The organism is Brucella pseudogrignonensis, assembly GCF_031454375.1.
Taxonomy (GTDB): Bacteria; Pseudomonadota; Alphaproteobacteria; order Rhizobiales; family Rhizobiaceae; genus Brucella; species Brucella pseudogrignonensis_A.
The window spans coordinates 173,014-288,356 of record NZ_JAVDQT010000004.1; the positions used below are offsets into that span (position 1 = coordinate 173,014).

The window sequence follows — 115,343 nt, forward strand, 5'->3', positions numbered from 1 at the left end:
GCAGCCAGTACAGCAGGACCACTTGCCATCAGCACGGTCCAGACCGCAGAATTGACAATGTCTAGCGCATCCGCTTCGTTCACTTTTTTGCCTTTAGAGCGCATCCCTAAAAACGGGAAACGGTTTTCGGATAAGAAACATTTTCAAACAAACACTTGAGACGCTTCGACCTGAGAAATCAGATCAAAACACGCTCTAGCTTACTTTGACGCCCTGCCCGATCATCATTGTTTTGCCGTCTTCAAGTTCAGCAAGCATGCCCGTTGACTGGATTGTAACCGATTTCACCACGCCGGAAACAGAACCATCTGCATTGGTCAGCGTGCGGCCAATCCAGCCCTCTGCCTGCGACAGTGACGAATTAGCAATCAGCGTTTCAAGCTTGGAGTTCATCTGCACAGACTGCTCTACGCTTGAGAAGGTTGCCAGCTGTGAGACGTATTGCGTTGCATCCATCGGAGCCGTTGGATCCTGATTTTGCATCTGGGTGACCAGCAGCTTTAGAAAAGAATTATAATCAACACTCGCCTTTGCCGCAGCCGAACTGTTGGACGAAGTGTTGGTGGTATTTGTCGTGTTGTTTCCGACAGCAGGCGTCGTCGTCATAAGCTTGCCTCCACCGCATTATCTGCTTTGCTGACAGGCACGTTTGGTGCCTCGATATTCATAAGTTCTGCTTCGCGCGGGTAATGTGCCCGGATGGTTTTCATCGCCTCGAACACACGTCCATTATGGACAAGCTCATCAATTTCTTTGAGAGCTTTGAGAATGGATGCATCGCTAAACGTTGAAAACATGCTCTTGAGCATATGCGCAAAGGCATTATGTGCCTGCTCACGCATTGCAGGCTCAATCAGGATCATCTGCGCTGCAAAATAAAGCTGACGCAGCGGTGTCGTTGTATCTTCAGGCTGCAACACATGATTTTCCAGAAGGAATGTTGCATCGTTGAGAAGCTCAAGGGAGACTTTGCGGTCTGCCTTCAAAACTGCACCATTGATGTAAATTTTCTCGCCTGAGCGAAGCGATAGACGGATTGTTGGCTTGGCGTTATCAACCATTTCACAAACCGTTCCGGATCGAACTGGTGAGTTCAATCACCGTATCATAATCGTCGCTTTCGCCCTGGCGGATTCGCTCGACTTCTTTAATAATAAAAATGCCGACTGAAATGATCGCAGCTTTTAGCTCTTTCGGGAGTGTATTTTCAACAGATCCCAGATCTTCAATAATGACAGTCCAAAGCCGGTTAACGAAATAGGCCGCATCGATGCCCTCGCGTGAGCCTGAACCATTCAGCTTTGCGGCCTCAAGCATGCTAATTGAGCGGTCAAAAAGCATCTGCTCGCGTTCTTTGGCGCTCGCCATATCGTCATTCATGACATCTTCGTAGCGCATCTGATACATGGCATCTCCGCTTATCAATACCCTTACTTGCGGGAGCCTCATGCTCTCACAAAGACCAGGCTTATTTGTCGGCGCTCGCGCGCCTGACATTGATTATTTGAGGTAGTTGAGCAGGCTCATATTCTGCAACTTCACCGTCAGCGCATAGGATGTTTCCATCTGGGTCATCAGTGCGTTAACACGCACTGATGCGTCATATGGATCGACCTCTTCAAGATTATTCACGGAATCATTGAGAATTTTCTGCTGTGCGGCAATGCGTGTTATTGCATCCGTTGTGCGCGACTGAGCAAGACCAAGTGTCGTCTGTTCGGAGGTCGTCTGGGTGATTGCCTGCGAGGTTGTCGTCAAAGCCTGAGATGTCAAAGCACCAAATGCGGAACTATTGAGACCGATATTGGCGAATTCTGTAATCATAACCGCTGACATGATTGCCTTACGGAAACCATCGGCATTCGCAGAAATCGATGTGGATGCTGTTTCTGTTGGCGAAATACGGCTCTTGATAACGGTATCAGACGCATTGGACCAATTCAGATCCCAATTAGTGTCGTTGAACTGTTCAGCAAAATCGCCTTCAAGAAAGCTTTTCATCTGATCCGCTGTGATGTCAGCAACCCGGGCGTCATCCATCGCAAAGCCAAAATGCGCAGTAAACGCCGCTTTGATAGCGTTCTGAGCATCTCCACCTTGCGCATAGTCGTTAAGCGGCTTCACATCGGTGTTGACGCCAGAAAAGATATACTCGCCATTATAGCTAGTATTGAGATGTCCGGTGACTGAATCAAGCATAGCGCGGGCCGACTGTGCTGACGTTGCGATGCTTTCTGCGGTATTACTCGCGCCGGTCAGATCGCCAAGAAAATTCTGAACCTTATCAATGATAGCGGTCGTCGTGGTTTGCGTTGTCGTCATCCGCTGCTGAACAAGCTGGTTCATATCGGTAAGCACATCGAGACGATCATATTCTTTGCGCAAGGATATCGTCTGTCCGGATTTCGCGCCCAGCGACAGGCCTACATCAAAGACGCTGCCGGTCGTCGCTTCCTGACGGGCCTTGACCAGTTCAGCTTTATTCTGGTTCACCAAAGCCCTGAGTGCGGCCGACGCACCATATGTCGAAATCGATTGCGCTTTCATGAAACTCACACCGCGTTGAGAAGGTCATCAAGCATGGAGTTGATGGTCGTCAACACCCGGCTTGAAGCCTGATAAGAATGTTCCAGATCAAGAAGCAACGCCATCTCGGTATCAATATTGACACCATTGGCGTTGGACAAAGCCTGATCGGCCTGCACTGCAACTGTCTGATTATAAGAAAAATTCGAGTTGGCGGTCTGGCGCTTGCCTTCCAGCCAGCTAATTGATGATGCGCTGTAATCGGTCAGACTGGCGGTCGAATTCAACCCCGTCGAGCCGGTAAACGTCATTGATCCACTGAAAGCTTCATTCAAAGCCCGAAGCCGGTCGCTGAAACCGGCTGCATCATCACTATTATATTTATAATCGGCACCGTTCGCACCACCATCGCGTAACAAGAGAGAGCTACCACCCTGCGATGCTATAAAAGCAGACGAAACACTAAGTGTACCTGCAAGGCCGGATGAAAAGCCCGCACCAGGCGTCGCTGGAGAACCTGACCAGCTAAACAGACCCGTTTTGCTTAAACCACCGGCGCCACTCTGATCGGTTTCGGCGAACATATTGACCAGACCGCGCGCGATTTCATCGAGCTGCATCTGGTACTGCGGTGCAATCTGATCACGCAGTTGCAGAAGGCCACTGAGCCGCCCCGTACCGAATGGCTGGTCGAATGTCTCATGAGACAGGGGTACGCCATCGACCAGAACAGCATTGCCCGAAGCACCGGCAGATAGTCCATTTGAAGGCGTAAAGCTTACCTTCCGCGCAGAAGTTTCAAACAGTGTCACGCCGTTTTCAGCGAAAATGACCATGTCATTATCGCCGCGAGTCATCGTTGTGATGCCGATCTCGTCAGAAAGCTGCTTGAGCAGTGAATCGCGCTGGTCGAGGAAATCTGAAACATCGGTTCCGGCGCGCGTTCCGCCAAGAATTTGCTGATTGACCTTCTCAAATTTAGCCAGCACATCATTGATTGTGGCTACAGAATCCGCAATCTCGTTGTCCGCGTCATTGCGCAGTGACTGTATCTGCTTGGTGCCATCGTTCAGCGCATTGGCAAGTGCTTCAGCGGTAGAAACAACGCTGTTACCCAGTGCAGAATTGGACGGTGAAGAGGCATAGGTCTGCAATGCATCGCGCAAATCGCCGATCAGTGCTGATGGCGAAGACGAATATTTATCTGCTGAATAAATTGATGAAAGGCGGTCAAGACCGCCTGCAAGAATAGAAGAAGATGATGCCGCACTGTTGGATTGAATGTAGCGGTTAAACAGCGCTGTATCGGCCGAGCGGCTTATATTTACGTAAAGGGAGCCATAGGGCCCAGACACCAATGATGCAGAGCGACGAGAATAGTCAGGATCGCTTACGCCCGCAACATTGCGGGAGATAACCGAAGTCTGCTTGGACGTTGCCGCAAGCGAGCTTTTGGCTGTCGATAGAGCAGAACTAAGTGACATTTTTTCCCCATTTACCCGGCGGAACTCCTTATCGCTTGGACAGAGTGGACCGCTATATGTGTTAATTTAGTTCGTAGTCGTAAGACCGAAACGCATTTTACGCGTATGGCAGAAGACATTCCGACGAAGTCATGACTTGATTTCCCGAATATTTACTCCGGGAAATCATTTTCGATTAGCGCTTGAGATTGACCAGAACATCCATGAGTTCTGAGCCAGTCTGGAAAACTTTGGAATTGGCCGTATAGCTGCGCTGAGCTTCGATCATATCCGTGAGTTCCTGCGCAATATCAGCATTGGACTCTTCAAGCGTTCCGGACATTATCTTGCCGATACCACTGCTTTGAGGGAAGCCGAGAGTAACTTCACCCGATTCAGCGCTTGCAAGAAACACGTTACCGCTCACAACTGTCATGCGATCCGGGCTTGCAACCTTAGCAAGCGGAATGCGCCCCAGAACGACTTGTGTGCCGTTTTCATAGATTCCGACAACGGATCCATCATTAGCAACATCCACACTCTTCATTGAGGACTTTGCCTGACCGTTGATGACAGCCTGAGAGATTGTATAATCGCCCGATGCTTCTTTTGACGCCCCCAGATTGAGACTGAGCGATGAGCCATTGTAGCCCGTGAGATCGACGGTTGCATTACCGCCTGTCAGCAAATTGCCGTTGGCTGGATCAAATGTGAGCGTCGTTGCACCGACTTCCACACCATCGGCAGCATTTTTAATCGAGACATCCCAAGTATTATCCGCTGACTTTGTAAAATAAACATCCAGCGTGATTTTTTCGCCCTGAGCATTATAAGAAACAAGCGAAGTCTTATGATTATATGCACCAGCCGCAGGAACTGCACTGCCCGATGGCAGACTAACAGTGAAAACTCCTGATGTGCTCGGCTCGGCCTTCAGATCAACGGCATTGGCGTTAATCCTTCCAAGTCCTGCAATGGTCAGTCCGCCAACACTTTCATCGGCACCAGCGCCCAGCAGATAATATCCTGCTGTATTAACGAGGTAGCCTTCCTTATCAGGCACAAAAGAACCAGCACGCGTCAGATAGCTTGTACCGTCCGCACCCTGCACAACAAAGAAACCGTTGCCATCAATGGCCAGATCTGTCGTGGAAGATGTGGACCTAATCCCGCCCTGATCAGAGATACCATAGCGAACGTCGGTCATAACGGAGCCGGAATTGTACTGACCAGACGTGCTGGGCAGCACCAGCGAAGAAAACTGTGTATCTGCGCGTTTATAGCCTACAGTACTCGCATTTGCGATATTGTCTGCGACCGCTGACAGGCGATTGGCCTGTGCGTTCATGCCCGAAACACCGGTCCGCATCATACCGTAGAGGCTCATTGGCAGCTCCTGAAAAATCGTAAATCTGCAACAAGGCTAGCGCTCCACGCTTGCGTGAAACTGTCGTCCTGGCATGTTCATGCAAGTTTGGGGGATATGATACTTAATCGATATTGATGCTGTAGCCTAAGAAACGCTTGGAATCGATCGGGTCGAAACCAAGTTTCTCTCGCAACTTCTTGCGCAGCTTGCTGATATGGCTTTCGACAACGTTTTCTTCGACTTCACTATCGAAAATGCCATAAATCGCGCTGAATATTTGTGACTTGTTCAGACGACGACCACGGTTGGCAATCAAGTATTCCAGAATACGTCGTTCACGGCGTGGCAAGATAAAATCAACACCGTTAATTTGCGGGTCGCGCCCATCAGAGAAGACGGTGATTGGGCCGAGAACTGTGCCATCATTGGTGCTAGAGCCTGACACACCCGCCCGGCGGCGTATGGCATTGATGCGAGCCAAGATTTCACGCACATGAACGGGCTTGCGCACAACATCGTCAACGCCTGATTGAAAAAGCTCTAGCGTATGTTCAAGTGATGGGCGATCATTTACGGCGATAACGGGCGCTTTGCACCGCTCACGAATGCGCGATGGCAAACCATTTTGTCCAGCACATTCGCCAATCAGAAATGCTTCAACGGCCATGATGTCGTGGTGGGGAACGGTTTCTACCCAATCGTTGAAATCAGATGGGCGAAAGCCAGTCGTGGAGATACCTTCACGACCAAACCAAGAGGAGTACCCCTCGGTCACAATATCCCGCTCATCTACAACTACGATCATCGGCCCGCCTTCCGAATCAATATGTTAACCCGTCTTTGACAGACCTAACTGGCGAGGGGAGTCAGCGACAATTACAACAATTTGCTACCAATAAATTGGGAGATAAATTAGTCAAATATAATACAGGGGGAATCGCTGAGATTGCATCGCGTATGACATTACTGTGCGCAAAGCCTTAACAAATAGTTAACGCCTCACTCAGTTTAGCGATTCATTACAAGGGTTTGCGAATTTAATCGATATAATTGGACTAAAAGATATGAACACTCATAAGTTGTAATCCTAAAGTTGATGCGAGTGCCTTGTTTGGATGAGGCACCCAATTTTTAGCGACCGCTTATCACCCCGCACAAAATTTTTTCGCCGGTTCTGTCCAGTTGCCGAAGCCTGTCGCGATCATATTCGTCATCACGCGGCAAACATATCGCTTCTGAGCCGGGTCGTTATTCGGGCCTGCATGATAGCGCGCGACAGCCATCGTCCAGTTGCCCTCACGTTCGCGAAGACGTTTTAAAAAACGCGCTGCATAATCGACGTTCATCGAAGGTTGCAGCATTGCGGCAACGGATGGAAAAGCCTCACTATGATAATAGTGGTTGATCTGCATACATCCCAAATCGATGAGCTTAACTCCGTGTGAATGCACCTCTTCAAAGCGCTTCAGGGCAGCCGATTGTGACGTGAAAAACTCAGCACGGCCCTCAATATTCATCGCATAAGGCTGGAGCGAATTTTTCCGACCCGTTTCCGTCAAACCAACGGCATAAAGTATCCCCAAAGGCACGTCATAACGGGCAGATGCGCGGTGCATTTCCTGCTCGCAAACATTCTCAGCACGCGCTTGAGATACTTCACACAACCAAACCGTTGCGGCGGCCGTTAGTAACAAGACCAGCTTCGTTAGCTGCCTCACTACTCCCACGGCGCGCGTCGTAATCACCGCGTTCTTGTTGAGCGGAATGACCATTCTTCCTGCTTTCTCCACCCAGAAACTGCGCCTGGGAGCCACTCTGAGAACCATTGCGGCCATCCGTTCCGCTTTGCATACCAAAACCTTGCTGTCCCTGTTGGCCCTGGGATTGATTGCTTTGCTGTTGTGTCGCATTCTGGTTTGATGAGGATTGCTGCACATTGACCGCGCCTCGTTCAGCAACGCTGACGGTAATCTTTGAATCATCCGTCACTCCAGCGACTTTAAGCGCCTTTTCTATCATAGAGCGATCAGCGGCCAGCGCTTCAGCAGCGTGCGGCTTATCTGCAATCAAGTGCACTTCAATCGTGTCGGCAACCACGCGAATGCGTGCTGTCACCTGACCAAGCTCAACTGGATCAAGCCTGATCTGCAATGTTTTAACCGCGCCAAAGCTTCGCTCAGAAATCACCTGAACATCATCTATGCGAACCGCGGCCTGCGGGCTTATGGGCGCGGACTTAACCTCAAGCGGAACAGGAGCGCGCGATGCCTGTGGTTGTGGTTGCACACCCATACGCTCCGACACATTGCCACCATCTGCGAAAGATGCAGCCACAGAGTTATTATCTGGCGTATCCGTGTGCTCTGCTGGCATGCCCTCTATCGGCGAAGCATCATTAACAGTACCGTTGACTTGAGTTCTGTCTGGCGCACTTTCAGATCCCAACTTGGCATCAGTTTTATTCTGTGTGGTGGCAGCAGTGGCTGACTTTTTGCCGAAATCAGCAGCCAGCGAAGGCATGCCAGAAGCAGCAGCCTTGTCTTGCATATTCGCAATAGTTCCATCAGCTATAACTACCCCGCCAGCCCCCTCGTCCGATCCAGAATGCATCGCCAGGAGAGCATTGGTCTTGCTATCGCCAATGGCTTGTAACGCAGCGGCTTTGTCAGCACGTGCAGAGAAGTCTTTTGTCAGACTGAAAAGCGGTTGCGATATAAAATAGGTTTGTGGCTGGCGCGAGCTATCTGGAGAGGCAATATCGCTGTCCTCCACCTCGCCTTCGTCATTCTGCTCTGATCTATCGGGCTCTTTGCTGTCTGATTTCTCCAGCAATGTGCCAAACAGTTTTGCCGGATCAGATATTTCCTGATCAGCAGTGTCGATTGTACCGCTCTGAGCGGCAGTGCTTTTTGTCGGCGATGATACACGCCCGCTCGCTCCGGTCAAAATATCCATGCTCATTGAACGTTCTTTCCCAGCAAAGCATCTATTTCTGCAATCTTGTTACGCGCATCTTCCAAGGTCTTTTGAAGATCATCTTCTGATTGCTTGGGCGCAGGTGCCCAACCCGCATTCGGAGAGGGTGTTGGCTCTACACGCACCACAATTTCAGAAGGCAGCTTATCATCGGCAACGGGCATTACGGGAACGGTGGCTAGTTTTGTAGTTTCCGCTTCCTCATTATCCGCATCAGGCTTGCGCGTTACCACTGAGCCAATCGCTTTCGCTGCATTTAACAACTTGCGATCTCGCTCCTGCAAACGGTCTGGTGAAATCTGTGAAAGCTCATTCAAGGCGACCCCCGCCTCGTTGGAGGCGACCCCACTTGCAGCCGCATAAAGATTAGCCCGGCTCGGGTCGTCCTTGAGCATATCTGCAAATTTCTGTGCCTTTGCCGACATAAACCGCGCACGTTCTGTCTGCCCATCAACCAGTGCTCCGCGCGCAAGTTGCAGATAAAGCGAATATTGCATAACCGGATCAGCAGTCCCAACCAGCTTCACCAGTTCAGCATTGTCGATGCGATCATTCAATTTTAGCGCCGCATCAATAAATTGTTGCATGAAATCGCGCATGTAAGGCGAGCGGGGAAAGCGTTGCAGATAGTTCCTCGACAAGAGCCTGACTTTATCGGCATCACCAAGTTTGGCTGCAATCGGCATTGATCTTCGGATTGCGGCCTCTTCAAAGAGAGTCCCGGGGCTGCTGAGCCTCACCTGGTCCAATCGCTGTAAAGCTGTGGCAGCATCAAATGCCGCCATCTGATTGGCCGTAACCAAAACAATAGAAGCTTTAAGTTCAACAGGAACATCGGCAGCAAGTGGCACCGAAAAAAGTTTTACCACTTCAATATTCTGTCCGGAAGCATAGGCCAAAGCGCCCTTAACAAGTTCAGCCGGAACCACACCATCTTTCGTACCAGAAAGGACCGTACGTACAGCGCCCGGATTACCACCATTAAACAGGTAGATAATAGCAGCATAGATATTTTCTGGCTTTTCCCAGAAGGAGTCAGGAGCACGCTGCATATCCGCACTGACAAAACTAAGAAGCTTGTTCAGCATCACAACTGCTTCGGGCTTGCCTGTAACAAGCTGATCCTGAAGCATGCGCAGCGAACGAACCAGCTTATAAGGCTCAAGCACCGGAAACTGCGGCTGTTCGCTATTAGGCGCGCTTATTGCCGATGTGATCGCCGCGCCAGATAGCAGCGGCAATCCCACAAGCATCGCCAGTCCAATGCGAATAATGGTCTTCTTCATGGATTAGACTTGAGAAAAATATCGATGCGTCGATTTTCGGCGGCGTTCGGGTCGCTCACATTTTTCGGCTGCCTATCAGCATATCCCTCAACACGCAGAACGCGTTTCTCGTCAAGCCCTCCACGGACCAGCATGTAATAGGCCATTTGTGCCCGTGCCGAAGAAAGCCGCCAGTTATCATAGCTCGCGCTCTTGAACGGTCGTGCATCGGTATGACCGCTGATAATGACTTCACCCAGCTGACGGGAGATCACCTGTGCTATCCGCTCTATCATGGCCATGACCCGCGCATCAGGTTTTGCAGAGCCAATTGTGAACATGCCAAAATCAATCTTGTCAGTCAGCTGGATCATCACGCCGCCATCCACTGGCACAATGCTGACATCAGGCATCGGCTCAGTTTTCTGAGTGTCACCGTCGGCTTTTGATGTATCCCCGGTCGCTGCTTGCTTTAATTCAGCAATAAGCTCTTCCTGACTTTCTGCTGGCGTTTGCTCGGTTTTCGCATCGGCTGTTTTTTCTGGCGGTGTAGCAGGCGTTGCTTCTGGCTGGGTTAGCGTTTCAGCTGCTTTGCTAGACCAATAATCAGGGCTAAACGGATCTCGATAAGCGTCACCACCGTCCGATCCCGTTTGTGGCCCGGATTGCGCAATACCGCCCTCGCCTTTAGTGGACTGATTTTGTAAAACGCCGGTCTCATGAGCAAGTTCAGAAAGCACCGCATAAGGCTCGCGGAACATCCGGCTTTCTTCCTGCTGGCTCACCGCATTTGACGAGGTTTCATTGATAACCTTCGTGCTATCATCCACCTTCTGGTCACTATCGAAACGCACACGGCCTTCCTGTTCATCAACATCCTGCACGCCTTTCGGGCTGGAATGTCGATCCATCAGCTTAACGGGATTGAAGTAGCTGGCGACAGCCGCCTTACTTTCCTCGTTAGCGGCATTGATAAGCCACATAACAAGAAAGAAGGCCATCATAGCAGTCATGAAGTCAGCATAGGCGATTTTCCAGACACCACCATGATGTCCGTCATGATCTTCGCGATTACCGCGACGCACAATAATGATTTCGCGCTTTGTCTCCGGATCAATACTCATCGGACGGCTGCCTTTAGCTCTTCGAGAATTGGGGCGATACGTGTTTCAAGCACCCGCTCCTCAAATGAAAATGAAACTTCGCTGGATGTATTCTCAATAAACTGACATCCATGAGGCAACAGATCGGCGTGATGACGCAATGGTTCCAGCAAATGCACGGGGCCATGGATTTCAGGCGCTTCGCCTTCGAGCGCAAGCTTACTTATGCGTTGTGCAAACTCTAAAACAGCATCGTGCTCGAGTTTCGCCGCATAAAGAGAACCCAGAATTTCTGACATTTGTTGCGAAAAATTGCGTTCAAGCAAATCAACTGCTTGCGTCAGTCCAACCGCCAGAAGGGTTGCCTGTTCACGAGAAAACCCAGCGCGCAGTGTCTCAATTTCTGCCTCGTGCTCACGCACAAGACGCGCCTTTTCTGCCGCATAGAGCGCTTCCGCTTCTTTGTGCCCGTCTTCGCGCCCGCTCTCAAAAGCCGACCGCTTTGCTTCTTCAAAAGCGAGGATCTGAGCAACCTCAGCCTGCTCATCTTTAAAGGGTTTATCCGCGAGAGGTTTTGGCGACAAATCAACGCTCGTATCTGCGACCAGAGGCGCCCGCGCAATAGGAGCCGCTATAATTTCAATCACCTCATCGTCGATATGATGTGTTGAAAAATCAGGCAGATAGCGACTAAGTGCGAGCGTATTCATCGTCAGGCTGCCTCAAGCTCCGGTATCGGCGCGCGCCCTGTTTTGGTAGCCTGCTGTTGAGCGGATGTTTCATGAATCCACTGTTTGAGAACTGCTGCCACTCGCTCTTCATCCATTTCAATCATCTGCTCAAGGCGCAACTTCGCAGGCATACGCATGCGCTGACGCAGATCACTAAGGCTGCTCTTCATTTGGTCGGCATAGGCTTCTGGCCCACCAATAACAGCCTTTGTTGGCTCAGAACTTACGAGATTATTTGCATCAGCCACAAAATTCGGGACTGCAACCTCGGCCGGTTCACGAAGCGCAACTTCCGTTCCAGTCGACTTCGCACCTGTTTCACGCAAAAGCGGGCGAAGGCCAAACCAGATCAGCAACGCGACAGCACCGAGAATTGCAAGTGCATTCACATAAGACCCGCTTTGACGCAGCAGCGTATCAGACCATGGCGTTGAAACCGGCTCCATATCGGCACCTGAAGCATTCATAAAATTGACCGCCGTGACATTGATAACATCACCGCGATCCAGATTAAGACCAGCTGCGGTGGCAACCAGATCGCGGATCTTTGTGATCTGCTGGTCAACAAAATCGGCTGGTGGTGGTGTCGTCCCTGCGGATGCAAGCAAACGCGCCTGATCAATCACAACTGCAATCGAAAGTCGTTTGATGGAATAACCATCACTGACTGTCGATACTGTTTTTGTATTCATCTCATAATTGGTGAGTTCCTCGCGGCGATCCGTCTTCTCAGTCGAACTTTCACCGTTGCGGCTCGCTATTTCTTCTTGCGGAATATTTTGCTCGACGCCAGCGGCATTATCACTACGTGAATTACGGTTATCGCCGCTTTCACGCACAACGCGCACTGAGCGCTCTACACGCGATTCAGGATCAAAGCTTGTTTCATTGGTCTGGCGTCGGTCTGTGTCAAGCGAAGCCTGAACGCTGGTCTGGAAATGACCAATGCCAAGATAGGGTGCCAATGCCTTGCGGATGCTTTCATCGACATTGCCCGCGACCTGCTGTTCAAGCGAGGCAGTCATCAATGCTGCGCCATTGGCGGCTTCGCCCGCCGATGCGAGAAGGCGTCCATTGGTATCGAGAACAGTTACATCCGATGCGGCAAGTGCCGGGACAGCCGCAGCCACAAGCTGGCGGATCGACTGCGCGGATTCAGCTGCAAAACCACCTTCCGCGCGAATGACAACGGAAGCCGACGGCTTCTGATCGCCACGGCGGAACGAACCTTTTTCTGCAAGAACAATATGAACGCGTGCGGCCTTCACACCACGAATAGCCTGAATGGTGCGGGCAATCTCGCCTTCAAGCGCGCGCACATGGGTAATTTCCTGCATGAACGACGTGAGGCCAAGTGACCCCATATTGTCAAACAGTTCATAACCAGCATTGTTTGACGTTGGCAGGCCTTTTTCAGCCAGATACATGCGCGCCTGTTCAGCCTTGCCAATTGGCACCAGAATGGATGAGCCATCCGATTTCACATCGAAAGCAATTCCGGCTTCGCCAAGCGCCAGACCCATACGGTTCACGTCATCACGTGAAAGGCCGACATAAAGCGTCTCATAGGACGGGCGGCTCAAATAAAAGCTGGTGTAGAGGATTGTGCCCATCAGCGCAGCCCCGACAAGTCCGAGCGCTATAAGTTTGCGCGCGCCAAGCTTGCCGAGCGTTCCCTTAAGCTGTTCGATCAATTGTTGGAAATTCTGCTGCATTCACACCACCGCCATCCTGATGGATGCAAAATAGATGGCGAAGCTTGCGCGAAAGTGGCGGCGGGGAAAAGCAGAGTGGCAAACGAGAGGGGCGCGGAATAAATTCCGCGCCCCTGACTGTAAATTATATAGCGAAGCTTATTAGCCGCGGAACAGCGACATGATCGACTGGCTCGACGAGTTAGCGATCGAGAGAGCCTGAACACCAAGCTGCTGCTGAACCTGAAGAGCCGACAGACGAGCCGATTCCTTGTTCATGTCAGCATCAACCAATGCGCCAACGCCCTTTTCAACCGAGTCAGAAAGCTTGGAAATGAAGCTCTTCTGGGTGTCGATACGTGCCTTAGCAGCACCAAGCGTAGCCGCACCAGTGGTGAGCTTGTCCAAAGCAGTTTCAACTGATTCAAGAGCAGTCTTGATTGCAGCGTCATCAAGCTTTGCAGTCGACGGGTCGAAGAACGTGTCAGCGACCAGACCACCAGCGATACCACCGGTGCCATCGGCAGCTGCAAAAACCTGTACGTCTGCAGCGGCAACGTCAACAGTGTCGATCGTTACAGTGGTGCCAGTACGGTTGTAAGATGCAACAACCTTAAGGTCCGAAGTATCAGCAGCGTCGTTTACGAGCAGGTTCGAACCAGCGTAGTTCGCGTTGCTGGCCGACGACTTGATCTGCGACTGGATAGCCTTCAGTTCAGTTGCGACCTTCTTCTGATCTTCCTGGCTGGCGCCCTGCGCGCTAACCAGAAGCGACTTCATCTTATCAACCTGGTCCTTGATATCGTTGATTGCAGTGTATGCAGTGTCAACCTTACCAGCGCCGAGGCCGAGAGCGTCCTGAACAGCCGAATTGGCCTTGTTGTCGGACTTCATCGAAGTAGCAATCGACCAGTAAGAAGCGTTGTCGGCAGCTTCACCGATACGAAGGCCGGTCGAGATGCGGTTCTGCGTGGTTTCCAGCGACTTGTTGGTCGAAGAAAGTGTCTGGAGAGCGGTCAGAGCCGACGAATTTGTAAGAATGCTAGACATTGTAGTGCCCCTTGGAAAAACTATGTGAGGGACAGGCCGGACTTAAAAACTACCGGCATGGTGGAGCGGCATCATGCCTGTCACCGCGAAACGCGCGGGACCCATCATGCCATCACTACTATGCGCCAATTGTTAACAGAATATTAATTTAGCGACCCGGATTTTAACAGATCACGTATTTTCCCAAAAAAATGCTAGGAAAATGATCGTATCAGGCTTCCAACCAGAATATTCCAGCCATCAATCAACACGAAAAACAGGATTTTAAACGGCAGTGATATAACGGTTGGCGGCAGCATCATCATGCCCATCGACATGGTCAGCGTTGCCACCACCAGATCAATCACCAGAAATGGCAGCACAATCAGGAAGCCAATTTCAAATCCACGGCGTAATTCCGAGATCATGAAAGCCGGAACCAGCACGCGAAAATCGACAATGCCGTCCTCGCCTGTGCGGAATGACGGTTCTGCAAGGTCTTCAAACAACCGCAAGTCCTTATCGCGAACCTGACCCATCATGAAATCGCGAAACGGCGTCGAGATTTCCTTGAACGCGACTTCCTGCGAAATTTCATTGCGCATCAGCGGCTCAACGCCATTGTTCCACGCCCGGTCAAAAACCGGCGCCATCACATAAAATGTCATGAAAAGCGCAAGCGAAATCATCACCATGCTGGCTGGAGCTGTTTGCAAGCCAAGGCCAGAACGCAAGAGTGAGAACGCAATGGCAAAGCGCGTAAAGCTCGTCACCATAATCAGCAGGCCCGGCGCAATCGAAAGCACCGTAAGCAAGCCAAATAGCTGCACGATCTGACCGCTTGCAGCACCACTGCCCGCAGGCAACAGATTTTCAAGCGACAAGCCCTGCTGAGCATGGGCCGAAACAGTAAAGATAAGCGTCAGGAGAGCGCCAAGACCAAGAGCTTTTTTCATTCAACGACCAGTGTCGAAATAAAGATGCGCTCGACTGCGCCTTCGGATCGCAGACGCGCCCGCTCTTCCAGATCAGCGCGCAAATAGGCAAGCCCTGCTGCGCCTTGCAATTGCATCAGATTAACACTGCGCAGGAATGCAACAAAATCATCGCCAACACTGGCTGCCATATCTGCCGGGATTTCACGACCGGGTTTGGCAACAAGCGATGCCTCAAGGCGCACCCATGTGTTTTGCGGGATGCCAAGATTGGTGACAATCGGCTGCAATGGCACCACGGTTCCGATAGTGCGCGATTCAAATTCGCCTTGCTTTGGCTTGTCTTCTTTGCCGCTGGCAGGTGCATTTGCTTTCTGTCCGGCAGAAATTATCTCTCCCAGATACCAGCCACCACCGCCTGCAATAACGGTGAGGATCGCTACAGCAGCCAAAAGGCCCATCATAGACCCCTTTGGCTTACTGTCTTTCTGAGAGGAGGTATCGCTCATGCTCATCGGCTTTAGAACGGAGAAATCTGGTCGAGGATTTGCTGACCGTAAGGCGGCTGCTGAATTTCGCTCAAACGACCGCGACCGCCGTAAGAAATGCGTGCCTCAGCGATCTTGTCGTATGAGATCGTATTGGTCCCCGATATGTCGCGCGGTCGCACGACACCGACCACATTGAGCACACGCAACTCATTGTTCACGCGAACCTCTTGCGAACCACGAATAATCAGATTCCCGTTTGGAAGTGTGTCGGTGACAATGGCCGCGATCTGAAGACGAATATCCTCGCTACGCTCAATCGTACCCTTACCTTTAGATGTACTGTTGGAGCGTGTATTGACCGAAGCATCCATTTCGCCGCCGCCAAAGGCGCCCGACAGACTGCTGGTATCAAAAGATGCGCCAGCGCCATAAAGACCTTTGGAAATGCGCTCGCGATCCGTCTTGTTATCCATATTGGCGCGATCATTGATCGAGATAATCACGGTCAGCACATCGCCGGGTTCCTGCGCGCGTGGATCTTTGAAAAAATTCGTCGAGCGCTGGTCCCATAGCGAATAGGACGCTTTGCTTGGCCGGACCGGGTAGCCGCTATATTGCGGATTGTTCTGCACACCGAGATTAGCTGCAACGGGCGAAAGATCAGGCGCACGACCAATCTCTTCCGGCTTGGTGGCACAACCAGCCATGAGAGCCATCAGCAGCACTAAAAGCGGAGCTTTGTTTATGCTTTTTTTCATTGCACGCTATTCCCGTTTTCTGCCTGCGCGCGCTGCTCCCGTTTGGGCGGCGCTGCTACAGCTGTGCGCTGCGCACCAACAATTACGCGCGCAAGCTTGGCAGCCTTTTCTGGCGGCATTTCATTGAGGATAATGCTGGAAACACGCGGATTGAGCTTGAGGATCAATGCCGCCGCTGCTTCATCACCGATCAGTGACATCTGCGCTGCCGCCGCATCCGGTTTCATTTTCGATATAATATCGACCAGCGAATCCTGCGCCTTGTTTACGAAATCATCACGGCGCTTAAGCCACATTTCATATTCTTTGCGCTTTTCTTCCAGCGCGAGCATCCGCTTTTCAACGTCTGCCTTCAGTTCCGTGAGTTGCTTAGCTTGAAGCGCATAGCGCGCATCTGATGCCTGATTATCAAGATTTCCGCAAAACTTGCGAATTTCATCGAGATTCCCAACAGGTGCCGATGCGAGTTGCTGCGTGATCGGAGCCTGCTGCTCAACGGGCTGCGGTGGCAGAGGCTGCTGTGCAAATGCTGCAAAGGCTGAGCCCAAAAGCAGCGTAATCGCAAAGCCATAGCGGGTCAGATTTTTTTCTACCATCATTGCACCACCAGTTCGGCATGAAGTGCACCGGATGTCTTAATCGCCTGAAGGATTGCTATGATGCCATTTGGCTTCACACCCATCTGGTTGAGACCCTTCACGAGATTTTCGAGATTGGCTCCTGTCAGGATGCCAATTTTGGCATCAGCCTGATTGACGGCGATTTCGGTGTTTGGCTCGACTTCTGTTTCGCCATAGCTGAACGGATCTGGCTGCACCACCATTGGCGTCTCCGCCACACGGACTGTCAGACTACCATGGCTGATAGCGACTTTAGAGATGCGCACTTTGTCACCGATAACGACGGTGCCGGTACGCTCATCGACCACAACGCGCGCAACTTCATCGGTTACAATCGGCAGACCTTCAAGTTCGGCAAGGAACCGCGCAGGCGGTACATTCTTCGGGCGTGTGATGCGGATTGTTTTGGCATCGCGCGCAAGGGCTACGCCGCGTCCGTATCTGCGCTTGGCAAAAATATTGATCGTGTCAGCGGTGCGTACCGCAGTCGTGAAGTCCGGATCGCGGAGTTCCACAATCATTTCGGCATTTTTGCCGAAATTGCCTGCGACTTCGCGTTCAACCAGTGCACCATTCGGAATACGACCCGATGTCGGCACACCCTGTACAACACTTGCTGCCTGACCTTCCGCGGAAAATCCGGAGACGATCATACTGCCCTGTGCGACCGCATAAACCTGATTATCCGCACCCTGTAATGGCGTCATAACCAGCGTACCGCCCTGAAGCGAGGTCGCATCGCCAAGCGAAGATACCGTCACATCAATACGCGATCCGGCACCGGAGAACGGCGGCAGATTGGCGGTCACAATCACCGCAGCCGTATTCTTCGCGCGTGTGGAATTGCGTGGTGCATTGATGCCAAGATTTTCGAGCATGGCGCGCATCGACTGCTCGGTGAAAGGCGAGTTGCGCAGACTGTCGCCCGTGCCATTCAGACCAATAACCAGACCATAGCCTACGAGTTGGTTTTCACGAACGCCCTGAATAGTGGCAATATCTTTCAGGCGTGCAACCGCACTGCCTCGACCAAGATCGGCATAGGCCATTTTCGATGGATCGCCACCCGATCCCAGCCAGTCCGCATCTGCATCAACCGCCGAGCCAAATTCCCGCGCATTTTTAGACGCTTCATCGGCAAATACACTCATTGGCTGGACCAAGAGTGTGAAGCAGGCAATCAATGTGGTGACGTATTTTCTCACTGCATACCCACCTGAATACGACCGTCGGCAAGCACGGTACCCGATACAATCAGTCCGCTATCGGCATTGCGAATTTTAATGAAGTCGCCGACGGCACCCGATTCAAGTGGTGTGCCGGTTGCCGTGATCGTCAACGGACCGGATGTGAAAACCATCATGGCTGGTACACCACGTGTCACCAGTGAGGGTTCGGATAGCGCCGCAATCAAAATAGGCTTGCCGGAAATCAGGGTTCTGCGCGCAACCTTGCCAGTGACTTGCTCGGGCGAAAGGACATATTGTCTGGCGGCAGGCGGACTGATGTAGAATTTCTTCTCTACCAGCGAAACATCGCTCACAACCTGACCAGGATAAACGGTTGTTGAAGGCACGAAAAAAGCCATGCGCTCGGCGGCATTGGCAACCGGAGCGCTCAATATCACAAAAGCGGCGAGGATTGCTGCACTTGTGTTTCGAATAGCTTGCTTCACGCGCATCATCATCCTACTCACCGTCAGCGCATATTCTTGGATACGGTTGCAGCCATCTCGTCCGCAGCCTGAATGACTTTCGAGTTCATTTCATAGGCACGCTGTGCTGAAATCAGATCGGTGATTTCCTTCACCGGATCAACATTGGATGCTTCCAGATAACCTTGCTTAACGGTGCCAAAGCCTGGGTCGCCGGGGCTACCCGCAATCGGTCCACCCGATGCTTCAGTCTCGCGATAAAGATTGCCACCAAGGGGCTCAAGCCCTGCTTCATTGGTGAAATTAGCCAGTGCTAAACGGCCAATTGCTGGTCCGATTTCGATGCCAGCATTTCCCTGAACTTTGGCAAAAATCTCACCGGAATCATTGACCACAACTTCAATCGTATTGGCCGGAATGGTAATATCAGGCTGAACGAGATTACCGTCCATCGTGACCATCTGGCCATCAGCATTGGTGTTGAATGCACCGGCACGCGTGTAAAGCGTTTCGCCGGTCGGGCTTTGGATCTGAAACCAGCCTTTACCCGTCAGCGCCAGATCAAGTGGATTGCCTGTCTGGTTGAAGCTGCCCTGTATATGCACATTGCGGACCGCAGCCGTCTGAACGCCAAGACCAACCAGCGCACCTTCTGGCACAACCGCCTGATTGGCCTGACTGGGAACACCGGCAGAACGCTCAGCCTGATAAAGCAGATCAGAAAACTCGGCGCGCGCACGCTTAAAGCCAGTCGTGTTGATATTGGCAATATTATTGGCAATCACTTCCAGATTAAGCTGCTGTGCGTTCATGCCAGTTGCTGCAATCGTCAGGGCTTTCATAGCGCGTCCTTAACTCCGTTATGCTGATCTGATCAGGCTCTGATCAAATTGGCATGCGGTTGATTTCGAGATAGGCCTGTACGATCTTGTCACGGATCGCGATTGCTGTTTGCAGCGAGCGTTCCGCTTCCATAACCGAGTTTACAACGTCGCTCACAGGTGCATCACCTTTGATGCCCTGGATTGAGGTTGCTTCTGCTGCTTGTAATTTCTGAGCAACCGAGTCCGTCATCTGCGAAAGCACATCACCAAAAGATGCACCCGGTGCGGTTGGGACAGCTTGCGGGGCCTGCGTGGAACCGACATTGTTCTGCGCAACCGTTTCAGTGAGGCGCGACAGAGCATTGCGCGCCGAGATGCTCATGATTGAGTCATACATTATGTGTTCCTCATCAAATCGATTGTCATTGAGATAAGCTCACGCGCCTGCTTGACGACTTGTAGATTGGCTTCATATGAACGGTTTGCTTCACGCATATCCGCCATTTCGACGACCATGTTGACGTTCGGATATTGAACATAGCCACGTGCATCTGCCGCCGGATGGCTCGGATCATACTGCTCAACAAAGGGCGAAATGTCGTGGCCGATTTCTGTCACGCGAACCTGCGCCGCACCTGTGGTCTGTTCCAACTCCGTGCGAAACGAAACGGTTTTACGACGATATGGATCAGCATCGGCGGTCTTGGCCGTCGATTGTGCATTGGCGATATTTTCAGAAACAATGCGCAGTCGTGTCGACTGTGCCGACAGGCCGGAGGCTGCAATCTTTAGCGTATTTTGCAAAGCATCAGATGACATGGATTATCCCTTTGCAACCGACAGCATCATGCGATGAAACGCTTTGACGATGCTTGTGTTGAGCGAATAATCCCGTGCAATTTCACCGGCCTTCATCATTTCCTGCTCAACATCGACAGTGTTGCCGGAATGGGTCTGCTCAGTGATGCTTTCTGGACGCAAACGTGCGCCAGCGATGCCGTTGGCTTCGACTTCCAAATGCTGTGCGTTGGTTGCAGCCATAGTAAGCTGGGTTTTGCTCAACACATCCGCGAATGGCTGAACATCGCGGGCACGGAAATCCGGGGTATTGGCGTTCGCAACATTCCCTGCAACCGTTGCCTGTCTTACTGACAACCACTGTGCCTGCCTTGCAGCCAAATCTAGCAGATGAATGGAGCTCATGATACTTCCCGCGAGTGTCCCGCCTTAACCTTTGATTAACTTAAAGGTCGGAACTTGCCTCAAGCTTGCGCTAAGTAAGCTTTGAAAAGATATCCTCTATCGACGCATATCAATCACGCCGCCTGTCGATGTCGTAAGCTGCCAATTGCCCACGCCCTGACCGCGTCGGATTGAAACAAGACGGCTCCCATCGGGTAAAAGCGAACCTTTTTCTACAAACCAATAGCCTGATATGTCTTCAATCATCGCCATGCTGCCAACCACTTCGCGCAACGCAAAAACTGGCTTTGGCAATGGCTTCCCTTCCTCGCCTCCGTCACCGTTCTGCCCATCGGTAGCACCTGGCAATCCTTTGCCATTCGACATGATCGAACCGGTTTTCATCGTGTCGATGCCCTCATTCAGTGCGGCTTCTTCGTTCGGCCGAAATGAGGGAAAATGACGAACTGTCTTCTGATCGGTTCTGTCGAGCGGATCGGTAATCTTGGTATCATTTTTCTTTGAAGGACTCAGGTCGACACGCTGCAAATAGGTGACCACCGGAAGCATGGCACAAACCACCGCAAGGGTGATTGCACTGACTTTCAGATAGCGATCCACCTGACTTTGCGGCTTCCTATCAGTCTTTTGCAAGGCCGCAGCTTCAACCTCAGCGGTAAGCTTTGCGAGAACCTCATCCTCATCGTTTTTGTTAAAGCCCTTCATAGCGCCTTATGCCTGCTTCTCACCGCGCAAAGCAGCGGCAAGGTCCAAATAGGGGTCGTCGGATACATTTGTTTCTGGCGATTGTTGCAACGCTTCGTAAACTCTCGGCACCAGATCAACCGCTTGATCAAGCAGGCCGTCATTGCCTTTTTGATAAGCGCCGATCGCGCGAAGATCGCGCGTTTCCTCAAACCGCGCCACCATCGCCCGCAATTGACCTGCAAGCTTGCGCTGGTCGGCAGACCAGTTGTGTTTTGCAAGGCGCGACACCGACGCAGGAATATCGACCGCTGGAAAGCGGCCCTGCGCCGCAATTGCCCGATCGAGTACGATATGGCCATCCAACGTGCCACGAATGGTATCGGACACCGGATCATTATGATCGTCTCCATCCACCAGTACCGAATAAATACCGGTTATGCTCCCGCCGGCATCGCTCACGCCGGGACCAGCGCGCTCAAGCAGGCGTGGCAACTGACTAAATACGCTTGGCGGATAGCCACGCGATACGGGCGGCTCTTCAGCCGCAATTGCCACTTCACGCGCTGCATGTGCAAAGCGTGTGACGGAGTCGACAATCAGCAGCACATTCTGGCCGAGATCACGAAAATATTCGGCAATTGCCGTTGCGGTATTGGGTGCAAGCCGACGCATCATTGGGCTTTCATCGCCCGTTGCAACAACCGTTACAGTCTTATCAAGATGCCCGGCCATTGTTTCTTCGAGCATCTCGCGCACTTCGCGACCACGCTCACCCGTTAATGCCAGTACCACCGTGTCAAAATCCGCAGCACGCGTCATCATAGCGAGAAGCGTTGACTTTCCAACGCCAGAACCCGCAAAAATGCCAATACGCTGGCCGAAACAAAGCGGCGTGAAAATATCAATGACATTAACACCTGTACGAAGGCCACGATCCACGCGCGAACGGCGTAAGGCTGCCGGTGCCAGATTTTCACAGGCCATCGCGTGGGTGCCGGGTTGCATAGCCCCTTTTCCATCTACCGCTTCGCCAAGGGCGTTGATCACCCTTCCCCGCCATTCTTGCGACGGAGAAATGCGCAGGGGACCTTCCTCGAAAACAGCCGCTCCCAAAGCTGGTATGATCCGATCATCGAAGGGCTTTACCAGCACTTGACGATCCGCAACGCGAATAATTTCTGCGCGGCTTTGACCGCTTTCGGCACGAATAGCAACCACATCACCAAGACGCGCTTTACGTGAAAGACCACGAACCGCAATTGCAGAACGCGACACATCGCTCACCATACCACCAAGACCTGTAAGCGGTCTCGGTGCCAATGCCTGCTGACGGACTAGCGCAGCAAGACGTGCGAGCGGCAGATCAGCTATCATCCGTTTTTGGAGCCCAATGTTTTAATGGCTTCAGCGACAGTGCTTTCCTGCTGGCTCAGCAGATTATTGACCTGCTCAAAAGCGCGGCTGACACTGATTAATCGTGTCATTTCGGACATGGCATCGACATTGGACCCTTCGATCATCCCCTGCACCAGTCCCACACTGTTATTATCAACAACCGGAATGGCCGGTTTATCTGAAACGACACCGGAATTGCCCGCATATTTCAGTTCGGCATCTTTGTGAATGGAATAGAGACCAATCGAGCCGATTTGTGCGCCGTTCTGATAGATAGCACCATCGCTTGAAATCTTAGGAGCACCAGCATTCGCGTCGAGCATAATGGGCGCGCCGCCCACATCCAGAACAGCGTTGCCCATCACTGAAACGAGTTCGCCCGTCGCCATCATTTTCATGCGACCGTCGCGCGTATAAACTTGGCCTTGCGGGGTGGAAAGCGCCATCCAGACGTCGCCTTTTACGGCGACATCAAGCGGGTTATCGGTCTTAATCATTGGGCCGGCTTCGGTGCGAATATAGCTTTTACCCGCACTTGCAAAACTCACCGCATCATTGGTTTTGCCTGAAACGATCGATTCAAACTTCGTGCCCTCGCCGCGAAAGCCAACGGTGGAGACGTTTGCAACATTATGCGCGATAGCATCCATGCGCCGCTCAAGCGTGACCAGCGAAGACAAGCCAACATAGATCGAGTTATTCTGCATCGGTTAGCGTCCGCCCGGCCTGAAATTTTGCAAGGTACTTAAAATATCCATCGAAATGCCAACCGACGATGTACCACCCAATAGCAACGAAGCGATCGATGCTGGCGAACTGCTCGTAGGGTTGTTCATTTCATACATAGCCGTAAAACGGGAAATGAACTTTGAAACATAATCGGGATCAGACATCTTATCGAAGTCGATCCGCTCTTCGATCATCTTTGCCTGTTTATCGATATCCGCATTGGACATAGAAGCAGGCCAGCCAAATGTTGCCTGTACCATCGACAAAAGCGCTTTATCACCGAGGATTTCATATGCGTTGGTCAGAGTCGGCGCTTTGCGCTCAAAATACAGCGCCAAACGCACGCCTTCATTCTGGCTGCCAGCGTCGGTCTCAAGCGTCTGACGCATATATTTATCAATGACGCCCTGCTGTGCGGCAGTAGCTTCAGTCGCCTTGTCACCCTTAGCGGCAAAATCGAAGGTGGTTGCAAATTCCTTGTAGCGCTTATCGGTTAGTTTGTTGGCCATGTCATCATCGCTGACAACGCCTTCGGTCAAAATTTTTCTGACGAAAGCTTTAGCATAGGCCATATCTTCGAGGCCGTAAGCCTTCATCGCATAATTGAACAATCGTGTATCCGACATGAAATCATCTATCGATTTCACATTGCCAATGTTCTCTTTGTAGTAGGCGGTTTCCCGCTCAACCACAGGTTCTTTCGATACGCGCTGCAATGATCGCGTCATGTCAGACGCTATCAGACGATAACTTGTCATCGTATCGACCATTGGCAAAGACCCCCTGCTGGTATTTGGCCCTTTATGAAAGCTCAAGCTTGTCCGAAGCTGATTTCATACCGCGCCTGATGGCAAGCTTCGCACAAGGCGACGACCATAAAGTGCAATCAAAGGAATTTCATTTTGGGGTTTTAAGCTTTGGGTATTCTCATCGGCCTTGCCATCACACTCGGTTGTATGCTGGGCGGCTTTATCGCTATGGGCGGTCACGTCAGTGTGCTTATTCAGCCGTGGGAATTCGTCATCATTCTGGGTGCTGCTCTTGGCACGTTCTTCGTCGCTAATCCTTTATCGCTGGTAAAGGATACAGGCCGCGCCTGTGTGGAAGCATTTACCAATAAGGTCCCCAAACAACGCGACTATCTCGACGTTCTCGGTGTGCTCTACAGCCTGATGCGTGAACTGCGCGCAAAATCGCGCAATGAAGTTGAAGTACACATCGACAACCCAAAAGAATCTCCCATTTTTCAGGCTTATCCCAGCATCATGAAAAATGAAGATCTGATGCATTTCATCTGCGACTATTGCCGTCTGATCATTGTCGGCAATGTTCGTCCGCATGAAATCGAAGCTCTTATGGACGAAGAAATTCACACCATCTCCCGCGACCGCCTCAAACCATATCAGGCAATGGTCAGCATTTCCGAAGCGTTGCCAGCTCTTGGTATTGTTGCCGCTGTTCTGGGTGTTATCAAGGCTATGGGCGCGCTCAACCAGTCGCCAGAGGTGCTTGGCGGTCTGATTGGTGCCGCACTTGTTGGTACCTTCGCCGGTATCTTCTTTTCCTATGGCGTCGTCACGCCGATTGCCACGAAAATCAAAATGACGCGCGAGAAGAACAATCGGCTCTATGTTGTCGTGAAGCAAACTCTTCTGGCTTACATGAACGGTTCGCTGCCACAAATTGCTCTAGAATATGGTCGTAAGACAATTTCGGCCTATGAACGTCCAAGCATTGATGTGGTCGAACAAGAAACAATGTCGAGCACACCGCTCCAGCAGGCGGCGTGACATGACGGGCTTCAGCCAAAGCCGCAAGAGTGATGTCCTTGCTGACAACCTGCTCCGAGCAGCAGGACTTTCCGGCGACGATTTAAAGTCACTCGCGCATGTTTTTAAAGATGCATCTTTGCATTTTTGCTCTCACCTTGCGGAAGGCTCGGCTGCCGCATTTTCATCCGATGCAGGCTCCGTCGATATCACGGACAATGATCGGCTGAGCCAGATCCTTGAGCAGGCAGCGATCATCGCGCCTTTGAAGGCCGACAACTGGGGTTGCTCGCTTTATGTAACAGCGGATCCGACACTGGTCTTTGCGGTTATTGAGGCCATGTTTGGTGCACAGGGCAATCTGGGCAGCACTGACCTTGAACGTCCCTTCGGTATGATGGAGCGCAAGGTTTCGGGTGTTATTGCATCTTACTTCGCTAAGGCTCTCGATCAGGTTTTCACGGGCAATGGCAACTCAGTTTTCACCGCTGGAGAATGCCTCGATACCGCGGATTTCAACCGTGATGATCTGGACCAGTCCCGCCTTTTCAATTGCCAGATAGAAGTGGCTGCGGCAGGCAAGACTGGCTTTATACATCTTTTGCTGCCGCGCAGCAGCCATAAGCCGATGCAGGATGCTGTTGCAGCGTTTCTGCGCCGCCCGGTCAATCAAGCCGACCCGGCATGGGCAAAGAGGATGCGACAGGAAGTCAGCCGTGCGCGCATTGATCTGGAGGCCTTCATTCAGCAAGGCAGCCTAACCCTTGATGCACTCTCCCGGCTTGAAGTCGGTCAGGTGCTCAAATTGCCGGCCGACGCAATGGAGCAAGTGCGCCTGCGCGCGGGCACCCAGCAACTTTTCAAATGCTCACTCGGCAAGTCCGGCATTCATTTTACAGTCAAGATTGGCGACCCTGTCGATCAGGAAGAGGATTTTATCGATGAGCTTGTTGCTGGCTAACATTCTTTCAACACTCATGGCCCTCGCTTCACTTGGTGCGCTGATTGTGGTTGGACGCAAAGCAAACGAAACCATTAAGCTCGGAAAGTTGTTGACGCTGCGCGTTGCCGCCGCATCCAACGGGCTTGAGCGGGTCGCAAAATCATTACGCAGTCAGCGGACAGATCTGACTGACGAAACTGCTCGCCTTGAAGCCCGCCTTGGCGAAACAGCGCGTGTGCGCCGTGAGATGGATGAGGCTATTGAAGAGCTGAACCGGCTGCGCAAGGCACTGACCCGCGATATTCGCCATGCCCGCAATGTTTCAGAGGTGTCTATTCGCAAAGAAAACGCGACTTCTGAACACAGCACTATGCAGGCACCGATTGAAAAGAAAGCTCTGCCAGTTTTTGTGCGTCGCGCAGTGAAAAAGGCAACCATTGAAATCGCAGGTCAAGCGTGACGAGCAAAAGCATGAATAGCGGCAGCAAGGAACAAAAGATGCAGCACGAACTTGACGAAGCAATTGAAGAGCTGCGCGAAGACAAGCCCCGCGCTGCCAAGGCGGGTAGTTCCAAGCCCAATCTCGAGCTTATTATGGGCATTCCCGTCGATGTTCAGGTAGTTCTGGGTGGCACAACCATGCCAGTCGCCAACCTTATGAAACTTGGACGCGGTGCAGTTATCACCCTTGATAAGCAGATTGGTGATCCCGTCGACATCGTCGTCAACGGACGTGTCATTGCGCGCGGTGAAGTGATCGTTCTCGAAGACGATTCCTCGCGCTTTGGCGTCAGCCTCACCGAAATAATCGGCAAGTAACGGACACACCATGGCCGACAATGAACAGCAAAAGTCTTCCGACGATAACGCAAGCGGACTGATCGATACACTTTCAGGCCCGCAAAAGGCGGCTGCAATTCTTGTCGCCATCGGACGCCCGTCGGCCTCGAAACTGCTCAAGCATTTTAATGCTGACGATCTGCGCAAGCTTGCGGGTCACGCACGAACGCTTGATCCAATTGCTCCGGTAGACTTTGAACTGCTGGTCAAGCAGTTTGAAGATTCATTTGCGGAAGGCGCACCGGTATCTGAAGCGGCACAACGCTTCGAAGGGTTGCTGCGCGAAGCATTGCCGCAAGAAGAAGCAGACGCCGTGTTTGAAGAGCGTGTTCAGCCGCAGCTGGTGCAGGAATCTGTTTGGGTTCAGATCACACGTTTGTCCGTTGAGAACTTGCAGGATTATCTAGCGGACCAGCACCCGCAGATCATCGCCTATATCGTTTCCAAACTTCCATCCGATATGGCAGCGCGCATATTCGTAGGTCTCCCGCCACAATTGCGAGGCGCGGTCGTGCAGCGCTCGCTTCACATTGGCAATGTTGCGCCCGCCGCTTCCGAGCTTCTGGAAGATGTCTTGCGACGCGATCTTCTGGGTCGCAGCGACACCGGGCCCGTTAAAGCGCATCACGGACAAATCGCTAATATATTCAACCAGCTCGACCGTCAGGAGATGGAAGACCTCATGGCGAGCCTTAAAGATCTCAGCCAGGATGATATTGCACGCATCCAGGCGAAGCTTTTCAATTTTGAAGACATTGACCGACTTTCGCAACGTGCGCGTCTTTTGCTTTTTGATGAAGTCCAGACGGAGCAGATCGCAACAGCGCTACGCGGCGCAGATGCGTCATTGCAGGAGACAATCCTCTCGTCATTGTCGGCGCGTGGTCGCCGTATGGTCGAAAGCGAGCTCACCACAGAACAAGGCAATATAACGAGCCAAAATATAACGGATGCGCGTCGCGCGATTGCTCGTATCGCAATCGATTTGTCGGAACGCGGCATCATCACGCTTGAATCAGACGAATAAGGCCCGCTTAGCCGATGTCTGATGATAGCGACAAAGAAAGCAAAACCGAAGAAGCAACCGAGAAGAAAATCCGGGATGCCATTGAAAAAGGCAATATGCCGTTTTCGCGGGAAATCCCCGCTTTTGCCGGTTTTGCCTCGTTTCTTGTCATTGCCGTCTTCATCGCGGCTCCCGCGACGGCAAAGCTCACTGCATTTTTGCGTGAACTCATTGATCGTCCGCAGGATTGGCTACTCAACAGTGCAGAAGATGCCAGCCAGCTGTTCACGCTCGCGGCACTGGCTATTGGTCTGGCTTTAGTCCCGGTCTTTATTATCATTCCGCTTGCCGGGATAGCCGCTTCCGCGTTTCAGAATGCTCCGCGCATGGTAGGCGAACGTATTCGCCCGCAAGCCTCGCGCATATCGCTTATCAAAGGTTGGCAGCGAATTTTCGGACGATCAGGTCAGGTCGAGTTTCTGAAATCTCTGGCGAAATTCACCGCAGCCAGCGTGATTGTTTTCTTCGTCTTCTTCAAGGGCAACGATCTCTTCACACAGGCCATTGCGACTGACCCTCGAGGTCTGCCAGAGTTTTTACGCGAAAACCTCGTTCGGTTGCTGGTGGCTAATCTCTTGGCAATTGCAGCGATTGCCGCATTCGACCTTGCATGGTCACGCATTCACTGGAAACAAGAATTGCGCATGACCAAACAAGAGGTAAAAGACGAACTCAAACAATCCGAAGGCGATCCGCTGGTAAAGGGCCGGCTACGCTCGCTCGCTCGTGATCGCGCCCGCCGCCGCATGATAAGCGCTGTACCAACAGCAACGCTGATCGTCGCCAACCCAACGCATTTCTCCGTCGCCTTGCGTTACAAGCCCAATGAAGACGCTGCCCCTATTGTCGTTGCCAAAGGTCAGGACCTGATTGCGTTGAAGATTAGAGAAATCGCAACGGCAAATTCTATTCCCGTATTTGAAGACGTTCCACTGGCGCGTGCTCTTTACAAACAAGTCAATGTTGATCAAATGATTGCACCGGAATTTTATAAGGCCGTCGCTGAACTTATTCGTGTTATAAATACTCGACGAACAATGAATTGAACAATTTTTCAATGAAATCATTATTCACTAATGTAGTATATCTCAATTCTTCAATACTGGTGATAACACGATGAAAAGCATGCAGTTTTCAAATGAACGAGAAGCAATAATCGCACGCAATATCCGTGACGTTGTTGCAGATCTTCGTCTTGTTGATCCAGCAGATTATATTGCATTCATCAGATGCGAATTGCTCGCCAATATTGCCGACATCGTCAGTTCCGCGACTGAACTTTACTTTTATCCCGGCACACTTAACCTTGGCCATGGTTGCGACTTTGTTTGCGACTGGTTCAGCAACCCATCTGTTACTCTAGACATGGAATTCCGCAACAAGGGTGTCTATGCTTATTTCCGCCTCACCCTCACCGGAAAGACCGCAAGCGTAGAACTCAACCATATCGTCTTTGACAGCCCAGATGAGAACCCCGCGCGCAACACGGCACGGCTGGCTGACGCAATTGACGACGCAAAGCTTTCTTTGCGCAAAATTGCCTAGCGATGGCCGATAATAAGCGTAGGCATATCAGAAAAGATGCTGGACTTCAGGCATATCGATAATGCCGAGCGACAACGCCGTTGCAACTGCCGATGTTCTGTTTGAACAATTGAGCTTGATTTTTGCGTTCTGAAGATAAGTCACAACCGTCCAGCGCGCGATGTTCAAAATTTCTGCGATTTCGCCGTCTGTTTTGCCATTGGCAGCCCAGCGCAAACAATCCAGCTCACGCTGTGTCAAAAGAGCAACGGCAGCACTCATCTCTCGCCCATCGCAAAGCGTGTGATGAAGATGTCCGGCAGCGCTGATCAGCAGTGGCCGCAAATTTGCTATAAATTCTTGGCGATCAATAAGCGTATCCAATTGGAAGCTAAATTGAGAACAGCCAGCAATCCCTTTAGGTGTACGGGCAGAAACAGCTATATGGACATTGCCCAAGCCTTGCTTCTCCGCATCGCGAAACATATCCGCTATATGCTTACTTTTATCAGCATCGCGTTTTAGATCATGCACTAGCCCGTGGACGTCACTGCGGAAAAAAGGTGCATCTTCCTGAAATAAAGGATCGACGGAGAAATAATTTGTAGCCGCATATTTCACCATCCAACTGGTGGGCGCGGAGGTCACTACGGTCAGGTCAGACGAAAAGTTCCGGGAGCTGTTGCTTAACCGATTGCGGTAGGCATGCATGATATGCCGACAACCGATCTCATCACGAATGCGCACCATTCTGGCAAGGATATCGGTCTGATGTGCCGTTCCGAAGAACGTCTTCCTGAAATTTGGAAGATGGATCAAGTTGAGAGTCATGCCTAAAATCCCTGCAATAAAATAAAGAGGGCCTCATTCGAACCGTACGTAATCTGAACGGCGAATCAACTCCAACACGCTTTATTAGAGACACCTAGACACATGAAAAACCGACCTGCTGGCAAGCAGCGAATCCGGGATTTTCATGCCTTACACACAGGAAGAATTGGGCAAAGCATTGACGAAAAAAACGGCTGTGTTCAAGGAGAACGCAGCCGTTACTCTATCGTGTTGTTTTTATGGAGGAACCTGAATTGCAAGCCAAAAGGTTCCAAAAAACACAGTTTGCCACTGTATCACACAGTTAAACGATTTTTTGTCAGGCGCGGTTCTGCAGCGCTTCGGCCATGGCACGCAGAGTTACAAATGTAGACGCTGCACCCGGATCGATATGACCGATGGAGCGCTCGCCAAGCTTAGCTGAGCGACCACGGCGCGATTCCATTGCAGCCGTCGCCTTCATACCCGCTTCCGCCCCATCGCGTGCCGCAATCAGTACGTCGAGCGTGGACTTGCCAGCCTTCGCAGCCTCATTTGCAGCCTCAACAGCCGGAACCCATGCGTCGATCATCGTTTTGTCGCCAGGTGCCGCGCGACCGCGATCTTGAATGCCTTGTGATGCGGCAGCCAGCCATTCAGCAATGCCATTCCCATCAAGGTTCAGACGATTGCTGACAGCCGTGCCTGCACGCAGGAATGCTGTGGCATAGAGCGGACCCGATGAAGCACCGACCGCATCCAGAAACGCTTTGGCCATGCGCTTACAGATTGCTTCAATGGTTTCGTCGTCCTGCTCGTCTTCGAGCGCATGCTGAACAGCCTTCCAGCCGATCTCCATGGTGATGCCGTGATCTCCATCGCCAATCACGCCATCAAGTTCTGAAAGCCAGTTCTTTTCGGCAATGATCTGATTACCGACATTCATCATCATTGCTTTGAAAAGCGCAGGCGTCACATCGCCATCGGTGATGAGCGCGCGGGGCGCGTCTGATGTTGCTTCCTTATGTTCAACGGTGCGTGCTGCCTTGCGCTGAGAAGCGGGTTCGCGATCACCTGTCTGCACAGCACCAACCGTCAGGGCTGGGGTGTGGCATGGATGATCGAGTAGCGTTTGCAAGGTGGCGTCGAGCTTCATCAGTGTGACCGACGCACCGGCCATTTCAAGCGATGTCGCATATTCACCGACCCAAGAGGCGTGGATTTGAATTTCACGACCATCCAGAATCTGCTTTACGCGGCGGAAGATCAGGTAAAGCTCGATATGCGTGGTCGCACCAAGTCCGTTGACCAGAACAGCAACGCGATCACCAGCTTTGAGTTCAAGTTCTTTTAAAACGGCTGCTACCAGCTCGTCAGTCACTTCATCGGCAGGTGCAAGCTTCTGGCGGCGGATGCCCGGCTCACCATGCAAACCCATGCCGATTTCCATCTCGTCATCGCCGATGGAGAAGTTTGGCTTGCCGGTCTGTGGCAGCGAACAAGGGCTCAATGCCACGCCCATCGAGCGGGTAGCCTCATTGGCAGCCTGTGCAAGCGCTTCAACGCGCGGCAGGGATTCACCCAGATCAGCGGCAGCACCAGCAACCTTGAACACGAAGAAATCACCGGCAATCCCACGGCGTTCTGACTTGCGATCAAGCGGTGCCGAGGCCACATCGTCCGCAACCGCGACATGACGCACATCCATGCCGTCCTGGGCGAGTTCTTCCGCAGCCATCGTGAAGTTGAGAACGTCGCCTGTGTAATTGCCATAAAGCATCAGCACGCCAGCACCACCATCGGCAGCCCGTGCCGCTTCTGCAATATGAGCAGGTGATGGGGAGGCAAATACGTTACCAACAGCTGCCGCATCGGCAAGGCCGCGCCCGACATAGCCTGCAAAAGCTGGTTCGTGACCTGAACCACCACCCACGACGATGCCAACTTTGCCTTCGCGCGGGCCATCGACCGCTACAACTGCTCGACCTGTCTCGCCTTCGACGCGCAGAATATCGGGGTGCGCACCAACCATGCCTTCAATCATTTCTGCGATGATGTTTTCAGGCGCGTTGATCAGCTTTTTCGTTTTGACTTGTTCATTCATAATATCAGCTTTCTTAAACGTATTGCCTGATCAGTGGGCATCCCGGCGCAGATAACGACGCGATATGGCATCGAATGAGATGGCCAGCACGACGATTGCACCCGAAACAATGCCCTGCCAATAGGGGGAGACACCGAACAGAACGATAATGTTTTCAATAATGGCGATGATACCTGCACCGAAGATTGCGCCAATCGGGCTGCCGATGCCGCCGGTCGTGGCAACACCACCAATAACCGAAGCAGCGATTGGAGCCAGAACCCAGCTATCACCAATCGACGGCTGAGCGGTTCCAAGACGCGCAACCATCAGCACGCCAGCCAGACCTGAAATAGCACCGGCCACTCCGAATACCATGAGGCGGACGCGATCCACGCGAATGCCCAGCATACGTGCACCGTCGCGGTTGTTGCCGATGGCATACATGTAACGACCGAACGGGGTTTTCAGCATCACGAAAGTCGCGATCAGCAGTGCAACAAACATGATGATGAACGGTACCGGAATTCCGAACAGATCCCCACGGCCGAGATACTGCACGTCACGCGGAATGCCGGTGATGGCAACTCCGCGGGTCAATACCAGGTTGGCACCGCCAAAGATGCCCGCCGTGCCAATGGTGAGCACAAGTGAATGCAATCGCAGGAAGGTGACAAGGAAACCATTGAACAGACCAAGGCAAAGGCCAAGTAATATCGCCAGCAGCATTGCCGAATAAGGCTCAAAACCCATTCTCACCATCAGAATGCCGGACACAACGCCACAAAGGCCGCCGATCACGCCAAGCGATAGATCGAGTTCGCCCAGTACCATCAGCATCGACTGTGCAATGGTGATGAGGCCGACAAAGGCCAGACCACGCGCAACAACCGACAGATTGTAAGGCGTGAGAAAGTAAGGTGACATAATTGCCGAAAGGCCAAAAATCACCAACAGAGCCACCAAGACACCAGCCAGCGGCGTGCGGATGAGATTGGAAAAGGGATTAGTTTGCATCGGCTTTTACCTCTGTTCCAAAGATCGCGCCCACGAGTGTTTCATTGTTGGTATCGGTGGTGGAGAACTCACCGGTGATATGGCCGTTATGCATAGTGATGATACGGCTTGCGCATTTCTGCAGTTCGTTGAGTTCCGAGGAGACGAGGATGACACCCACGCCTTCTTCGGCAAGATTTTTCATGATGCGATAAATCTCGGATTTGGTCCGAATATCGATGCCCTTGGTCGGCTCATCAAAGATCAGCACGCGCGGGCGCGTGGCCATGGCGCGACCGATAATGGCCTTCTGCTGATTACCACCCGAAAGTTGCGAGATGCGCTTGCCCATGCCTGATGTGCGGATACCGTAATCATCGATTATCTTCTGCACGATATTGCGTTCACGGCGGTCAGAGATACCCAATTTGCCGCTGGTCAGCGCCAATACCGAAATGCCGATATTTTCGCGCAAGGAAAGAAGCGGCAGAATACCGTGATGTTTGCGCTCTTCCGAGAGATAGAGCATGCCGCCTGCAACCGAGCGCGAGGTATCATTCAGTGCCCAGCTTTCGCCTTCCACCTTCACCTGGCCCGATTTGGCTTTCAGAAAACCGAAGATCGTCTGCATCACTTCGGAGCGCCCAGCGCCAACCAGACCGGCAAAGCCCAGAATCTCGCCTTTGCGCAGATCAAAGCTGATGTCTTCAAAACGCGAACCGGACAGTCCGCGTACTTCCATGATTGTTTCAGTGGTAGGCTTTGACGGACGGAAATGCTCATCAAAGGAAAGATCGCGGCCAGACATGGCGCGGATCAGATCTGTTTCGGTGATGTCTTTGATATGGCCGCTTTCGATCTTCGTGCCATTGCGCAGAACGGTATAATCATCGCCAATCTGGAAGACTTCTTCCATCTTGTGGCTGATGAAGACAATCGCGTGATCGCGATCGAGAAGACCACGAATAACCTTGAAGACGCGCTCGACTTCAACACGCGTCAGCGACGAGGTCGGCTCATCAAGGATCAGCACCTTCATCTGCTCATTGGTGCAGGCACGCGCAATCTGCAAAAGCTGTTGATCGGACACAGAAATATTGGCAACCAGATCATCCGGCTGCGCTTCGATGCCGAAGCGGTCGAGATAGGTTTTTGCCTCTTCCAGCAGAGCCTTGCGGTTGACGGTAAAGCCGCCATGGCCAGTTCTGTTGAACGGCATGAACAGATTTTCCGCAACGCTCATCTGCGGGAACAGTGTGAGCTCCTGCGGAACATAGGCGACGTTTTTGTAAAGTGCTGCATCAGCAACCGGATCGCGGCCATCGATCAGCACCTGACCGCGCGAAGCGCTATCGGTTCCGGTCAGAATTTTTACGAGTGTTGATTTGCCGGCGCCGTTTTCACCGGCAAGAATATGCGTGCGACCCAGCTCGATTTTCAGGTCAACACCATCCAGCGCGGTTACGCCCGGAAAGTCCCGGCCTAATCCGCTTGTTTCAAGATAAGCCATGATGGACACCTTGGAAAACTATCGCTGAGTGTCCGACGAGTTGCCGGTCAAAGTCGATAGGACAGGAAAGAATGGAGCACGGGAGAACCCGTGCCCCTGCAACAAGACCAGTACGGATTAGTTGCCTACGTTTTCCTTGGTAAGGAACGCGTTGCCGGTGTCGATATAGCCAGGAACCGGCGCGCCGGTTGCCTGTGCCCAGAGCGTCATCACCGACCAGTAACCCTGAAGTTCAGGCTGCGATGCGGACGAACTGTCAGCCACGCCATTGCGGATCATGTCGAGCATTTCTGGCAGATTGTCGAGACCGACCAGCGTGACCTTGCCCTGCTTGCCAGCTTCAACGATTGCCTGACCGATACCGATCGGGCCAGCCGCATCCGAAGCAACCCAGCCCTTCAGGTTCGGGTTGGCCTGCATGATAGCAGCTGCCTGCTGCTGCGCGATTTCGATGCTATCATTGTCGATGCCTTCAGCAACAACCTTGATGCCCGGATGTTCTTTGAACACTTCGCGATGGCAATCAGCGCGGATTGAGTGGTTTGGTGCAGTTGGCACGCCCATCATGATTGCGACTTCGCCTTCACCACCCAGCACTTCGACCAGACGACGGGCAGCAATTTTGGCCTGCTCGCAGAAATCTGAACCGATATGGGTGATGCTCATGCCTTCAGGCGGCACGGAGTCGAACAGGACCAGCGGAACTTTCTGGTTCTGTGCTTCTTCAAGCGATGCGCGATTGCCCGATGGATCGAGCAGATCGAGTGCAAGACCATCCGGACGGGTTGCAAGGGCACTGTCGATGATCTGGTTCTGCTGAACAACGTCTGCGCTCTGTGGTGCTGAGTAGACGATTTCAACATTGGCGCCGGTCTGCGCTTTCAAGGCAGCAGCGGCCTGCTGCGCGCCTTCATTCACCTTGTCAAACCAAGGGTGCACGACCTTTGGCACGATGACAAAGCGGTAGCTGTCTTTTTTGACAGCGCCTGGCGCATCCTGCGCCATAACGGAAACAGGCAACGAAAAGGCAGCGACAGCCGCCAGCAAAGCAAGCTTCTTCATAGATTCCTCCCTTGGAAATCAGACGAAACTTCCTCCCGTCTGACTATTAAAAGATCACCCGGGAAGGCTCCTCTGCCTTCAGCCCGATAGCGAACTCTCGCTATCAATACATATGTATATTTCAAATTACAAGAGTAAAAATATGCGTATGAATTGCACGCACGCAGACCAACATACTGCAAACGCAGTCGTCCCTTGACTGTAGACCAACTGCAACAGCTGTATCTTAAGATGAGTGCATCGCTCATATATTATTGCGTTTCGCTGCTCACATCACTATGGTGCCGCCACACACAACCGGTGCCCACCTTGAACCAATCTGATAAATCCAATCTGCCATCAGCTCTCCAATTGCGTGAGATTGTCGACGTCGACTTGGCCATTACCGAATATTACGATGAACTGTGCCGCACGGTTCGTCGACGCGGTCATGCGTCATCAAATGCCAATGAAATTGTTCATGATCTCTATGTAAGGCTGAAAGACCGGAAGACCGATTTAGACGACAAATCTTCACTCCGTGCCTTTCTGAAGCGAGCAGCGATCAACTTGGGATTTGATCGGTTTCGACGCGAACAATTTGAAGCCAAAATCTTTTCGGGCACTGAGGAAGAAGCCGCCAACATCATCGGCGCTGAAACCGATCCTGATACCGCTCTTGACATGCCGCAGCGTCTCAACTGCCTGCGAAATGCAATCATGGAACTCCCCTATCGTCAGCGCCGAATTTTTATTGCGCACCGCATTGGCAACCTGTCGCCCGACGAAATTGCTCAGCGTTTTGGAATCACGCGCAACATGGTAGACCGGCATCTTCGCAAGGCACTCATTCATTGCCTTTACAGACTCGACGAACTGGATCAGGCATAATGCGTGCATCAAAAACCAAAACGGAAAAGTCTGAACGGCTTATCCGGGAACAGGCTGTCGACTGGCTTATGCAGTTACAGGCATCGCCCAAAGATTTGGTATTGATCGAAGCGTGCGCCGCATGGCGCGCGCAAGATAGCCGTCATGAAATAGCATTTACAAAAGCTTCGCGTGTTTTCAGTGACTCACGTTTCTTGCTGCTTCAGGATACCGATTTTGCGAAAACAGCAGCCAGAAGACCGCGTTTCCCTGTTGCAGCAGCTATCACGTCAATGGTCATCTTTGTGGGTATTGCAGGCGGGTTCATCGCTTTCGATGGACCGATGCGTCTGCGCGCCGATGTTATGTCTGCAAGCCGCGAAATGCCACTCGTCAAACTCTCTGACGGCTCTACTGTCCAGCTCAATTCAAGATCAGCGATCTCTTTTGACATTACAGAGGAAAGCAGACGCGTTTATCTCCTGCGGGGCGAGGCCTATTTCACCGTAGCGCCCGACAAGCAGCGTCCGTTCACCGTTATCGCTGCAAATGGCGAGGTGACAGCGCTCGGCACACAGTTTGACGTTAAATTACAAGATCAGGGTGCTGATGTTGTCGTCACCGAGCATGCCGTTGAAGTGCAGACCAGCGCCGATAAAGCGATGTTCCGTGCTGATCAGAGCCTTCGCCTTGAGCAAGGTCATCGTGTTTTTTACGACAGTGCCAGTGGCATCGGAAAAATCACAAAAGTAGACCCGGAACTGGCCGCATCCTGGCGCACAGGACGACTTATCTTCGAAGATCAGCCGCTTAGTCATGTGATCGAGGATATTGCGCGTCATCTTCCCGGTCGCGTAATGATTGCGAGCAGTGATCTGGCAGAACGCCGCGTAACCGGCACTTTCGATCTGTCAGCACCATCAACCGCACTTGATGATTTCATCAATGCATTTGATCTCAAAGCGGTTCGGGTTGGTTCCTTGCTAACAGTGTTGCACAATTAATTTTAAAAAGAATGTCCCAGCCAGCCAATTTCATTCGTCCACTCCATGAAAGGCAGTTTGCGCGACGCGCGTAACTGCTTCAACATCAAATGTTCAACGCCTTGAACGTTGAGACTGGATACGACATGAAAAGCTCCGCCTCGTGCATTCTTGCGACCTGCGCACGCACCGTTTTTGCCTCGGTTCTTCTGAGCAGCACAGTTCTGACACCACTTCTGAGCGCGCCCGCCATGGCGCAAGCAACAACGCAGGCTGTTGCAGTCAACGTTCCAGCAGGTACACTTTCAACCGGCCTCAATCGCCTTGCTGTTCAGACAGGATTGCAAATCGCATTTGATGCTTCCGTTACCAGCGGCCTGAATACATCAGGCGTTCGTGGAACGATGACGCCAGTGGAAGCGCTTTCCACCTTGCTGCGCAATACCGATATCCAATATCGTTTCACTGGCAGCAAAACTGTTCGACTGGAGCGCGAAACTTCTGCGAATAATTCGGTTGCACCCGTCACCGATGGCAGCCTTCAGCTTGATACAATCAACATCTCCCGCATCACTGGCGTAAATTTTTCCGAGCTTGACCCGCGCGTGTCGCAGATCACAACCGAACAGCTTGAGCAGGCACAGGCGTCAACCATTCCAGAACTTGTGAAGAGGACACCCGGTGTTTCGATGCTGGGTGGCGTACGCACAGAAGGTCAATCAATTGCCATCCGCGGCTTTTCACGCCAGACTGACGTTCGTATCTTGCTCGATGGCGCTCCAAAGAACTTTGAGAAATATGATCAGGGTACGATCTTCGTTGAACCTGAACTTCTCAAGCGCATTGAAATCGAAAAGGGCGCGACCACCGTTCGCTATGGTAATGGCGGCTTTGGTGGCACGATCAAGCTTGAGAGCAAAGACGCGGCCGATATGCTGCGTGATGGTGAAAACTGGGGCGCTTGGGCCAAAACCGGCTATCAGACTGCAAACAAACAGTTTCTTGAAACTGGCGCCATATATGGTCGCTCCAACCTTGGAACCGGCATAAATCTTGATGGTCTTGCGAGCCTGACATGGCGCAAGGGCGATAATATGCGCGTCGGCGGTGGTGATGTTTACAACTATTCCAGCTCCGAACTGACATCCTTTTCCGGCAAGCTCAGCGGCGAATATGGTGGCCATGCGGTAAAAGCGTCTGTTCTTTATGGAGAAAGTGCCAACTGGGGCCCACTTGCAGCCATTCGCGGACAGTTTGAGCCAAGCAGCAATGCTTTGGTGCCGGGTACACCAGCATATAAGGCAGCGATCCAAAGGCTCCTCGCTTGGCGCGAGCTCAAAGATTTCACCTCCGTTGTTGAACATACCTATGACGGTGACAGCGATCTGGTGAACACGCGCATTATGGCAAGCTATTCATCGACCGACATGCATGCAGAGCGCTTTCCCGGCGTCAATGGCACTGCATCACTCGGCGGCACAGAAAACGATGCCAAATATTCGGACTTTCATATTGAGGCTGAAAACACCTCAAATTTTGAATTGGGTGGAATCGATCACAGCCTGAATTATGGTGTGCAGTATAACCATCACGTTCGTGATGTGACGATGTTCGATAAGGCCAATGCAAAAGATTCGCAGTATAATTACGGTTATTATGCACCGTGGATCATGCCCGCTGGCAAACAGGATGTTACATCGTTCTTTGTGCGCGACAAGATGGCAATCACCGACAAGCTGACGATCACGCCCGGCGTTCGTTACGACTATGTACGCTCGGAAGGCGTTCCGAATGCTGCGCCTCGTTATAATAATCCTGCCGCCGGTCACGATTATTCAGCCACCTCGCATCATGGCTTCACCCCGGCGGTCAGCGCATCATACCAGATCACGCCTGCAACGCGTCTGTTTGCAGACTGGGCCTATGCGATGCGTGCACCCAACATTGATGAAATCTATTCAACGCAGAGCATTCAGACCAAGACATCCGGCACAAGCCGGGATCTGAACGTTGAGCGCAACAACGCGATCAATATTGGTGCAGATACGGCGATAAATAGCTTGTTTACCGACGGCGATATGCTGATGGTGCGCGGGTCGTTCTTCAACAACCATATTTCCAACCCGGTTGGACGGCGCGTGGGTAGTAAAAACAATGCGAACTTGAAGGAAGGTGAAGCAGCATTTTACTGGAACATGCCATCCTACTATACACGCGGTATCGAACTTGAAGCACATTATGAAAATAACTTCATGTTTGCCGATACCAGCCTCACCTACATGATTGGAAGGCGCGAAGGCACGCTCAACAACATCAAGGGTCCAGACAGCTATATCAACGATATCATGCCTACGACGCTGATCACGACACTCGGCTATAAGCTACCTGATCAGGATATCAATTTCGGCTGGACAGGAACCTTTGTCGACAAGCAGGACAGAACCTCGCATGTCAAAGACGATCTGAGCTATAATCGCCCCAAGGCTCCGGGCTATTCAGTACATGATCTGTTTTTCAACTGGACGCCGACACAGGGCGTTATGAAGGATTCCGAACTACGCCTGGCTCTGGAAAACGTCTTCGACAAAAACTACGAGCCTTATCTGAGCGACGGCATATCAGCTATGCCCGGACGCAATCTGAAAGTTTCTTTCAGCCGCAAATTTTAAATAGCTGCGGATATGCTGGAGGCAGTCTCCAGCATATCCGCAATAAATTCCGAATAAAACTAGCATTTGAATGATCTGCATACGGCGATGAGGCTTTTGTCGGCCTTAGAGTTCCGGTTTGATTGTCACTGATCGACAGATTTCATATCGCAGGTCGTCTCAGCATTGGAGCAAAGTCCTCTGAACCAAGCCCGGCCAGTCGATTGCTCACCGCTTGAAAGCTCGACAAGCTGCTCACTGGGCAAACGTTTGCGCAACAATGTATAATCCAGCAAGAGCCAATCCTCATGGCAGGCGAGGATATTGTTGATCTGGCCCATTTCTGTTAGCCAATCGCTGCCGATATCAAGCAGACGCTCGCTCTTAGTTTCTGGCTTCAAAAATCCTCTTGCCGACTGAATACCGATTGTGGCTTCGTCTGACCTGATCCAGCCCTCCCCCTCATAAATCTCTCGTGGGACGTAATCGTCGCTTTCTTCGTTATACGCATCGCTCGCATTGGCGATTTTAAGCCAGCCGTCCCGGGCCTCCTTCACATCAAAATAAATGCTGTAGGCATATTGTGCCTCCGCAGCATCTGAAACTGTCGGTATTTGACCGACGATTTCCGCTGCATCGGACGGCTCCCCGCGCACTTCTATGAAAGGCTTTTTATTGCTCGTCCATGCACTGAATGCACAGGTTGTGGCCTCTTCGGGAACCACTGCCTGAGCACTTGCAGACTGTGCCTCATCAAAGGACGTAAACACCGGTAAAGTAAGGGCAAAAGCTGCGAGATATGAACCAAACCGCATTACGATCTCCTTAGTGTGGTGGATTTGAAGTTGCTATCATTTGTGTTGCATTCAAGTTTAGGAACTTCAAATCCTTAAACCACACTAGATTCAAAAGTTTCCTAGTATGGCTGCGAACCCGAAATTCGCTCCCAGGAATGCTTCAAAATGATGCAAATTTCGGCTTCGCCATACTAGGAAATCCCTTCACTCGATGAAAACCTTCACGCTGGCAGCGCGTCCGCCTGCATCAACAACGGTCAGTGTGGAATAGCCGGTGCCATCCGGCAGCCATGTGGCCGTGCGGCGGCGGTTGGGTTCAGCAATGGGTTTGCCATTGGCAAGCCAGCGAAACGGTGCACGTCCGCCCTGTAATTTCAGAACCAGCGGCGAGGCATTATCGGTCAGGGCTTTCAATTCGACATGCGCGCCATCAGGCGGAAAGACGATGCGCGGTGCAGGCTCCATCGTGGCTTTGAGAACCGGCAGCGGATCGCTGCTCGATGAAAAGCGTATCTGCGTTACAGGAAGATCGGCGCGTGCTGTGCGAAATGCGCCAGCAGGCGCACGCGGCAACGGTACGGAAGCAACACCTGAACGTACAAAGGCTTCAAACAGGATGGGCGCTGCCGAAACATAACCGGCAAGGCCCGGCACCGAGCCGCCATCGGCACGCCCGACCCAGACACCCAGCACATAACGCCCGTCATAACCGACCGACCAAGCATCGCGATAGCCATAGGACGTGCCGGTCTTGTAAGCGAGGCCGAGGCGCTTCGCGCCTTGCGGCGGCACGACACCGGCTAGAATATCGCCAATCTGCCACGATGCCTGCTCGCTCAGAATAGGAGCCGATGGCTGAACAGGTTCTAAACCTTCGGTGCCGTCACGAAGGGCTGCCCCTCGCCCGCCATTGGCAAGGCCAGTATAAAGCTGCACCAGATCGCGCAGGCTGATGCCCGCGCCACCAAGACCGATAGCCAGTCCCGGCGCTTCACCTTTCGGCAATTGCAAATTGACCGCCGCCTGTCGAATACGCGTGGTGAGCCGCGCAGGGCCAATTGCATCGAGCAAGCTGATGGTCGGCACATTCAGCGACATTTGCAGCGCCTGGCGGATGCTGACATCGCCCTGATAGCTCATATCGAAATTGCGCGGACGATAGCCTGCAAAATCCTGCGGGCGGTCTTCGATTATGGTTTCCTGCGCAATCAGTCCTTGCTCGAAGGCCAGCCCATAGATGAAAGGCTTGAGCGTGGAACCGGGCGAGCGCACGGCGCGGGTCATATCGATCCAGCCCTGCCGCTTGCCATCGAAGTAATTAGCGGAGCCGACTTCGCCTAAGATATTGCCGTTGCGACTGTCGGCCAGCACCATGGCGACCGATACTTTTGGCCCAAGCTTCGCAGCAGCTTCGCGTGCCACAACTTCAAGCCCAGCCTGCACCGACTTCTTAAGCGTCAGCTGATGCCGGGCCTCGGTCGGTGCCTGCTTCAAAGCGAGATCGGCAAAGTGAGCGGCCAATGAAGGCAGGGGATGACGCGTCGCGGATATGCGCTCACGCGATGCGCGCTCGGCTTCTTCGCTCGTGAAAACATCAGACGAAACCATGCGTTTTAGAACGCGATCCCGCGCAGCAACCGCATTCTCCATCTCGCGATCCGGGCGGCGGCGCTCCGGCAATTGCGGCAAAGCCACAAGAAGCGCTGCTTCCGATATGGTGAGGCGCAGCGGCTCCTTGCCAAAATAGGCTAACGATGCCGACCGTACGCCTTCCAGATTGCCGCCATAGGGCGCGAGTGTCAGATAACGTTCGAGAATTTCAGATTTGCTCAGCCGTCGCTCAATTTGAACTGCACGCGCCAGCTGGCGGAACTTGGAGCCGAAGCTGCGGCTTTCGCGCGGCTCGATAAGACGTGCAAGCTGCATGGAAAGTGTGGAGCCGCCGGAAACAATACGGCCGCTCCCTGCAAGTTGATACGCAGCCCGAAGAAGCGCTGTGAAATCAATGCCGCCATGATCGTAAAAACGCTTGTCCTCATAGGCGATCAGCATTTTCACGAATTTCGGATCGACATCTTCGATGCGGGTATTCAAACGCCAATAGCCGTCCGGCGTTGCATAGGCACGCAGCAAAGCGCCGTCGCGATCCATAACTTCAGTGGAAATGGTCAGCCGTTCCGGCAAAGGCGGAGGATAGGCGCGGTCGAGCCAGTCAAGCCCGACCACGGTTCCGAGTGCAGCGATGCCGAGAAACGCGGCACCGCCAATCGCTATTTTCCAACGCCTTTTCATTTGTTTGAGCATGATCTTGTCCGAAAACCGGCTCCCACTTTTCGGGATCATGGTTTATGGAGCAGCCACCTCCATCATGCCTGTCGCCGTGCGCGCTGCAAATTGCGGACGATACATATCCTCAACCGTTGCTGCCGGATGGGTGTAAAGACCGGGCGTCACCGCACGCACCACATAAGCGAGCGTGATCGGCTTCTTCTCGCCTGCAGAGCGGTCGAAAGCGGCCACAAAACGATCATTGCGGAATTCGAGATGCGCTGCCTGTGTGCTTTCAAGCCATGGGAAATTGCCAAGATCGGCACTGGAAACAAGACCCGGATTGTCGATCTCGAAACCAGCTGGCAGCAGATCGGTCACAAGCAGACGCGACTGCCATTCCTGCAGATCGTCAATTTTCAGAACAACAACATAGCGCTCATTCTGATTGACCCCGGTGACATTGGCCGGCTCGCCATCAAGCGTATAATAAGTGCGCTCGATGTTGAAACCTTCTCCACCCGCAGGCAGTGACTGAGCGGGTGCTGCAACAGCCGTGACGACCGCATCAACCGAACCCTGCCCCTTGTTGGTGACGACCAGCGGCTGCGTTTCAAGGGCTGCACCATTGAGACGCTCGGAGAACGCGCCCTCATGCGCTGTGCCATTGATGTCGAGGCTGATTGCGCCATTGTCATCCTGAAGCCCGCGTGCTGCAAGCAGCATCCATGCCTGATCCTGCGTGCTGAGATAACGTGCCTTTTCGCGCTGGAACTCGACCAGCGTAATCAACGATGGCAGCACTTTCGGCGCAGGCTTGGTTTCCGAAGCAAGAGCCAGCATTGCCGCGCCATCACGCAGCGGCGATCCATAATCGGAGCGATTATAGTCGTAGCTGGACTGGCTGGTTGCGAGCTGGAGCGACGCATTGAACACGCGTTCCGAACGCGGCTGATCACCATAAAGAGCAAGTGCTGCACCAAGCTGGGCAACGGCCATCGGGCTTGCAAAGTTTTCAAGCTGGGTATCGGCAAAGTAACGCAGATCGCCAACTGAAGCCTTCTTGTTGCGTGCCAGAACATAGAGCGCATAGGCAATGTCGTTGCCACGTTCCTTGACGTCGGTGGTATAGCCGAGCGCATTTTGCAGATTAGAAAGTGCAGACAGCATCGCTTGCTGCGGCACGTCATAGCCCTTTTCGCGGGCACGCGTCAGGAAGTCGGTCACATAGGCGTCCATCCAGAGATCACCCGATCCCGGCGACCAGAGGCCAAACGAACCGCTCGAAGACTGGTTGTTGAGCACGCGGAAGATGGAATCCTGTACGCGCTTTTTAAGTTCTTCCTGACTTTCCAGACCCGCTGCCGCTTCCGTACCTGCAGCCATTTCGCTCAAATAAAGCAGCGGCAGTGCGCGGCTGGTGGTCTGCTCTGTGCAGCCATAAGGATAGCGGTCGAGCGCCATCAACAATGCTGGCACATCAAATGCGGCACTTCGCGTTACACCAACGCTGACAAAAGCACCATCAAGCAGGCTTTCAGACAGAAGTCCGCCATCGACTCGCACACTTCCGCCATTGGCCGTGAGATTGACGACATGGCGGCTCGTGACCGGCAGATCGACCGGACGCACCGGCAATGCCAAAGCCTGTTCAACATTGAGGCCTGCATCGTTGGAAAGCCGGATCGTCACACCACCCGCACCCGTGGCCACAGCATTGAGTGGAACGGTGATCGACTGTCGTTTGCCACCTTTAAGCGCAATGCTTTCAGGGTAGGAGCCAACCTCAACACCGAGATTATCGGTGGTCTCAAGGCTCACACGATAATCGCCGTCCGGTGCATCCGTATTGGCAATATCGAAGCGGATATTGGCCTGATCGCCAGGGGCCATGAAGCGTGGCAGACCAGCGGTGATGACCACAGGATCGCGGATGATAACATCGGTCACCGCATGGCCGACTGCCTTCTTGGTCCATGCCACCGCCATGACGCGCGCGGTACCGTTGAACTGCGGTATGTCGAAAGTAATTGTTGCCTTGCCGTCACTGTCGAGTTCAACCGGACCGGAGAACAGCGCAACCAGTTTTTCGGTGGGCGGGCTACCTTCCGCTGCCATATTGCCACCATCGCCACCTGTGCGCAGCTTGCCGGTGACGCCGAGCGAACCATCGATCAGACGACCATACATATCGCGCATTTCAAGGCCCAGCTGACGCTGGCCGAAGAACCAGTTTTCAGGGTTCGGCGGCTGATAGCGTGTCAGATTGAGAATGCCGACATCGACTGCCGCGACCATGACATAGGCCTGTTCGCCACCCGCATTTTCAACCGAAACTGGGATGGAAAGTGTGGAACGCGGTGTGATCTTTTCAGGCGGGGTCAGCTTGACTGCAAGCTGCTTGTCGGCAGGATCGACCTTCAGCCATTTAAGACCAATCGCACGCGCAGGCATACGGCTTTCAATCGCCTCACCCGGACGGAACAGCGTTGCCGTAACATAGGCGCCCGCACCCCAATCCTCACCCACCGGAATATCGATGGTCGTACCACCTTCCGGCACGCTTGCGGTGATTGTCTTGAGCAGCTTTTCCGCACCAATGGTGATGAGCAGCTCACCTGCAAAACGTGGGGACACTTTCAGTTCTGCCGTATCACCCGCCGCATAATGTTCCTTGTCGAGCGCGATTTCGAGCCCGTCCGGCGTTTCGGTCGAGGTTGAGCTGACAAACCAGCCCGCATCGAATTCATAGCTTGTGGCCGGGCCGGAAGCATCAGCTGTTTCGATTTCCAGACGGTAACGACCCCAATCGACCGGCAGACTGATTTCAGCCTCGCTATCGGTTGTAAGGTCAATCTTGCCGTTGGCAATCGCCTTGGTGAAAGTCACTGGTTCGTAGTTCCAGCTGTTGCCACTGCGATACCACTGATAATTACGCTCGATCTTGACCAGTGACCATTGTGCGCCATCAAGCGCCTTGCGATCACCCTTGCTGTCAGAGGCGATCAGGCTGAACTTTGCAGTTCCGCCCTGCGGAACTTCATCGCCAGCGAAATCCGGGCGAATGCCGATGAGATCGGTTTCCGGCTGAATGGCCACATCGATCTTACGCTCAACCGCACGACCACCGGTTTCGCGCATACGAACGGTCACGGCTGCATTTACGAGACGCGTCGTTGACGGCATTTCATCGACTGTAACCGGGAAAGTCGCCTTGCCATTGTCATCGACTTTTGACAGGCCATCGAGCGGCAGACGCGTGGCTTCGCCCTGTTCTTCATCGGCGAGGCCGAAATAATAGCCCTTGAAGCGGTCCCACTGACGCTTGGTCGAAAGCGTGACTTCGCCTTCAAGCGCAAGACCGGCGGCAGGCGCGCCATAGAGGAAACGACCGTCCACGGTGATATTGGCGGTTTCGCCAACAGCGATTTCCGGCTTGTCAGACGTCAGATCGAACTCGATCCGGTCCGGCACGAAATCTTCAACCAGGAACATCTGCGTGGCAATCGCCGGCTGCTTGGGATCGGTATAGACCGAAACATTCCAGGTGCCGCGCATGGCGTTCGACGGCAAGGTCAGGTCGATGGCATGACCACCGGCCAGTTTGCTGTCGGAAACAAGACGGCGATCTTCCACGCCATCGGGACGCGAGAAGATGAAGGTCAATGGCAGATCGTCGATTGCGGTTGCGGTGTCGTCACGCGCAAGCGCACCCACATGCACAACTTCGCCCGCGCGATAAATGCCGCGCTCTGTCCATGCATAAAGATCAAGCGCTTTCGGCACGGCACGGCCCGTCACACCACGATCGGAAAGATCGAAACCGGCGCGCGCCATATCGAGGAATGTGAAATCATCGTCATCCTGACTCGCCATCAGCACCGCTGGCACCATGCCGTCTGTGCCGCGGGTCAATCCCGGCGTAAACGTCGCCCGGCCATCGCGGTCAGTCTCGGCCTCGCCCAGCACTTCATTGTTGCGTGCAAGCAGCGTCAGCTTCACGCCTTTAAGCGGCTCTGCGCTTTCCAACGAACGGGCAAACACGTTGATACCGTCCTGTCCGGTATAGGTCGAAAGACCGATGTCGGAAACGACAAACCATTGCGTTGCCTTGGTGCCATATTCATCATCGGACTTCTGAACCAGCGGTTCAGCGGTTAGCACATAGACGCCGGGCTTGCGTTCCGGCAGCGCTTCATCAACCGGGAAACTGGTCGTTGCTTCCTTGTTCAGCTCATTGCCTGCAACCTCGATCTCACCCTCCCAGACAGGCGCACCCATCTGATCGGAAACCGTGCTGATGTCGTAGCTGTCCAACTGGCGCAGGAACTGATAGCCGGAGAGAAGCTGTGCCAGCGAACGGTCGCCGACGCGGTAGAGCTTGACCTTGGCTGTGCTCAAATTAACGCTGACCAGCGGAATGCCGCGACGGGCTTTCGCAGGCAGCACGAAGCTGTCGCCGGTAAAGCGCACCGATGGCGCGCGGTCCTGCACATAGATCGAAAGATTGACCGGAGCTGGCAGCACTTCGCCAACAGCCGATGGCAAACCCTGACGAAAAGTCACCGTATAATTGCGGCCATGTTCCAGACCCTCGACGCAAATCTGGCGGTCCTTGGCGTCAACGGCTTTTGGCGCGCCATTATCGAGTGTAACGAAGCTCGAATAATCGACACCGCTTTTCACCAGTTCTTCGGAGAACTGCGCGCAGATGCGCGGCGCGGCATTGTCATTATCGACCGTATTATTGACGATGCGGAAGCCTTTGCGGGCCTTCAGATCTTCATAGGCGTCATGAACGGATGCGGAATTGACAAGATCAAGGCTCGCTTCATAAGCCTGCAGAGCCGGGCGCGATGCATCGCGCTTTTCGAGTACCTGCGCCATGACGGCAAGCGCTTGCGCGCGCTCATCCTTGGTGCGTGAGGTCTGGTAGGCAAACCACGAGGCCGACGTCGCATCGCGCTGGAACTTGGAGCGTTCCTGACCATTGGACGGCTCGGTCGCAAGCGCTGACAGCGCATATCCGGCCCAGATTTCGCTTTCGTCCGGCGACATGCTCGCAGCCAGTCGGAATTTTTCCATTGCCGTGCGTGGATCGCCATTCATGCCAGCAGCGCCCGCCTCATTGCGCAGATCGCGCAGACTGTCAGAGCTTTCAAGGCCGCTGATTTCGCGCTTGAGACGACGGGCTTCGTCAACCAGATTAGCGGCGAAAAATGAAATAGCAGGCGGCGCACCAATATCTTCAACGGCAACCGCTGCGGCTTCCTCTGTCACAACCCGTCCGGCAATCGAGCCGACAGATTCATTCAACCTATTGAAATCGGATTTCAGGAAGCACCACTTGACCTTGGGATTATAGGTGAAGGCCAGACAGGCATTATCGCCAAGACAGGTGCTTTTGCACTGAGCGAGCGAGACATTCTTTTCGGTCCGCAGATCAAAGCCGAAATAATCGGCGTCCTGCGTGGTCTCGATTTTCCGGGTTTCTGCGGCATGAGCGCTAAATGATGTCGCAAAGCAGAATGCAGTCGTAAAGGCCAGCAAAAGCCGATTAAACCGAACAGACATGAATGTCACTCTTCTGTAGTTGTCCCTCATCCCGCACGGTTGTCGTCCACCCGCACGCTCGTAGATCAGACATTACCAATTTATCCGCAAACGGATAGCTGGATTCGTATCTGAGCTGATCAGCACCTTTGATACAGAACCAAGCTCGCGAAACAAGCCTCTTTTAGATGCTACTAAATACGAAGTTGTCCCAAACAGCTGTTGCTCTGCTGTCGTAAATTTCCTAGCTGTAAGACAGGTTGCTAAAAAGCGGGAGAGTTTTGGGTGGTCACTGAATGGCTGGCAGATTCCAGTCCGGTAAGCCGGAAAAGTGCTGCGGAAATCGTTTTTGAGGATATTCGTTCAGCCATTGCGAGTGGAAGACTGGCGATCGGAACGCGTTTGCCTTCGGAAGCCCAGCTTGCTGAAAAATACAGTGTTAGCCGCCCAATCGTGCGCGAGGCACTGCGCTCGCTGCAAACGCTTGGCCTCACCCATACCCGCACCGGAAGCGGGACTTATGTTCTTAAGACATCTCCCGGCCCGGAACTGAGCTATGGCGGCTATTCGGCGCGCGATCTGATCGAGGCCCGCCCATTCATCGAAGTTCCAGCAGCCGGATGGGCAGCAATCCGCCACACGGATGATCAGATGGCAAAGCTCATTGATCTTTGCGATCGCATGGAAAAGCAGACCGATCCGCATAAATGGGTGCTGCTCGACACCGAATTTCACAGCATGATAGCGTCTGCTTCCGGCAATGCCATGTTTGCAAAAATCGTTGCTGATGCCCGCGTGGCGCTTTCGCGCCAGTCGGAACTTGTCAATCTGATGGCAGGTCGCCGCGAGGCTTCCAACATCGAGCATCGCCAGATTGCCGAAGCGATAAAGAGTGGCTCCGAAGAACAGGCGCGGCTGGCTATGCAGAGCCATCTCGGTCAGGTTAAGCTGGCTGTCACAACCATTATGGCGAAAGAAAAAAGCGCATCAGACTGAATGTCCGATGCGCTTCATTCTCAAGCTTCAATTGCCAGATTGGCAAGCTGCTCAGGCTTGAGCGCCTGCTGCAATTGTTCCGCCGTCATATGGCCCTGCGCAAGCACGACCTCCGGCACCGTCTGACCGGTGGCAAGCGCTTCCTGCGCAACTTTGGTCGCCGCATAATAGCCGATCAGCGGATTAAGCGCTGTTGCAAGACCGATGGATTCCTCCACACGCCGCGCCATGATTTCCGGATTGGCGGTTATGCCATCCACACAGCGTTCTGCAAGAATGCGGCAGGCAGCACCCAGATGGATGATGCTTTCAGACAGTGAGCGCACGATGATCGGCTCAAAAGCGTTCAACTGCAACTGACCGCCTTCGGCTGCCATGGTGATCGTGATGTCGCTGCCAATGACCGCAAAAGCCACCTGATTGACCACTTCCGGGATCACCGGATTGATCTTGCCCGGCATGATGCTGGAACCTGCCTGAACGGCTGGCAGGTTGATTTCGCCGATACCGGCACGCGGACCGGACGACAAAAGCCGCAGATCGTTGCAGGTCTTGGAAAGCTTGACCGCAACGCGCTTCAAAACGCCTGAAAGATGCACGAACGCGCCCGGATCCTGTGTTGCTTCAATCAGATCGCTGGCCGTGACCAGCGGGCGACCTGTCAGTCGCGAAAGGTGCCCACAGGCAAGCGCTGCATAGCCTTTCGGCGCATTAAGCCCGGTGCCGATTGCCGTGGCGCCTAAATTGATTTCGTGCAGAAGCTTTGCCGATTCAAGCAGCCGCAGGCGATCTTCGCCAAGCATCACTGCAAAGGTGCGAAACTCCTGACCCAGTGTCATCGGAACCGCATCCTGAAGCTGTGTGCGCCCGACCTTCAGCATCTTGTCAAATTCGCGGGCTTTACGCTCAAACGATGCCTGAAGAAGCTCCATGCAATCAGCCAGCTCATCAATGGCTTCAATCAGGCCGACATTAATTGCGGTCGGATAGGCATCATTGGTCGACTGGCTGAGATTGACATGGTCGTTGGGATGCAGATGCGCGTAATCGCCCTTTTCATGCCCAAGCAATTCCAGCGCACGATTGGCGATAACCTCGTTTGCATTCATATTTGTGGATGTACCGGCACCGCCCTGAATGACATCGACCACGAACTGATCGTGCAGTGCGCCATCACGGATTTCTCGGCAGGCACTCACAATCGCATCCAGATGCTGGCGGCTCAACAGGCCGAGCTCATGATTGGCCAGCGCTGCGGCTTCTTTGACGAAAGTCAGGCCGCGCACGAGGTAGGGATAGCGTCCGATGCTGACGCCTGTGATCTGAAAATTATCCACTGCTCGCGCCGTATGGACGCCCCAGTAAGCATCTGCGGGCACCTCCTTTGCACCAAGCAGATCATGTTCAACGCGCGTTCCGACCACTTTGTCCTCCTGAACTCGAAACGTTAAATCTGTCTGACAGCATGACAGATTTAATTCGGTTACTCCTACTTGAGACAAGCGTCAACACACTTGTGAGCTTGACTCGTGTTTTCTGATATGCGTTAAGACTTTCATTAAATCTGTCATGCAGCTTTACAGAAAATGCAATGGGAACGAATTGAAGCGTGACGAGAAATCTGCCCATAATGGTGCTGAGGTTTCTTTTCTCAACAATGCTTTGAATTAAAACAAAAGATGCATTGCCGTGCCGCGTGCGCGCTCCATGTATCTGACTGTTTCAACATACCGTTACTCATTGCGATCACTGCAAAAGCTATAGAATTTGTTCAAAACTGGGCTCTCAGGGAGGAGCGATGACAACGGAATTTATCAAAGCCACACCGGCAGAACGCGAAGTCTTCACGGAAGAAGACCGCGGCTATCACAAAGCGCTGAAGCCGCGTCAGATCCAGATGATTGCCATCGGGGGAGCAATCGGTACGGGTCTGTTTCTGGGTGCAGGCGGACGTCTGGTTCAGGCTGGCCCGTCGCTTGTGTTCGTTTATGCCGTCTGTGGCTTTTTCGCATTTCTGGTGCTGCGCGCCCTTGGCGAGCTGATTATGCATCGCCCGAGCTCCGGCTCATTCGTCTCCTATGCCCGTGAATTCTACGGCGAGAAAATGGCCTTTGCGGCTGGCTGGATGTACTGGCTCAACTGGGCTATGACATCGATTGCGGACGTGACTGCTGTCGCCCTCTACATGAATTTCTTCAAGCATTATGTGCCCTGGCTCGAAGGCATTGACCAGTGGATGTTTGCGATGACCGCGCTCGTTCTCGTGCTGTCGATGAACCTGCTCTCGGTCAAGGTTTTCGGTGAACTGGAATTCTGGTTCAGCCTTATCAAAGTGCTGTCTCTGGTAATTTTCCTTGCTGTCGGTATTTATTTCGTCGTTTCCGGCACGCCGATCGACGGCCATCAGCCGGGTTTCCATCTCATTCGTGAAAGCGGCGGTTTCTTCCCGAACGGTATCCTGCCCGCCCTTGTAATCATACAGGGCGTGGTCTTCGCCTATGCCTCAATCGAACTGATCGGCACCACGGCTGGTGAAACCGAAGACCCACGCAAGATCATGCCGGGCGCGATTAAAACAGTCGTCTTCCGCCTGCTGGTCTTTTATGTCGGCTCGGTTCTGCTGCTCACCCTTCTGCTGCCGCATACGCTCTATTCGGCTGGCGAAAGCCCGTTTGTGACATTCTTCAGCAAGATCGGCGTTCAGGGTGCAGATATCATCATGAACCTCGTCGTGCTGACTGCGGTTTTGTCATCGCTGAATGCCGGTCTTTATTCGACCGGACGCATTCTGCACTCGATGGCTGTTTCGGGTTCTGCTCCGGCGGCACTTGCCAAGATGAACAAGAGCGGCGTCCCTTATGGCGGCATTGCTGTTACCGCAGTCGTCACCGCGATTGGCGTTGCACTAAATGCTGTTGTGCCTGCCGCAGCCTTTGAAATCGCGCTGAACCTTGCTTCGTTGGGCATCATCACCGCCTGGGGCGTTATCATCCTTTGCCAGCTCAAGCTTTGGCATTTGTCACGCAAAGGCGAGATCGCCCGTCCGGATTTCCGTATGTTCGGCGCGCCATATACCGGCATCCTGACGCTGTTCTTCCTGTTCGGCGTTCTGGTTCTAATGGCGGCAGACTATCCGGTCGGCTCCTACACCATCGGCTCGCTGATTATCATTATACCAGCACTGGTTATTGGCTGGTATGGTCTGCGTGACCGAATCTATCGTCTGGCGGCAGAACGCGCAGCTGAGACGCAAAAAATAGCTGATTGAGGGGCAGAGTGAGTAATTCGCAATTCAAACCATTGGTGGCGGTTATCGCCACCGGTGGAACTATTGCAAGCAAGCGCGGGGAAGATGGCGCAGCCACGCCGACGCTCAATGGTGACGATCTGCTTGCGACCCTTGGCGATGTCGGGGCGCAGCTGCGCCCCATCGATCTGATGGCTAAGGATTCATCCAGCCTGACACTGATCGATATGCAGACTATCTCCGATGCGGTTGCAGCGCAGATTGCAGATCCTGAAATTCATGGTGTTGTCGTGCTGCATGGCACGGATGCCATGGAAGAAACGGCCCTGCTCGTTCATCTGCAACACCATCTTTCCAAGCCGGTAATTTTCACCGGTGCGCAGTTCACTGCCGATCATCCCGATGCGGATGGTCCATCCAATCTGACGACTGCAATCAATCTTGCAACAGACCCGCCCAACGCCAAAAAAGGCGTATTGATTGCCTTTGGCGGCAGGATCGTGCCTGCATGGGGCGCATTCAAGTTCAGCAGTGACCACGCCGACGCATTTCGGGAAGTGCGCGATCTAGAAAGACCAGATGCTATCCGCCTGCCTGCATCTGTCAGCGCAACGCGGGTCGATATTGTTGCCATTCATCCGGGTTGTGATGACCTGCATCTTCAGGCGAGCATTCAGGCTCAGAGCCACGGAATTGTGCTGGCAGCTCTTGGCTCTGGCAATGCCAATGCAACAATTGTCGAAGCCGTAAAAGAGTGTACGAAAAACAATATCCCGGTGGTGGTTTCAAGCCGCGTTCCAACCGGCGTTCTGGTGCCGGGTTACGGCGGCGGCGGCGGCGGCCATGATCTGGTTGCAGCCGGTGCCGTGCATTCACAGACTTTGCGTCCCGGTCAGGCGCGTATTCTTCTGGCAAGCCTAATTGCCAGCAAAAGCCCGAAAGATGCGATGGTCATGGCCTTTGATGATCTAAGCTTCTAAGAAAAAATCCCGGCGCAATCATACAATTATGAATGTGCCGGGATTTCGTCTTTAAAACGGTTCTTTTCTAAAAAAACGCGTTGCCAACTTGAAACGCCATTTTCACTTACTAACTAACCACTGTGGACCGGGCCCCTCTGGCGGCTTCTAAGAAGCCGTGATGTCGGACCACTTCGAGTAAGCTCGAGGTCAGCCCGGACAAATCCCCGCCGACCTTGTCAGATGAAACAGAGGTCGGAAATGGAAGTTTTCACTACACTCTTTATGGGAACACCAGTCTGGATGTGGCTGGTGTTTATTGGCATTGTTCTGGCACTTCTTGTGCTAGATCTTGGAGTCTTCAACAAAGAAGACCACGAGATCGAAATTGGCGAAAGCCTTAAAATGTCAGCGTTTTATATAACGCTGGGACTGGCTTTCTCAGGTTTCGTCTGGTGGCAGATGACCAGTGAGGCAACTGCTCAGTATCTGACAGCCTTCGTTGTTGAGAAGACGTTGGCACTGGATAATATCTTCGTCATTGCGCTGATCTTCAGCTTCTTTGCAATTCCGAGAAAATATCAGCACCGCGTGCTGTTCTGGGGTATTCTCGGCGTCATTATCCTGCGCGGCATTATGATCGGCCTTGGTGCTACCATTGTCGCGAATTATCACTGGGTCCTTTATATCTTTGCGGTCTTCCTGATCGTAACGGGTATCAAGATGCTGTTTTCCAAGGATGATGAAGAGCCAGATCTCAGCCGTAATCCGCTACTACGCTTTGCCCGCAAGCATATGCGCGTCACAGATGAGCTGCATGGCAATTCGTTCTTTGTCCGCATCAAAGATGGCAAAACAGGCAAGATGGTTCGCTTTGCGACACCACTTTTCCTAGCGCTGGTGATGATCGAATTTGCCGATTTGATCTTCGCGGTGGACTCGGTACCTGCCGTCTTCACAATCACAACGGATCCTTTTATCGTTTATACGTCAAACATCTTTGCGATCCTTGGTCTTAGAGCCTTGTTCTTTGCCTTGTCTGCGATCCTTCATCGCTTTGCCTATCTCAAATACGCATTGTCCATTCTGCTGATCTTCATCGGCTCCAAGATGTTTATTGCAGACCTTATGGGATGGGAGAAGTTCCCACCGGCATGGTCGCTGGGTATTACATTCGCAATCCTTGGCGCAGGCATTGTTATCTCGCTTGTTAAAACCAAGAATGACGATAAGGCGATTAATAACACTCAGTCGTAAGACCATCGTTATTCAAATTGTATCAGGGCGCCAGATGAAAATTCTGGCGTCTATTTTTATGGTCTTTCCGTTCAAGCAAATTCCACACTGAGATCGTCATTGCAGGTGCCCATGATGGAATTGCCTGTGTTTGCCATGAAGGGCGCTGTTCATGAGTGCCTTGATCGAGAAACCATCCTCAGCAGCTTTTTCTACGAGAATACGCATATAGCCGCTTACGGACTTGATATGCTCATAGCGCTGTAAGAGATAGGCAATAACGATAGCTGTATTCTCTCGACCTAGAATCTTCAGAGCGAACTGATGAAGTCTGCTGTCGATGCCGATAAAGGTGCATACCTTCTCTGTCGTGTCGATCAGATGTTGCCAGTGTAAGATTGGATGAGATGCGTAGGATGCAATCTCGGGACAGGCTCTGAGGACCAAATCAAGAGAGACAGTGTTTTCATGCAAGTGCTTAGTCAGCGACGCATTGAGTGATTGGCGTGTGGCTGTATCAAGTTCTGCAACGTTATTATCAATATGGGAATCTGGTTTTGATTCATTATAGTGCCGCTCATTTTGAGATTCACTGCCGCTCAATTCTTTGATTTTTTCGTTACTTTTCAAAGCATTGTCGATTGATACGTTAATCTGTTCCAGATTTTGAATCAGAACATTCAGTTCTTCTGCATTAGCACGGCGTGGAATAGTGTCGATGACAGTTCTGAAAACTGTACTGATTTCAGCCCAAGCTCCTTCGAGGCGCTGGTCGAGCGCATATTCAATGGTCTTTGAAATATCCCGGCGTAACAGAGTGAGCTGTTCTCGCAATTCGCGCAGCAGTGTTCTATCGGCTTTCACCTTCTCTGCAGCAGCTTCAATTTCATCTTTGCGTGCAAGAAGTGGTGCCAGTGAGAAACCGAAAGCAATTTTTACGTCGCCGGACTTTGTACGACGCGCATATCGTTTTCCATTCGGGCTGTCCTGTCGGGCAACGAAACCTGCATCGACCAGCGCAGCCAGATGTCTGCGCAGTGTTGCATCGGCCATGCCATGCGCACGCAATGAGAGCTGCTTGTTAGACGGAAATACAACGAGACCATTGGTTTCGTTCAGTATGTTTTCCGGATGAAATGATAGCAATGCAGACAAGACAGCAAGCGTACGATCGCTGAGATCGAATACGCTCTTGCTTTCGCAAAGCCAACGATGAAGCTGCCATTTGTCTACAGCCATACCTTTCGGAATTTCCCGTGCTTTTTGCTGAACTCTCAGCAAGGCATGAGTCATCCGTTGACGACCAAAGGGCGTCAAGCCGATTTGAGACTCCATTTTTCTTCACCTTCCACAAGGCAAAAGAAGTCCAACCGCCTAAATGACGCTAAATACACTTGACAGTGATTCGTAGATTTGCGATTCTCTAGCTGCTAAACCAATGAGAAGGGCTTCCACGCGGCGACGTTTGGGGGCCTTTTTCTTTTGCTTCGGTTTTCCTTTTGCTCTGTTCAGGCAAGTGATTATCACCCGCCTCGGATTAAATTTCTAAACCTGACACAGCACCTGAATGAACAGGACGTTTCAAGCTTCAATTTGACACTCACCGAGATACATTTTATGCCTCCCGGCAACTCAGATTACGCTTACTGACTTAAGCCTCTTCATCTCGAAATGACGCATACAGCGTATCGAGATTGCGAGAAATCCATTCGGCAAAACGCTGCCCATTTGCAGCCCCTAGTGCCATCGTTGCCGTTTTACCTGTCTTTTTGATCGTGACATTGACGCTTTTGTCTTCTGGCGTCCACGACGTCCCTGCTTTTGCGGCAGCTTTCGTGACTGACTTCTTCTGACCTGCGCCTTTTAAATAGCCATAGAGCTGTTCAAAGCGTGTTGCTGATTGTGCCTTACTGAAAGCATCAGTTGCAATCAGTTCACGTGCGGCATCGGCTTTACCTGGCATTTCAATAAGCTTACGCAGTTCAAGCCAGCGATCACGGCCAATACCCTTGGCCGGACCAATTGCGACAAGCATATCCTCAGGAATGGCACGAGGGATCGTCAGCATTTTAGATAGGGTCTGATAATCGATTGATAGAGCGGCCTGAATAGCTTCGCGACTGAAACTCATATCTTCGAGCCGTGCTGCAAACAGAACACGTTCAATAAAGCTCAGATTGGCGCGTGCGGAGTTTTCCTGGCCTTGACTGAGGATGTGCTCAAGATCTTCCAGAGGCTTGATAACAGCCTTGACCTTTATGCCGAGTTCGCGGGCAACGCTTGCACGACGATGACCGAACACGATCATATAGCGCCCGCTGGTCTGCGGATGTGGTCGCACCAGAATAGGACTGTCCTGCCCGCGTTCGCGAATAGCGTCGAGTAGCTCGGCATATTCCTGATCGTCCGCTTCTGGCAAACGATCAGCGATAAAGGAAACATCGAGAACGGCAGGGTCAAGCTCAACGATAGCCTCACCATCCAGTTTCTGTGACGCTTGCTTTGCGAGTTCATCAATGGATGCAGATAGAGATTTTGCGGCACCGAAACGACGTGTAACGCTTTCAACCGGAGCAGCGGGCTGTTCTTCCACTGCTTCCGGTCTCATAACGCTCTCAAAAATGTTTTTTCGTGCCATTTTCTTATCCTCAAACCAGGCATAAGACTGATTTTATTCTATAATTTCGAAATTAGACCGCAGTCTAATGCAGTTTAGTCTAGCGACCCCAAGCCTCATGAATAAGGCCCCGGATTTCGGAATTAACCAGTTCCATTGATTCCATCGCACGATCATAAGTGCCGCGGTTCATGGATGAACGTTCAACTTCATAAAGCGTTTGTTTGGTAAGGCCGGCATCCGAGATAGCTGTCGATTTCAGCATCTGATGCTTGAGCATATGGGATGCCAGCATGCTCTGCATGAAGCCGACCATCTGTGCCTGTGGTACATCAGTTGGCTCATAACGGGTGATGAGATAGCGGAACCAATCGAGATGAACTGCCCCACCCGCCTGACGAACGGTCTTGAGAATATCACCAAGCATCAGCAAAAACTGCGACATTGACATAAGATCGAGCATCTGCGGATGAACAGTGATCAGCACGGATGTTGCAGCCGAAAGAGCTGTCAGCGTCAGATAGCCGAGCTGTGGCGGGCAATCGATAACGACAATATCGTAATCTTGCTCGACCTCGTTGAGCGCCATGGCGATACGACTGAAGAATGTCTTGCCTTCACCACCATTCTGCATCGCAAGTGGCGTGTCGTATTCATATTCCTGCAACTCAAGCATTGCAGGAATAATGTCGAGGCCGGGAAAGTTTGTCTTGCGGATTACATCGCGGATCGGCTTACGCTGGTCGTCATAACGAATAGCCTCATAGAGCGATGGAAATTCATCAAGTTCTGGCTGAATGCCATGCAGAGCTGACATAGAGGCCTGCGGATCGAGGTCGATTGCGAGAACGCGATGGCCCGTTAGAGCGAGATGCTGCGCAAGGTGCGCAGCAGTTGTCGTCTTACCTGATCCGCCCTTAAAGTTCACAACGCCGATGACCTGAAGCTTTTCATGACCACGGCGATGCGGCACATAGCGCTTAACTTCGGCGCGGCCATTGCGATCAAGCCATTGGCGCAGCTCCTGAACCTGTTCAATCGAATAAGCGCGGCGGCCGCCGGAAAGAATGGTTGGCTCAACGCCCTTGCCTTCAAGATGAAGTTTCTTCAAATTGCTGGGTGATACACCAAGGAAATACGCAGCTTCAGCCATCGAAAACTGCCGTAAGGATTTACGGGCATCCGGTGGGAAGTTTTCATGGCGCAGCTGATTGAGCTTGCGCGATATTTCTCGCCCTTGCATCAATATCATGTCGTCAAACGACAAAGTTGCTGCTGAATTTGCGATATTCATTGCCTTAGGATCCCTAGTGACGGCACTGGAACTAATACCGCCTAAATACCGTCATTATGTCCGATTCTTATTTTGCCGCAAGAGGTCTCTATTAACAAAGAGTTACCGGGCTTCTTTCATATGGGAGCAATTGAGTTCCTTACGAATCGAGTTCAATCTATGGTGCTGAAATTAAAGCGATTTATAGAAAATAGACCGCAGTCTAATGGAATCGCTAGATCAGCTTTTTCTTTATTGCGGTCGATGTGATGGAACCTCAAGGGCATGGCATCTGCTCTTTTGTGGAGGAATCACCTTTTGCCCAGCTTTGGTTAAAATCAGGTGGAATATAGAATTGGGCTTCGCAAACCGTTGCGGGCGTTGTTTTTCGATAGGTTCGGATAATTACAGTTGGACACGCGTGAATAAGCTCATATTGTAAGCCCTAGCGGCGAAGTACTCCGTTGGTTTCTTGTACTGCGTAGATGTAGAAACGGGGAAGGGGGCGGAGATATTCGCAGCTGATGTGCATGCGGAGCAATTGGCAAACGCGCATCGCTATCTGTTGCTACTTATCCCGACAACGAAACTCTTGCTTGAGTTCATGTTGTAGCTAGACAATTTTAACTAAATCGCATTATGATCAAAACAAGATACCCATGACTGAGAATAAGCTCGTGGTCAGCGATGATGGATCGCTTGAAGACTTTTCGAAAGAGTCTGAGTAGATAAACAAACCCAGCATTTAAGTTTCAGAAAAAGAATAATCTATTTCTTTATAGATGCTTACATAAGCACAGAATTAGTGCTTGGTAGCGTAAGCAAGGTAGCAGGGCGGATTTGGTGACAGCGCTACTTCGTTGAGCATAGTCTCCCACATAATGGCTGATTGCGCATCCTCTTATGCGGTTTCATAACAGGGCGGAATGAAGCCTTTGGAAGGCCTGCTATGTCTGAGATCGATATTGAAGGACTAAGTGAGAATGAGCTCTACGCTTTGAGCGGTCGAATTTACGACCGTATCACGTGCTGGTGCGGAAACGGCAACGTGCGGCGCTTTCGCGCTATCGCAGTGGTCTGCGGATCATTGTCGCGGCGCCTGCCTATGGACAGATGATCGGCAGGATCATTCATCCTAATCAAGAGACAATTACCATGCGAATGAAGAAACGGGCAGTTCTGGCGTGTTTCACCGCACAATATACTGACGCCGAAGATGACATGACGGCACTTGTCAGTGAGGAGATGCCCTTTCTGTGGTAAGCGAAGAAGACTTTGAAGCCTAGCTTAAGGTCAATATTTCGGACGTTGCTGACGAGGACTAATCGGTCAGATGGAAAGAACGGGACATGATAAGGATGGAAAGAGTTGGAATGGCGCCATATCGGTCTGGATCATTCAATCGTCTATCTCCGCGTCGTCAGCTTCAGTTCAGAACTGCTTGAATGTTTGAATCTGAAGGGACGGTCGGTGACGAGGACGTGAAAACTCGATGAGACTTACATCAAAGTCAAAGGTGAGTGGCTCTACTTATCGCCATCGATAGTAATGGTGATACGGTCGAGTTCTATTTCAGCAAAGCTCGTAATTTGAGCAATGCCAAACGCTTTATACGCAAAGCTCTGGCCCGCCACACCAGACGAGGGCGCATTGCCACTGATGGAATTGAGACCGGCAGAATAGTTATAGTGCAATGCGATGCAGAGAGCAGATATCGCGCTCGCCGTTTTCAAACTCTTTCACATGATGCGCAAACAGCGAGGCGTCTTTGAATATCAAAAAGCGCTATCTATCAAACAACAGTTCGAGGCACTCGGGATATAATTGCGTGCAGAGTTAAACCACGCTCCATTAAAGTCAGTTTTTTGCAGCACAGTCCTATGGTGTTGTGACTACCTCTACAACGGTTCGTTCATCAGTAACCGCCGGTGTCTGGGGCCGACGGTTAGAGGTCGTCTCCCAGACCTATGACGATGATATCGAGATGATAGACGGCACCTGTGTCCATGATCACCATAACGGATCAACAGGAAAAGGGACGCCGACGATTGTTGTATGGTATGCTCCTCGGGCGGCCTCACAAGAAAAATCAATGCAATTGTTGATGCAAAAGGTCGTCCGATCAATTTTTGCCTTATGGGGGCAGGTTACTTACTGCCCGTAGGCTCATGATCTCATGGCGCGTGTTAAAAAAGGCGACACGCTGCATGTGGACAAAGCGCACGATACCAATGCGATGCGGAAGACAGCAGTGAAACAGTAAATCTGGGCCAATATCCTTACCGTGTTCAAACATAAGAACGTCTTAGCGTTCTCGCCTTGGATATGGTGACAGAGTAACCTTGTTGAGCGTTTCGTTAACCGGATAAAGCACTATCTTGGTATTGCTACAGGTTATGACAAGAAACCGGCCAGTTTTCTAGCAGCTGTCAAGCTCATCGCTATCCGCATCACCTGCATCAGTTTATAAGTCTATACTCAGGCACGGTCGGCCCGAAATTCGTATCACTTTGAAGCAACTCTCGGAGTGAATTTTGGGTTCGAAGCTATACTAAAAAGTTTTAAATCTAGTGTGGTTTACAGATTTGAAGTTCCTAAACGTGAATGCAACACAAATGATAGGAGCTTCAAATCTACCGCACTAGATCTTCTGTTAGATTTATCTAACAGAAATCCTACACGTTTGAAGGGGAAGTCCAATCGTCTTATTCCGTTCCGTAAAAGTCTTCGAGCGGGGCGAACTCTTCCTTTTCGCCAGAGGCTGGTCGTACCCGATCATTCCTTTCCGCCTGGCCTTACGTTTTGGCGTACCGGATATGGTCCCGTTGTACCCGAAGCTTCACACCGAGCTGTTACACGCTCCGCATGCGCGGGTAGGGAACAGCCGGTTTCTTCACACTGTATCTCCACTTGTGAACCAGACACTTATGCGACTTGCAAGTTGCACAAATACGTTTTTCGTCAGATCCCAATAAACCGCGGGCATCTCTTCCATGGACGCGAGCTCCGCTCAATGGTGTCCAACGAACCCCAATTGCCGCATCAAAGCCTTCGGAAGGGCGTCCAACCGACCAGAACCGCCGAAATTGATCAATTCCTTTGGGAATAGACTCTGAAGAAAACCAAGTAGCAAAAAACTGTCAGCCAAAACAGTATCTCCCCACCCAGCAACGATGATATTGTTTAATAGTAACTCAAAAAGGAGATTAAAATGTCAGAAGATTGGTGCAAAACTAGTTATGTTTCAACAAATGCTGCTTCTAGCTTTATATATAGTAACGGTCTGCACTGTGTTACGCTTTATGTAAGTATAGCCGCAGCAAATGCAAGTAATAAAAGTATTGATGTTAATCAGAATGATTTATTAGATTCAATTACTATAACTGATTATGATGATTATTTTAATGAATTTGTTGAAATAGAAAAAGCAGAAGATATTGATCCTAATAAGAGCGGATGGTTCTTTATTAAGGAATATTCTAATGATTCTATTGATGAAAAAGATCAAGGTCAACCAGATTCTCAACTTGCAAAAGTTACAATATTAGCTAATGGAATGCAACCATCGAACAAGAATATTGGTATTATTTTAAACCGAACAGACGCTAATCCAAACTTAGAACATTTCGTTTTCTCTGCTAATACTAACTCTAGTGGAAGTCCATTTGGAAGCATATCCGTCAGGCCAAAAAAGACATACAGAAGGTCTGATTTGGTTGTACCTCAAGTACAAACTGGAGGAGATATTACAGGTAAGGTTGGAGATAATTATACGAATTACTATGTATCGATTGCAGATAGTAATAATTTCTTTATTGCTCGTGCGGATATTTTAGGCCCAGGATATAAGATGGATAAATATTGGGTTGCATATAAGTGTTACTGGGGCGGGAACCTGAGGTGCGTCTATATATGGCCACTAGGGCCACAAAGTGTGAAGACCGAGCTCGGGTGGGGGCCCTATGTCAATGCAATTGTGAATGACCGTCCAGGAACGTTAACAATTACAAGGACCTGGCAGAAGAATGAAAACGCGTGGTATTACAATGATGGCGAAAGTGACTACGCATGTGTGTTTAAGCTATATGACCAATATGGAAATTACGGCTTTTTTAGAATCCAGGACGAGTCCGGCCTGTATGGCCCAGAAGAGAGTGGTAATCCAAACGTGGACCAAGATAAACACAAAGCTTTTTGGGACGTTGTAATCGAAGACGCCTAAATATATATATATATGAGGAAATATTGATATGACAAATACGTCTAATATAATAGTTTATGATTTTGGCTTTCGTGGTGATCTTGCTCGACAATCAACAACCAAATATGTTAATAAACCCGATTATGCTACACAGGTTGTCGTAGTTCTAAGGTTATGCGATGACGATGGTAATGTTATAAAAGATGATCTTAGCGGTAACATTGCTTGTAATTTAATAGATTATTACGATAAAGAGATCATATCAACACAAGGCGACACAGCAAACTGGAATCTCACAGAGAATCCATTACCAAAATTTAATAAAGTTGACTATAGTTATAGTTGCATTTGGTCAATATATGCTGTTTCACAGACGCCAAAGCCAATAACAATGGGTTATGAGATTATATTGGATGGTGGTAACTATTCCGGAGATGCGAAAAATACGTCTTCAGATGGATCGCAAAACCCAATCACCCTTACACTGGTCTCTTGATTAATACTGGCTACGGCTTCTTTAATGAAGCCGTACAAATTTTTATGAATTAATTTATCTCATATTTATATTTAAATCAGAAATATATATTTTTATATTTATATAATAAATATTTCTGATAATTAATAAAATTATACTATTCATAAATAATGCATCGAATGCAAATTCATAAAAGAAATAATTACATTTATATTATTCGGTTGCAATTGCAGGAGCCACAATTAATGACTGCCTATTCTCAAATATTCACAAAAGCGACTGATTTTGTCGGCTCTGTGGCGGGTGGCGTTGATCCCCGCACAGGGCAATTTGTTATTAATATCAATTTTGGGACTTTATCAGCCAATAATGGTCTGGGCCCAGACATACCGCTAACGCTGAGTTATTCACCAATGGCTCAGGCTGATCTTGGTTTTGGCATAGGCTTTGGCTTTGGTTTTACATCGTATGAACAGCGGTCCACGTTGCTATCGCTTGCAAGCGGATCGCATTACAAGGTTTTGGAAAGCTCCAGTAATTTGTCTTTGATCGATGCGAAGCTCAAAGAGGTTTCTGTCCAGAAGGTTGAGGATGAATATTACAAGGTTATTTACAAGGACGGCAGTTTTGAATTGCTGTCTAAGCCAACCACGATGAATTCTTTGAAAGTTCCACTCAAAATTGTATCAGCGAATGGTCATTTTGTGAGCTTTGATTGGAAATTTATCAATAATGAGTTTCGTCTCAAGACCATCACCGACGAGAACGGTGTCGTGATCGCACAAATGAGCTATCCTGATAAGCAGAACCTTGCAACACGGATCGCTATTCTACCAGATCGACAGATTGCTACCAAGGGCAAGGATAATCCTGAGGGGTATAATTTCCGTCTTTTGTTTAATGACAATCATCACTTAAGCAAAGTTATCTGCGATGCGGCTGACGGCCTTGAATGGAAGATCGGCTACACAAATCTCAGCCAACTTGGCCCATGGGGGCAGGTGGCTAATAGTATCACCCATCCAGGTGGCCTCCGCGAATATGTGGATTATTCGAAAAGTAAGGGCCATCGCTTCGCTGGCATGCGTACTGATATGGCTGCGAACCTGCATCCATATGTGACGGACTTCACGCATGTTCCCGGGGGTGGCCAGCCAACCTATTCCATTCATTATGATTATGGGCTTCGCAACAGCCATAACTTTCTTGGCCATGCAGCAGCAGCTATTCATGCTCGAAACCCAACCGTAGACGCTCTCTACAATTGCTCAGACTCCAAGTATCACTATTATACGCATGAAACGCATACGGACAGTTCTGATGTCCTGACGCGCGTTGAGCGAAAATATAATTGTTTTCATCAATTGGTTGAGCAAAAAACCGTTAAGAATAATTGTTCTGTTACAAAGCAGATAGCTTATTACTCCAAGCCCGGTGCCGGTTTTAAAAACCAATTAGCAAACTTTGAATGCCCGCAACAAACGACCGTTTGTTTAAGCCGAAGAGGCCCAAACTCCGGAGATGTCGTTAGAAGTGAAGCCAACGCAACATTCACTTATGACGATTACGGAAACATTCTTAGCAAGTCGGCTTCATATACAGATATCAATAGAATAACGACACAATTAGGAACGGTTAGTTACGAATATTATCCTGCCGATTCAGAAACAGTTTATGATGCTGCAACAGGATATGGCTGCAAACCCGATCCTAATAGCTATAATAGAAACAATAAGATTCCGCGTTTTTTAAAATCAAAGACTGTTACACCGCGTACGATTGTCGGTGATGAGAAGCCATCACAGACACGATATGCATACACACAATCAGCAATGCCTCGTTTAGCTGATCTGCTATCCCAGTCTGACCCGGATTATAATACGTTCTTTGCCGTATTCAATTGCGAAGAACGCGTTTATTACAATCCCAATATTAACGAGCGGGTACTAAATATATCGAATTATTGTTTTGCTGATGAATACGCAATGCTAGAGGGCAGCAATGGATCTATGCATGAATTTGGCTTCCTGACTAAAATAGTCAACACTCATTATCCAAATGATGATGTACCAATGAACAGCGCCGACCCTAAGACTGCTGCTGCCTTCAGTACGACCACGGAAAGGTCCCGTAGTCTTAATGGAGACATTTTGGAAACAAAATCGACCGTCACAACCTGGGATAATTTGACTGCATCAAATTCTCAGAGCTGTTCGCGTTTCACGGGCTTCGTCACAGAGACAACCAATGCATTGGGTGTTAAAGATCAGGCGACGTATGACATGCTTGGTCGCATAGTGAGTGTAACAACCGCTGCTGAGAGCAAATATCAAGATATTAGATCGTTCAGCTATGAGATCGGAAGCTCTGGTATAGTTAGCATAGCGAAGGACAGCTTTGGAAATCAAGCTCGCGTGACAGCAAATGGTGCGGGTAAGCCAATCATGGGTGAAGCTGCATTAAGTGGCACATCGTCATGGCTGGTGATGAGTAAAAGAGTTTACGATAATGCCGGTCGACTGTTAAGCACTACGATTTCTGATTATTTGGACAGCACACAAGGGCCATATTGTAAAAATACCTCTACCTATCATTATGATGATTGGGGACGGGTTGATTGTGTTACGACGGTTGACGGGGTCAAGAATTATAACATCACTGACCCAATCGCTGGCTGTAGAACAACATATAGCGAAAGCGCCGGGTCCGATCCTATTCAAACCAGCAAGGTTGTAACAAAGGTCGACCCTGCGAACGCCACGCTCACAACCATGCTGTTTGAATCCGATAACACATCAACGGCACCATATAGCACAACTACACAGACCTATGATGGGTGGAAGCAACTGCGCACAACAACTGATGAGCTAGAGCGCAAAACAACTTTTAAATATGATATATTTGGGCGTCCCAACATCACCACACTTCCTACGCGTCCAAACCCGGAAAGCATCAATATTAGTATCACTTCCCCTTATGAACACCAAAATTTTCCAATGCCAACCTACGCACCCGGAAGTCAACAACAAGATTTCCCTTTCAAAGTTGTAGGTACGGCCAAGCCTGATAGCACTCTCACCCTTTATGCTGATGATGACCGCTCTTCTGGCATACGCGTTCAAGTTTCAAGCACAGGAGATTGGTCACAAAACCTTAACATATCTTGCCCTCCAACAGGATATGTTAATCATACCATTCGAGCAGAAAACGAATCCAACTCGAACGACTATGCTACAGTGGATTTTACTACTCAGAGAGGACACTATGACATTATTTTAGCAGCTGAACTCGGGGGCGCATACGGAAACGAGGATATTGCAAAAGAACCAATATTAATAGACTTGGGTATTTCAAGAATTTCCTCTAATAATGATACTGTAAAAAGGATTTACGGCCGCTACTTCGCATCGCGTGCTGTTGCTGATATTTGGGTCAATGATGTATCCATGGGTAAACGCGATTTCGATGGGATGGGTCGCGTAACCTACCAGACGGTCGGCGGTCGTAGTTGGTTTGCAACTTACGATCCACAAAGCGGTAGCCTGACTGCGCCAGCTACTATTACCTCACCGTTCGAAACGCCAGTTTTAGAGTTTATATATGAGAAAGATCTGGGGGGAGCACTCCTCACAAAAACGGCAAACGGCGACAAAGTTGAATTGACCTATAGTGCTAAAGGCCAACTGGAAATGGCAACCAGCACCCTTGCGGATAATCCTTCAAGCGCCGCAATCATAACAAACAGTTACGATGATGTTGGCCGGCTCTTCTCAGAAGTCTTCTCACAGTATGAAGGTCCAACGGCATATGGCTACACAATTGCTGGCCGAGCCAAAAGCTATAAAGACGTCACGGGAAAGAAATGGAATGTTACCTACGATTCCTATGGCCGCGTGGCGGAGGCCCATGACGAGGACGTTAGCGTGTCGCTCCAGTATGACGATCTCGGACGAGCCAATATATCAACAACAACCGATATAAAAACAGGCGCCACACTGACCACAACAATCACCTGGGATAAATTGGGCCGGGAGGAAACCCGTAAGGTTGTGAGCAGTGCAAGTCAAAGCAGCTGGCGGATTGTACAGAAATATAACCTGAACCATCAACTCAGCAGCAAAACCTTGCAGCGCTGGGGTGCTTTTGATTTTGATACAGTTCGCACGGAGGAATACACCTACGACGAACGCAATCGTCTGATTGGCTATACATGTTCCGGAATAGAGCCGACTAGAGACGAAAAAGGCAAAGCGATTACCAGCCAGTCATTCACCTATGATGTTTACAGCAACATCACCCAGTCTGAGACGACGTTTGTAGGTGGAGATACAGGCACCGCCACCTATTTATACACCAACGAACTTGATCCTTGCCAGTTGAGTTCCGTAACTTATTTAAACCCTAAAAATCCTGCAGAAAACTACGACTATAACTATGACTATGACGAAGCCGGTAACCTTAACTCGGATGCGTCGGGACGGAAGTTTACGTATGATAAAGGCATCAATTTGGGCTATCTGTGTTCCGTTGAAAAAGACAGCAGGAGCAACACATTCGTCTATGATCCTTCGAACAGAATTATCAAAGAAGGTGAAACAACGCTTGTCTATCGTGGTTCATCGCTCGTCAACCAGTCAAACGGCAGCGGCACTGTACGGTTCGTGGGCGGTGTTGCGCAAGTTCGTAACGGAGAGGACCGTGGTGTCTGGCTTTCAGGCACAGAGGCCAATGGCTCTGTCTTAAGCGTAGACAATGCCAGTGCTGATACCAAACATTATGACATGGCCTATAGCCCATATGGCGAAACACCATCAGATCAAAAAACACCAAGCGCAATAGGCTACAACGGTCAGCGCAAAAGTGATCTTCTCGACGGCTATCACTTAGGCAACGGCTATCGCCTCTATCAACCATCACTGCGACGCTTCACATCACCAGACAGCATGAGCCCCTTCGGAGCAGGCGGCATAAACTCATATGCATATTGTGCCGGTGACCCTATCAACAATACAGACCCAACAGGGCATTCCGCTGAAGATGAGTTGTTTATGGAAATTGTAGAACTTAGAGAAGAATATGAATTAGCAGAAGCCGTTGAAGAAGAAGAAGCAGTTACCAGATTATCAGCCGCACAACGTGTGCCTGCAGATACTATTCGACGACAGCAATATGCCTTAGAACCTCGTGAGGAGTCTAGTAACTCCCCTACAGAAACGAGGTCAGCACCTCTATCAGGCCAAATACGAAGAGATACCCCTCGTGCAGTAGTGAGGGCAGCACATAATTCGGTTAACACTAGAGGTGACGCCAGCGGCGAATATATCGCTAATAGAACGTTTAATTTTGATCGCTCTTTTGTCAGTAATGTACGCGATTTAGAATTCACTGAAATTGATTACTCAGATTTGGTAAGAAACGATCTTGAACTTTTTAGAGATAAAACTCATTATACGTACATAGATTATGGTGAAGCAAGCAGATTAATTCCGATCGACAAAATAAAGGGCTCCAGACTAGGTGGTCTATTTTCAATACCGAGACTCAATAGCTTAGTTTACGCAATGGAATTTGATGTTCCTCTCCCAGTCGTAGATGTAGTTTCTAATATAGATCTAGAAACTGGGACTAATTTCGATATGGTTAATGGTAATCACAGAGCATTAGTATCAGTAGATAAAGGATATACACATATACGAGCTAGAATAATGAGTGGTGGGGTTAATGTATCAGATTCAGGTTCAGGTTCAGGTACCAGGCAAACAATTACACGTCCATTTGTATCGGCAAAAGTTGCAGCACTAAGATTAGCTGAGCAAGCGGCTCAGCAAGCGGCTCAGCAAATGGAACATTAGCTCGGTATATGTAAAAAAGGCGATGAACCTAAATTTTGTTAGATACAATTTCTAAAGTTATTTTCTTCATTAGGCATCCTTATCAGATATGTCACAATAATTTAATCTGAACGGAGCGCGGATTCACTCTGGATGCAGTTATGCAGCGAGTGCCTTGAACTGTTGTTTGATTGAGCGTGCTTTTTGATATTCAAAGACGCCTTGCTGTTTGCGCATCATGTGAATGAGCTCAATACCCAAAAGCGTGAAGCCGGCTGTGGTTTCGGATTTGAAATCAAGCATGGAGCGTATCCGTCGTTTAATGCAACGATGATCCTGCTCAATCATGTTGTTCATATATTTGCTGGAGCGAATGGCAATCGGTTTGCCAGTCTGGCTAAGGAAGCCCTCTGTATCGGATTGTATTAGAGTTATTCTGTAGGTCTCAACTCCATAAATGACTATTCGCTCTGGCCTGCCGTGTTGGGCCAGAGCTTTGCTTATAAAGCGTTTAGCAGCGCTCAAACCACGGTCTTCGCTGAAATAGAGCTCAATCGTATCGCATTGCTTCCAATCGCACGATATAAGTTCTGCCACTCGCATTTGGCTTTGATGTACGTCTCAACGAGGTTCTATTTGTGTGTGACCTGACGCTTCTTCCGATTGAAACGTTCAAGCATTTTTGGGCTGAAGCAGATGACACCGCGATAGGCGGTGGAATGCTCCAAATCAATATCGCGTTCGGCCGGCGTTTCTTTCAGATTGCTCAGGCTTAACAGGTACTCTCAAACCCACAGAAGAATGACGGTCTTTGAACATCGAAAAACTCAGCTGATTAAAATCTGAGAGACCAAACCCTCATCAATTGACGAAAACTTTGTAACAAACCCATATGTTTCGCTACTTTTGACTGCTGTGTGCAGGTTTCGAGCCATTTCGGCGGTGATTGCTGTAAAAGACTTGCGGCGTAAAATAGGGTGCGCATTGATCTGCTGTAATGTAGCCTCAAATTTGTCTCAAAAGCTATTGGGGCGCAGCAACATAGCTACTTGAACCACCTCCGTAGGTCTGGCTCAATCGCGCGTTTCCATATTTGAAGGACTTTGCCTGACCTAGAAACGTGCCTGATCGGATAGTTGCCAGAGCCATGTCGCAAAACTTCAGAAAATAGCAGTGGTGATTGAAACACGGTAGGTCGCCCGCATCGGCCAGGACCAACCTAGACATCGGCATGGCATCGGAATCGGGTGCGACAGCAAAGCAAATCTAACGAGGAGCTTTTGAGTAAATATCTGATAGCAAACGCCCTTTGCCAGATGACGGCCAAACACAGCCCAAAATGGGCACCATTCCCAAGATGTTACGGGGGTGAATTCACTACCAACGCCGTTCTGCGATGGACGGATTGGACCAAAGTGGATTGTCACTAGTTTGCGCCCGGGAAACCTATGCAGAACGGAATTGTGGAAGGTTCCAATGGCAGCTTCCACGCCGGGTGCTTCGATGGATCCTGTTTTTGACACTTGCGCATGCAGTTATCGAAATAATAGCGTGAACGAAAGATTACAACCGCGGCAAACCCCGTTTCTCCTTGGGCAATATCATGTTCGCCATGAAAGCCGTTCTGGAGGATTGAGCCTCATAAAGTTATATCGAAAGCCCCAAATTCCCCCGATTTTCGGGGGAGGTTGGGGCTCAAGGTGGCAGCAAATGCTTACTTACGTTGGCGCTGTCGTTAACGTAAAAGGGGCGTGGTCGACGTATAAATGTTGCCAGATATATGCCGTCGGAAGAGCGTATTTTTCATCAAACCCATATTGGTCTGTCTACTCAAAAAAGATGGATCTACTTCTATACTGTTCATCGTCACCGTTTTTGAAAGATACGTAAAGCCTGGAGGTTTTACTCTTCCGAGACGCTAAGCTGACGTTGAAAGGTGTTGAAGTTATTGTTGCTGTCATTTTGTTTGAATTATTGAGAACGAAGTATACGTCTTCGTCAGGAATAAGAAATTCATCCACTAGAGAAAGCTGGACTTGTATAGGATCGACTTCCAGAGGAGAGCACGTTAAGTTACAGCGAATTTCTGTACCGTAACTTTCTGGTTCGCTTGTACTAATCATGAATGGTGTTAAGTTTTGATAGGATATCTTTTTCGATGTATGTACTCAAATATTATTTATATTTAAGTATGCGGTCGTGTCAAATTTTGTATTTACTCCGAAAAGCATAACCAGAGCAATTCATCACGTACCAGTGGAAAGATTTTATTATTCCTATTCTGTAAAAATTGAGAGTAAATGAGATTCTACACTGAATATAACATTGTATCAAACCATAAAATTACCTAAGATATCCAATGGTTTGTAACATGCCGTTATATTTTTATTGGATCTGACCATCGTATATAAAAGTGAAATCTTTTTGATCTTTGCTTTCTGGATTTTTAGCATTTACTATTTCACCACAAATTGTTACATTTCCGGGTTTGTTGCTCCCAAAATCAACTTGTACGGAAGTATAAATTCCCTCAATCTGACTAGTATATATATATATATCATTCGGCTTTGAGCGTTCTTGATCTATATTTTCATTTGTCATAACGAAAAAAACTCTGTCGTTATTTTTGGTATACAAGCGAAGTAGTGTTTTGGAATACAATATGCTACTGTCAGCTTTTGTTACAATGGCGTTTAGTGAATTATCCCAGAGAGGACCTTGCTGATAATCAAATACTTTTTCCAATTTAAGTATACTTGTTGAGATGAATCTAAAAGGTATCGATTGAGGCTTTATTTGCTTAACGCTGGGTACGCTTACCGAAACATTAACAGTGCAGGGATTATTTGCTTTGAAATATACACTGCAGGTGCTGTAGTCTCCTGCACTAAGATGTCCAGCTTTGATCAAATATGTAGAAGGCGTAGAATCAGGAAGTGCGCCTGTTAGATCGAAAAACGCATCTTTATTATCTAATTCTAACTGGATTATAGGGTTTACGTCGTCGGGTACTTGTTTGCCATTCAGGCTTAGTTGAAGCCAGATTGAATTGGTTGATAGACCATCTGCTTCGGCGTAGTTTGTATTTGGCGTTGCAATTAGCTGCCATCGGTCATTTTTAAAGCTAAATGGAGCGCTCTGCGGATTGGTTGACTGATCGTCGAGCAGGCTTGCGGTGATCGTGACTGTATCTTCTTCAACAGTGTCAGAGAAATAGGCTAAGGCTTCGAGGTCTCCGGCTGCGTTTGATGTTGCTTTGACATAGAGCGTGTTACTGGTTGATCTTGAGTCCACGTTACTTTTGCTTACATCGAATTTTGTAGTATTACTCGATGATGTAAATTTAATAATGAATGTTCCGCTGGTAGGCGTATTCTTGTTCTTGTCTGTGATGATAACTGATGCACTATCTAGTGCTATACCATCAGCTGCAGCGCCATCGTCGATCTTATTAATGGTGAGATTGTAAGCCATTTCACCATCAGGCCCGAAGTGATATGGCTTAGAGTCAGAGCTGCCATCGGTAATGGGTTGGTTCATATCATTAGTGGTCTCAACGACCGTAATTGTTCCACTTTCAATCATGTTATCGGTAAATTCAGCACTAGCAATGCCATTAACCGTTTTCGCATCAAGCGTTTTTAAGCCATTTGTGGTGAATGTGGCGCTTCCTGAAGTTAGGGAAAACTGTACGCCCCAATTATTTAATGCCAGGTCATTCTGAGTAACTGTTACTTTCGCTTTATTGCTTGTTTTCCCGTCGGCAGCAGAGTTATTTGTTATGATTTCAAACTTAAGATGCGCCCCGCTTTTAATGTCTTCGGTGTTGCCCATGTTTTTTTCCATCTATTACATAAATTTCTAATGAAAGTTTATAGTGAATTCAGCTTCTTTATTGCCATCGTCAGTAAATATACGAACCAAGACCTGCTCTTTAACCTTATTAATTATGTTAACGGTCGCTGTTCCATCGTTCCCGAATGTGATGTTGGCCGATGATGGGTAAACGTAATTGATAAGCGCGTGTCCCGTAACGGTAATCGTCAAAGTCTTAACATCATCCTGGTTTGCAGTGAGCGTAATGATAGAAGGGGTCTGCCCATCAGCCGGGATATTGTCAGTATAATTATAAGTTATCATCCCATTTGTGCCAGAAAATGGGCTTGGATAGTATATTGCATTTGTTGTTGCAGACACGCTTGGCTGGTCACTGATTCTCGCAGTGATAGTAACAAGGGATACCGAACTTCTAACACGAAATCGTGCCTGGCCATTCTGATTAAGGACTGCGGAATAAGGTGTCATTTGTGTGCCCACAAACTCTGCGCCAAAGGAAATATCGGCTTCGAATCTGGTACCGGGTGGCCCGGTAAGTGTTGCCACAACCCATGAGTTCCACTTTGGTTGCTTCAGGTCGTCTGTCGGTGCGCCTTGTGTTGCGTCGATGTAAAATGGCACTCGTATTTGCTCTAATACATACACTTCGCTCGCATGAGAAATGCCTTGTAATTCTGACCTTGAATTATAAACAGTGTAAGTCGCAAACCCCTTGCCGTTTACTTTGATGGGGGCAATGAAATCTAATGGTATAAGTGTCGAGACTGAGCCAGCTTTTGCATCGCTCGCAGCGACTGGTATTTTTGTGCTGTATAGCGTTTCTGGGACGGGAATTGTTGCAGCGTCGCAGCCAATCCAATCAACGACAACCGTCTGACCCTCACTTATTGAAGGGTATCTTACATCGATGACTGCGCCTTGTGTGGCTTCAAGATTCTCGTAATCAAGCGTCGTTCGACCATTTACTATAGCAGATTGTGGAAATGTTGGTGCTGGATATGATTTAAATTTAGAATTTATGATGTAAAATTTTAATATGAAGGAGTATGCAATATTATCATATGTGTCTTTAACCGTGTACCAAGCAATATGAAACCCATTTGATATATTGTTTATTGATATTTTAAAAAGATATTTGGGTTTATGCTTACTAGTAATTTGTGATGGAGAGGATTCTATATCGATATATGCCGTCATTAAATCGTCATCCAAGGGTTTGGTCAATGCCGGGATAAAGATATCAATGTAAGGGTCATCCTCAGGAATGGTATCAAAGTCTATAACAAGCTTCCCTTCAATTAGCTTGGCTTGGGGAAGCTCTGGCGCAGGCAGAGGTCGGAACCAGTCCTTCTTATCAACAGAGTTATTGTACATCCATCCGCCCTCAAACCTTTTGTGGTAGATGGGAGAATGTAATGGGTGGATTAATATCATCGCCAAAAACAAGCGCACCGCCAGAAGGCGAATTAAGCAAGACGACGGTTGCTCGGTTTTGGCCGGGAACTTTACTCACAATATCAAATCGTATTGGACTTGTGGTTATTGTGTAGGTTTTTCTCTGGTTACCCGACCCGGGGTCGGCCCCTATTATGATAGCCTCGCTGTCACTATCAATTATCATACAAATTTTTTGATTACCATCTTTAGGTAGATCATCGCTAATAAATACAATGAGGGTGCAAGGCGTGTATCCGTCGGCCGGTGCGCCATATACGAGATTATAACCATCTATGTAGCGTACGTCGCACAAACGAATGGCGGAATCAAACGATGGCGATTGGCTGGCGCTGTTTTCTGGCACGCCGTATTCACGTGCAGTGACAGTTACGGTCGTTAACTGCATGGTCTGGCTCGCGCTTTTCGGTGGTGTGAAGCGCACCTGAAAACGGATCGAAGCCAACCCTGTTGTTTCGTTGAGCGTTAGCACGGGTGAATAGGGCGAAGGCTGGTAGGTGCCATTTGTATAGATACTGCCATAGAGTGATACATCGCACGTTATCTTTGCACCCGGCTTCCCATAGACGTTGACTTCGTTTAGATACAAAACGTCATCATCTTTGTTATAAGTAGTTAATGCCCCAGTCGTCGTAATTATAGAAATATCGCCGCTCATCAGAACAATCCTTGAAATAAATATTAGCAACATCAGCCGTGTTGCTAGTTGTATTCATTGTGGTTCAACAGTCGAAACATATGCTATATGGTTGACTGATGTTAATGTAGTTTTAGTGTTGTCTTTCGGCGTTACAGTATAAGAAAAATATGCAATCGACTCTTTCCCAGAAGGATTAGGTCCGTAGCCATAGAAAAAATATGAGTCGAAAAAAGCAGTTATTAATGGTTTTGTTAAATCATCTGGTTTCAATATTATCGGTTCAAGCGCGTGTGTACCATACTTGGGTATATTAGTTCGAGATTCAAAACCTTGAATATATACACTTGCAGTTATTTGATCGCCTTCTTTTGCCGTCCACTTGTCACTGGTCGGTTGTGACGTCAACCAATAACTCATCGGCACTTTACGGTTAAGTGCAATCTTATTTTGATTGATGACTGTCGTACCCGACGGTTCAGGCAGGTCAGCCTTTATGTCGCTCGGAGGTACATTCGGGTTGCCCTCCGCTTTAAAAATCAGGTGTTCGCTCGATGAAACTACACCCGTTTGAGAGCCGGCCACAACGTAATAAAAATCATTGGGAGTGTCTGTATGAATAGAGCTCTTGTAAATGGGGACGTTTACATAATGTTCGTCAGTCGGGTTCTTCTTATAAGCATATGTCCCGTTAACGATTGCGTAAACCCAATCCGTTGGTTTTGTAGCGATTGGTACAGCCAAAAAGGCATCCATGGGGTTTAATACATCATCCAATTGCAACACTCCGTCTTTAAAACCAGCCAATTGAGGAGCTTTCGGGATCGCGGGATATGCATTGGGGTTGATGACGCAAATTTCATTGACCAGCTTGACGTCTTTGTAGTCTGCAACGGCAGATAATTCTGTGAAGCCGATGGTCTCGTTTGCCGTCATATAAAGTTTGGCTTCGCCATTCGTATCAGTTATCGTGCGTATAATCGTTTCATCGTTTTCTTGATAAATCGACCCGTAGGGATCGACGTCGTCCAGCGTAAGAGCAACAGCATCGGCCGTATTGGTCAGATAGGTTTTTACTGATTCGAAAAAGAAATTTTCGTCCCTAAATGTCTGTGTACGCCATTCGACAATGTATCCCGCAATCCCCGATGCCCCATCTGTTATTCTGGCTGTTGCAGTAACTGTCTTTTTTTCGTCAGATGGTAATGATGTGTGGTCTGTTGTAAATAGAACCTCATTCTCAAGACTAAAATCAGCTTTAACAGATCTATCTATATTTTTCGTATAAGTGAATTTTGGAATATTCACATTTCCACCATAATATGTTGTATTTATTGTAAGGTCTTTAGAATCTCCATATATCTCCCCGTCACTAATAACAAAAAGGCTGTAAACAACCTCCCAGTTCGCACCATTTTTTGTGAAGTACCTTGGCTTAGTTATATCTTCGGTTGTTGAGAAGGCGCGTCCCAATGTAATTGTTACGTTCAATTTATCATCTGCTTGATCGGAATCATCGGCTGTAAATTTTAAAAGAAATTTTTGTCCTAGGTATAATTGAGTATCTATGCTTGGTGAGTACTTCATTTCAATCCTCTGTTTTAATTGTTACTAAATAATATGATTAACAAAAATGCCATTTTGTTGTTATATTGTTATAAACATAATCTGGTGTATATATACTGTCATATTTTACACGAGGATTCATTTGATGGTAAGTATATCAGCAAAGCATTTTTTAGCTATTTCTAGTTTGTTTTTTTTCGAAAGCTTTGCTCATGCGGGTAATATTTATGCCTTTGATGTCGGTAGCTCAGCCTGCGTTAAGGCGATAGGTGCGCAATTCGGCGCCCAGTCTCCTGGGGGGTGTTCAGATCATATCAATGGTTCACAAGGTGGGGGCAGCGAAAACGGTGAGGGCTCTCAGAGTACCGTTTACACATATCGCTCTGATGCGGGTGGCTCTTATACGGGTATGATCGGAGGGAACGGCGCCGATGCGAGTTCATCGGTAAGAGGTGGCGCTGGCGGCGTTCCTACACACACAGTCAGTTTAGATGGAGGTGATGGTAAACCCGGTGACAATGGTGGAGATTACGGCGGCGGTGGTGGCGGTGGTTCCACGGCACTTTACATTACTAGTGGATTTCCGACAAACCTGCAATCAGAAGGTAGCGTTCGGGCTGGCGCTGGTGGTGCTGGTGGTGCTGGCGTGTTAGGTGGTGGTGGTGGCGGTGGCGGCGGCAATGCTCTTGTCTATATTCCGAAGGAAGGGCAAGTCAACACTCTTACTTTGGGGATGGGTGTCTACAACGGCGGCGCAGGGGGAGCGGGCGGTGCAGGGACGGTGCCTGGCCAGGCTGGTGTGTCGGGTGATGGTATAGTCCTTGGGGGAGCAGTGCCCATGACTGCTACCCTTCCTGCTATCCAACTCGGTCGACCACAAACTTTCATTTCTATTGGTGGAGCTGCAGCTCCCGGTGGGCACGGGGGGGATGGTATTGTCTTGCTTGGTAATGTCACCATGACGCTTTATTCTAGTCTAGGCCAGACTAATTTTAACGCCGGGCCGGGCGATACAACATTGTTAAATGGCGGCAGAGCCATTTATATAAAAGGCGACAATAATCAGGTGTTTCTGTTTAAGAATCCAAACGGTACTGATTTTTTTGAGCAAAGAACTTTTGCTAATTCTAGTAAGGTAGCCTTCTTAATAGACGGAAATAATAATTACCTTGATGTGCAAGGTATAATCTATTCTGGCGGTAATAAAGTAGAGGTTCATGGAGATAACAACACTTTAGGTTTGAAGGATTTTTATAAAAATAATCTTTATGATTCAGGTGATAAATACAATTTCTTTGCGGATGGTAAAAACAATACCATTCAGCTTAATGGCGATGAGAATAGCTTCGATCTGAAATACACAGCACCAAATCTTATGACGGGTTTTGCAACCTTTAATAAAGTCGGTAAGGCAAAGTGGACTGTGACGGGTGACCAGCAAAATGATATGGCATGGCAGGTGCAGGAAGGGATATTAGAACTTTCAGGCGATGTAGATGTCTCTATGTCAACATCCATGACTGTCGCATGTGGGACACCTCTTACATGTTCGACACTTGATATGAGTGGCGTTGATGGAAAGGGATTGACCTTGCAGCGGTTATTCGGCGATGGCTTTATTATTGCCGGAAGCAAAGAAATTACCATATCCAATGGTGGTAATTTCTCCGGTGTAATTAAATCGGATTCTGATCTTACTCTTACCGGTGGGACGCTGACGCTTAGTGGTTTCAATGAATACACGGGTGATACCCATTTGAATGGTGGTGTGTTGTCTGTTGCAGCCCCGAAAAATACCGGCATTTCCACCAATAAGCTCATTTTTGATGGCGGCACATTACAGATCACCGGCACGACTCTCACAGACACTACAAAACAAATTGTCTGGAATGCTGGCGGCGGGGGCTTTGACATTGCAGATAAGGACAACACTTTCACCGTTGGTCAGGCGCTTGGAGCGGGTGGTGCGCTAACGAAGCTTGGTGCTGGAACCTTGGTTCTTTCTGGCGCCAATCTTTATAAAGGCGGTACGTTCCTTAATGGCGGCATACTTCAGGTTGCGTCTGATACCAATCTGGGAGATGCATCGGGTGCGCTGAACTTTAGTGGCGGTACGCTGCATATTACCAAAACACTGAGTTCAGATCGCTTGGTGACGTTGGCATCGGATGGCGGTACGATTGATGTCGATCCAGATCCGGATCCGAATAATAAGACTATATTTGGCGGTGTTTTCAAAAACGCGGGTGATGCCAAAGGCAGCTTCACCAAGTCGGGTGCTGGCACGCTCGTCATGACTGCAGCCAATACATATACCGGCAACACGACGGTTACAGGCGGCATTCTGCAGCTGGGTGATGGTCATACTATTGACCATAACAGTATTATTCTCGGCGATATCGCCCTGACTGGTGGCAACCTTGTGGTCGACAATATGGGTACTAATGACCCGAATAATATTCACCAGACTAAACTTTCTGGTGTGATCAGCGATGGGGGCATTACCACCCCAGGCAGTGCCACGCAGAATGGTAGCGATACGCTCGTACTTTTGGGCAAGAACACTTATAGCGACGGGACATATCTCAATGCTGGTGTGGTTTCAGTTGAACAGGATGAGAATCTAGGAACAGGCGGTCTTAATTTTGACGGCGGGACACTGAAGGTCACAGGCACGGCTTTTAAAAGCACTACAAAGCAAATCGGCTGGGGTACGCACGGCGGCGGTTTCGACATTGATGATGCGAGTAATACGTTCACACTGTCGAATGTCTTTATCGGTTCGGGCGCTCTGACCAAGTCTGGCGCTGGCATATTGGCTTTAACGGGTGATAGCAGCAGCTATCAGGGCAGTACGACTGTCAGTGATGGTTCTTTGCGTCTTGATGGCGGCAAGCTCGGAGATGGAACGGGTCACGTTCATGTTGCATCCGGTGCCTCACTTGGTGGTCACGGCAGCATTGGCGGCACCACAGATATTGCAACAGGCGCGACCTTATTTGGCCAAAGCGGTCAAAAGCTTACATTCGATAAAGACTTAACACTCGATACGGGTAGTAAGGTCGATGTCACTCTGGGTGCGCCAAGCATCAATGGCCTGTTTGATGTGAAGGGCGACCTGACGGTTGCCGGCACATTGAATATCACTGATGCAGGTGGCTTCGGCCCCGGACTTTATCGTATTTTTGACTATAGCGGGACGTTGACCAACAATGGACTGACGATTGGCACTGTACCGGGTGATGACGCCTCACAAGTGTCGCTTCAGACAGCCGTCGATCATCAGATCAATTTGGTCAATAGCGCAGGCTATACGCTGAACTACTGGGATGGCGATGATGCTAACAAGCACAACAATAATAGCGTCGATGGTGGGAATGGTACCTGGAATGCAAGCAACGACAACTGGACGGATCAAGATGGGCAATTAAACGGCAAATGGGCAACCGGCCAGTTTGCGATTTTCCAAGGTTCGGCGGGTACGGTCACTGTGGATGATGGCGGCGGTGCCGTATCCGTGAGTGGCATGCAGTTCTTCGTGAATGGTTACACCATTGAGGGAGGCCAGATCACGCTTGGCGGGCAGGACAACCAGATCATCGTTGGTGACGGTACGATCAATAGCGCCAGTGATATCGCAACCATTGCTTCTGTGCTTGATGGCCAGAATGGCTTTACCAAAACGAGTTATGGCACGCTCAATCTGACAGGTGCGAACACCTATAGCGGCACAACCACCGTGGCTGAAGGTACACTGGAATTAAGCGGGAGTGGCAGCATCGCTAATAGTGGCGAGATTGCCCTTACAAGCACCCAGTTTGACCATGGCCGTCTGCTGATCAACAAGGATAATGATTTTACGCTTGCAAATAAGGTGAGCGGTATTGGCCCGGTTACAAAAGATGGCGCAGGCATAACAACATTCTCTGGCAATAATACGTTTAGCGGTGGGCTGACGGTCAAGGGAGGAACGGCGAAGGCTGGTATTGCCGACCACGCGTTTGGTTCCGGCGATATCAGGGTCGATGGCGGCGGAATACTTGACCTTGCCAACTTCAATGAAAGCGTTGGCAGCCTTCTGGGCGCGACATCGGGTGATGGGGCCATCAATCTTGGCTCTGGAACGCTAACGCTTGATCAGAACCTGCATGGTGACTTCTCAGGAGTAATCTCTGGCACAGGTGGGCTCACCAAGAATGGCGATGGAGATCTGGTTTTTTATGGAGCCAACAATTATTCGGGTCTGACAGCTGTTAATGAAGGTTCTCTCATTCAGGGCGCAGCTGGTGGTCTCTCTGCTGCTTCCACATATAATGTGGCCAGCGGCGCTTCCCTTAAACTGGGTGGCTTCTCCACCTCTATAGCAGGCTTGACCAATGCCGGGAATGTCTTCTTCGGTAGCACAGGTGGTGGCACTGTTCTTAATATCTCAGGCAATTACATCGGCAATGGTGGCACGCTGCATATGGCGGCGGTGTTTGGTGATGACAATTCGCTCACAGATCGTATGAATGTCACTGGTAACACATCCGGTACTTCCAAAGTCGATATTACCAACCGCAATGGCTTTGGCGCGGCAACGAAGAATGGCATTGAGATTGTAAGTGTTGGAGGCAATTCAGACGGTGTCTTCAACCTTCAGGGTGATTACGTCACCAAAGATGGCCAGCAAGCCATCATGACAGATTCTGCCTATGCCTATACCTTGCAACATGGCGGAACAAATACGCCCAATGACGGCAACTGGTATCTGGTCAGCAAGAAAAGCAATACCGATCCGGTTAACCCGGTTAATCCCGATTGTCAGAAGAACAACACCTGCCCGACACCTCCAGATCCTACTCCGGGGCGTTTCAGTCCGGCAGCGCCTGTCTATGAGTCCTATACGTCAACGCTGCAGGCTTTGAATGCACTGCCAACATTGCAACAGCGCGTGGGTCAGCGTTATCTGGGTGATGCTGATCAGACCAATTTGAGCGCCAGCTCAGGTGCCAGTTCAGGTGAAAGCGATAACAAGGCCATCTGGGGTCGCATTGAAGGCGCGCATAATCGTCAGAAAAACGCGTCTACAGCAGGTGATCTGCATCAGGACATCAATACCTTCATCATGCAAGCCGGTGTCGATGGTCAGTTCTATGAGAATGAGAACGGCAAATTGCTTGCTGGCATCACCGGGCAATATGGCAATGCACGCTCAAATATCGATAACCGCACTGGCGATGGATCGGGCAGCATTACCACACAGGGTTGGGGACTTGGTGCGAACGCCACCTGGTATGGCACGTCCGGCTTCTATCTCGACACACAGGCACAAGCCAACTGGTATGACAGTGACCTGGATGTCGATGCAACCAACCCGACGCTTGCCAATGGCAACAAAGGCTTCGGCTATGCACTCAGCCTTGAAGCAGGGCAGCGCTTTGATCTCGACCCGTATTGGTCTCTGACACCGCAAGCACAGCTCACATGGTCATCCGTTGACTTCGATACATTTACCGATGCCTATGGTGCGCGTATCTCCAATCGAAACGGTGACAGTCTGAATGCCCGTATCGGCCTTGCTGCCAACTATGCCAATAGCTGGAAAGGCAAGGACGGCCTGATGGTCAATACCTCACTCTATGGCATTGCCAATCTCTATCAGGAACTCATGGGGGATGCCCGCATGAATTACGCAGGAACCCATATGGCAACCGATAGAGACAATACATGGGGCGGTATCGGCGCAGGTGGCACCTATGCATGGGCAAACAACAAATATGCTCTGTATGGCGAGGGTTCAATCAACACTTCGCTCAACCACTTCTCTGACAGCTATGCAATCAAAGGCAACATCGGCTTCAAAGTGAACTGGTGAGGAACAACGCATAAAACAAAAACAAAGCTCCCGGAGCAAATCCGGGAGCTATTGCCGTATTTATTGCAGCCATTTCTCAATGCAGTGAGCTATCAGCAGATGGCAGCAGTTCACGCCATATGAACCCATCCGCCGTTCTTATTGGATGAGCGCACACAAGCATCGATAAACGACACACCTCTTACCCCGTCATCGACGGTTGGATAGATAACCGCACTATCAACCTTCGCATTGTCACGTCGCGCCTGAATTGCATTGGCCGCTTCTGTATAGATCGTTGCAAAGGCTTCTAGATAGCCTTCGGGATGGCCACCCGGAATGCGGGTTACACGTGCCGCAGCTTCTCCTGCACCAGCACCGCCACGCGTGATCAGACGCTTTGGCTCGCCAAATGGTGTAAACCACAGACGGTTCGGATCTTCCTGCGCCCATTCAATGCCGCCTTTGGTGCCATAGACGCGCAGGCGCAACGTGTTTTCATTGCCCGGAGCGACCTGGCTGCACCAAAGCATACCCTTGGCGCCACCTGCAAAACGCAGCATGACATGCGCATTGTCATCAAGACGGCGACCCGGAACAAAGCTATCGAGATCGGCAGCTAAGCTTTCAAGCGTGAGGCCCGTCACAAAGGATGCAAGGTTAAACGCATGGGTGCCAATATCACCCGTTGCTCCACCAAGCCCGGATTGTGCCGGATCGGTGCGCCAAACTGCACCTTTAGCCCCGGTTTCTTCAACCGCTTCGGTGAGCCAGTCTTGCGCATATTCCACCTGCACCACACGCAGATCACCAAGCTCGCCATTGGCGATCATTTCGCGCGCCTGTCGCACCATCGGATAGCCGGTATAATTGTGGGTTAGCACAAACAATGCGCCACTCTCATCAGCGACTTTCTTAAGCTTTTTCGCATCAGCCAAAGTCGATGTCAGGGGCTTATCGCAGATCACATGAATGCCACGGCGCAGAAACTCCTTCGCCGCATCATAATGCACATGGTTTGGCGTAACGATTGCAACCGCTTCAATACCATTTTTAAGGCGCGCTTCACGGATCGCCATTTCCTTATAGCTTGAATAAATGCGATCTTCCGCAAGTCCCAGCTCGCGTCCCGACGCCTGCGCTTTTTCCGCTGAAGACGAGAGTGCGCCTGCAACAAACTCAAAGCGGTTATCAAGGCGCGATGCCATGCGATGCACGCCACCAATAAACGCCCCCGCACCGCCGCCAACCATGCCAAGCCGAATGCGCGGATTGGCTGTTTCCTTGGTCTTTGCTTCAATGGTCATAGTTATTCCTCCGAGCGCACTTGATCTGGTTTTCTCAAATCGGCGCTCTCACTTGATATTTTTAACGCGTATCTTGGCCCGAAACCGCGGCGCAGTTTTCGGGATACGCTTTACAAGCCCAGCATACGGCGATTGGCGGCATCATCCGTTCCGCCCGCAGCAAAGTCATCGAATGCTTTTTCCGTCACGCGAATGATGTGGTGTTTGACAAACTCAGCACCCTCGCGCGCTCCGTCTTCAGGATGCTTGAGCGCGCATTCCCACTCAACAACTGCCCAGCCGTCAAAGTCATTGGCTGCCATTTTCGAGAACACAGCGCCAAAATCGACCTGACCATCGCCCAGCGAACGGAAGCGACCGGCGCGATTGACCCAGCCCTGATAGCCGCCATAAACGCCCTGACGCCCGGTCGGATTAAACTCGGCATCCTTGACGTGGAACATCCTGATGCGGTCTTTGTAAATGTCGATATTGTCGAGGTAATCCAGACATTGCAGCACATAATGCGATGGATCATAAAGCATGTTCGCGCGCGAATGGTTCTTCACACGTTCAAGGAACATCTCGAACGTCACACCATCATGCAGGTCTTCGCCCGGATGGATTTCGTAGCAAATATCAACGCCATGCTCATCCGCATGATCAAGGATCGGCAGCCAGCGACGCGCCAGTTCATCAAAAGCAGCTTCCACCAGACCAGCCGGGCGCTGCGGCCACGGATAGATGAACGGCCAGGCCAAAGCGCCTGAAAAAGTTGCATGGGCGCCGATGCCGAGATTGCGCGAAGCACGGATCGCCATTTTCACCTGCTCAACAGCCCATGCCTGACGCGCTTTCGGATTGCCGCGCACTTCCGGCACAGCAAAGCCATCAAATGCCTCATCATAGGCCGGATGAACTGCAATGAGCTGTCCCTGTAAATGCGTCGAAAGCTCAGTAACTTCAACGCCGTTTTCACGCGCAACACCGGCAAACTCATCGCAATAGTCTTTGGATTCAGAAGCCTTTTTGAGGTCGATCAATTGGCTTGCCCATGTCGGCACCTGCACACCAGCATAGCCTTTTTCAGCTGCCCATTTGGTAATGCTGTCCCAACTGTTAAATGGCGCTGCATCGCCCGCAAACTGCCCGAGAAAAATCCCAGGCCCCTTGATCGTCTTCATCAAAAATCCTCCAAAGATAACGCAAATTTTATGGACATAATACAAATACGCGCCCGGCAAAGCGGGCGCGTAATTCAATATTAGAAAGGAGAATCCGGGAAGTAGAACTGCTCGGCATTGTCCTTGGTGATCAGCGTTGCATCGAGAATATACTCGCCGCTGACTGGTACCTGATCATAGAAATGACCAGCGGCCAGTTCCATCGCGGTTGATACCATCGCAGGCGGATAAAGCACATCAACCGGTATAAGCTTATCGCCATCCATGACCTTCTTGATCATGTCCTTGGAACCAGCACCACCGATAACATACTGAATGTCTTCACGATTTGCCTGCTTGATGGCTTCGAGAACACCGACAGCCATATCGTCATCCTGACACCAGACAACATCAATCTTTGGATACTTGGTCAGGAAGTCCTGCATCACGCGGAAGGCATCGTCGCGGTTCCAGTTGCCATACTGACGATCAAGAACCTTAACGTTGGAGCCTGCAATACCCTTGTCAAAGCCGTCCTGACGCTGCTGGTCAATTGGGATTGGCATACCACGAATGACAACGACCTGCGCGTCTGGTGTGTTCTTGGCAATATATTCACCAGCGACCTGACCAAGAGCAGGATTGTTACCCGCGATGTAAAGATCGCGGATCGAATTATCATTGTTGCTTGGAGCGCGATCAACAAGCGCTACAAATGTGCCTTTGTCTTTGATTTCCTTGATTGCGTTGACCAGCGGATCTGGATCGGTCGGCAGAACCACAAGACCATCGAGACCTTGAACGGCCAGATCCTGCAACGCATTGGCCTGGCTGGCCGCATCTGGCGATGTCTTAACGATGACATTCAGGCCCGGATGCTCCTGCATCAATAGCTTGGCAACACGTTCCGCATGATAGACAACACCCGCTGTCCAGCCATGGTCAGCAGCCGGGATCGATACACCGATCGTGACCTTTTTGTCTTGCGCGCTTGCAACACCAGTGAAGGCTAACGCCCCAGCTGCTAGAGCGGCAAAAGCAACGCCTAAAAGTTTTCCTCGCATTAATTCCTCCCAAGTGTTCGGGGGCTTTATCCCTGAGTGACCGGACCGCCCCATCAATCCCGTCAAACCTGTTATTCCAAGCCTTTAGACGCTCCTCATCATCGTCGTGAGAGTGAGCGCTGAACCAGCATGGCAATGATAATGATGGCACCCTGAATAGCGCCGATCAGATATTCGCTGATGAAGTTGGAAAGCAGCATGATATTGCCGACAATTTCGAGAATGAATGCGCCGCATATCGTGCCCCAGACACGCCCTACGCCACCGCGCAACGCCGTACCGCCAACCACAACCGCTGTAATCGCCTGCAGCTCCCACAACATGCCGGTGGTTGCCGAAGTTGAGCCAAGTCGCGGCACATAAAGCAACACGGCAACGGCGACGCAAAGCCCCTGTACGACATAGGCAATTGTGCGAACACGCTTAACCGAAATACCTGAATAACGCGCAACATCTTCGCTGGAGCCAACCGCAATCACATGACGTCCATAACGGGTGCGATAGAGCACGAAAGCCGCAATCGCTGCCGTGACAAAAATCGCAATTACCGGAATGGGCACACCAAACACATCACCAAAATAGACAGGGCGGTAAAGCGCCTGAATTTCAGGATTACGTAAAGTAATTGCACCACCCTGCGACAGCCATGTTGTCAGACCACGATAAATCCCCATTGTTCCAAGTGTCGCAATGAAGGGTTCTATCCCGCCCATTGTCGTGATCAAGCCGTTGGTCAAGCCGCAAAGCGCACCTACGACAACCGCCAGCAATACAGCCGCTATGAGCATCATTACCGGATCGGCAATGACACCACTGTTCATAAACATAATCATGATGCTGCCGACAAAAGCAGCCATCGCCCCAACCGACAGATCAAGCCCGCCCGACGAGATCACATAGGTTGCGCCCAGCGCGATAATTGCAATAAACGCGCTGCGTGTTGCGACATTGAGCAGATTATCGATACTGATGAAATTCGGATTGGCAATTGTTCCAAGAACAAGTAGCAAAAGCAGCGCAATAAAAGGGGCAATCGCCCTCAGATCCCAGTCTTTGGACGTATTCGGCGCTTTGCTCTTGTCATTCACTACGTCAGTCATTGACACCCCTATTTATATTTATGCCGCTTCTGTGCTGACGCCCGTTGCAAGAACGACTATGTCGTGCTCGGTCATGCGATCACCTGTCACCTCACCCGCAATACGGCCTTCGCGCATAACAACGATGCGGTCGCATATCCCGATAAGTTCTGGCATCTCTGATGACACAACGATGATTGATTTTCCTTCATCGGCAAGATTGGCGATGAACTGATAAATCTGTTCTTTCGTGCCCACATCAATGCCGCGTGTCGGTTCGTCTATGATGACGATAGACGGATTCAGCAGCATCATTTTTGCAAGCAACAGCTTTTGCTGATTTCCGCCTGAAAGTTGGCCAGCGAGAATATCTTTGCGGCCGGTGCGAATATCAAATTCCTTGATCGCGTCATCAAGCGCCACGCGCTCTTTATTCCGGTCGATCTGCAAGCCACGCACAAATTTGCTGATTGATGCAAGTGTCAGATTGATGCCAAGGTCTTTACCAAGCAACAGCCCTTTGCCTTTGCGATCTTCACTGAGATAAGCGATCCCAGCAGACAGGCTTTCATGCGCATTATGGAAGTTGACGGGTTTGCCATTGTGCTGAACCTGTCCTTTGCCGGGACGAAGGCCGACAACACCTTCCATAAGCTCTGTACGGCCAGCCCCCACCAAGCCAGCAAAGCCAAGGATTTCACTTCTGCGCAATGCGAAGCTCGCTGTTTTGACATAGCCGGGAACTGTAAAGTCTTGCACTTCAAACACCGTCGCATCCGACCGTTCAGATGCACGATCCGGATAAAGCTTGGCCACATCGCGTCCAACCATCAACCGGGCCATATCATTGGGTTGAAGCTCAGAAGTCATATGCGCTGCCACAAGCGTTCCATCACGCAAAACCGTGATGCGGTCCGAAATTTCCTTCACTTCCGGCAGGCGATGCGAAATATAGAGAACGGCCACGCCCTTGGCACGAATATCGCAAATTACTTTCAACAAAGCTTCGGTTTCAACCGGTGTTAACGATGCAGTGGGTTCGTCGAAAATGACAACGCGGTGCGGCACCAACAGCACGCGCGCAATCTGTACAAGCTGCCGCTGCGCGATCGAAAGGCTGCCGACTATAGCATCGGGGTTTATGTCGGCACCAAGATCGCGAACTGCCTTACGCGCACCTTCGCGCATCGATTTATCATCGACAACAAGCCCATTCGAAAGCTCGCGACCAAGATAAATGTTCTGCGCAACGGTCAGATCAGGCGCGAGCAAAATTTCCTGATGCACAAGCACAATACCCTGCGCTTCAGCCTCAACCGGTCCTGAAAACGCGATTGGCTTGCCATCGATATGAATTTCACCGCTGGTCGGACGCTCATTGCCGGCAAGCAGTTTCATCAATGTCGATTTACCGGCACCATTTTCGCCGATAATCGCATGAACTTCGCCGCCATAGATACTCAGATTGATGCCTTTGAGCACCTGAACCGGACCGAAAGACTTCGACAGCGACACGGCTTGAAGGAGCGGAATACGCGTTTCTTTTGGCGATGCAGTCATGCGCAAACGCCAAAGACAACGTTGTCGTAAGAGATTACGCAACGAAATTCTGATACATGAATATCAGCGTAAATATTCAAAAGCACGTAAACTCCTCCCAAAGTTTCACCCAAGACATTACCCGCCGATTTGAGGTACGTAAAGCAGCAATTATAAAAAGTATGCTTCTATTTAGCCGCTTTATCTCGGCCATTGTTATCCGTCTGAGATTATCACGGAAGCAGAGTGGTCGGATTTCCACTTTCCGTTAAACACTCGCATCGTTGGGGACATGCTGGCTTAAAGAGAGAACATCAATGCCCCTAAAACAATCCGTTTATGGATCAGGAAATTCGGTTGTGATTATGCCAACATAGTCTGACGCCGAAACCTTGTTTCGACGATAACGGCACGTAGAGCGCATGTTTTTAACGCTGGATTGCTTTTAGGGTGGCAATCGGCGATCTGCCTGTTGCGACGGCACGTTTTGAAGGCTGCAAGCGGAGGATTGTCGGCGCGCAATGCGGTTGTACGGTTCGGGGTGTCAGCATCGATAGCGCTATAGACAAAGAGTATATTCGAGTTTGCCTTGGATCATACCACGATTAACTGGCTTGGCTGTCCGCCATTAGGTAGTATTTTGTATTCGCGCCGTTAATGCTGCAACGGGTGTGATGGCACTCATTGGATGTTGAGAGCAAGTTGGAGCCAGTGCGGTCGGCTTCTTAGAGTTATTTTAGCCCCAGCCATGTGCCGACAACCCGTAAACCCATGGTTTGTGTGCCTCTCTGTTCAAAAACAGCTTGCCCTTCGACATGGTTGTTACCGTGCTGTACACACCGAGGCGGGATTGCTCTAGGAAGTCGGCGAAAGCGCCGGTTTTCTCACGCGTATCAACGCGCGCAAATTTGCCTTTAAGATTTTTCAGGTGAACTGCGGCTAATTGAATGGCGTCTTCGTCATTGCTTGCGACGATGGGGCCAATAACTTTCCCGCGGCCAAATTCGCGGCAAAAGGAATAACCAACCATCTGCCCGTTTCTCTCCAACCCATAGATTTCGGCTGTGTCAGAGATGAGGTGAAGCAAATGCATGCGGTTTGTGCCAAAGGCTTTGCAGTCGAGCTCGGAGACTTTTTTGAGCTCCTCTGCCGAAAGCGCTACAAGTTCTCCATTTGGCGTTGGTATGGCCGGAAGTTCAAGCCCGACTTGTCCCTGATGCTGATAGACTGTTGCCTCATCGGTAAAGCCGAGCGTCAGGTAAAGTTTATATGCTGCCTGGGTCGCATTGAGGCTGAGGCTGCGACCTTTGCATCGCTCCATCACCTGTTCCATCAGCCAACGACCATTGCCTTGCGCTTGTGTGCGGGGGGAGGTGATGACCATGCCAATGGTTGCGAAATCGTCTCCGTAAGGAAACCACATAGCGCTACCGAATACCCGGCCAATGCCATCAATAGCGACCAACCCTTGTCCGGTTTTCAACATGAGATCCCAGTCATTGGGACGGTGCGGCCAGCGAACACCCATCGAAAGACCATGAAGCAGGCTCTTGTCCACATCTGCTATGTCATGTGCGATCAATTCAAAAGATTTGAGCCGTACTGATTTTTGCATATCAGCCATTCCGATCCCTACCCGCTGCCCAAGCTCGACTTATGGACATTCAGCCCTCAAGACACAGTGTTTTTGATCCTGCCACGCAATGCAACGCTTTGGGCAGGCGTATTTTGCCGCATCATTCCACAAATACCTCCGCATAATTAGCTGCTTGATCGCCGCTATTCGCAATCTTTGTTTGAAGCAGCATGATATTCGGCACGGAACACTGCCCCAACACCATATTCTGATAGAAATCCGAAGCTCTGACTTTGAATGTGGTATTGATGAACGTCGAAGAAATCCTTGCAGCTTTGATTGGCTTTCCATCGGTTGTTGGTACTCCCAATGATGCGATTGTTGGCTGGATCAGTTCGTACGCAAAGTCTGCGGGTGCTGACGTATCGGTTTTGCCCGGACCTGAAGGCGACAGGGCAAATCTTTTTATCACTATCGGCCCTCGTGATGTGTCGGGCTATATTCTTTCTGGCCACACGGATGTGGTTCCCGCTGGAGAGTCTGAATGGACGACTGATCCGTTTAAGCTGCATAAAGACGGCAACAGACTTTATGGGCGCGGCACGACGGACATGAAGGGCTTTCTGGCTTGTGCGCTTGCTGCCCTGCCGATGCTCGCCTCTCGTTCGCTGGAAAAGCCCGTGCATCTTGCTTTTTCCTACGATGAAGAAGCGGGCTGTCGTGGTGTGCCGCATTTGCTTGCAGCGCTTCCAGATCTTTGTGCCAAGCCGCTGGGAGCCATTATCGGTGAGCCAAGCCGCATGCAGGCCGTGCGTGCGCATAAAGGTAAAGCCGCAGCTCGGCTGGAAGTTATTGGGCGCTCGGGCCATTCATCGCGTCCCGATCTTGGGTTGAATGCCGTTCACGCCATGGCTGGCGTGATTGCAAAAGCAACCGCATACGGTCAAACGCTGGAAGCCGGGCCGTTCGATACCAATTTTGAGCCGCCATATTCATCGTTGCAGTTTGGCGTCATCTCTGGCGGACAGGCGGTTAATATCATTCCTGATCGCTGCACCGCTGATATTGAAGTGCGTGCAATTTCCGGTATCTCACCAACCGAATTGCTGGAGCCAGTAAAAGCCGAACTCGTTGCTCTACGGGATATCGGGTATGAAGTGCTGTGGCATGAATTAAGCGCATATCCGGCTCTTTCACTATCAACTGATAGTGCACTTTCCCATTTGATGGTCGAGTTGACGGGGCAGGAAACTCTGGCTGCGGTAAGCTACGGCACGGAAGCGGGGCTGTTCCAGCAGGCAGGCATTGATGCAATTATCTGTGGCCCCGGTGATATCAGCCGCGCCCATCGCCCGAACGAATATATCGAAATAAACGAGCTGCATGCGTGCCAGAAGATGATCGATAATCTTGCCTCGCGCCTTACCTCTTAATCGGAAGCAATCATGGCATTTCTTTTCAACTCCGATGCTGCCCGTGGTGCCGTTTTCCGCGAAGCATTTTCGAAAGCTCTGCCGGACATCGCGTTTTTTCAGGCTGGCGATGAGGTCGATCCTGATAAAATCCGCTATTTGATTAGCTGGGTCGCGCCAGACGATATTGGGCGTTATCGCAATCTTGAAATTTTGTTCTCAATTGGTGCGGGCGTTGATCAGTTTAAGCCGGGCAGCGTGCCTGAGCATGTGAAGCTCGTTCGCATGGTTGAAGACGGCATCATTCGCATGATGCAAGAATATGTGGCGCTTGGCGTGCTGACATTGCATCGTGAAGCAATTGCCTATCGCCAACAACAGCAGGCGGAAACATGGCGAGCCATTGCTACGCCGCAGGCATCAGAACGACGAATTGGCTTTTTAGGGCTGGGTATGCTGGCGCAAGCTGCAATCGAACGTCTCAAGCCATTTCAGTTTCCGCTTTCCGGTTGGAGTCGCAGCCAGAAAGACATTGAAGGCGTTACCTGTTTTTACGGTGAGGACCGGTTTGCAAGCTTCCTGCGCCAAACAGATATTCTGATTTGTCTGCTGCCGCTAACCGATGAAACACGCGGCATTTTGAATGCCGACTTGTTTGCTTTGCTGCCAAACGGCGCGCGCTTGTTGCATACGGGACGCGGACCGCAGCTTGATCAAAATGCACTGATTGATGCGCTTGATAGCGGTCATCTTGCGGCAGCTATGCTCGATGTGACTGATCCAGAACCGCTTCCATCCGGGCATCCGCTTTGGTCGCATCCGAAAGTGCTGATCACACCGCATATTGCATCCGTCACGCAGCCGCATACGGCTGCGAAATCCGTCATTGAAAATATTCAGCGCCATTTGGCTGGAGAAGAACTGATCGGCCTGATCGATCGCAAACTCGGCTATTAGATGAAGGGAACTATCATGTCACTTTTGATTACTATCGATCCAAATCCAGATTTCGCGCCGAAAGAGGCCCTGCCTACTGAAGACCGCCTGATCTCTGGCACGCCGTCATTTAAGACTTGGGCGCAGGATGCGTCGAAGAACGACAAGGTTTTGACAGGCGTTTGGGAGGCAACGCCGGGCGAAACCCATTCTATCAAGGGCACAACATTAGAGTTCTGCCATATCTTGTCTGGCCTCGTCGAAATTGAAGAGAAGGACGGCGAAACCAAGACTTATCGTGCAGGCGACAGCTTTGTTATGAAGCCGGGCTTCGTCGGCGTGTGGCGCACGATTGAAACCGTGCGTAAGATTTATCTCTGCGTTTACGAATAAGCATCTCGTATCCAGAATAATCCGCCGCTTTAAACCCGTCTGACGCGATTCAAAACCGTCCGGCGGGTTATTCTCAATCAATAATGCGGCCCGTGTGGCTCTAATCTTTCGTCATAGAAAGTTCGAGGTGCGCCATGACATTAAGCTTTGATCCTGAAACGCTTAAACTGCCATTTTATCATTATATTGGCGGGGAGCGCGTGGAAGCTACCGGCGCGATGGAAATGCACCGGCCGTCGGACGGTAAAGCCTATGGCGATTGTCCGATTGCTGATGTTGCGCTGGTTGATCGTGCTGTTGAAAATGCTAAGGCCACTTTGAAAACAAGCGGCTGGGCTGATAGCCGTCCGCGAGAACGGCTCAATGCGATGCATCGTTGGGCCGATCTGATCGAGCAAGAAGCGCTGACGCTGGCGCGCATGGAAGCGGTTTCATCGACGCGCCCAATCGCTCATCTCATTGAAGGCGATATAGCCGTTACTGCCGAGCAAATCCGCTTCTTTGCAGAATTTGCGGATAAGGAAGGCAGCGAAGTTGTGCCAACCAGCACCAGCACATTCGGCATGACCTTGAGCGAGCCTTATGGTGTGATTGGCGCGATTACGCCGTGGAATTTCCCGATCTCGATGGCTGGCTGGAAACTCGGACCAGCGCTGGCCGCAGGCAATGCAGTTGTCCTCAAGCCATCTGAGATCACGCCTTTTACCACGCTTTATATCGCAGAACTCGCCGTGCAAGCTGGCATTCCTGCAGGCCTCATCAACATCGTTCTGGGTGATGGACCAACCACCGGTAATGCTATTACCGGGCATCCTGATATTTCCAAAGTGAGCTTCACCGGATCAACGGCAGCAGGTGCTGCGATTATGGAAAATATTGCGCGCACCGGCATCAAGCCGATGACACTTGAGCTTGGGGGCAAAAGCCCGCAGGTGGTGTTTGCCGATGCCGATCTCGAACTGGCGGCAGCGGCCATCACGCGCGGTATTCTCAGCAATGCCGGACAGGCCTGTGTCGCAGGTTCGCGTCTGATTGTTGCGGACGAAATTGCTGATGCATTGAGCGAAGCCATTGCGCGTCATATGGCGAATATCAAGCCGGGTGTGACATGGGACGAGAATACCCAATATTCTCCGATTATTTCGGAACGTCAGATTTGTCGTATTGATGAGATTGTGCAGAAGGCTGTCAGTCTTGGCGCACAAAGTGTTGTGGGCGGCAAGCGAATGGATCGTGACGGCTATTTTTACGAGCCAACTTTGCTTCGCGGTGTTGATGAAAACTCCCCCGCTGTGACCGAAGAAATCTTCGGGCCTGTGCTGACACTTCAGACATTCAAAGACGAAGACGAGGCATTAGCACTTGCTGATCATCCAACCTATGGATTGGCAGCAGGTCTTTTCACCCGAGATTTGTCTCGTGCGCTACGTGTCACCAAGGCTTTGCAAGCAGGAACGATCTGGGTCAATCGTTATGGCCGTTCGCGGGACCATATCCTTCCGACTGGTGGCTATAAAAGCTCTGGCATTGGCAAAGATCTCGGACGTGACGCCTATCTTGCGAACCGCAAAACTAAAAGCGTTTTGATAGACTTATAAGGGAACAAACAATGAAGAATTATTCGATTGCACTCATTCCGGGCGATGGCATTGGTAAAAGCGTAACCGATGCGACATGGCAGGTTTTGCAGGCTGCTGCAAAGCGCAATGGATTTGCGTTGGAAGGCAAGAGCTTTCCTTGGTCATGCGAATATTATCATGAGACCGGCGCAATGATGCCAGCAGATGGTATCGAGACTTTGCGTAAGTTCGATGCGATTTATCTTGGTGCTGTTGGCTGGCCTGCGGAAGTACCGGATTCTGTATCGCTGCACGGTTTGTTGTTACCGATCCGCAAAGCTTTTGTGCAATATGCCAATATCCGCCCGCATCGCCTGTTGCCGGGTGTAACCGGTCCGCTGCGTTCGGAAGGCTTTGATATTCTCTGCATTCGTGAGAATACCGAGGGCGAATATTCGGGCGCTGGTGGACGCGTCCATTCGGGCACCAAAGATGAAGTTGCAGTCGAAACTGCGATCTTCACCCGCACCGGTGTCGAACGCATCATCCGTTTTGGCTTTGAGCAGGCGCGTGCGCGTCGCAAGAAGCTGGCTTCGGTGACAAAATCGAATGCTCAAAAATACTCGATGGTTTTCTGGGACGAAGTGACAAAGGATGTTGCCAAAGAATATCCCGATGTCGAGGTTTCACATTACCATATCGATGCTATGGCGGCCCGTATGGTTATGGCGCCCGAAAGCCTCGACGTAATTGTGGCTTCAAACCTCTTTGGCGATATCCTTACTGATCTGGGTGCGGCCATTCAGGGCGGTCTTGGTTATGCGGCTTCGGCAAATATCAATCCTGATCGCTCAGCACCGTCTATGTTTGAGCCAGTTCATGGCTCAGCGCCTGACATTGCGCATTTTGGCATTGCCAACCCAATTGCGGCGATCTGGTCGGGTGCGATGATGCTTGAGCATCTTGGCGAGCATCAGGCTGCAAAAGATGTGATGGCAGCAATCGAAACAGCGACGGCTCAGGGTATCGGAACTGTCGCGGGAAAAGACAAAACGGATGCGATCACGCAGGCCGTGCTTTGCGCTCTGGCTTAAGAGGTCGTCATGCATACGTTAAAAGATCAGGCGCTTTTCCGCCAACGGGGTCTCATTGGTGGTATCTGGCAGGATGCTGAGTCTGGCGCGACCGTTGATGTTACCAATCCTGCAAGCCTCAGCACTTTGGGCACGATTCCCGATATGAGCGGCAAGGAAACGCGAGCGGCAATTGATGCTGCTGCGCAAGCTTTCAAACTTTGGAAAAAGAAAACCCATGCCGAGCGTGCAGCGCTGCTTGAACGCTGGTTTGCGCTGATGATTGAGCATGAGCAGGATCTTGCTCTTCTGCTGACGCTGGAGCAGGGCAAGCCGCTCAATGAAGCACTGGGCGAAATCCGCTACGGCGCATCCTTTGTTAAATGGTTCGCTGAAGAAGCTCGCCGCATTGATGGCGGCAGCATTCCTTCGCCAACTGCAGACCGTCGTATTCTTGTATTGAAAGAAGCGGTTGGGGTTTGCGCGATTATAACGCCATGGAATTTCCCGAATGCGATGATCACCCGCAAGGTTGCTCCAGCGCTGGCTGCTGGCTGTACGGTTGTGATCAAGCCTTCGGAGTTTACCCCATTTTCAGCACTCGCACTTGGCGTTCTTGCTGAGCGGGCAGGGATACCGGCTGGTGTCATTAATATCGTTACCGGCATGCCAAGCGAAATTGGTAATGAGTTGATGGCTAATGAAACCGTGCGCAAAATTTCGTTTACGGGTTCAACCCGCGTTGGTTCACTGCTGATGAAGGGTGCTGCCGACAGCATCAAGCGTTTGAGCTTGGAGCTTGGCGGCAATGCGCCGTTTATCGTGTTTGACGATGCTGACCTTGATCAGGCGGTGGAAGGTGCTATTGCCTCCAAATTCCGCAATGGTGGCCAGACCTGCGTGTGCTCAAACCGCATTTTGGTGCAGGCAGGCATTTACGATGCCTTCGCAGCTAAGCTTTCGGATCGCGTCGCAAAAATGAAAGTCGGCGTTGGTACGGAAGATGGCGTTGCGATTGGTCCGATGATCAATCATGCGGCGATTGAAAAGATTGAACGCCATGTGAGTGATGCTCTGGGGCGTGGTGCAAAAATTCTGGCACAAAGCGAAAGCATGCCGGAAGGTCGTCAATATGCACGCCCAATTGTGCTGGGTGACGCCACAACCCACATGCTGCTGGCTTCCGAAGAAACCTTTGGACCAGTTGCGCCGCTCTTCCGTTTTGAGAAGGAAGAAGAAGCAATTGAGATTGCCAACGGAACGCCGTTTGGTCTGGCGGCATATTTCTTTACCGAGAACCTGAAGCGTTCATGGCGTGTCGCTGAAGCGCTGGAGTTCGGTATGGTTGGGCTCAACACGGGTGCGATCTCGACTGAAGTGGCACCGTTTGGTGGCGTCAAGCAGTCGGGGCTTGGTCGTGAAGGTTCAAAACTGGGTATTGATGAATACCTGGAAATCAAAACGCTGCATGTCGGCGGATTGTGAACATGAAAAAGGGCGGTTTAACCGCCCTTTTTATTGCAAGCGCATCCCGAAAAGTGCGAAGCGGTTTTCGGAATAAGATGCGCTTTAAACAAATAATTAGAGCGAAACGCGCTCTATTGAAACTTGTCGAGCATTTTATAATAAAAGCCCACCATCGGTAGAAACCAAGGTTTGCCGGAATAGCCCGGAATAGTCGGCCATTCGAGGCCGGAAATCGGATTATGGTCGCCGCGTCCGAGGATCGCGTCTGCCAGATAAATGCCCATTTGTGTTGACATTTGTGCGCCATGACCGGAATAGCCCATCGCATACCAGACACCATCGGCAAAGCCAGCGCGCGGATAGCGGTCTTGAGTCATATCGACGAGACCACCCCAGCAATAATCGATTTCCACATTGGCAAGATGTGGGAACATTTTAACAAGGTTTGCGCGTAAAATTGCGCCGCTTTTGCCGTCGGAGCGCTGGTCTGACGTCGTTGAAAAGCGAGCACGACCGCCGAAAATCATACGATTATCTGGCGCAAGACGGAAGTAATTGCCGATATTCATGGACGTGACATAGGTGCGATTGCCGGGCATGGTGGCGGCGATTTCGCTTTCAGTCAGCGGTCGGGTTGCAATAATAAAACTGCCAACTGGGATGATACGTTTGCGGAAATAGGAAAAGCTGTCGGTGGTGTAAGCGCCGGTTGCCAAGATAACATTGTCGGCAGTCACGGTACCGCGCGACGTAACGATCTCGTGCTGGTTGCCGAGCTTTTTGCGCTGCTGAACAGTTGTGTTTTCAAAAATGAAAGCACCGTGACGCGCTGCTGCCGCAGCCAGGCCTGTCACATAGCGCCCCATATGCATCATGGCGCTTTTCTTCGAAAGCATGGCGCCATGAAAATCATTTGAGCCGACTTCGCCTGAAAGCTGATCGGCGCGCAGCAAGGCGGTGTCAGGATCAACTTCCGCATGAATGGCTTCAAAATTGCGCGCAAGACCATCAAAATGTGCGGGCTTTGAAGCAAGCTTCAATTTACCCGCGCGGCGGAAAGAGCAATCGATATTTTCTTCGGCAACGATGCGTTCGATTGTATCGACGGAATCGTCAAAGGCCTTATAGAGAGCCTTGGCGCGCTCTGCGCCAAGGTGTTGTTTTGCCGCGATAAAGCTGTGCGCGAGGCCATTGTTGAGATGGCCTCCATTGCGTCCCGAAGCGCCGGACCCGACAAGTCCAGTCTCAAAGACCGCCACGCGGCTTCCAGCTTTGGCAAGATGCAATGCGGCCGAAAGGCCGGTGAAACCACCGCCGATAATGGCAACATCATAATGCCCTTCCGGCGGGTTCTTTTCGCCAGCAGTGAAAGGCGGTGTGGTATCGTGCCAGTAGGGTTTAAATTGCATCTTGCTAAGCCTTATTTACAGTCCAACGACACCGGCCAGACCGGAAATATCCTTGATTTCGGTATAGCCGTAATAAGGGTTTGCAGGTTCGTGACCGCGATTGACCCAGACCTTGTTCTTGATACCAAGATCATGTGCCGACATCAGGTCATAGCGGAACGATGACGAGACATGCAGAATGTCTTCCGGACTGGCGTTGAGCTGGTCGAGCATGTATTCAAATGCCTTAAAGCGTGGCTTATAAGCCTGTGCCTGCTGCGCTGTGTAAACGGCATGAAATGGAGCGCCGAGCTTATCGACATTGTGATGAATCTGCTCGTTCATGGCATTTGAAAGTATGACGAGCGGTATTTCCTTTGCAACTTTGGAAAGACCGGCTGGCACATCTGCATGCGGACCCCAGGTTGGTACGCGTTCATAGACGGTGCGCGCATCTTCTGCCTTGAAGGTTACATTGTTCTTCTTGCAGGTGCGTTCAATCGCATTGTGAACGACTTCATTATATGGCTTCCAATCGCCGAGGATTTCATCCAGACGATAAGCTGCAAAATTCTTGATGAACTGCTGCATCTGATCTTCATTGAGCTGTTCGCCGTAAAGATCGCGTGCGGCTTCCGCCATCTGAAAATTGGTCAGTGTGCCGTAGCAATCGAAGGTAATGTATTTTGGTCTGAACTGGGCCATGATTTGATCCTTCCAAGGCGTGCAGGCACTGCTGTGCCGTTGTCATACATCATAATGAGCCGCGAATAGACTAATCACTGCATTCCTATCTGTGCGAAGCAGATTGTTTCGTATCTCAGTAGAGCTTTGGCAGAGAGTTTCGTCAGGCTGGCCTTCGAGTAGGGGTGGGATATTGGTTTGTACGGTCGTTCGCCATATCTCGCGGCATAAGATGCGGCAGCGCTATCAAAGGACAGTGAAAACCATCGGTATATGGATGCTGGTCGGGATGAACTGCTGCAAGCCTCATTCTAATCTGAGTCTATGAAGAACCATGCTCGGAAACAGTCATGACCGCATCGCCAATCACTCTAGAAACGATGACACCAGATCATCTTGATGGTGCAGTTGCTTTGTCTCAACAGGCAGGCTGGCCACATCGTCGCGAAGACTGGGCCTTTGTGCTCGCACTCAGCAATGGTGTCGTAGCCCTTGAAGATGGACGTGTTGTTGGCACCGCAATGTCGACGCCGTTGGGCGATGATGTTGCAACCGTTAATATGGTTATTGTCGATGAAGCGATGCGCGGACGTGGGCTTGGTCGCAAGCTGATGCAGGCGGCACTTGATGCTGCAAGCGGGCGCACTTGTTTGCTGGTCGCAACGCAAGATGGATTGCCGCTCTATGAAAAGCTTGGCTTTGTGGCGAATGGTGAAATCATTCAGCATCAAGGCTTGGCCGCTAAGGTCGATGCGCCGACCGATATTTCTTGGGCGGACAGCGGTGATTTTTCGTGTCTGATCGAGATGTATATTGCCGCAACCGGCCATAATCGCTCGAACATCATGCAATTGTTGAATGAAAGCGCGCAGTTCGCTGTCATCCGCAAGGGTGATGAAGTCGAGGCATTTGCAGGAATTCGTCCCTTTGGTCGAGGTCTTGTTATCGGCCCGGTTGTTGCGAAGAACGGCGACGATGCGCGTGCGCTGATCGACTTTCTACTTTCAAAACATACGGGTGAATTCGTCCGCGTGGATACGAACATTGCGACAGGTCTTGCCGATTGGCTGACTGAACGCGGGCTCGTTCATGTTGGTGGCGGAATACCGATGCGCCGCGCCGTTGGCCCAATCGAAGAACAAAGCGGTGCTAAATACCGCACATATGCGCTTGTAAATCAGGCACTAGGTTGATTTGGAGAATATTATGCTGAGCAATTCGCTGATCGAACTTGATCGCGCCCATCTGGTGCATCCGGTGTCATCGTTCCGCAGTCACGAAGCCGCTGGCGTGCGTGTTTTGAAGTCTGGCAAAGGTGCTACTGTTACCGATGCATCGGGCCACAAGCTGCTCGACGGTTTTGCCGGTCTTTGGTGCGTGAATGTTGGCTATGGTCAGGATAGCATTGTCGAAGCAGCGACACAGCAGCTGCAAGAGCTTCCCTACGCAACCGGCTATTTCGGTCTTGGTTCAGAGCCTGCCATTCGCCTGGCTGCTGAACTTGCAGATCGTGCGCCGGGTGATCTCAACCACGTCTATTTCACGCTTGGTGGATCGGACGCGATCGACAGTACAATCCGCTTCATTCGCTATTATTACCATGCGAAGGGCACGCCGCAAAAAGACCAGTTTATTTCGGTCGAATATGGCTATCATGGCTCCTCGACGGCTGGTTCCGGTCTGACTGCACTTCCGGCATTTCATGCGGGCTTTGGTGTGCCATATGACTGGCAGCATAAAATTCCATCGCATTACGCTTATCGCAATCCGGTTGGCACTGATCCGCAGGCAATCATCGATGCCTCGGTTGCAGCACTTCGTGCGAAAATTGAAGAGCTGGGCGCAGAACGTGTCGCAGCATTTTATGTTGAGCCCATTCAAGGCTCTGGTGGCGTGTTGGTTCCGCCTACCGGCTGGCTCAAGGCAATGCATGCGCTTTGCAAGGAATATGATGTTCTGTTCATCGCCGACGAAGTCATTACTGGCTTTGGCCGTACTGGTCCGCTTTTCGCTTGTTCGGAAGATGATGTCGTTCCCGATTTCATCACGACTGCTAAGGGTCTGACATCGGGCTATGTGCCGATGGGTGCCGTGTTCATGTCCGAGCATGTTTACAACACCATCGCTGATGGCGCAGGTAAATCGGCAGTCGGTCATGGTTATACCTATTCCGCACACCCAGTCAGTGCGGCAGTTGGGCTTGAATGTTTGCGCCTTTATGAAGGTGGGTTGCTCGAGAATGGCCGCAAGGCGGGTCAGCGTCTGATGGCTGGTTTGCATGGTTTGGCAGATCATCCGCTTGTTGGCGATGTTCGCGGTCGCGGTATGCTGGCTGCGATAGAGCTTGTGACTGACAAGGAAAAGAAAAAGCCACTTCCAGCTGCTGCTGATCCGGCACGCCGCATTTTTGATCGTGCCTGGGACAATGGTCTCGTCATTCGGGCTTTTGCAAATGGTGTTCTTGGCTATGCGCCGCCGCTTTGCTGCACTGATGAAGATATCGACGCAATCATCGAACGCACGCGCATAACGCTTGATCAGACGCTTGCTGATGAAGACGTGCGTGCAGCAATGAAGGGATGAGTTTGACGAGCAGTAGCTTAGTTGCGAGCAAGAATTTCGTAAGTTTATGAGATTCGCAATATTATGCTGCTGTTCTTCTCCAATTCAGCGCAATTTACGCGCATCTCTGTAACACACTGTCAGAGCTGCCAAAGGTGAGGATAAAAGGCGAAGCCATTGGATTATACCCGCCAAATGCCGGGTCAACCCGATCCCAAGAGCCTCTCGAACTCACATTGCAACGAGGTGTTGTTAACGACCGTAATTCTGAAACCGCAATGAACCCAAGGTGAAACCGGTGACTATAAACCGGCGCACCAAATGCAACTTTAACAAGGGGAACTGCCATGAGCGAGAAGATAACCAATTGGACTTCTTCCGACGACCGGATGATTGAAAATGCAATTCGTCGCGGGGCAACCCGGCGTGAATTGTTGCAGATGATGCTTATGGGTGGTGTAGCAGTTGCAGCGGGGGCGACAATCCTTGGTCGTGCAACCTCTGCTTATGCTGCGACCCCGGTTAAAGGCGGCTTCATCAAGGCTGCTGGTTTCAGCGCCTCCACTGCCGATACACTTGATCCCGCCAAGGCTTCCAATGCGACCGATTATGTTCGCTGCTGCGCGTTCTATAACCGCCTGACATTCCTTAATGGTCAGGGCGAAACAGAGATGGAACTGGCCGAAAGCGTTGAAAGTTCGGATGCGAAGGTCTGGACAGTCAAGCTGCGCAAGGGTGTCACGTTCCATGACGGCAAGTCGCTGACTGCCGATGACGTCGTTTTCTCGATTAATCGCCACCTCGATCCAGCCGTTGGTTCCAAGGTCAATGCGATTGCCAAGCAGATCACGGGTGTGAAGAAGGTTGACGACACAACCGTTGAGATCACGCTTCAAGATGCGAATGCCGATTTGCCAACAATTCTGGCACTGCATCATTTCATGATCGTCGCAGACGGTACGACTGATTTCTCCAAGGGCAATGGCACAGGCCCGTTTGTCTGTAAGGAATTCCAGCCGGGCGTGCGCTCAATGGCTGCGCGTAACGAGAATTATTGGAAGAATAACGGCCCACATCTCGACTCGTTTGAGTTCTTTGCAATTTCGGATGAAAGTGCGCGTATGAACGCCGTTCTTTCCGGCGATATTCATCTTGGTGCGAACCTCAATCCACGCTCGCTGCGCGTGCTTGAAAATAACCCAGCTGCGAAGCTCTTCATCTCGAAGCTCGGCACCTATACTAACCTCAATGTTCGTCTTGATTTGACTCCGGGTGATAAGGCTGGCGTGGCTGATGCGCTGAAATATCTGACCAATCGCGAAGTCATTCAGAAATCGGTACTACGCGGTCTTGCTGAAATAGCGAATGATCATCCTGTTCCAGCAACCAGCAAATATTACAATGCAGAGCTTAAGCAGCGCGAGTTCGATCCTGACCGCGCAAAGTCGCTCCTTGAAAAAGCCGGTATGCTTAATCAGGAAATCCGCATCACAGCGGCAGAAGCCGCATCGTCATCGCTTGATTATGCTATGGTTCTCCAGCAGGCAGCTTCGACCATCGGTCAGAAGATCACCATCGATCGCGTGCCTTCAGATGGCTACTGGTCAAACCATTGGCTGAAAGATCCGGTCCATTACGGCAACATCAATGCTCGTCCGACACCGGATATTCTATTCTCGCTGCTCTATAAGACCGATGCGCCATGGAATGAAAGCCAGTACAAGTCGGAGAAGTTTGACTCGATGCTGCTCGAAGCCCGTGGTTCGCTCGACGAAGCAAAGCGTAAGGCAATCTATGGCGACATGCAGGCCATGGTTTCCAATGAGGCCGGAACGGTCATCCCGGTTTTCATGTCCAATGTTGATGCGATTTCACCGAAGCTGAATGGCCTTGAGCCAAATCCGCTTGGCGGCATGATGGGCTATACATTTGCCGAACATGCATGGCTGGAAGCCTGACCTTACGTCAGGTAACCTTGCTTTTCGGGTTCGGGCAAAACATCGCTTTTGCCCGAACTGATCGTTTCCCCCAACTATTGGGTTGCGCATGACCATGAAGTCGCCTCTGCTGAATCTCATTGCCAAACGCCTCGTCGTTGCTGCTGTGACGCTTCTGATTGTTGCGTTCACGATTTTCTTTGCGACAGCGATGCTTCCTGGTGATGTGGCTGAAATTCTTCTGGGGCAGGCGGCTACACCGGAGGCCGTTGCCGGGCTTCGCCATGCGATGAACCTTGATCAGCCCGCTTTCCTGCGCTTTCTATATTGGCTTGGAAACCTGCTTCGCGGTGATCTTGGCGTTTCCTACGTCAACAATGTCCCGATTTCCGATTTGATCGGAAACAGGCTCGTCAATTCGCTGAAGCTTGCCGGTGTGACGGCTGCAATATCGGTGCCGATTGCATTGTTTCTCGGCATTACCGCCGCAATTATGCGCGGCACGATCTATGACCGCGTTGTTTCCATCATCACGATTTCGGTTATCTCTGTGCCAGAGTTTATGGTCGCAACCATTGCGGTAATCGTGTTTGCGGTCTATCTCGGCTGGTTGCCAGCACTGTCGATGGCCAATGAGGTGACATCGTTCTGGGGGCTTCTCAAGGTTTTTGCGATGCCTGTTATCACGCTGAGCTTTGTGATTTCAGCGCAGATGATCCGTATGACACGTGCAGCAGTCCTAGAGACGCTCAACACACCCTATGTTGAAATGGCGTTGCTCAAAGGCGCTTCACGCAGCCGAATGGTTGTCGTCCACGCGCTCCCGAATGCGCTCGGACCAATCGTCAATGCGGTTGCGCTTTCGCTGTCTTATCTGTTGGGCGGCGTCATCATCGTGGAAACTATCTTCAATTATCCCGGCATAGCCAAGCTCATGCTTGATGCGGTTGCGACGCGCGATCTGCCTCTGATCCAGACCTGCGCGATGATCTTCTGCTTTGGCTATCTTCTGCTCATCACGATAGCTGATCTGATTGCTATCGTTTCCAACCCGAGGCTGCGATAATCATGACTGCTTCCGTTTCAAATCAGCGAAAAGCAAAGTCCCCGCGTTTCGGCTATCGGGTTAATCTGGTTGGCGCTGTTTCCTTTCTGATTATTTTTGGATGGGCAGTTGTTGCAATCTTTGCACCGTGGATCGCGCCGCATCCGATTGGCGAGATTGTTGATTTTGACTTTTTCGGGCCAATGAGCGCGCAATTCCCGCTGGGTACAGATTACCTCGGCCGTGATATGCTTTCGCGTATTATTTACGGCGCACGTTTCACAGTCGGTATTTCTCTTGCTGCCGTGTTTTTGGCATGTTTTTTTGGCGTGACACTCGGTATGACAGCAGCTGTCATTGGTGGCTGGTTTGACTCAGCACTCAGCCGTTTTCTTGATGCGTTAACATCCATCCCAAGCAAAATTCTCGCATTGGTTATCGTTGCAGGCGTTGGTTCATCTATACCTATCTTGATCATTACCATGGCTGTGATCTACACACCTGGCAGCTATCGCTTTGCGCGCGCGCTGGCGATCAACATTAACACGATGGATTATGTGACGGTTGCCCGCGCACGTGGCGAGAAGATCGGCTATCTCATCCGTTCGGAAATTCTGCCCGGCATTATTGGACCTGTGTTGGCTGATTTTGGTCTGCGCTTTGTGTTTATCGTGTTGTTGTTGTCGAGCATGTCGTTTCTTGGTTTGGGCGTTCAGCCACCATTTGCAGACTGGGGCGCACTGGTTAAAGAAAACATCGGCGGGCTGTCCTTTGCAGCGCCTGCGGTCGTGTTCCCATCGATTGCGATTGCGAGCCTTACCATCAGCGTTAATCTGCTGATTGACAATCTCCCGCAGAAGATCCGCGACAGGAGCGAATGAATGAGCAATCTTGTTGAGATCAAGAACCTTCGCGTGGATGCCAAGACTGACTCTGGCCGCAACGTCGAGATCATCCGCGATGTGAGTTTTCAAATAGCAGAAGGTGAAATTGTTGCGCTGATTGGCGAAAGCGGTTCTGGTAAGACAACCATTGCATTGACATTGATGGGTTATACTCGTCCGGGCTGCCGTATTGTGGATGGTAGTATTGCTGTTGGCGGTCAGGATATTGTCAAGCTATCGGAGCGTAAACGCTCAAAGAAGCGCGGCACTGAAGTCTCTTATGTGCCGCAAAGTGCAGCGGCATCCTTCAATCCCGCGCATCGCATTATGGATCAGGTCATTGAAGTGACCAAAATCCACAAGCTGATATCCAAGGAGGAAGCGCGCAGGAAAGCCATTGAGCTGTTCAAAGCATTGGCTCTGCCCAACCCTGAGACAATCGGCGATCGCTACCCGCATCAGGTCTCTGGTGGGCAGTTGCAGCGCCTTTCAGCGGCCATGGCTCTTATTGGTGACCCAAAGCTTGTGATCTTCGATGAGCCGACAACAGCGCTGGATGTAACGACCCAGATTGAAGTGCTTCGTGCTTTCAAATCGGTGATGAAAAAGAAGCATATCGCAGGCGTTTACGTCTCGCATGATTTGGCGGTGGTTGCGCAGATCGCGGATCGAATTGTCGTGCTTAAGGGCGGTGAAGTTCAGGAAGTCGGCTCTACGCAAGAGATATTGCACAACCCGCAGCATCCCTACACCAAAGAACTTTTGGCGGCCTTCGAGCCTGTGCTTCATACACGACCAGAAGCCGCTGTGATAGAAAAGCCTACGCCGCTACTCGTCGTGGATAGTGTTGTGGCTGGTTATGGTATGGTCGGTAAATCCGGCCAGCCGGCTATGATCGCAGTCGATCATGTCAGCCTTGAACTCTCACGCGGGCAGAATCTTGGGATTATCGGAGAGTCTGGCTGCGGCAAGTCCACGCTTGCGCGGGTGATTGCAGGCATTTTGCCTGCCGCGAGCGGTAAGATCGTGTTTGAAGGCAAGGAAATGCCAAGCGATCTGCGTCATCGCAGTCGCGATCAATTGCGCGAATTGCAGATTGTGTTCCAGTTCGCCGATACGGCTCTCAATCCGACGAAATCAATTGCTGAAATTCTGGCGCGTCCACTGTCATTCTATCATGGCATGGACAAAAAAAGCCGCGAAGCAAGGGTCGACCAACTGCTCGATATGGTGCGGATACCGCGCAATATGCGCTACCGTAGACCGGGCGAGCTTTCCGGCGGGCAGAAACAGCGCATCAATCTTGCACGCGCTTTGGCCGCTGACCCTAAGATGATTATCTGCGATGAAATCACATCGGCGCTGGATACGGTCGTCGCTGCGGCCATTATCGATCTGTTGAAAGAACTGCAACGCGAGTTATCGCTGTCTTACCTTTTCATCAGTCACGACCTCTCCACGGTCCGCGCAATCTGTGATGAAGTTGTGGTTATGTATGCAGGCAAGAAGGTCGAGCAACTCAGCCCTGATATGATGGGTGCCGCCGCCAGCCACCCGTATTCGCGGCTGTTGTTCTCTTCGGTGCCAAAACTCGACACCGGCTGGCTCGATGGCTTACAGCAAGACCCTGAACTTGTGCGTCAGTTTACCAAAAGCTGAGTTTTACGAAGCACTCTGAACAGTGGGAGCCAGTCCCCACTGTTCAGTGGTATGTTTTAGCCTTGTTCCGTAAACATCACGTCGAGTGGGAGATGTGATTTTACAATCGGTGATTTAAGTACGACGAAACTGAAATATTTGTCGATGCCGACATCCATATCAATCAGACGTTCCATGATCGTCTGATATTCGGCAATTCCAGCCGTAACAAATTTCACCAGATAATCGTAGCCGCCAGATACAAGATGGCACTCGATAACGGAATCGATCTTCTCAACTGTCGCCAGAAAACGCGCAAAATCTATTTGCCGGTGGTTCTTGAGCGTGACTTCGGTGAATACTGTGAGTGTCTGACCGAGCTTTGACACATTGATCTGCGCCGAATAACCCGTGATGTAGCCTTCAGATTGAAGCTTTTTTACCCGCATCAGGCATGGGCTGGGAGACAGATTGACGAGCTCCGCGAGTTCGACATTGGTTATCCGTCCGTTTTTTTGCATCTCGGATAAAATTCTGATGTCAATTTTGTCGAGCTTCATAGTCCAACCATTTATGCAGTATTCTGAATTGAGATTATTATCTTTTTCGGCGCGAGCTGCAATCATTCTGCATATGTTTATCGTGTAGTTTCGCTACAATTATTATATTTTAGAGTTACCAAGTTGGGTCCCATAAACCCTGCTATATTCTAACGCCGTTTTTAGGATGACAATGACTCAATCAAGTCGGAAAATCCTCCGGGCTGTTGCTGGCCAGCGAGGCTGTTTGTTCATTTTGATGGCATGAAATAAGAGATTATCGCTGTGTAAAGGTCCGTTATATTGGTGCTTAAAAACCGAATATACGAATAATTTGAATAAAACGTAGTATATATGGCGCTTTTCAATTTTTTTGGCTTGTTATTTTGAAAAATTCCGAGAATATCTAATGGCGCTCAAAAAGGGGGAGGGGCTATTATTTTACTGGAAAGCCCAACGTCAATCACAAAAAAAGCTCTTCTTGGTCAGGAGACTTCGTTATTTGTTTCGAAAGAAATAAAAACGGTTCGGAGTAGTCAGCGGCATAGCTGGCGTAATATTTTTGCTGCACATACAATTGAAGAGCCGCACTCGACCCACCACCGGCCCATTCCGTTTTTTTGGTTGACGATGGCATTACGAGATACTGAGGTATTTCGTATAATTTCAGGACGGAGAGAACGTGCAATAGTTCCTGCATTTTCTATATGTATAGCCGATCCTCAGATGTCAGTAGATTGTATTATTGGCAACGAAACTGAAGCCGTACACATTTTTCTTAGACCTGAGTTGCTGCACGAAGTTGCAAATGAACTCTTTGATTTGGATGTAAACAGTCTTTCATTTTCTGATGTCTTCGGAAGAAAAAGTGCGAGCATCAGTTGGTTTGTCCGCTCGATAAAGCAACTTTTGACAGTGTCTCCCAATCTATCGCGGCTTGAGATTGACTCTATGTCACGCGATTTATGCGCGGATATATTGTCAAAATTTGCGGTTAAATCAGAAGCACCGCGTAGTGAGCTTACAGACAAGCACCTGTTGAGGATCGATGACTATGCGATTGAGCATTTAGGACGAGAAATCCAAATCGACGAACTCGCGTCGTTGTGCGCTATGGGCCGAACGACATTTTATCAGCGGTTCAAGAGCACAATGGATATGACGCCACACCAACATATTATTCGTTTGAGGGTTAGTAAAGCGAAGCAGTTGCTTGCGTCTTCATCGCTGCCACTTATGGATATTGGCTTTATTTGCGGCTTTTCCGATCAGGCTCACTTTGCCAATCTTTTCAAACGTTGTGTTGGTATGACGCCTGCTGCATTTCGCCGGGCGGCAGCATAAGATTTTATCCGGATAGCTCTTTCATTCGAAGGTATCTGTTTATTTAGAAAAATTAACTGAGGTTTATATATCGTCTAATATATCGTTTTTTTCTAAAATTTATTGAACTTTTATACAATGCTTTTTATGAATATTTACATAGATTCCTTCTGTTGGATAAAGCAGGTATCCGCCCAGTCGACTAATCTTTACGAGACGCAGGTCAGTAATTACTACTCACATATACTGCTAATGGGTGTGGTAATATTTATACGTGGCGTTTCTTTTGGGCATGGCGGTTTTTCGGTCAAGAGGGCGGTTTATGTCGTATTCAGGTAAGAGTGTAATTCAAGGACGCTTAAACTGGCACAAGTCAGTATTTTTAATCGGTGTTTCTGTATTTGCGCTTGTTGCTACCACCTCGTTGGGCGCGGCGGATCAGATACGTATTTTAAGTGGCGAAGAGCGCGTTGTTGTCGATTCCGAATTTATAGCGCACACAACTGTCAACCGTCCGGATCAGGGTGCTTATGCGGTTTGGATATCTAACGGAAGCCTTACAGTCACAGGTTCGGAAGTTGATATACGCAGTGAGGGGTATGCCGCAGACGCTTTGCATATTGAATCGTCGAATGTGTATGCTCCGAGTATCGTTACAATTGTCGGCGTTGATGGCAAAAAATCAATCATTGAGGCGGCAGGAGAAGACGCGCGCGGGGCGTATTTGTCTGGTGACGGCGCGACGCTTGATTTGCAAAATATCGAGATAAAAAGCATTGGTAAATTGGGTTATGGAATATTAACAATTGGTGAATCCCACTTGTTGCTCAAAGGAAGCAGCATTGAAGCTAACACAATGGGGATATCGGCGGAGGGAAAGGCCTCATCAACGCGCTCCACGACGTTGATCGAGGATACAAAAATTGTTGTTCATTCTGGGCATGGTATCAGAGTGATGAATGGTTCGCTTACAGCCAATAATTTTGAAATTATTGCGTATAATTACGGCGTTAATGCCAACTCTAAAAGTAATGTTTTTCTGAGCAATGGTCGTATTGAAACCCAGAGCGAATATGGTCACGGTATTAACGCTGTGGCTGACATTAGTGATATTCGCATAGTTAAAATACAAGTAGATAATGTCGATATTATCACGCATGGTAAATACGCGAGTGGCGTTGAAAACATCCACGTCCGCTCGGCTATAAGCCGCAGTAATATCCATACTTATGGTAATTCTGGTCATGGCGTCACGGCTGGTAATGGCGGAAGCGCAACTTGGCCTGGCTCATTTGTGACGGTTAATACAACAAAGATCACGACAGAAGGCACCAATGCTTACGGTCTTGTGGCAACTACAGGCTCCACGATTGATGGCAGGCAATTGACTATCAACACGCTTGGCGAAGGTGCAATTGGCGCACGTAGTCACCAGACGGGTCGAATTGTTCTGTCAGAAGGTACATCCATCACAACCGAGGGTGAAAATGCTCATGGTGTGGCCCTGACGTTTGGATCTGCAGCGACTATATCTGATACGACGATAACAACCTCAGGTAATGATGCTGCAGGCATATATACGGTCGGTTATAATCCCCCTGATAACATGACCAGCTTGCCGCAACATACCAACACAATTGATGTTAAAAACTCAAAAATCACCTCTTCGAACGGTGCCGCTGTGTTGGTTCGTGGAGGTTTTGAAAATACGTTTAATTTTGAGAATACACGCGTCATTGGCAGTGGCGATGACCATGTTTTATTCTCGAGTGACGTTTATAACTACACAGGCGGTAGCGATGTAGTTCCGATGGAAGTCGGAACAGTGAGTGTAAATGCTGTTGGATCAGCACTGGAGGGTGACATCGTTGTTGCCAGCGGTAAGGTGGACTTTAACCTGCTTAAAGGCACTCTGCTAACAGGTGCTTTTCGTGTGAGTGAAACGGGCACTGTACTTGACCGGTTATCGCTTGATGCGGCCAGCGCGTGGCAATTGACAGGTTCATCAGCCCTCAACAGCCTTGATAGTTCTGGTGTGGTCGCTTTCTTGTCGCCGCAGAATGGTGGCTTTAAAACGCTCACGATTAAAAATGACTTCACATCTGATGGTACCTTGCTTGTGCTCAATACTAAGCTTGGAGATGATAACTCAGAAACAGATAAGCTTGTTATAGAGGGGGATTCTACCGGCGAAAGCAGTATTCGGGTCACCAATGCTGGCGGAACAGGTGCGCAAACCGTCAACGGTATTAGAATCATTGAGGTGGGCGGCGTATCGGATGGGCAATTTAGTCTGATTGGTGATTATAAAACCAGATCAGGCCAGGAAGTGGTGGTCGGCGGTGAATATGCGTATTCGCTGTTCAAGGGCGTCTCATCAGATCCAACGGACGGCAACTGGTATTTACGTTCGCAGTTTCAACCGACTGATCCTGTCGATCCTGTCGATCCGATTGACCCGGTTGATCCCGTAGACCCAGTCGACCCGGTTGATCCGGTTAATCCTGACCCTGTGGACCCCGTTGAGCCAGAACCACTGTATCAGGCTGGAGTTCCGGTTTATGAAGCCTATCCGCAGGCTCTGCTTGGCCTGAATGGTGTCGCAACGTTGCAGCAGCGTACCGGCAACCGTGTCTGGTCGGGCAATGGCAATCGTGTGGTCGCACAGGGCGCTGATGCGATTGGCTCGCCTTATGCCGCCCCTGATGAAGCTGGTGCTGCAATCAACGGCAATGGCGTCTGGGGCCGCATAGAAGGTTCGCATAACCATATGGAACCGCGCTTTTCTACTTCTGATACCAATTACAACCAGAATGTCTTCAAAATGCAGGCTGGTATTGATGGCATGCTGACGGAGACCGAAAACGGCAAGCTGATTGGCGGCTTCACGGTGCATTATGCCCATGGCAAGACGAAAACCAATTCAGCCCATGGCGATGGCGATATCCGCACAGACGGCTATGGTCTTGGCGGAACGCTCACCTGGTATGGCGAAAATGGCTTTTACCTTGATGGTCAGGGTCAGGTGACGTGGTATCGCAGTGATCTTCACTCAACGACTGCCAATACAGGCCTCACCGATAACAATCATGGCTTTGGCTATGCTTTATCACTGGAAGGTGGGCAGCGCTTTGCCATCAACGAAGCATGGTCACTGACACCACAGGCACAGCTGACCTATTCCAATGTTGATTTTGATGCATTCACGGATGCATTTGATGCAGATGTCAGCCTTGATCGTGGGGAAAGCTTGCAGGGTCGTCTTGGTCTGACGATTGATCATGAGAATTCATGGCAGAATGCCAATGGCATGCTGGATCGGACACGAGTGTATGGGATTGCTAATCTCTATTACGAGTTTCTGCAGGGCACGCGTGTGACTGTTGCGGAAAGCAGCTTCACGAGCCGCAATGATCGGGTATGGGGTGGATTGGGCCTTGGTGGTTCTTACAACTGGAACGATGATAAATATTCGATCTATGGTGAGGGCCTCGTCAACACCAGCCTCAACAACTTCGGTGACAGCTATGCAATCAAAGGCAATGTCGGCTTCAAAGTAAAGTGGTAAGAGCGCGTTCTGCTGTAAAAATCCTTTACAGCAGAACATCACTTAACTTTAGGAGTGTTGATAGATTAGCGTTTCCCGCTGAGATAAAAAAGGGGAAGGGCCGCTATCGTCAAAGGGAAACAAACAAAATAGAATAATAAATCTGGTCAGTAAGCATTCGAGTGTTTAAGCAAATCCATCTTGATTTAACTGGATGCACCGATGACCGCTCAATCTGATCCCAATCTGCTCAATGATCTTTCATCTTTTGTACAGAGCCTCACTAATGACATTGAACCGCATCTGATTGAGGTGCGCCGAGATATCCATGCTCATCCGGAAACCGGATTTGACGTTGAACGGACCGCGGGTGTGGTTGCGCGTGAACTGGCAAGCTTGGGCATTGAGCATCAGACAGGCGTGGGGCGGACCGGTGTTGTTGGTCTGATTAAGGGTGGCCGACCGGGGCCGACTTTGATCATCCGCGCTGATATGGATGCTCTGCCAATCGAAGAGCAAACGGGACTTCCTTTTGCGAGTCTACATCCGGGTAAGATGCATGCCTGTGGTCACGATCTGCACACCGCGACACTGATCGGCATTGGCAAGGTTCTCAAAGATATTGCTCCGCGTTTGAGCGGCAACGTCAAGCTGATGTTCCAGCCGGCAGAAGAAACGCAGGAGAGCGGCGCGCGTGCCATGATCGCTGATGGCATTCTTGATGGCGTCGACTATGCGCTTGGCTTCCACAATCATCCCGATGAACCGACCGGCACGTTTACGTTCGTTGAAGGTGTGGCCAACGGCTCATCTGACGAGTTTGATATTACCGTTCATGCGGCTTCCGGCCATGCGGCGCGTCCACATCAGGCCGTAGATCCGATCGTTGCTACAGCGCAGTTGATAACGCAGTTACAAACAATCGTATCGCGTGAGGTTGATCCAATGCTGGCAGCCGTTCTGACCATTGGTTCTATCCATGGTGGTCACACGCACAACATCATCCCGGATTCAGTATCGATCATGGGAACAGTGCGCTGTCAGGACCGAGATGCGCGCGACATCATTGAAGCTGCTGTTCGCCGTATCTGTAGCGGGCTGGAAGCGTCATTGCGTGTGCGTTGCGAAATCAACTATGTACGCGGTGTTCCATCGATGGTGTCTGATCCCTATCTGATTGAGACGACCGGCGCGGTTATTCGTGAGCATTATGGTGATGTGTTTTTCAGGCGCGGCGGAAGCTTGGGTTCTGAGGACTTTGCATTGGTTGGCGAACGAGTGCCATCGTTCCAGCTAGGTATTGGTGCCGCACAGGAAGGCCGCGACGACAAGCTGCATAATTCCGATTATCAGCCGGATGAGCGTTCCATTGCCAATGGCGTTATCGCACTCTCACTGGCAGCAGCACGTATTTTATCTTAGAAAAAACTGGGCGGCTTTTCAGCCGCCCTCTTTTAGTTATGCGCAGAGATACTGGTTGGATAATGCGTGAATGTGATTGGTGCCGATGCCACAACAGCCGCCAATGATGCCCGCACCGTTTTTGACCCAGCGCTTTGCCCATTTACCATAGGCATTCGGATCAAGATCAGCGCGAATTTCGGTGACGGTTGCGTTTGCCTCTTCATCGCCCTGCTGCGATGGAAATGCATTGGCATAAACGCCAATCGGAATATCCTTGCCCAACTCATCAAAAACCTGCTTTGCCGCAAGAATGGCTGCATCCATAACTTCAGGCATTGCGCAGTTGAAAAGCAGCGCTTCTGCTCCGAGTTCAGCCGCAAGTCGGGCACCGTCAGCGACTGTTTCACCGGACCGGAGCTGTGCTTCCGTCATGGCTTCTGGAGCAACATCATCGCGCAGCGTGTAGGAAATCCAGAGCGGCTTTCCTGTTGAACGAGTGGCTTCATGGGCGGCTTTAACTTCGATG

The 115,343-nt window shown here is 50.5% G+C and carries 90 protein-coding genes and 1 pseudogene (2 of these 91 only partly in view); 35 read left to right on the plus strand and 56 right to left on the minus strand.

All coding sequences use genetic code 11. From position 1 onward, the window contains the following. The 29 genes and pseudogenes from fliQ to J2782_RS14230 form a co-directional block, all read right to left on the minus strand. Positions 1-83, minus strand: the beginning of a protein-coding gene (fliQ, locus tag J2782_RS14090; protein ID WP_310013600.1) for a flagellar biosynthesis protein FliQ. 184 nt of this gene lie to the left of the window's left edge; the window shows 83 of its 267 coding nt (coding positions 1-83); it begins with the start codon at positions 81-83; the stop codon falls past the left edge of the window. A gap of 112 nt (positions 84-195) precedes the next feature. Continuing rightward, entirely contained in the window at positions 196-606 is a 411-nt protein-coding gene (gene flgD, locus J2782_RS14095; RefSeq protein WP_310013602.1) for a flagellar hook assembly protein FlgD, read from the minus strand. Next, a complete protein-coding gene (flbT, locus tag J2782_RS14100) occupies positions 603-1,061 on the minus strand; it encodes a flagellar biosynthesis repressor FlbT (RefSeq protein ID WP_310013603.1) in 459 nt (152 codons plus the stop codon). Before flbT ends, flgD begins: the two co-directional genes overlap by 4 nt. Before the next feature lies 1 nt (position 1,062). Continuing rightward, on the minus strand, positions 1,063-1,407 hold the full coding sequence (gene flaF, locus J2782_RS14105; RefSeq protein WP_310013606.1) for a flagellar biosynthesis regulator FlaF: 345 nt from the start codon (positions 1,405-1,407) through the stop codon (positions 1,063-1,065). A 93-nt stretch (positions 1,408-1,500) separates the two neighbouring features. Next, positions 1,501-2,547 carry a flagellar hook-associated family protein gene (locus J2782_RS14110; protein ID WP_310013608.1) on the minus strand — a complete coding sequence of 349 codons (1,047 nt, stop codon included), beginning with the start codon at positions 2,545-2,547 and terminating at the stop codon, positions 1,501-1,503. 5 nt (positions 2,548-2,552) lie between these two features. Further along, complete coding sequence (gene flgK / locus J2782_RS14115; RefSeq protein ID WP_310013610.1) at positions 2,553-4,010, minus strand: flagellar hook-associated protein FlgK; 1,458 nt, start codon at positions 4,008-4,010, stop codon at positions 2,553-2,555. 175 nt (positions 4,011-4,185) lie between these two features. Then, on the minus strand, positions 4,186-5,376 hold the full coding sequence (locus J2782_RS14120) for a flagellar hook protein FlgE (protein ID WP_310013613.1): 1,191 nt from the start codon (positions 5,374-5,376) through the stop codon (positions 4,186-4,188). Between the two features lie 103 nt (positions 5,377-5,479). Further along, positions 5,480-6,163 carry a flagellar transcriptional regulator FtcR gene (gene ftcR / locus J2782_RS14125; RefSeq protein ID WP_310013616.1) on the minus strand — a complete coding sequence of 228 codons (684 nt, stop codon included), beginning with the start codon at positions 6,161-6,163 and terminating at the stop codon, positions 5,480-5,482. A 340-nt stretch (positions 6,164-6,503) separates the two neighbouring features. After that, complete coding sequence (locus J2782_RS14130) at positions 6,504-6,974, minus strand: transglycosylase SLT domain-containing protein (RefSeq protein ID WP_310013618.1); 471 nt, start codon at positions 6,972-6,974, stop codon at positions 6,504-6,506. Between the two features lie 40 nt (positions 6,975-7,014). Beyond that, entirely contained in the window at positions 7,015-8,319 is a 1,305-nt protein-coding gene (locus J2782_RS14135) for a flagellar hook-length control protein FliK (RefSeq protein WP_310013621.1), read from the minus strand. After that, positions 8,316-9,512, minus strand: a pseudogene (locus J2782_RS14140) (chemotaxis protein); the annotation flags it as partial. The gene J2782_RS14135 and the pseudogene J2782_RS14140, both read right to left, overlap by 4 nt. 104 nt (positions 9,513-9,616) lie before the next feature. Next, complete coding sequence (locus J2782_RS14145) at positions 9,617-10,723, minus strand: flagellar motor protein MotB (protein ID WP_310013623.1); 1,107 nt, start codon at positions 10,721-10,723, stop codon at positions 9,617-9,619. Then, on the minus strand, positions 10,720-11,412 hold the full coding sequence (locus J2782_RS14150; protein WP_310013626.1) for a hypothetical protein: 693 nt from the start codon (positions 11,410-11,412) through the stop codon (positions 10,720-10,722). Before J2782_RS14150 ends, J2782_RS14145 begins: the two co-directional genes overlap by 4 nt. Positions 11,413-11,414: 2 nt before the next feature. Beyond that, a complete protein-coding gene (gene fliF / locus J2782_RS14155) occupies positions 11,415-13,148 on the minus strand; it encodes a flagellar basal-body MS-ring/collar protein FliF (protein WP_310013628.1) in 1,734 nt (577 codons plus the stop codon). Positions 13,149-13,289: 141 nt separating this feature from the next. Next, positions 13,290-14,177, minus strand: a complete 888-nt coding sequence (locus J2782_RS14160) for a flagellin N-terminal helical domain-containing protein (protein WP_310013632.1) — start codon at positions 14,175-14,177, stop codon at positions 13,290-13,292. Positions 14,178-14,371: 194 nt separating this feature from the next. Next, positions 14,372-15,112 carry a flagellar type III secretion system pore protein FliP gene (fliP, locus tag J2782_RS14165; protein ID WP_310013635.1) on the minus strand — a complete coding sequence of 247 codons (741 nt, stop codon included), beginning with the start codon at positions 15,110-15,112 and terminating at the stop codon, positions 14,372-14,374. Then, entirely contained in the window at positions 15,109-15,600 is a 492-nt protein-coding gene (locus J2782_RS14170; RefSeq protein WP_310013639.1) for a flagellar basal body-associated FliL family protein, read from the minus strand. Before J2782_RS14170 ends, fliP begins: the two co-directional genes overlap by 4 nt. A gap of 11 nt (positions 15,601-15,611) precedes the next feature. After that, positions 15,612-16,340, minus strand: a complete 729-nt coding sequence (flgH, locus tag J2782_RS14175) for a flagellar basal body L-ring protein FlgH (RefSeq protein ID WP_310013642.1) — start codon at positions 16,338-16,340, stop codon at positions 15,612-15,614. Then, a complete protein-coding gene (locus J2782_RS14180; RefSeq protein ID WP_310013644.1) occupies positions 16,337-16,939 on the minus strand; it encodes a MotE family protein in 603 nt (200 codons plus the stop codon). The genes flgH and J2782_RS14180 overlap by 4 nt, the downstream gene beginning before the upstream one ends. Then, on the minus strand, positions 16,936-18,111 hold the full coding sequence (locus J2782_RS14185; RefSeq protein WP_310013903.1) for a flagellar basal body P-ring protein FlgI: 1,176 nt from the start codon (positions 18,109-18,111) through the stop codon (positions 16,936-16,938). The genes J2782_RS14180 and J2782_RS14185 overlap by 4 nt, the downstream gene beginning before the upstream one ends. A gap of 50 nt (positions 18,112-18,161) precedes the next feature. After that, positions 18,162-18,644: a flagellar basal body P-ring formation chaperone FlgA gene (gene flgA / locus J2782_RS14190; protein ID WP_404989651.1), complete on the minus strand. Its 483-nt coding sequence runs from the start codon at positions 18,642-18,644 to the stop codon at positions 18,162-18,164. 14 nt (positions 18,645-18,658) lie between these two features. Then, a complete protein-coding gene (flgG, locus tag J2782_RS14195; protein WP_310013649.1) occupies positions 18,659-19,456 on the minus strand; it encodes a flagellar basal-body rod protein FlgG in 798 nt (265 codons plus the stop codon). A 43-nt stretch (positions 19,457-19,499) separates the two neighbouring features. Next, complete coding sequence (gene fliE / locus J2782_RS14200; protein ID WP_310013652.1) at positions 19,500-19,835, minus strand: flagellar hook-basal body complex protein FliE; 336 nt, start codon at positions 19,833-19,835, stop codon at positions 19,500-19,502. Beyond that, on the minus strand, positions 19,835-20,257 hold the full coding sequence (flgC, locus tag J2782_RS14205; RefSeq protein WP_310013654.1) for a flagellar basal body rod protein FlgC: 423 nt from the start codon (positions 20,255-20,257) through the stop codon (positions 19,835-19,837). The genes fliE and flgC overlap by 1 nt, the downstream gene beginning before the upstream one ends. A 3-nt stretch (positions 20,258-20,260) precedes the next feature. Further along, complete coding sequence (gene flgB / locus J2782_RS14210) at positions 20,261-20,641, minus strand: flagellar basal body rod protein FlgB (RefSeq protein ID WP_310013656.1); 381 nt, start codon at positions 20,639-20,641, stop codon at positions 20,261-20,263. A gap of 96 nt (positions 20,642-20,737) precedes the next feature. Further along, positions 20,738-21,346 (minus strand): hypothetical protein, encoded by a 609-nt coding sequence (locus J2782_RS14215; RefSeq protein WP_310013659.1) that lies wholly within the window; start codon positions 21,344-21,346, stop codon positions 20,738-20,740. Between the two features lie 6 nt (positions 21,347-21,352). Beyond that, positions 21,353-22,702, minus strand: a complete 1,350-nt coding sequence (fliI, locus tag J2782_RS14220) for a flagellar protein export ATPase FliI (RefSeq protein ID WP_310013660.1) — start codon at positions 22,700-22,702, stop codon at positions 21,353-21,355. After that, positions 22,699-23,430, minus strand: coding sequence for a flagellar basal-body rod protein FlgF (gene flgF / locus J2782_RS14225; RefSeq protein WP_310013662.1), 732 nt, complete (start codon positions 23,428-23,430; stop codon positions 22,699-22,701). Before flgF ends, fliI begins: the two co-directional genes overlap by 4 nt. Positions 23,431-23,433: 3 nt before the next feature. Continuing rightward, positions 23,434-24,222 (minus strand): DUF1217 domain-containing protein, encoded by a 789-nt coding sequence (locus J2782_RS14230; protein WP_310013665.1) that lies wholly within the window; start codon positions 24,220-24,222, stop codon positions 23,434-23,436. 147 nt (positions 24,223-24,369) lie between these two features. Here J2782_RS14230 and motA point away from each other — a divergent pair, with 147 nt between their 5' ends. The 7 genes from motA to J2782_RS14265 all read left to right on the plus strand — a co-directional run bounded on the left by motA (position 24,370) and on the right by J2782_RS14265 (position 29,615). Next, complete coding sequence (gene motA, locus J2782_RS14235) at positions 24,370-25,242, plus strand: flagellar motor stator protein MotA (protein ID WP_310013667.1); 873 nt, start codon at positions 24,370-24,372, stop codon at positions 25,240-25,242. Between the two features lies 1 nt (position 25,243). Next, positions 25,244-26,182, plus strand: coding sequence for a FliM/FliN family flagellar motor switch protein (locus J2782_RS14240; RefSeq protein ID WP_310013669.1), 939 nt, complete (start codon positions 25,244-25,246; stop codon positions 26,180-26,182). Beyond that, positions 26,163-26,624, plus strand: a complete 462-nt coding sequence (locus J2782_RS14245; protein WP_310013670.1) for a BAB2_0123 family type IV secretion system effector — start codon at positions 26,163-26,165, stop codon at positions 26,622-26,624. Before J2782_RS14240 ends, J2782_RS14245 begins: the two co-directional genes overlap by 20 nt. Before the next feature lie 11 nt (positions 26,625-26,635). Next, positions 26,636-26,983 (plus strand): flagellar motor switch protein FliN, encoded by a 348-nt coding sequence (gene fliN, locus J2782_RS14250; RefSeq protein ID WP_310013671.1) that lies wholly within the window; start codon positions 26,636-26,638, stop codon positions 26,981-26,983. 10 nt (positions 26,984-26,993) lie between these two features. Further along, the gene (locus J2782_RS14255; RefSeq protein ID WP_310013673.1) at positions 26,994-28,031 is read left to right on the plus strand and encodes a flagellar motor switch protein FliG; all 1,038 of its coding nucleotides are present in this window, start codon (positions 26,994-26,996) and stop codon (positions 28,029-28,031) included. A gap of 14 nt (positions 28,032-28,045) precedes the next feature. Next, on the plus strand, positions 28,046-29,116 hold the full coding sequence (gene flhB, locus J2782_RS14260) for a flagellar biosynthesis protein FlhB (RefSeq protein ID WP_310013674.1): 1,071 nt from the start codon (positions 28,046-28,048) through the stop codon (positions 29,114-29,116). Between the two features lie 70 nt (positions 29,117-29,186). Continuing rightward, the gene (locus tag J2782_RS14265; protein ID WP_310013676.1) at positions 29,187-29,615 is read left to right on the plus strand and encodes a hypothetical protein; all 429 of its coding nucleotides are present in this window, start codon (positions 29,187-29,189) and stop codon (positions 29,613-29,615) included. Between the two features lie 27 nt (positions 29,616-29,642). On the opposite strand, the gene J2782_RS14270 is transcribed toward J2782_RS14265, so the two are convergent. The 5 genes from J2782_RS14270 to J2782_RS14290 form a co-directional block, all read right to left on the minus strand. Further along, positions 29,643-30,425: a helix-turn-helix transcriptional regulator gene (locus tag J2782_RS14270; protein WP_310013677.1), complete on the minus strand. Its 783-nt coding sequence runs from the start codon at positions 30,423-30,425 to the stop codon at positions 29,643-29,645. A 319-nt stretch (positions 30,426-30,744) separates the two neighbouring features. Then, entirely contained in the window at positions 30,745-32,508 is a 1,764-nt protein-coding gene (dhaL, locus tag J2782_RS14275; protein WP_310013678.1) for a dihydroxyacetone kinase subunit DhaL, read from the minus strand. Positions 32,509-32,538: 30 nt separating this feature from the next. Then, positions 32,539-33,504: an ABC transporter permease gene (locus J2782_RS14280; RefSeq protein ID WP_310013681.1), complete on the minus strand. Its 966-nt coding sequence runs from the start codon at positions 33,502-33,504 to the stop codon at positions 32,539-32,541. Continuing rightward, on the minus strand, positions 33,494-34,993 hold the full coding sequence (locus J2782_RS14285) for a sugar ABC transporter ATP-binding protein (RefSeq protein WP_310013682.1): 1,500 nt from the start codon (positions 34,991-34,993) through the stop codon (positions 33,494-33,496). Before J2782_RS14285 ends, J2782_RS14280 begins: the two co-directional genes overlap by 11 nt. A gap of 117 nt (positions 34,994-35,110) precedes the next feature. After that, entirely contained in the window at positions 35,111-36,055 is a 945-nt protein-coding gene (locus J2782_RS14290; protein ID WP_310013684.1) for a substrate-binding domain-containing protein, read from the minus strand. A 300-nt stretch (positions 36,056-36,355) separates the two neighbouring features. Here J2782_RS14290 and J2782_RS14295 point away from each other — a divergent pair, with 300 nt between their 5' ends. The 3 genes from J2782_RS14295 to J2782_RS14305 all read left to right on the plus strand — a co-directional run bounded on the left by J2782_RS14295 (position 36,356) and on the right by J2782_RS14305 (position 40,556). Further along, positions 36,356-36,925 (plus strand): RNA polymerase sigma factor, encoded by a 570-nt coding sequence (locus J2782_RS14295; protein ID WP_310013687.1) that lies wholly within the window; start codon positions 36,356-36,358, stop codon positions 36,923-36,925. Beyond that, positions 36,925-37,908: a FecR family protein gene (locus J2782_RS14300; RefSeq protein ID WP_310013690.1), complete on the plus strand. Its 984-nt coding sequence runs from the start codon at positions 36,925-36,927 to the stop codon at positions 37,906-37,908. The genes J2782_RS14295 and J2782_RS14300 overlap by 1 nt, the downstream gene beginning before the upstream one ends. 125 nt (positions 37,909-38,033) lie before the next feature. Further along, entirely contained in the window at positions 38,034-40,556 is a 2,523-nt protein-coding gene (locus J2782_RS14305) for a TonB-dependent receptor (protein WP_310013693.1), read from the plus strand. Positions 40,557-40,681: 125 nt separating this feature from the next. On the opposite strand, the gene J2782_RS14310 is transcribed toward J2782_RS14305, so the two are convergent. The 3 genes from J2782_RS14310 to J2782_RS14320 form a co-directional block, all read right to left on the minus strand. Continuing rightward, positions 40,682-41,350, minus strand: a complete 669-nt coding sequence (locus tag J2782_RS14310; protein WP_310013697.1) for a hypothetical protein — start codon at positions 41,348-41,350, stop codon at positions 40,682-40,684. Between the two features lie 186 nt (positions 41,351-41,536). Beyond that, positions 41,537-43,636: a penicillin-binding protein 1C gene (gene pbpC, locus J2782_RS14315; RefSeq protein ID WP_310013698.1), complete on the minus strand. Its 2,100-nt coding sequence runs from the start codon at positions 43,634-43,636 to the stop codon at positions 41,537-41,539. Positions 43,637-43,678: 42 nt separating this feature from the next. After that, a complete protein-coding gene (locus J2782_RS14320; RefSeq protein ID WP_310013701.1) occupies positions 43,679-49,174 on the minus strand; it encodes an alpha-2-macroglobulin family protein in 5,496 nt (1,831 codons plus the stop codon). Between the two features lie 264 nt (positions 49,175-49,438). Between J2782_RS14320 and J2782_RS14325 the strand changes: the two genes are divergently transcribed. Then, a complete protein-coding gene (locus tag J2782_RS14325) occupies positions 49,439-50,149 on the plus strand; it encodes a FadR/GntR family transcriptional regulator (RefSeq protein WP_310013703.1) in 711 nt (236 codons plus the stop codon). A 20-nt stretch (positions 50,150-50,169) separates the two neighbouring features. Here the strand turns inward: J2782_RS14325 and J2782_RS14330 are convergent, their stop codons facing one another. Continuing rightward, entirely contained in the window at positions 50,170-51,573 is a 1,404-nt protein-coding gene (locus tag J2782_RS14330) for an aspartate ammonia-lyase (RefSeq protein WP_310013705.1), read from the minus strand. A gap of 374 nt (positions 51,574-51,947) precedes the next feature. Here J2782_RS14330 and J2782_RS14335 point away from each other — a divergent pair, with 374 nt between their 5' ends. The 3 genes from J2782_RS14335 to J2782_RS14345 all read left to right on the plus strand — a co-directional run bounded on the left by J2782_RS14335 (position 51,948) and on the right by J2782_RS14345 (position 55,612). Further along, positions 51,948-53,417, plus strand: a complete 1,470-nt coding sequence (locus tag J2782_RS14335; protein WP_310013707.1) for an amino acid permease — start codon at positions 51,948-51,950, stop codon at positions 53,415-53,417. Positions 53,418-53,425: 8 nt separating this feature from the next. Then, a complete protein-coding gene (locus J2782_RS14340) occupies positions 53,426-54,376 on the plus strand; it encodes an asparaginase (protein ID WP_310013709.1) in 951 nt (316 codons plus the stop codon). A gap of 240 nt (positions 54,377-54,616) precedes the next feature. After that, positions 54,617-55,612: a TerC family protein gene (locus J2782_RS14345; protein WP_310013711.1), complete on the plus strand. Its 996-nt coding sequence runs from the start codon at positions 54,617-54,619 to the stop codon at positions 55,610-55,612. 96 nt (positions 55,613-55,708) lie between these two features. On the opposite strand, the gene repC is transcribed toward J2782_RS14345, so the two are convergent. From repC to repA, 3 genes are all read right to left on the minus strand, one after another. Next, the gene (gene repC, locus J2782_RS14350) at positions 55,709-56,926 is read right to left on the minus strand and encodes a plasmid replication protein RepC (RefSeq protein ID WP_310013714.1); all 1,218 of its coding nucleotides are present in this window, start codon (positions 56,924-56,926) and stop codon (positions 55,709-55,711) included. 316 nt (positions 56,927-57,242) lie between these two features. Next, positions 57,243-58,229: a plasmid partitioning protein RepB gene (gene repB / locus J2782_RS14355; protein ID WP_310013717.1), complete on the minus strand. Its 987-nt coding sequence runs from the start codon at positions 58,227-58,229 to the stop codon at positions 57,243-57,245. 79 nt (positions 58,230-58,308) lie between these two features. Further along, positions 58,309-59,502: a plasmid partitioning protein RepA gene (gene repA, locus J2782_RS14360; RefSeq protein WP_310013720.1), complete on the minus strand. Its 1,194-nt coding sequence runs from the start codon at positions 59,500-59,502 to the stop codon at positions 58,309-58,311. A gap of 1,011 nt (positions 59,503-60,513) precedes the next feature. Between repA and J2782_RS14365 the strand changes: the two genes are divergently transcribed. From J2782_RS14365 to J2782_RS14385, 5 genes are all read left to right on the plus strand, one after another. Then, positions 60,514-60,744, plus strand: a complete 231-nt coding sequence (locus J2782_RS14365) for a hypothetical protein (RefSeq protein ID WP_310013721.1) — start codon at positions 60,514-60,516, stop codon at positions 60,742-60,744. Positions 60,745-61,001: 257 nt separating this feature from the next. After that, the gene (locus tag J2782_RS14370; protein WP_404989643.1) at positions 61,002-61,253 is read left to right on the plus strand and encodes a DDE-type integrase/transposase/recombinase; all 252 of its coding nucleotides are present in this window, start codon (positions 61,002-61,004) and stop codon (positions 61,251-61,253) included. A 1,439-nt stretch (positions 61,254-62,692) separates the two neighbouring features. Further along, complete coding sequence (locus J2782_RS14375; RefSeq protein WP_310013724.1) at positions 62,693-63,703, plus strand: hypothetical protein; 1,011 nt, start codon at positions 62,693-62,695, stop codon at positions 63,701-63,703. A 28-nt stretch (positions 63,704-63,731) separates the two neighbouring features. Further along, a complete protein-coding gene (locus J2782_RS14380) occupies positions 63,732-64,178 on the plus strand; it encodes a hypothetical protein (RefSeq protein WP_310013725.1) in 447 nt (148 codons plus the stop codon). A 224-nt stretch (positions 64,179-64,402) separates the two neighbouring features. Beyond that, positions 64,403-70,009, plus strand: a complete 5,607-nt coding sequence (locus tag J2782_RS14385; protein WP_310013727.1) for an RHS repeat-associated core domain-containing protein — start codon at positions 64,403-64,405, stop codon at positions 70,007-70,009. A 138-nt stretch (positions 70,010-70,147) separates the two neighbouring features. On the opposite strand, the gene J2782_RS14390 is transcribed toward J2782_RS14385, so the two are convergent. The 5 genes from J2782_RS14390 to J2782_RS14410 form a co-directional block, all read right to left on the minus strand. Continuing rightward, positions 70,148-70,591, minus strand: a complete 444-nt coding sequence (locus J2782_RS14390; protein ID WP_404989644.1) for a DDE-type integrase/transposase/recombinase — start codon at positions 70,589-70,591, stop codon at positions 70,148-70,150. A 1,782-nt stretch (positions 70,592-72,373) separates the two neighbouring features. After that, on the minus strand, positions 72,374-73,822 hold the full coding sequence (locus J2782_RS14395; RefSeq protein ID WP_310013729.1) for a hypothetical protein: 1,449 nt from the start codon (positions 73,820-73,822) through the stop codon (positions 72,374-72,376). A gap of 27 nt (positions 73,823-73,849) precedes the next feature. After that, positions 73,850-75,199, minus strand: a complete 1,350-nt coding sequence (locus tag J2782_RS14400; RefSeq protein WP_310013731.1) for a hypothetical protein — start codon at positions 75,197-75,199, stop codon at positions 73,850-73,852. A 10-nt stretch (positions 75,200-75,209) separates the two neighbouring features. After that, positions 75,210-75,938 (minus strand): hypothetical protein, encoded by a 729-nt coding sequence (locus J2782_RS14405; RefSeq protein ID WP_310013733.1) that lies wholly within the window; start codon positions 75,936-75,938, stop codon positions 75,210-75,212. A 54-nt stretch (positions 75,939-75,992) separates the two neighbouring features. Beyond that, on the minus strand, positions 75,993-77,504 hold the full coding sequence (locus J2782_RS14410; protein WP_310013735.1) for a hypothetical protein: 1,512 nt from the start codon (positions 77,502-77,504) through the stop codon (positions 75,993-75,995). 124 nt (positions 77,505-77,628) lie between these two features. Here J2782_RS14410 and J2782_RS14415 point away from each other — a divergent pair, with 124 nt between their 5' ends. Further along, entirely contained in the window at positions 77,629-83,340 is a 5,712-nt protein-coding gene (locus J2782_RS14415) for an autotransporter outer membrane beta-barrel domain-containing protein (protein ID WP_310013737.1), read from the plus strand. A 110-nt stretch (positions 83,341-83,450) separates the two neighbouring features. On the opposite strand, the gene J2782_RS14420 is transcribed toward J2782_RS14415, so the two are convergent. The 6 genes from J2782_RS14420 to J2782_RS14445 form a co-directional block, all read right to left on the minus strand. After that, complete coding sequence (locus tag J2782_RS14420) at positions 83,451-84,626, minus strand: Gfo/Idh/MocA family protein (RefSeq protein WP_310013740.1); 1,176 nt, start codon at positions 84,624-84,626, stop codon at positions 83,451-83,453. A gap of 110 nt (positions 84,627-84,736) precedes the next feature. Continuing rightward, a complete protein-coding gene (locus J2782_RS14425) occupies positions 84,737-85,789 on the minus strand; it encodes a sugar phosphate isomerase/epimerase family protein (RefSeq protein WP_310013742.1) in 1,053 nt (350 codons plus the stop codon). Positions 85,790-85,869: 80 nt separating this feature from the next. Then, a complete protein-coding gene (locus J2782_RS14430) occupies positions 85,870-86,832 on the minus strand; it encodes a substrate-binding domain-containing protein (RefSeq protein WP_310013744.1) in 963 nt (320 codons plus the stop codon). A 98-nt stretch (positions 86,833-86,930) separates the two neighbouring features. Beyond that, a complete protein-coding gene (locus J2782_RS14435; RefSeq protein ID WP_310013746.1) occupies positions 86,931-87,932 on the minus strand; it encodes an ABC transporter permease in 1,002 nt (333 codons plus the stop codon). Between the two features lie 18 nt (positions 87,933-87,950). Further along, positions 87,951-89,471 carry a sugar ABC transporter ATP-binding protein gene (locus tag J2782_RS14440; RefSeq protein ID WP_310013748.1) on the minus strand — a complete coding sequence of 507 codons (1,521 nt, stop codon included), beginning with the start codon at positions 89,469-89,471 and terminating at the stop codon, positions 87,951-87,953. Positions 89,472-90,186: 715 nt separating this feature from the next. Further along, positions 90,187-91,065, minus strand: a complete 879-nt coding sequence (locus tag J2782_RS14445) for a GNAT family N-acetyltransferase (RefSeq protein ID WP_310013904.1) — start codon at positions 91,063-91,065, stop codon at positions 90,187-90,189. Between the two features lie 269 nt (positions 91,066-91,334). Here J2782_RS14445 and argE point away from each other — a divergent pair, with 269 nt between their 5' ends. From argE to J2782_RS14475, 6 genes are all read left to right on the plus strand, one after another. Then, complete coding sequence (gene argE, locus J2782_RS14450; RefSeq protein WP_310013751.1) at positions 91,335-92,459, plus strand: acetylornithine deacetylase; 1,125 nt, start codon at positions 91,335-91,337, stop codon at positions 92,457-92,459. 12 nt (positions 92,460-92,471) lie between these two features. Next, positions 92,472-93,395: a 2-hydroxyacid dehydrogenase gene (locus J2782_RS14455; protein ID WP_310013753.1), complete on the plus strand. Its 924-nt coding sequence runs from the start codon at positions 92,472-92,474 to the stop codon at positions 93,393-93,395. 15 nt (positions 93,396-93,410) lie between these two features. Then, entirely contained in the window at positions 93,411-93,767 is a 357-nt protein-coding gene (locus tag J2782_RS14460; protein ID WP_310013756.1) for a cupin domain-containing protein, read from the plus strand. A 134-nt stretch (positions 93,768-93,901) separates the two neighbouring features. Continuing rightward, complete coding sequence (locus J2782_RS14465; RefSeq protein ID WP_310013758.1) at positions 93,902-95,365, plus strand: aldehyde dehydrogenase family protein; 1,464 nt, start codon at positions 93,902-93,904, stop codon at positions 95,363-95,365. A gap of 11 nt (positions 95,366-95,376) precedes the next feature. Then, entirely contained in the window at positions 95,377-96,420 is a 1,044-nt protein-coding gene (locus J2782_RS14470; protein WP_310013759.1) for a tartrate dehydrogenase, read from the plus strand. A gap of 9 nt (positions 96,421-96,429) precedes the next feature. Then, positions 96,430-97,884, plus strand: a complete 1,455-nt coding sequence (locus tag J2782_RS14475; protein WP_310013761.1) for an NAD-dependent succinate-semialdehyde dehydrogenase — start codon at positions 96,430-96,432, stop codon at positions 97,882-97,884. Between the two features lie 113 nt (positions 97,885-97,997). Here the strand turns inward: J2782_RS14475 and J2782_RS14480 are convergent, their stop codons facing one another. After that, positions 97,998-99,275: an NAD(P)/FAD-dependent oxidoreductase gene (locus tag J2782_RS14480; RefSeq protein WP_310013763.1), complete on the minus strand. Its 1,278-nt coding sequence runs from the start codon at positions 99,273-99,275 to the stop codon at positions 97,998-98,000. 15 nt (positions 99,276-99,290) lie between these two features. Next, on the minus strand, positions 99,291-99,959 hold the full coding sequence (locus tag J2782_RS14485; protein WP_310013765.1) for a haloacid dehalogenase type II: 669 nt from the start codon (positions 99,957-99,959) through the stop codon (positions 99,291-99,293). 329 nt (positions 99,960-100,288) lie between these two features. Between J2782_RS14485 and J2782_RS14490 the strand changes: the two genes are divergently transcribed. The 6 genes from J2782_RS14490 (at position 100,289) to J2782_RS14515 (ending at position 108,025) form a co-directional block, all read left to right on the plus strand. Then, entirely contained in the window at positions 100,289-101,131 is an 843-nt protein-coding gene (locus tag J2782_RS14490; protein WP_310013767.1) for a GNAT family N-acetyltransferase, read from the plus strand. Positions 101,132-101,144: 13 nt separating this feature from the next. After that, entirely contained in the window at positions 101,145-102,521 is a 1,377-nt protein-coding gene (locus tag J2782_RS14495) for an aspartate aminotransferase family protein (protein ID WP_310013769.1), read from the plus strand. 326 nt (positions 102,522-102,847) lie between these two features. After that, positions 102,848-104,458, plus strand: coding sequence for an ABC transporter substrate-binding protein (locus tag J2782_RS14500; protein WP_310013772.1), 1,611 nt, complete (start codon positions 102,848-102,850; stop codon positions 104,456-104,458). Positions 104,459-104,552: 94 nt separating this feature from the next. Next, positions 104,553-105,503: an ABC transporter permease gene (locus tag J2782_RS14505; protein WP_250042673.1), complete on the plus strand. Its 951-nt coding sequence runs from the start codon at positions 104,553-104,555 to the stop codon at positions 105,501-105,503. A gap of 2 nt (positions 105,504-105,505) precedes the next feature. Next, on the plus strand, positions 105,506-106,363 hold the full coding sequence (locus J2782_RS14510; RefSeq protein WP_310013774.1) for an ABC transporter permease: 858 nt from the start codon (positions 105,506-105,508) through the stop codon (positions 106,361-106,363). Further along, positions 106,364-108,025 (plus strand): ABC transporter ATP-binding protein, encoded by a 1,662-nt coding sequence (locus J2782_RS14515; protein WP_310013777.1) that lies wholly within the window; start codon positions 106,364-106,366, stop codon positions 108,023-108,025. Between the two features lie 56 nt (positions 108,026-108,081). Here the strand turns inward: J2782_RS14515 and J2782_RS14520 are convergent, their stop codons facing one another. Then, a complete protein-coding gene (locus J2782_RS14520) occupies positions 108,082-108,564 on the minus strand; it encodes an Lrp/AsnC family transcriptional regulator (RefSeq protein ID WP_310013779.1) in 483 nt (160 codons plus the stop codon). A gap of 705 nt (positions 108,565-109,269) precedes the next feature. Here J2782_RS14520 and J2782_RS14525 point away from each other — a divergent pair. The 3 genes from J2782_RS14525 to J2782_RS14535 all read left to right on the plus strand — a co-directional run bounded on the left by J2782_RS14525 (position 109,270) and on the right by J2782_RS14535 (position 114,835). Beyond that, positions 109,270-109,887 carry a helix-turn-helix domain-containing protein gene (locus J2782_RS14525; RefSeq protein ID WP_310013781.1) on the plus strand — a complete coding sequence of 206 codons (618 nt, stop codon included), beginning with the start codon at positions 109,270-109,272 and terminating at the stop codon, positions 109,885-109,887. A gap of 301 nt (positions 109,888-110,188) precedes the next feature. Next, on the plus strand, positions 110,189-113,434 hold the full coding sequence (locus J2782_RS14530) for an autotransporter family protein (protein WP_310013783.1): 3,246 nt from the start codon (positions 110,189-110,191) through the stop codon (positions 113,432-113,434). 201 nt (positions 113,435-113,635) lie between these two features. After that, positions 113,636-114,835 carry a M20 metallopeptidase family protein gene (locus tag J2782_RS14535; RefSeq protein WP_310013785.1) on the plus strand — a complete coding sequence of 400 codons (1,200 nt, stop codon included), beginning with the start codon at positions 113,636-113,638 and terminating at the stop codon, positions 114,833-114,835. 36 nt (positions 114,836-114,871) lie between these two features. On the opposite strand, the gene J2782_RS14540 is transcribed toward J2782_RS14535, so the two are convergent. Next, on the minus strand, positions 114,872-115,343 hold the 3' portion of the coding sequence (locus J2782_RS14540) for a homocysteine S-methyltransferase family protein (protein ID WP_310013787.1). It continues 440 nt past the right edge of the window; 472 of the gene's 912 nt are visible here — the last part of the coding sequence; the start codon falls outside the window, past its right edge — the gene reads right to left on this strand; its stop codon occupies positions 114,872-114,874.

What these genes read in the sequence shown, in the direction of transcription:
- flgD (WP_310013602.1), bottom strand. Translation starts at nt 606, where the DNA reads ATGACGACGACGCCTGCTGTCGGAAACAACACGACAAATACCACCAAC.
- flbT (WP_310013603.1), bottom strand. Translation starts at nt 1,061, where the DNA reads ATGGTTGATAACGCCAAGCCAACAATCCGTCTATCGCTTCGCTCAGGC.
- flaF (WP_310013606.1), bottom strand. Translation starts at nt 1,407, where the DNA reads ATGTATCAGATGCGCTACGAAGATGTCATGAATGACGATATGGCGAGC.
- J2782_RS14110 (WP_310013608.1), bottom strand. Translation starts at nt 2,547, where the DNA reads ATGAAAGCGCAATCGATTTCGACATATGGTGCGTCGGCCGCACTCAGG.
- flgK (WP_310013610.1), bottom strand. Translation starts at nt 4,010, where the DNA reads ATGTCACTTAGTTCTGCTCTATCGACAGCCAAAAGCTCGCTTGCGGCA.
- J2782_RS14120 (WP_310013613.1), bottom strand. Translation starts at nt 5,376, where the DNA reads ATGAGCCTCTACGGTATGATGCGGACCGGTGTTTCGGGCATGAACGCA.
- ftcR (WP_310013616.1), bottom strand. Translation starts at nt 6,163, where the DNA reads ATGATCGTAGTTGTAGATGAGCGGGATATTGTGACCGAGGGGTACTCC.
- J2782_RS14130 (WP_310013618.1), bottom strand. Translation starts at nt 6,974, where the DNA reads ATGCACCGCGCATCTGCCCGTTATGACGTGCCTTTGGGGATACTTTAT.
- J2782_RS14135 (WP_310013621.1), bottom strand. Translation starts at nt 8,319, where the DNA reads ATGAGCATGGATATTTTGACCGGAGCGAGCGGGCGTGTATCATCGCCG.
- J2782_RS14145 (WP_310013623.1), bottom strand. Translation starts at nt 10,723, where the DNA reads ATGAGTATTGATCCGGAGACAAAGCGCGAAATCATTATTGTGCGTCGC.
- J2782_RS14150 (WP_310013626.1), bottom strand. Translation starts at nt 11,412, where the DNA reads ATGAATACGCTCGCACTTAGTCGCTATCTGCCTGATTTTTCAACACAT.
- fliF (WP_310013628.1), bottom strand. Translation starts at nt 13,148, where the DNA reads ATGCAGCAGAATTTCCAACAATTGATCGAACAGCTTAAGGGAACGCTC.
- J2782_RS14160 (WP_310013632.1), bottom strand. Translation starts at nt 14,177, where the DNA reads ATGTCTAGCATTCTTACAAATTCGTCGGCTCTGACCGCTCTCCAGACA.
- fliP (WP_310013635.1), bottom strand. Translation starts at nt 15,112, where the DNA reads ATGAAAAAAGCTCTTGGTCTTGGCGCTCTCCTGACGCTTATCTTTACT.
- J2782_RS14170 (WP_310013639.1), bottom strand. Translation starts at nt 15,600, where the DNA reads ATGAGCGATACCTCCTCTCAGAAAGACAGTAAGCCAAAGGGGTCTATG.
- flgH (WP_310013642.1), bottom strand. Translation starts at nt 16,340, where the DNA reads ATGAAAAAAAGCATAAACAAAGCTCCGCTTTTAGTGCTGCTGATGGCT.
- J2782_RS14180 (WP_310013644.1), bottom strand. Translation starts at nt 16,939, where the DNA reads ATGATGGTAGAAAAAAATCTGACCCGCTATGGCTTTGCGATTACGCTG.
- J2782_RS14185 (WP_310013903.1), bottom strand. Translation starts at nt 18,111, where the DNA reads ATGAGTGTATTTGCCGATGAAGCGTCTAAAAATGCGCGGGAATTTGGC.
- flgA (WP_404989651.1), bottom strand. Translation starts at nt 18,644, where the DNA reads ATGATGCGCGTGAAGCAAGCTATTCGAAACACAAGTGCAGCAATCCTC.
- flgG (WP_310013649.1), bottom strand. Translation starts at nt 19,456, where the DNA reads ATGAAAGCCCTGACGATTGCAGCAACTGGCATGAACGCACAGCAGCTT.
- fliE (WP_310013652.1), bottom strand. Translation starts at nt 19,835, where the DNA reads ATGTATGACTCAATCATGAGCATCTCGGCGCGCAATGCTCTGTCGCGC.
- flgC (WP_310013654.1), bottom strand. Translation starts at nt 20,257, where the DNA reads ATGTCATCTGATGCTTTGCAAAATACGCTAAAGATTGCAGCCTCCGGC.
- flgB (WP_310013656.1), bottom strand. Translation starts at nt 20,641, where the DNA reads ATGAGCTCCATTCATCTGCTAGATTTGGCTGCAAGGCAGGCACAGTGG.
- J2782_RS14215 (WP_310013659.1), bottom strand. Translation starts at nt 21,346, where the DNA reads ATGAAGGGCTTTAACAAAAACGATGAGGATGAGGTTCTCGCAAAGCTT.
- fliI (WP_310013660.1), bottom strand. Translation starts at nt 22,702, where the DNA reads ATGATAGCTGATCTGCCGCTCGCACGTCTTGCTGCGCTAGTCCGTCAG.
- flgF (WP_310013662.1), bottom strand. Translation starts at nt 23,430, where the DNA reads ATGCAGAATAACTCGATCTATGTTGGCTTGTCTTCGCTGGTCACGCTT.
- J2782_RS14230 (WP_310013665.1), bottom strand. Translation starts at nt 24,222, where the DNA reads ATGGTCGATACGATGACAAGTTATCGTCTGATAGCGTCTGACATGACG.
- J2782_RS14240 (WP_310013669.1), top strand. Translation starts at nt 25,244, where the DNA reads ATGACGGGCTTCAGCCAAAGCCGCAAGAGTGATGTCCTTGCTGACAAC.
- J2782_RS14245 (WP_310013670.1), top strand. Translation starts at nt 26,163, where the DNA reads ATGAGCTTGTTGCTGGCTAACATTCTTTCAACACTCATGGCCCTCGCT.
- fliN (WP_310013671.1), top strand. Translation starts at nt 26,636, where the DNA reads ATGAATAGCGGCAGCAAGGAACAAAAGATGCAGCACGAACTTGACGAA.
- J2782_RS14255 (WP_310013673.1), top strand. Translation starts at nt 26,994, where the DNA reads ATGGCCGACAATGAACAGCAAAAGTCTTCCGACGATAACGCAAGCGGA.
- flhB (WP_310013674.1), top strand. Translation starts at nt 28,046, where the DNA reads ATGTCTGATGATAGCGACAAAGAAAGCAAAACCGAAGAAGCAACCGAG.
- J2782_RS14265 (WP_310013676.1), top strand. Translation starts at nt 29,187, where the DNA reads ATGAAAAGCATGCAGTTTTCAAATGAACGAGAAGCAATAATCGCACGC.
- J2782_RS14270 (WP_310013677.1), bottom strand. Translation starts at nt 30,425, where the DNA reads ATGACTCTCAACTTGATCCATCTTCCAAATTTCAGGAAGACGTTCTTC.
- dhaL (WP_310013678.1), bottom strand. Translation starts at nt 32,508, where the DNA reads ATGAATGAACAAGTCAAAACGAAAAAGCTGATCAACGCGCCTGAAAAC.
- J2782_RS14280 (WP_310013681.1), bottom strand. Translation starts at nt 33,504, where the DNA reads ATGCAAACTAATCCCTTTTCCAATCTCATCCGCACGCCGCTGGCTGGT.
- J2782_RS14285 (WP_310013682.1), bottom strand. Translation starts at nt 34,993, where the DNA reads ATGGCTTATCTTGAAACAAGCGGATTAGGCCGGGACTTTCCGGGCGTA.
- J2782_RS14290 (WP_310013684.1), bottom strand. Translation starts at nt 36,055, where the DNA reads ATGAAGAAGCTTGCTTTGCTGGCGGCTGTCGCTGCCTTTTCGTTGCCT.
- J2782_RS14300 (WP_310013690.1), top strand. Translation starts at nt 36,925, where the DNA reads ATGCGTGCATCAAAAACCAAAACGGAAAAGTCTGAACGGCTTATCCGG.
- J2782_RS14305 (WP_310013693.1), top strand. Translation starts at nt 38,034, where the DNA reads ATGAAAAGCTCCGCCTCGTGCATTCTTGCGACCTGCGCACGCACCGTT.
- J2782_RS14310 (WP_310013697.1), bottom strand. Translation starts at nt 41,350, where the DNA reads ATGCGGTTTGGTTCATATCTCGCAGCTTTTGCCCTTACTTTACCGGTG.
- pbpC (WP_310013698.1), bottom strand. Translation starts at nt 43,636, where the DNA reads ATGCTCAAACAAATGAAAAGGCGTTGGAAAATAGCGATTGGCGGTGCC.
- J2782_RS14320 (WP_310013701.1), bottom strand. Translation starts at nt 49,174, where the DNA reads ATGTCTGTTCGGTTTAATCGGCTTTTGCTGGCCTTTACGACTGCATTC.
- J2782_RS14335 (WP_310013707.1), top strand. Translation starts at nt 51,948, where the DNA reads ATGACAACGGAATTTATCAAAGCCACACCGGCAGAACGCGAAGTCTTC.
- J2782_RS14345 (WP_310013711.1), top strand. Translation starts at nt 54,617, where the DNA reads ATGGAAGTTTTCACTACACTCTTTATGGGAACACCAGTCTGGATGTGG.
- repC (WP_310013714.1), bottom strand. Translation starts at nt 56,926, where the DNA reads ATGGAGTCTCAAATCGGCTTGACGCCCTTTGGTCGTCAACGGATGACT.
- repB (WP_310013717.1), bottom strand. Translation starts at nt 58,229, where the DNA reads ATGGCACGAAAAAACATTTTTGAGAGCGTTATGAGACCGGAAGCAGTG.
- repA (WP_310013720.1), bottom strand. Translation starts at nt 59,502, where the DNA reads ATGAATATCGCAAATTCAGCAGCAACTTTGTCGTTTGACGACATGATA.
- J2782_RS14375 (WP_310013724.1), top strand. Translation starts at nt 62,693, where the DNA reads ATGTCAGAAGATTGGTGCAAAACTAGTTATGTTTCAACAAATGCTGCT.
- J2782_RS14380 (WP_310013725.1), top strand. Translation starts at nt 63,732, where the DNA reads ATGACAAATACGTCTAATATAATAGTTTATGATTTTGGCTTTCGTGGT.
- J2782_RS14385 (WP_310013727.1), top strand. Translation starts at nt 64,403, where the DNA reads ATGACTGCCTATTCTCAAATATTCACAAAAGCGACTGATTTTGTCGGC.
- J2782_RS14390 (WP_404989644.1), bottom strand. Translation starts at nt 70,591, where the DNA reads ATGCGAGTGGCAGAACTTATATCGTGCGATTGGAAGCAATGCGATACG.
- J2782_RS14395 (WP_310013729.1), bottom strand. Translation starts at nt 73,822, where the DNA reads ATGGGCAACACCGAAGACATTAAAAGCGGGGCGCATCTTAAGTTTGAA.
- J2782_RS14400 (WP_310013731.1), bottom strand. Translation starts at nt 75,199, where the DNA reads ATGTACAATAACTCTGTTGATAAGAAGGACTGGTTCCGACCTCTGCCT.
- J2782_RS14405 (WP_310013733.1), bottom strand. Translation starts at nt 75,938, where the DNA reads ATGAGCGGCGATATTTCTATAATTACGACGACTGGGGCATTAACTACT.
- J2782_RS14410 (WP_310013735.1), bottom strand. Translation starts at nt 77,504, where the DNA reads ATGAAGTACTCACCAAGCATAGATACTCAATTATACCTAGGACAAAAA.
- J2782_RS14415 (WP_310013737.1), top strand. Translation starts at nt 77,629, where the DNA reads ATGGTAAGTATATCAGCAAAGCATTTTTTAGCTATTTCTAGTTTGTTT.
- J2782_RS14420 (WP_310013740.1), bottom strand. Translation starts at nt 84,626, where the DNA reads ATGACCATTGAAGCAAAGACCAAGGAAACAGCCAATCCGCGCATTCGG.
- J2782_RS14425 (WP_310013742.1), bottom strand. Translation starts at nt 85,789, where the DNA reads ATGAAGACGATCAAGGGGCCTGGGATTTTTCTCGGGCAGTTTGCGGGC.
- J2782_RS14430 (WP_310013744.1), bottom strand. Translation starts at nt 86,832, where the DNA reads ATGCGAGGAAAACTTTTAGGCGTTGCTTTTGCCGCTCTAGCAGCTGGG.
- J2782_RS14435 (WP_310013746.1), bottom strand. Translation starts at nt 87,932, where the DNA reads ATGACTGACGTAGTGAATGACAAGAGCAAAGCGCCGAATACGTCCAAA.
- J2782_RS14440 (WP_310013748.1), bottom strand. Translation starts at nt 89,471, where the DNA reads ATGACTGCATCGCCAAAAGAAACGCGTATTCCGCTCCTTCAAGCCGTG.
- J2782_RS14445 (WP_310013904.1), bottom strand. Translation starts at nt 91,065, where the DNA reads ATGCAAAAATCAGTACGGCTCAAATCTTTTGAATTGATCGCACATGAC.
- argE (WP_310013751.1), top strand. Translation starts at nt 91,335, where the DNA reads ATGAACGTCGAAGAAATCCTTGCAGCTTTGATTGGCTTTCCATCGGTT.
- J2782_RS14455 (WP_310013753.1), top strand. Translation starts at nt 92,472, where the DNA reads ATGGCATTTCTTTTCAACTCCGATGCTGCCCGTGGTGCCGTTTTCCGC.
- J2782_RS14460 (WP_310013756.1), top strand. Translation starts at nt 93,411, where the DNA reads ATGTCACTTTTGATTACTATCGATCCAAATCCAGATTTCGCGCCGAAA.
- J2782_RS14465 (WP_310013758.1), top strand. Translation starts at nt 93,902, where the DNA reads ATGACATTAAGCTTTGATCCTGAAACGCTTAAACTGCCATTTTATCAT.
- J2782_RS14470 (WP_310013759.1), top strand. Translation starts at nt 95,377, where the DNA reads ATGAAGAATTATTCGATTGCACTCATTCCGGGCGATGGCATTGGTAAA.
- J2782_RS14475 (WP_310013761.1), top strand. Translation starts at nt 96,430, where the DNA reads ATGCATACGTTAAAAGATCAGGCGCTTTTCCGCCAACGGGGTCTCATT.
- J2782_RS14480 (WP_310013763.1), bottom strand. Translation starts at nt 99,275, where the DNA reads ATGCAATTTAAACCCTACTGGCACGATACCACACCGCCTTTCACTGCT.
- J2782_RS14485 (WP_310013765.1), bottom strand. Translation starts at nt 99,959, where the DNA reads ATGGCCCAGTTCAGACCAAAATACATTACCTTCGATTGCTACGGCACA.
- J2782_RS14490 (WP_310013767.1), top strand. Translation starts at nt 100,289, where the DNA reads ATGACCGCATCGCCAATCACTCTAGAAACGATGACACCAGATCATCTT.
- J2782_RS14495 (WP_310013769.1), top strand. Translation starts at nt 101,145, where the DNA reads ATGCTGAGCAATTCGCTGATCGAACTTGATCGCGCCCATCTGGTGCAT.
- J2782_RS14500 (WP_310013772.1), top strand. Translation starts at nt 102,848, where the DNA reads ATGAGCGAGAAGATAACCAATTGGACTTCTTCCGACGACCGGATGATT.
- J2782_RS14505 (WP_250042673.1), top strand. Translation starts at nt 104,553, where the DNA reads ATGAAGTCGCCTCTGCTGAATCTCATTGCCAAACGCCTCGTCGTTGCT.
- J2782_RS14510 (WP_310013774.1), top strand. Translation starts at nt 105,506, where the DNA reads ATGACTGCTTCCGTTTCAAATCAGCGAAAAGCAAAGTCCCCGCGTTTC.
- J2782_RS14515 (WP_310013777.1), top strand. Translation starts at nt 106,364, where the DNA reads ATGAGCAATCTTGTTGAGATCAAGAACCTTCGCGTGGATGCCAAGACT.
- J2782_RS14520 (WP_310013779.1), bottom strand. Translation starts at nt 108,564, where the DNA reads ATGAAGCTCGACAAAATTGACATCAGAATTTTATCCGAGATGCAAAAA.
- J2782_RS14525 (WP_310013781.1), top strand. Translation starts at nt 109,270, where the DNA reads ATGTCAGTAGATTGTATTATTGGCAACGAAACTGAAGCCGTACACATT.
- J2782_RS14530 (WP_310013783.1), top strand. Translation starts at nt 110,189, where the DNA reads ATGTCGTATTCAGGTAAGAGTGTAATTCAAGGACGCTTAAACTGGCAC.
- J2782_RS14535 (WP_310013785.1), top strand. Translation starts at nt 113,636, where the DNA reads ATGACCGCTCAATCTGATCCCAATCTGCTCAATGATCTTTCATCTTTT.